The 107,700-nt window shown below is 69.7% G+C and carries 60 protein-coding genes, 4 tRNA genes and 1 rRNA gene (1 of these 65 cut by a window edge); 49 read left to right on the top strand and 16 right to left on the bottom strand.

Annotated elements, in window-relative coordinates:
* Window positions 1-10 precede the first annotated feature (10 nt).
* Window positions 11-127, top strand: a 5S ribosomal RNA gene (gene rrf, locus CFN78_RS23515).
* A gap of 116 nt (window positions 128-243) precedes the next feature.
* Here rrf and CFN78_RS29305 read toward each other — a convergent pair.
* Window positions 244-633, bottom strand: a complete 390-nt coding sequence (locus tag CFN78_RS29305) for a hypothetical protein (protein WP_165777676.1) — start codon at window positions 631-633, stop codon at window positions 244-246.
* Between the two features lie 531 nt (window positions 634-1,164).
* Here CFN78_RS29305 and CFN78_RS23510 point away from each other — a divergent pair.
* The 8 genes from CFN78_RS23510 to CFN78_RS23475 all read left to right on the top strand — a co-directional run bounded on the left by CFN78_RS23510 (window position 1,165) and on the right by CFN78_RS23475 (window position 9,034).
* The gene (locus tag CFN78_RS23510; RefSeq protein ID WP_240519643.1) at window positions 1,165-1,848 is read left to right on the top strand and encodes a tetratricopeptide repeat protein; all 684 of its coding nucleotides are present in this window, start codon (window positions 1,165-1,167) and stop codon (window positions 1,846-1,848) included.
* The gene (locus CFN78_RS23505; RefSeq protein ID WP_094865055.1) at window positions 1,841-2,836 is read left to right on the top strand and encodes an HAD-IIA family hydrolase; all 996 of its coding nucleotides are present in this window, start codon (window positions 1,841-1,843) and stop codon (window positions 2,834-2,836) included. The genes CFN78_RS23510 and CFN78_RS23505 overlap by 8 nt, the downstream gene beginning before the upstream one ends.
* A gap of 80 nt (window positions 2,837-2,916) precedes the next feature.
* Entirely contained in the window at window positions 2,917-3,117 is a 201-nt protein-coding gene (locus CFN78_RS23500) for a hypothetical protein (RefSeq protein ID WP_420807919.1), read from the top strand.
* A 2-nt stretch (window positions 3,118-3,119) separates the two neighbouring features.
* A complete protein-coding gene (locus CFN78_RS23495; protein WP_094865053.1) occupies window positions 3,120-3,941 on the top strand; it encodes a TlyA family RNA methyltransferase in 822 nt (273 codons plus the stop codon).
* The gene (locus tag CFN78_RS23490; RefSeq protein WP_094865052.1) at window positions 3,938-4,861 is read left to right on the top strand and encodes an NAD kinase; all 924 of its coding nucleotides are present in this window, start codon (window positions 3,938-3,940) and stop codon (window positions 4,859-4,861) included. The genes CFN78_RS23495 and CFN78_RS23490 overlap by 4 nt, the downstream gene beginning before the upstream one ends.
* Window positions 4,862-4,964: 103 nt before the next feature.
* Window positions 4,965-6,812, top strand: a complete 1,848-nt coding sequence (gene recN, locus CFN78_RS23485) for a DNA repair protein RecN (protein WP_205660627.1) — start codon at window positions 4,965-4,967, stop codon at window positions 6,810-6,812.
* Between the two features lie 93 nt (window positions 6,813-6,905).
* On the top strand, window positions 6,906-8,090 hold the full coding sequence (steA, locus tag CFN78_RS23480; protein ID WP_094865051.1) for a putative cytokinetic ring protein SteA: 1,185 nt from the start codon (window positions 6,906-6,908) through the stop codon (window positions 8,088-8,090).
* On the top strand, window positions 8,087-9,034 hold the full coding sequence (locus tag CFN78_RS23475; protein WP_094865050.1) for a copper transporter: 948 nt from the start codon (window positions 8,087-8,089) through the stop codon (window positions 9,032-9,034). Before steA ends, CFN78_RS23475 begins: the two co-directional genes overlap by 4 nt.
* A 48-nt stretch (window positions 9,035-9,082) precedes the next feature.
* On the opposite strand, the gene aroA is transcribed toward CFN78_RS23475, so the two are convergent.
* Entirely contained in the window at window positions 9,083-10,378 is a 1,296-nt protein-coding gene (aroA, locus tag CFN78_RS23470; RefSeq protein ID WP_094865049.1) for a 3-phosphoshikimate 1-carboxyvinyltransferase, read from the bottom strand.
* A gap of 102 nt (window positions 10,379-10,480) precedes the next feature.
* Here aroA and CFN78_RS23465 point away from each other — a divergent pair, with 102 nt between their 5' ends.
* Both CFN78_RS23465 and CFN78_RS23460 read left to right on the top strand, forming a co-directional pair.
* The gene (locus CFN78_RS23465) at window positions 10,481-12,181 is read left to right on the top strand and encodes a CTP synthase (RefSeq protein ID WP_094865048.1); all 1,701 of its coding nucleotides are present in this window, start codon (window positions 10,481-10,483) and stop codon (window positions 12,179-12,181) included.
* Entirely contained in the window at window positions 12,178-12,807 is a 630-nt protein-coding gene (locus CFN78_RS23460; RefSeq protein WP_094865047.1) for an NUDIX domain-containing protein, read from the top strand. The genes CFN78_RS23465 and CFN78_RS23460 overlap by 4 nt, the downstream gene beginning before the upstream one ends.
* A 43-nt stretch (window positions 12,808-12,850) precedes the next feature.
* Here CFN78_RS23460 and CFN78_RS23455 read toward each other — a convergent pair whose 3' ends face one another.
* The gene (locus tag CFN78_RS23455) at window positions 12,851-13,378 is read right to left on the bottom strand and encodes a DUF1707 domain-containing protein (RefSeq protein ID WP_094865046.1); all 528 of its coding nucleotides are present in this window, start codon (window positions 13,376-13,378) and stop codon (window positions 12,851-12,853) included.
* Between the two features lie 163 nt (window positions 13,379-13,541).
* Here CFN78_RS23455 and xerD point away from each other — a divergent pair, with 163 nt between their 5' ends.
* From xerD to CFN78_RS23420, 7 genes are all read left to right on the top strand, one after another.
* Window positions 13,542-14,477 carry a site-specific tyrosine recombinase XerD gene (gene xerD, locus CFN78_RS23450; RefSeq protein WP_094865065.1) on the top strand — a complete coding sequence of 312 codons (936 nt, stop codon included), beginning with the start codon at window positions 13,542-13,544 and terminating at the stop codon, window positions 14,475-14,477.
* Window positions 14,478-14,603: 126 nt separating this feature from the next.
* Entirely contained in the window at window positions 14,604-15,644 is a 1,041-nt protein-coding gene (locus CFN78_RS23445; RefSeq protein ID WP_094865045.1) for a ParA family protein, read from the top strand.
* On the top strand, window positions 15,641-16,057 hold the full coding sequence (locus CFN78_RS23440; RefSeq protein ID WP_094865044.1) for a cobyrinic acid a,c-diamide synthase: 417 nt from the start codon (window positions 15,641-15,643) through the stop codon (window positions 16,055-16,057). The genes CFN78_RS23445 and CFN78_RS23440 overlap by 4 nt, the downstream gene beginning before the upstream one ends.
* On the top strand, window positions 16,057-16,980 hold the full coding sequence (locus CFN78_RS23435) for a segregation and condensation protein A (RefSeq protein ID WP_094865043.1): 924 nt from the start codon (window positions 16,057-16,059) through the stop codon (window positions 16,978-16,980). Before CFN78_RS23440 ends, CFN78_RS23435 begins: the two co-directional genes overlap by 1 nt.
* Entirely contained in the window at window positions 16,977-17,807 is an 831-nt protein-coding gene (gene scpB, locus CFN78_RS23430) for an SMC-Scp complex subunit ScpB (RefSeq protein ID WP_240519642.1), read from the top strand. The genes CFN78_RS23435 and scpB overlap by 4 nt, the downstream gene beginning before the upstream one ends.
* Entirely contained in the window at window positions 17,797-18,537 is a 741-nt protein-coding gene (locus tag CFN78_RS23425) for a pseudouridine synthase (RefSeq protein ID WP_094865041.1), read from the top strand. Before scpB ends, CFN78_RS23425 begins: the two co-directional genes overlap by 11 nt.
* A gap of 5 nt (window positions 18,538-18,542) precedes the next feature.
* On the top strand, window positions 18,543-19,727 hold the full coding sequence (locus CFN78_RS23420) for a DUF1015 family protein (protein WP_094865040.1): 1,185 nt from the start codon (window positions 18,543-18,545) through the stop codon (window positions 19,725-19,727).
* A 4-nt stretch (window positions 19,728-19,731) separates the two neighbouring features.
* Here CFN78_RS23420 and CFN78_RS23415 read toward each other — a convergent pair whose 3' ends face one another.
* From CFN78_RS23415 to CFN78_RS23380, 7 genes are all read right to left on the bottom strand, one after another.
* Window positions 19,732-20,712 (bottom strand): hypothetical protein, encoded by a 981-nt coding sequence (locus CFN78_RS23415; RefSeq protein WP_094865039.1) that lies wholly within the window; start codon window positions 20,710-20,712, stop codon window positions 19,732-19,734.
* Window positions 20,709-21,164 carry a hypothetical protein gene (locus CFN78_RS23410; protein WP_133116429.1) on the bottom strand — a complete coding sequence of 152 codons (456 nt, stop codon included), beginning with the start codon at window positions 21,162-21,164 and terminating at the stop codon, window positions 20,709-20,711. The genes CFN78_RS23415 and CFN78_RS23410 overlap by 4 nt, the downstream gene beginning before the upstream one ends.
* The gene (locus CFN78_RS29600; protein WP_205660626.1) at window positions 21,157-24,237 is read right to left on the bottom strand and encodes a hypothetical protein; all 3,081 of its coding nucleotides are present in this window, start codon (window positions 24,235-24,237) and stop codon (window positions 21,157-21,159) included. The genes CFN78_RS23410 and CFN78_RS29600 overlap by 8 nt, the downstream gene beginning before the upstream one ends.
* Window positions 24,237-24,593, bottom strand: coding sequence for a hypothetical protein (locus CFN78_RS23395; RefSeq protein ID WP_094865037.1), 357 nt, complete (start codon window positions 24,591-24,593; stop codon window positions 24,237-24,239). Before CFN78_RS23395 ends, CFN78_RS29600 begins: the two co-directional genes overlap by 1 nt.
* Window positions 24,594-24,718: 125 nt before the next feature.
* Window positions 24,719-25,192, bottom strand: coding sequence for a hypothetical protein (locus CFN78_RS23390; protein ID WP_094865064.1), 474 nt, complete (start codon window positions 25,190-25,192; stop codon window positions 24,719-24,721).
* A 154-nt stretch (window positions 25,193-25,346) separates the two neighbouring features.
* The gene (locus tag CFN78_RS23385; RefSeq protein WP_094865036.1) at window positions 25,347-26,546 is read right to left on the bottom strand and encodes a cation:proton antiporter; all 1,200 of its coding nucleotides are present in this window, start codon (window positions 26,544-26,546) and stop codon (window positions 25,347-25,349) included.
* A gap of 3 nt (window positions 26,547-26,549) precedes the next feature.
* Entirely contained in the window at window positions 26,550-27,032 is a 483-nt protein-coding gene (locus CFN78_RS23380) for a cation:proton antiporter regulatory subunit (protein WP_094865035.1), read from the bottom strand.
* 210 nt (window positions 27,033-27,242) lie between these two features.
* Here CFN78_RS23380 and mbhE point away from each other — a divergent pair, with 210 nt between their 5' ends.
* From mbhE to CFN78_RS23320, 12 genes are all read left to right on the top strand, one after another.
* Window positions 27,243-29,594 (top strand): hydrogen gas-evolving membrane-bound hydrogenase subunit E, encoded by a 2,352-nt coding sequence (gene mbhE / locus CFN78_RS23375; protein WP_094865034.1) that lies wholly within the window; start codon window positions 27,243-27,245, stop codon window positions 29,592-29,594.
* A complete protein-coding gene (locus tag CFN78_RS23370) occupies window positions 29,591-30,313 on the top strand; it encodes an MnhB domain-containing protein (protein WP_420807918.1) in 723 nt (240 codons plus the stop codon). The genes mbhE and CFN78_RS23370 overlap by 4 nt, the downstream gene beginning before the upstream one ends.
* Window positions 30,310-30,825, top strand: a complete 516-nt coding sequence (locus CFN78_RS23365; protein ID WP_094865033.1) for a Na(+)/H(+) antiporter subunit C — start codon at window positions 30,310-30,312, stop codon at window positions 30,823-30,825. Before CFN78_RS23370 ends, CFN78_RS23365 begins: the two co-directional genes overlap by 4 nt.
* Window positions 30,822-32,354, top strand: coding sequence for a Na+/H+ antiporter subunit D (locus tag CFN78_RS23360; protein WP_094865032.1), 1,533 nt, complete (start codon window positions 30,822-30,824; stop codon window positions 32,352-32,354). The genes CFN78_RS23365 and CFN78_RS23360 overlap by 4 nt, the downstream gene beginning before the upstream one ends.
* Window positions 32,355-32,357: 3 nt before the next feature.
* Complete coding sequence (locus CFN78_RS23355) at window positions 32,358-32,939, top strand: Na+/H+ antiporter subunit E (RefSeq protein ID WP_205660625.1); 582 nt, start codon at window positions 32,358-32,360, stop codon at window positions 32,937-32,939.
* Entirely contained in the window at window positions 32,936-33,202 is a 267-nt protein-coding gene (locus tag CFN78_RS23350; RefSeq protein WP_094865030.1) for an MrpF/PhaF family protein, read from the top strand. The genes CFN78_RS23355 and CFN78_RS23350 overlap by 4 nt, the downstream gene beginning before the upstream one ends.
* Window positions 33,202-33,594 (top strand): monovalent cation/H(+) antiporter subunit G, encoded by a 393-nt coding sequence (mnhG, locus tag CFN78_RS23345; RefSeq protein ID WP_094865062.1) that lies wholly within the window; start codon window positions 33,202-33,204, stop codon window positions 33,592-33,594. The genes CFN78_RS23350 and mnhG overlap by 1 nt, the downstream gene beginning before the upstream one ends.
* Window positions 33,595-33,696: 102 nt before the next feature.
* Window positions 33,697-34,410 (top strand): (d)CMP kinase, encoded by a 714-nt coding sequence (cmk, locus tag CFN78_RS23340; protein WP_094865061.1) that lies wholly within the window; start codon window positions 33,697-33,699, stop codon window positions 34,408-34,410.
* The gene (locus CFN78_RS23335; RefSeq protein WP_094865029.1) at window positions 34,407-35,084 is read left to right on the top strand and encodes a lysophospholipid acyltransferase family protein; all 678 of its coding nucleotides are present in this window, start codon (window positions 34,407-34,409) and stop codon (window positions 35,082-35,084) included. The genes cmk and CFN78_RS23335 overlap by 4 nt, the downstream gene beginning before the upstream one ends.
* On the top strand, window positions 35,071-36,486 hold the full coding sequence (gene der, locus CFN78_RS23330) for a ribosome biogenesis GTPase Der (protein WP_094865028.1): 1,416 nt from the start codon (window positions 35,071-35,073) through the stop codon (window positions 36,484-36,486). Before CFN78_RS23335 ends, der begins: the two co-directional genes overlap by 14 nt.
* A 255-nt stretch (window positions 36,487-36,741) precedes the next feature.
* A complete protein-coding gene (locus tag CFN78_RS23325; RefSeq protein WP_094865027.1) occupies window positions 36,742-40,626 on the top strand; it encodes a Pls/PosA family non-ribosomal peptide synthetase in 3,885 nt (1,294 codons plus the stop codon).
* Window positions 40,623-41,948 carry a M1 family metallopeptidase gene (locus CFN78_RS23320; RefSeq protein ID WP_094865060.1) on the top strand — a complete coding sequence of 442 codons (1,326 nt, stop codon included), beginning with the start codon at window positions 40,623-40,625 and terminating at the stop codon, window positions 41,946-41,948. Before CFN78_RS23325 ends, CFN78_RS23320 begins: the two co-directional genes overlap by 4 nt.
* A gap of 37 nt (window positions 41,949-41,985) precedes the next feature.
* On the opposite strand, the gene CFN78_RS23315 is transcribed toward CFN78_RS23320, so the two are convergent.
* Window positions 41,986-42,975, bottom strand: a complete 990-nt coding sequence (locus CFN78_RS23315) for a GlxA family transcriptional regulator (RefSeq protein WP_094865026.1) — start codon at window positions 42,973-42,975, stop codon at window positions 41,986-41,988.
* 86 nt (window positions 42,976-43,061) lie between these two features.
* Here CFN78_RS23315 and CFN78_RS23310 point away from each other — a divergent pair, with 86 nt between their 5' ends.
* A complete protein-coding gene (locus CFN78_RS23310; RefSeq protein ID WP_094865025.1) occupies window positions 43,062-43,292 on the top strand; it encodes a hypothetical protein in 231 nt (76 codons plus the stop codon).
* Between the two features lie 172 nt (window positions 43,293-43,464).
* Here CFN78_RS23310 and CFN78_RS23305 read toward each other — a convergent pair.
* The 4 genes from CFN78_RS23305 to CFN78_RS23290 all read right to left on the bottom strand — a co-directional run bounded on the left by CFN78_RS23305 (window position 43,465) and on the right by CFN78_RS23290 (window position 44,288).
* Window positions 43,465-43,539 (bottom strand) — tRNA-Val (locus CFN78_RS23305).
* Between the two features lies 1 nt (window position 43,540).
* Window positions 43,541-43,612, bottom strand: a tRNA-Cys gene (locus CFN78_RS23300).
* 68 nt (window positions 43,613-43,680) lie between these two features.
* A tRNA-Gly gene (locus CFN78_RS23295) sits at window positions 43,681-43,753 on the bottom strand.
* Window positions 43,754-43,862: 109 nt separating this feature from the next.
* The gene (locus CFN78_RS23290) at window positions 43,863-44,288 is read right to left on the bottom strand and encodes an SsgA family sporulation/cell division regulator (RefSeq protein WP_094865024.1); all 426 of its coding nucleotides are present in this window, start codon (window positions 44,286-44,288) and stop codon (window positions 43,863-43,865) included.
* A gap of 406 nt (window positions 44,289-44,694) precedes the next feature.
* On the opposite strand from CFN78_RS23290, the gene CFN78_RS23285 reads away from it, so the two are divergent.
* A tRNA-Val gene (locus CFN78_RS23285) sits at window positions 44,695-44,766 on the top strand.
* Window positions 44,767-44,923: 157 nt separating this feature from the next.
* Here the strand turns inward: CFN78_RS23285 and CFN78_RS23280 are convergent.
* Window positions 44,924-45,148 carry a hypothetical protein gene (locus CFN78_RS23280; protein WP_094865023.1) on the bottom strand — a complete coding sequence of 75 codons (225 nt, stop codon included), beginning with the start codon at window positions 45,146-45,148 and terminating at the stop codon, window positions 44,924-44,926.
* A gap of 410 nt (window positions 45,149-45,558) precedes the next feature.
* On the opposite strand from CFN78_RS23280, the gene CFN78_RS23275 reads away from it, so the two are divergent.
* The 17 genes from CFN78_RS23275 to CFN78_RS23190 all read left to right on the top strand — a co-directional run.
* The gene (locus tag CFN78_RS23275) at window positions 45,559-47,595 is read left to right on the top strand and encodes a glycoside hydrolase family 97 protein (protein ID WP_165777682.1); all 2,037 of its coding nucleotides are present in this window, start codon (window positions 45,559-45,561) and stop codon (window positions 47,593-47,595) included.
* 490 nt (window positions 47,596-48,085) lie between these two features.
* The gene (locus tag CFN78_RS23270; RefSeq protein WP_094865021.1) at window positions 48,086-48,439 is read left to right on the top strand and encodes a hypothetical protein; all 354 of its coding nucleotides are present in this window, start codon (window positions 48,086-48,088) and stop codon (window positions 48,437-48,439) included.
* A 101-nt stretch (window positions 48,440-48,540) separates the two neighbouring features.
* The gene (locus CFN78_RS23265) at window positions 48,541-49,224 is read left to right on the top strand and encodes a response regulator transcription factor (RefSeq protein WP_094865020.1); all 684 of its coding nucleotides are present in this window, start codon (window positions 48,541-48,543) and stop codon (window positions 49,222-49,224) included.
* 12 nt (window positions 49,225-49,236) lie between these two features.
* Window positions 49,237-49,851: a helix-turn-helix transcriptional regulator gene (locus CFN78_RS23260; protein WP_094865019.1), complete on the top strand. Its 615-nt coding sequence runs from the start codon at window positions 49,237-49,239 to the stop codon at window positions 49,849-49,851.
* Window positions 49,852-51,032: 1,181 nt separating this feature from the next.
* Window positions 51,033-51,350, top strand: a complete 318-nt coding sequence (locus tag CFN78_RS23255; protein WP_165777681.1) for a WXG100 family type VII secretion target — start codon at window positions 51,033-51,035, stop codon at window positions 51,348-51,350.
* Between the two features lie 65 nt (window positions 51,351-51,415).
* A complete protein-coding gene (locus CFN78_RS23250) occupies window positions 51,416-51,691 on the top strand; it encodes a WXG100 family type VII secretion target (RefSeq protein WP_094865017.1) in 276 nt (91 codons plus the stop codon).
* A gap of 74 nt (window positions 51,692-51,765) precedes the next feature.
* Window positions 51,766-52,464 (top strand): hypothetical protein, encoded by a 699-nt coding sequence (locus tag CFN78_RS23245; RefSeq protein WP_094865016.1) that lies wholly within the window; start codon window positions 51,766-51,768, stop codon window positions 52,462-52,464.
* Window positions 52,465-52,493: 29 nt separating this feature from the next.
* Window positions 52,494-53,141, top strand: a complete 648-nt coding sequence (locus CFN78_RS23240) for a hypothetical protein (protein WP_094865015.1) — start codon at window positions 52,494-52,496, stop codon at window positions 53,139-53,141.
* Window positions 53,142-53,221: 80 nt separating this feature from the next.
* Window positions 53,222-56,080, top strand: a complete 2,859-nt coding sequence (locus CFN78_RS28825; RefSeq protein ID WP_133116428.1) for a hypothetical protein — start codon at window positions 53,222-53,224, stop codon at window positions 56,078-56,080.
* Entirely contained in the window at window positions 56,077-60,120 is a 4,044-nt protein-coding gene (gene eccCa, locus CFN78_RS23225) for a type VII secretion protein EccCa (protein ID WP_094865012.1), read from the top strand. Before CFN78_RS28825 ends, eccCa begins: the two co-directional genes overlap by 4 nt.
* Window positions 60,117-61,526 carry a type VII secretion integral membrane protein EccD gene (gene eccD / locus CFN78_RS23220; protein ID WP_094865011.1) on the top strand — a complete coding sequence of 470 codons (1,410 nt, stop codon included), beginning with the start codon at window positions 60,117-60,119 and terminating at the stop codon, window positions 61,524-61,526. Before eccCa ends, eccD begins: the two co-directional genes overlap by 4 nt.
* A 6-nt stretch (window positions 61,527-61,532) precedes the next feature.
* Window positions 61,533-62,909: a type VII secretion protein EccB gene (gene eccB / locus CFN78_RS23215; RefSeq protein ID WP_094865010.1), complete on the top strand. Its 1,377-nt coding sequence runs from the start codon at window positions 61,533-61,535 to the stop codon at window positions 62,907-62,909.
* Between the two features lies 1 nt (window position 62,910).
* Complete coding sequence (locus CFN78_RS23210; protein WP_094865009.1) at window positions 62,911-65,589, top strand: hypothetical protein; 2,679 nt, start codon at window positions 62,911-62,913, stop codon at window positions 65,587-65,589.
* Between the two features lie 7 nt (window positions 65,590-65,596).
* Entirely contained in the window at window positions 65,597-68,941 is a 3,345-nt protein-coding gene (locus tag CFN78_RS23205) for a right-handed parallel beta-helix repeat-containing protein (RefSeq protein WP_094865008.1), read from the top strand.
* Between the two features lie 126 nt (window positions 68,942-69,067).
* The gene (locus CFN78_RS23200; RefSeq protein ID WP_165777680.1) at window positions 69,068-69,481 is read left to right on the top strand and encodes a YbaB/EbfC family nucleoid-associated protein; all 414 of its coding nucleotides are present in this window, start codon (window positions 69,068-69,070) and stop codon (window positions 69,479-69,481) included.
* Complete coding sequence (locus CFN78_RS23195) at window positions 69,478-70,800, top strand: hypothetical protein (RefSeq protein WP_094865006.1); 1,323 nt, start codon at window positions 69,478-69,480, stop codon at window positions 70,798-70,800. The genes CFN78_RS23200 and CFN78_RS23195 overlap by 4 nt, the downstream gene beginning before the upstream one ends.
* A 157-nt stretch (window positions 70,801-70,957) precedes the next feature.
* Window positions 70,958-107,700, top strand: partial view of a hypothetical protein gene (locus CFN78_RS23190; RefSeq protein ID WP_094865005.1) — the 5' portion only. 14,941 nt of this gene lie beyond the right edge of the window; 36,743 of the gene's 51,684 nt are visible here — the first part of the coding sequence; its start codon is at window positions 70,958-70,960; the stop codon falls past the right edge of the window.

Genomic DNA, 107,700 nt, shown 5'->3' with positions numbered 1-107,700 from the left:
TTCACAGAGTTACGGCGGTCATAGCGGCGGGGAAACGCCCGGTCCCATTCCGAACCCGGAAGCTAAGCCTGCCAGCGCCGATGGTACTGCACCCGAAGGGGTGTGGGAGAGTAGGACGCCGCCGAACACCCTTTCCAAAGGGCCCGTTAGGGTTGCCAGTTGGCTCCCCTAGCGGGCCCTTTGTGCGTCTGCATGAAGTTTTCGGTGGTAGGAGGAGACGTGTCCGGGTTCGATCGGCGTAACTCAAGTGATGATCGGGAGTCGGATCGTCCGCGTCGCGACGACTCGCGCGAAGGTGGCTCCCGCCCGCAGGGTGGCCAGGCCGGCAGGCACAACACCGGCGACCGCCGGGATCGCGCGCCTCGGCGGGATGACCGTGGCGGCCAGTCCGGCGGCGGTTCCCGTGGCGGTGGCTGGGACAAGAAGCCCGCCGCCCGCGACGGTGGGTACCGATCCGGCGACCGGGATCGCGGCAAGCCATCGGGTGACCGTTCCCGCTCCGAGGATCGTCGCGGCGGCGGTTTCCGCGGCGACACCGGCGGTGGTGCTCCCCGGACCGGACGGCCCCAGGCTGGACGTCCGCAGGGAGGCCGCCCTCAGGGGGGCAACAGCCGCGACGATCGACCGGGCCACGGCCGGGACGATCGTCGGTCCGGTCCCCGCGACAGTGGCGGCCCGCGACGGGATGGGCGCCCCCCGTTCCGCAAGGACGGCGACGCCCCCCGTGGTCCCCGCCGCGATGACCGTGGCGCGCCTCCGGCACGTGGCGAGCATCGGCCAGACCAGCGCCCTGGACGACCGGACGACCGCCGCGGTGGTTTCCGGGACAACGCGCGGGACAACACGTCGTCAGGTCCGCGCCGCGACGACCGGCCTGCCTTCCGCAAGGACCGGAACACCGACGGCCCTCGCGGCCCGCGCCGCGACGACCGGGACGGAGACCGTCAGCGCGAGGATCGCCGCCCTGCCCGCGCCCAGGGTGACCGGTCCGCACGCGACGATGACCGTGGCCGCTCCGACGATCGCCGGGCAGGCCCCCCTCGCCGGGACTCCGCACCCCGGCGGGACAGTGCCCCCCGCAGGGACAGTGCCCCCCGCAGGGACAGTGCCCCCCGCAGGGACAGTGCGCCCCGCGCCGGCGACCGTCCGATCGACGACGACTCGATGGCACGGGAACTGCTCGAAGCGCCGGAACTGCCCGAGGGCATCGAATTCTCCGAACTCGACGAGGAGGCACGACGCGACCTGCGGACACTGCCGAAAGCGCTCGCGGAGACGGTCGGGAAGCATCTGATCGCGGCCGGTGGCCTGCTCGACTCCGACCCGGACAGGGCGCTGCTGCACGCGCAATACGCCAAGGCCAAGGCGTCCCGGGTACCGGTGGTCCGCGAGGCGCTCGGCCTCGTCGCCTATCACAGCGGACGCTGGCAGGAAGCGCTGTCCGAGCTTCGGGCGGTGCGCAGGATGACCCGCACCGACACTCACCTCGCGGTGATCGCCGACGCCGAGCGCGCCATCGGCAGGCCGGAACGCGCCCTGGACCTCACCAAGGAGGCGAACCTCGAGGCACTGCCGAAGGCGATCCAGATCGAGCTGAAGATCGTGGCGGCAGGTGCGCGGCGGGACATGGGTCAGCTCGACGCCGCCGTGGTGTCCTTGCAGGGCAAGGATCTGGACGACAAGCTCCGCGAACCGTGGAGCGCGCGCCTGTTCTACGCCTACGCCGACAACCTGGCGGCCGTCGGCCGGGCCGAGGAGGCTGTGCAGTGGTTCCTGCACGCCGCCGACGCGGACGTCGAGGACGAGACCGACGCACCCGAACGCGCCGCGGAGATCGCCGATGAGTGATGCCCTGCTGGATCGCTACGGTGCCGTGCTGCTCGACCTCGACGGCACGGTCTACCACGGCAGCAGGCCCATCCCGGGTGCGGTGGAAGCCGTCTCGGCCGCGCGCGAACGTGGTGTGGCCGTCCGGTACGTCACCAACAACGCCTCGAAATCACCGGACGACGTCGCCGGCACGCTGACCGGGATGGGACTGCCCGCCGAGGCGACCGAGGTGCGCACGAGTTCACAGGCGGCCGGACGGCTGCTCGCGCAACGGCTTCCCGCCGGCGCGACGGTGCTCGTCGTCGGCGCGCGGGCGCTGGAGGACGAGGTGCTCGCCGCGGGCCTGCGACCGGTACGCGAGGCGGGCGAGGACGTCACCGCCGTGGTCCAGGGGCATTCGCCGGACACCGGCTGGGTGGACCTGGCCGAGGCGTGCCTCGCCGTCCGGGCCGGGGCTCTGTGGGTCGCCGCGAACGTCGACGCGACCCTGCCCGCCGAGCGTGGCCTGCTGCCGGGCAACGGGTCAATGGTCGCCGCGCTGCGGACTGCCACCGACAGCGAGCCACTGGTCGCGGGCAAGCCCGCGCCACCCCTGTTCCACGCGGCGGCCGCCGACACCGGGGTCCCCCTGGTGGTCGGCGACCGGCTCGACACCGACATCGCCGGAGGCATCGCGGCCGGGTACGACACTCTCGTCGTGCTGACCGGTGTGGCGACTCCCGCGTCCGTGCTGGCCGCGGTCCCCGGCGAACGGGCTCACTACATCGCCGCGGATCTCGGCGCGCTGGGCGCGACCGTCGCGGAGCTGGCGGTCGGGCCCCAGCCGGGCTGGGACGTCGCCGCCTCCGGCGGGACACTGACCGTCAGCGGGGACGGCGGCCCCGATGACGACCCGCTGGCACTGCTGCGGGCGCTATGCTCCGTCGGCTGGCGGGACGGGACGACGACGGTCCGCCCGTCCGGCGACGCGGCCGCCGCGGCACTGGACCGGCTCGGCCTGGGCTGAGCCCGCAGCGCCCAGCACGGGCGATCAGCTAGCGTTGAGGGGTGCAGGAGCAGAACGACGCCGTCCCGGCCCCGCGTCCCGTGCCAGGGCCGCCCCCCGTGCGCCCGGCGGACCCGGAGGAGCAGGCCCGCCCCCAGGACACCGATCCCTGCGCCGGGGTCGACGAGGCGGTCGCCGGTCTCGGTGACCTCGACAACCTCCCGCTCGCCGAGCACGTGGAGCGTTTCGACGCCGTGCACACCGAGCTGACCGTCGCGCTCTCCAGCATCGACAGGGTGTAGCCGTGGCCCGCAGGGCGCGACTGGACGCGGAACTCGTCCGCCGTCGCCTGGCCAGGTCCAGGGAGCACGCCAGCGCTCTCATCGCGGACGGCAAGGTGAGCGTTGGCGGCATGGTCGCCGCGAAGCCCGCCACCGGGGTCACCCCGGACGTGGCGATCGTGGTGCGCGACGAGGACGATCCGGGCTGGGCCTCCCGGGGGGCGCACAAACTGCTCGGCGCGCTGGCCGCCTTCGGCCCGGAGGGCCTGACCGTGGCGGGCAGGCGCTGCCTCGACGCGGGCGCCTCCACCGGCGGGTTCACCGACGTCCTGCTGCGCCACGGCGCGGGCACCGTGATCGCCGCCGACGTCGGCCGTGGCCTGCTGGACTGGCGGTTGCGGACCGACGACCGGGTGGTGGTGCTGGATCGCACCAACGCGCGCGGCCTCACCCCGGAGCAGCTCGGGGGGCCGGTCGAGGTCGTCGTCACCGACCTGTCGTTCATCTCGCTGCGCCTGGTGCTGCCCGCACTGGCAGCCTGCGCGCTGCCGGAGGCCGACCTGGTGCCGATGATCAAGCCGCAGTTCGAGGTCGGCAAGGACCGGCTCGGCAGCGGCGGCGTCGTCCGCGATCCCGTACTGCGGGCCGAGGCGGTGCGATCCGTCCTCGCCGAGGCGGCGAAGTCGGGGCTGCGCACCCGGGGTGTCGCGGCCAGCCCGCTGCCGGGCCCGTCCGGCAACGTGGAGTACTTCGCGTGGCTGCGCAAGGAAGACGCCGATCAGTCCACTATGGACCGGGACGTGGACGAGCTGGTCTCGGACGCAGTCCGGGAGGGACCGCAGTGAGCACGAACGACGGCACACCCGGGCGGCGAGAGGTACTGCTCGTCGTGCATCCCGACCGGGACACCACCAGGGCGGCGGCCAGGGAGGTCGCGTCCCGGTTCGCCGGGGCAGGCATGCGGCTGCGGGTGCTCGACCCGGACGTGCGCGACCTGATCGGGCCGGACGACGCGCCGTGCACCGTCGTCGCGCCCGAGGACAACCCGGCGGCGGGCGTGGAACTCGTGTTCAGCCTCGGCGGCGACGGCACCCTGCTGCGTGCCGCCGAACTGGCCCGCCCGGCCGCGGTCCCGGTGCTGGGCGTCAACCTCGGCCGGGTCGGTTTCCTGACCGAGGCGGACTCCGACGCACTGACCGACACCGCGGAGCGCGTCGTCGACGGCCGCTACCACGTCGAGGAACGAATGACCGTCGACGTGACGGTCACCGTCGACGGCGGGACGGTGCAGCGCACCTGGGCGCTCAACGAGGCGAGCGTGGAGAAGAAGACCCGCGACCGTGTCCTGGACGCGCTGATCGAGGTCGACGGCAGGCCGGTGTCGTCCTTCGGCTGCGACGGCGTGCTCTGCGCGACCCCGACCGGCTCCACCGCCTACGCGTTCTCCGCGGGCGGCCCGGTGATCTGGCCGGACGTCGAGGCGCTGCTGGTGGTGCCGAGCAACGCGCACGCCATGTTCTCCCGGCCACTGGTGGTGTCGCGTACCTCGGTGATCACCGTGCAGATCGACCCGGACGGTTCCGCCGCCGTGCTGACCTGCGACGGTCTCCGGCACATCGAACTGCCGCGTGGTGCACGGGTCGAGGTGGTCTGCGGCACGGTCCCGGTCCGGCTTGTCCGGTTGTGGAACGGGCCGTTCACCGATCGGCTGGTGCACAAGTTCGCGCTTCCGGTGAAGAGCTGGCGAGAGCGTCACGCCAGGTAGAACACGTGTGCGAACGATCATCCGCGGGAAAGAACCGTGCGAACGGTCCGGATACGGAGGGATCGGGCGTGCGGAGTCGGTGCGGGGCACTACGGTTGGACCCGTGCTGGCCGAGATGCGTATTCAGGGCCTCGGAGTGATCGAGGACGCCCTGCTCGAACTTGACCGGGGATTCACGGTGGTCACCGGGGAGACAGGCGCGGGCAAAACAATGGTCGTCACCGGATTGCATTTGCTGTCCGGCGGCAGAGCCGAGGCCTCGCGGGTCCGGGTCGGCGCGGGCAAGGCCCTCGTCGAGGGCCGGTTCGCGGGGCTGGAGGGCGAGCAGGTCGCCGGGATCATCACCGACGCGGGCGCCGAACCGGACGAGGACGGCAGCGTCATCGCGCTGCGGTCCGTCGGCTCCGACGGCCGGTCCCGCGCGCACCTGGGCGGCCGGTCCGTCCCGGTGGGGGTGCTCTCCGAACTGTCCGAGCAGCTGCTGGCCGTGCACGGCCAGAACGATCAGCTCCGCCTGCTCCGGCCCGCCGAGCAGCGGGCCGTCATCGACCGGTTCGCGGGCGAGACGGTCGGCGCGCCGCTGGCCGAGTACCGCCGCGTCCGTACCGAGTGGATCGAGATCGCCACCGAGCTCGCCGAGCGGTCCGGCCGGTCCCGCGAACTCGCCCAGCAGGCCGACATGCTGCGCCACGGGCTCACCGAGATCGACTCGGTGGAGCCGAAGCCGGGGGAGGACGCGGAACTCACCGAGCAGATCAAACGGCTCGCCGCGGTGGACGAGCTGCGGGCGGCGGCGGGGGAGGCCCAGTCGGCCGTCTCCGGTGCCGCCGACGGTGATCCGGACGTGCCGGGCGCGCTCGGCCTCATCGCGGAGGCGCGCAGGCGCCTGTCCTCGGTGGAGGACGCCGCGCTGCGCGATCTGGAGCCACGGCTGGCCGAGGCCGCGGTACTGCTCACCGACGTGGGCAGTGAGCTCGGCGCGTACCTGGACGGACTCGACGCCGATCCGGAGAAGCTGGAGCAGGTGCTCGCCCGGCAGTCCGATCTGAAGAAGCTGACCCGCAAGTACGCGGCCGACGTCGACGGCGTGCTTGCCTGGGCCGAGGACGCCAGGCAGAAACTGTCCACGATGGACACCTCGGACGAGGCGCTGGCCGAGCTGGCCCGCCGCCGCGACGAACTGGGTACCGAACTTGCCAACCACGCGGCCGCGCTCTCGGCGGCCAGGAAGACGGCCGCGGCCGAACTCGCCGAGGAGATCACCGCCGAGATGTCCGGTCTGGCCATGGGACAGGCCGGGATCGACGTGATCGTCAGTACGCGCGCTGCCGAGAAGGACGACCCGCAGACGCTGGAGATCGGCGGCGAGCAGGCACACGCCGGACCGGACGGGGTCGACGAGGTGGAACTCCTCCTGCGTGCGCACTCCGGTGCCCCCGCGCTGCCGGTGCACAAGGCGGCCTCCGGCGGCGAGCTCTCCCGGGTGATGCTCGCCATCGAGGTGGTCCTCGCACACGCCGACACCGTGCAGACCCTCGTCTTCGACGAGGTGGACGCCGGAGTCGGCGGCCGGGCCGCGGTGGAGATCGGCCGCAGGCTCGCCCGGCTCGCCCGCAGCCACCAGGTGCTGGTGGTGACCCATCTCCCGCAGGTGGCCGCGTTCGCCGACCGTCACCTGGTCGTGGACAAGGGGATCGACTCCGACCACATCACCCGCAGCGGGGTACGCGTGCTCGCGCAGTCCGAGCGAGTGCTCGAACTGTCCCGGATGCTGGCCGGGATGGACGACACCGCCACCGGGCGTGCGCACGCCGAGGAACTGCTCTCGGCCGCGGTCGCCGACAAGGAGGCGGCGGAGAACGGGAAACACCACCGGCGCGCGGCACAGCGGAAGAAGAAGGCCGGCGCGCCGAAGAAGGCACCGGAATCGGGCCGCGGAGACGGGAAATGATCGGCCCGGAGTAACCGTCCCGGCCGGATAAACCACTCTCCGCTTCGGCGTGGCGACCGCGCCCGGCCGTGTCCGTTTGTCACCATCGGTGCCATGAAGCTCACCGGGTTGCTCGCACGGAACACCGAAACCCTGCCCGGCGTGAACGGCGTCGCCAGGGTCGATCGGCGGACCAGGGAGCTCCTGCGGCGGATCAGTCCGGGCGACATCGTCGTTCTCGACCAGCTCGACCTGGATCGGGCCACGGCCGATGCGCTGGTGGAGGCCGAGGTCGCCGGGGTGGTCAACGCCTCGCCGTCGATCTCCGGCCGCTTCCCCAATCTCGGCCCGGAGATCCTGGTCGGTGCCGGGATCCCGCTGATCGACGGCGTCGGTGGCGAGGTGCTGCGCGCGGTCAAGGACGGCAGCAGGCTCCGGTTGCTCGACGGCGTCGTCTACTCCGGCGACAAGAAGCTCGCCGAGGGCACCCCGCAGTCACCGGAGAGCATCGCCGACCAGATGATCGAGGCGAAGGCCGGAATGTCGGCCCAGCTCGAGGCGTTCTCGGCCAACACCATCGAGTTCCTGCGCCGGGAGCGCACCCTGATCCTCGACGGTGTGGGCGTGCCGGACGTACGGATCCCGATCCAGGACCGGCACGTGCTCGTCGTCGCGGCGGGCAAGGGGCACATCGAGGACCTGCGGGCCCTGAAGAAGTACATCGCCGAGCACCGTCCCGTCCTGGTGGGTGTGGACGCGGGCGCCGACACGCTGCGCGCGCAGGGGTACGAGCCGGACATCATCGTCGGCGACCCGAACGGCATCCAGGCGGAGACCCTGAAGGGCGGCGGTGAGGTCGTCGTCCCGGCACAGCCGGACGGGCACGCCCCCGGCGTCGAGCGTATCCAGGACCTCGGCATCGGCGCGGTCACCTTCCCGGCGTCCGGCAACGCCGAGGACCTGGCGCTACTGCTGGCAGACACGCATCAGGCGAGCCTGGTCGTCACCGTCGGATTCCAGGCGACGCTGCAGGAATTCCTCGACCACGGTCGTTCCGGATCCAACCCGTCCACCTTCCTCACCCGGCTGAAGCTCGGCACCAAACTGGTCGACGGCAAGGCGGTCGCCACACTGCACCGCAGCCGGGTGTCGGTCGGCGCGATCATCTTCCTGGTCGTCGCCGCCATCGTCGTCGTGATCGCGGCCCTGCTCGTGTCCGACGTCGGCGACGTCTACCTGGACTGGGCCAAGAACACCTGGAACTCGTTCACAAGCTGGGTCAAGGGGCTCTTCACGTGATTTCTCTGCGCTACCACATCGTTTCCATCGCCGCGGCCTTCCTCGCGCTCGCCATCGGCGTCGTCCTCGGATCGACGGCGCTCAACGGATCCCTGCTGTCCGGGCTGTCCGACGAGAAGAGCGACCTCGGCAGGCAGGTCGCCGACCTCGAAGCCGAACGCAACGCGCTCAACGCGCGCCTGTCCGACGCGGACGCCTTCGCGGGCTCGGTCGGTCCCAAGGCCGTGGCCGGTCAGCTCGACCAGCGCACCGTCGTCCTGGTCACCACCGAGGACGCCAAGCCCGCGGACCGCGACGCGGTCAAGGAGCTCATCACGAAATCGGGTGCGACGGTGACCGGCGAGGTCCAGCTCACCGAGGCCTTCGCGGACCCGTCGAAGTCCGACCAGTTGCGCGAGATCGTCACCCGCCTGCAGCCCGCGGGCGCCCAGTTCCCCACCGCCGGCGATCCGGGCACCCTCGCCGGTGCGCTGATGGGCACGACCCTGCTGCTGAACAAGGATTCCGCGCAGCCACAGTCCACTCCGGACGAGCTGGCCGCGGCCCTTGGCGGGCTGACCGACGGCGGTTTCGTCAAGCCCAGCGCCGACGTCAAACCCGCTCAGCTCGCGCTGGTGCTCACCGGCGGCAAGGCGGCGGGTGACGGCGCGGGGGACCGGGCGGCGACCATCGGCCGTTACGCCGCGCAGCTCGACCGTTCCGGCGCGGGAACGGTACTCGCCGGGGGCCCCGGCTCGGCCGACGGCACCGGCTCGATCGGTGTCGTCCGCGCGGACACCTCCGCGACGTCGATCCTGTCCACTGTGGACAACACGGACACCAGTGCCGGCCGGGTGGTCGCCGTGATGGCACTGCGCGAGCAGCTCGAGGGCGGCGCCGGCCGTTACGGAACCGCGGGTAATGCCCAGGGGCCGGCCCCCGGCGTCAACCAGGCCGGAAGCTAGCCACCGCGAGACGTCGAGGTATTGCGGCTCGGGCGGTCTGCGGGCGGGTCAGTCGGACGTCCGGGTGACCAGGGTGTCCCAGGCGGAGACGAAGCCGGGGAAGGTCTTGCCGACGGTCGCCGGGTTCTCGACGAGGACGCCGGGTATCCGCAGCCCCAGCACGGCGCCCGCCATCACCAGGCGGTGGTCGTCGTAGGTGTGGAAGGTGCCGCCGCGCATCGGCGCGGGAATGATCCGCAGGCCGTCGGCGGTATCGGTGACGTTCGCGCCCAGGGCGGACAGTTCCGCGGCGAGCGCCGCGAGCCGGTCGGTCTCGTGGCCACGCAGGTGTGCCACCCCGGAGATCTCGGACGGCCCGTCCGCGAAGCACAGCAGCGCAGCCACGACCGGCGTCAGCTCGCCGACCTCGTGCAGATCGAGGCTGACGCCCGGAATCTCACCCGTACCGGTGACGGTGAGCCCGTCCGGTCCGAGTTCGGCGGAGCCGCCGAGCTCGGTCACCAGACTGCGCAGCCAGTCACCCGGCTGGGTGGTCTCCGCCGGCCAGCCCTCGACGTGGGTACTGCCGCCCGCCGCCAGTGCCGCCACCACGAACGGCGCCGCCGTGGACAGATCCGGCTCGACGACGTACTCGGCCAGCGCCAGATCCGCCGCCGGCACGTGGAACCGGGAGCCGTCCCGCTCCGGCGCCGCACCGAACCGGCGCAGCAGATCCAGCGTCATCGCGATGTGCGGCTCGCTCGGGGGAGCGCCACCGACCAGGCGCACGGTCACGCCCTCGCCGAACCCGGGACCGGCCAGCAGCAGGGCCGACAGGAACTGGCTGGAGGCCGAGGAGTCGAGTTCGACCGCACCCCCGCGCAGGCCGCCACGGCCGCGCACGGTGAACGGGGGCGCACCGCGTCCGCCGTCGTCGATGTCGGCACCCAGCCCGGTCAGCGCGCCCAGCAGCGGGGCCAGCGGTCGCCGCCGGATCGCCTCGTCGCCGTCGAACCGCACCTCCCGGGTGCCCAGCGCCGCCAGTGCGGGCGTGAAGCGGGCGACCGTGCCCGCGTTGCCCAGCGCGATCCCGGCGGTTCCCCGGCCCGCTGAGACGGGCGTGACGCGCACGTCGGCACCGGTCTCGGCGTGCCCGCCGCCCAGCGCGCCGATCGCGGCGAGCATCAGCCGCGTGTCGCGGGAGACCAGGGGATCGCGCACCAGCGTCGGCGAACCGGCGAGCGCGGCCAGGACGTACGCGCGATTGGTGATCGACTTCGAGCCGGGAACCCGGACCCGGCCGTTGACCGGTCCGTCCGCGACCGGCGCCGTCCAGGTGTCCTGCTGTGCGGTTGCCTCGGGCACGAGCCCCTCTTTCGTCTCTTTCGGCGGTCCGATGGTGTCGATCCAACCACGACGGCGAGGTTAGGCGAGCGCGTCCGGGAGCGTGCGATAAGGTGAAAGCCCGTGGGACTTCAGCCGCGGTCAACCAAGTATGTCTTTGTCACTGGAGGCGTCGCCTCCTCTCTGGGTAAGGGGCTCACGGCGTCAAGCCTGGGACAACTCCTCACCGCTCGTGGGCTCCGGGTCACGATGCAGAAGCTCGATCCCTACCTGAACGTGGATCCGGGCACCATGAACCCGTTCCAGCACGGCGAGGTGTTCGTCACCGAGGACGGCGCCGAGACCGATCTGGACATCGGCCACTACGAACGATTCCTCGACCGTGACCTGTCCGGCACGGCGAACGTGACCACCGGACAGGTGTATTCGGAGGTCATCGCCAAGGAGCGCCGGGGCGAGTACCTCGGCGACACCGTGCAGGTCATTCCGCACATCACCGACGAGATCAAGAACCGGATCATGGCGGTCGCCGACTCGGACGGCACCGGTCACCGTCCTGACGTGGTGATCACCGAGGTCGGTGGCACGGTCGGCGACATCGAGTCGCTGCCCTTCCTCGAGGCCTGCCGCCAGGTACGCCACGACGTGGGCCGGGACGCCTGCTTCTTCCTGCACGTCTCGCTGGTGCCGTTCCTGGCTCCCTCGGGCGAGCTCAAGACGAAGCCGACCCAGCACTCGGTCGCGGCGCTGCGCAACATCGGCATCCAGCCGGACGCGCTGGTGTGCCGGGCCGATCGGGACCTGCCGGACGACCTCAAGCGCAAGATCGGCCTGATGTGCGACGTCGACACCGAGGCGGTGATCGCCTGCCCGGACGCCCCGTCGATCTACGACATCCCGAAGGTGCTGCACACCGAGGGTGTCGACGCCTACGTCGTGCGCAGGCTCGGCCTGCCGTTCCGCGACGTCGACTGGACGGTGTGGGGCGACCTGCTCGACCGGGTGCACAACCCCGGCGAGACGGTCAGGGTGGCGCTCGTCGGCAAGTACATCGACCTGCCGGACGCCTACCTGTCGGTGACCGAAGCCCTGCGGGCGGGCGGTTTCGCGCACCGCGCCAAGGTGGAGATCAAGTGGGTCGCCTCCGACGAGGCCACCACCCCGGCCGGTGCCGCCGCAGCACTGTCCGATGTGGACGGTGTGCTCGTTCCCGGCGGCTTCGGCGTCCGCGGTATCGAGGGCAAGATCGGCGCCATCGCCCACGCTCGTACCCGTGGGCTTCCGGTGCTGGGCCTGTGCCTCGGCCTGCAGTGCATGGTGATCGACGCCGCCCGCAACCTGGCCGGTATCGAGGGCGCGGGTTCGTCCGAGTTCGACGAGGCCACCGAGCATCCCGTCATCTCCACGATGGCCGACCAGCGCGACGTCGTGGCGGGGGAGCGGGACATGGGCGGCACCATGCGGCTCGGCGCCTACCCGGCGAAGCTGCGGCCGAACTCGCAGGTGGCCCTCGCCTACGGCACCCGTGAGGTGTCCGAGCGGCACCGGCATCGCTACGAGGTGAACAACGCCTACCGCAAGCGCCTCACCGACGCGGGACTGGTCATCTCCGGCACCTCGCCGGACGACCGGCTGGTGGAGTTCGTCGAGCTGCCGAAGGACACCCACCCGTTCTTCGTGGGCACCCAGGCGCACCCTGAGCTGAAGAGCCGTCCGACGCGGCCGCACCCGCTGTTCGACGCGTTCGTTCGCGCCGTGGTCGCCTACCGCACGGCGGACCGTCTGCCGGTGGAGCTGCCCGAGGTCCAGGCCGCCGCCCGATGAGCGAACCCGGAACGCACGAGTTCACCGTGGTGTCCACACAGGACATCCACATCGGCCGGGTGGTCGGGCTGCGTGTCGACGAGGTGGCGATGCCGGGCGGCACGACGGCTCGGCGCGAGGTGACGGAGCACCTCGGTGCGGTGGGCGTCGCCGCGGTGGACGCCGAGGGCGCCATCACGCTCATCCACCAGTACCGGCACCCGCTCGGCCGGAGGCTGTGGGAGCTGCCGGCCGGGCTGGTGGACCATCCCGGCGAGGACCCGGTGGCGGCCGCGCAGCGTGAGCTCGTGGAGGAGGCCGGCCTGGCCGCCGCTCGCTGGGACACGCTCGTGGACGTCGCCACCTCGCCCGGCTTCACCGATGAGGTCGTGCGCGTCTACCTCGCCCGCGAGGTGTCCGAAGTGGACAGAGAGGTGCTCGGGGAGGAGGAGGCCGATCTGGTGATCCGGCGCTTCCCGCTGGCCGAGGCCGTCGAGATGGCACTGGCGGGGGAACTGGTCAACGGGGCCACCGTCAGCGGGGTGCTCGCCGCGCACGCGGTGCTCTCCGGAGCGGTACAGGCGCGTCCTGCCGACGCGCCGTGGCGGGACCGCCCGTCCGCTTTCGCCGCCCGCATCCGGGACTGACGCCGGCGTCCGCCGGTGCCGGGATGGTGCCGGCGGACGGCCCTCAGTCGCGGAGTTTACGACCCAGCGAGTCGACACCGCCGTTGGCCAGCAGGATGACACCGTCGATCACCGGCCAGATCGCACCGACCCCGAAGGTGAACAGCACGACCAGAAGCTGTGCGATGGCCATCCCGGCGTGCCCGGTGTAGAACCGCCCGGCGCCGAACGGCAGCAGGATCTGCAGGACGCCGGCGGCGACCTTGGACTTGTGCGACTGCGGCAGCGGCGGCATGGCCGCCAGTCCCATCGGCGGTGGGTACATCGGCTGGTTCGGATAGCCGTACGGCGCGGGCGGGAACGGGGGCTGCGCCGAGGGCGGCGGCCGCAGGAACGCGGGCGCCGGGTCGGGCAGGTCGTCGAACAGCGGCCGCATGTCCGCCCGCGTCGCCGCGGCGATGGCGGCGGCCACCCGCAGTTCGTACTCGTCCACGTCCAGCCTGCCCTCGGAGAAGTGCTCACCGAGGGCGCGCGCGGCCTCGTCGCGCTCGTTCGTGCCGATACGCAGGGAGTCGTCGGGATCCGCGGCCATGTACCAACGGTATCCCAGAACGACGACGGGCCGTGGACGTGCGATCGGCTCCCCGCCGCTCATCCGCCCGCGGAACCGAGGGCCGGCGCCCGGGCCCTGCCGGTGGTTCCCGGCGCGAACACCGCGACCATGGAATCGCAGGACAGGGCCTAGGGTGATCCGCGTGGCACAGGCCGGCGGTGCGGACGTGGAGCGGGTCGTCGGCGCGTACCTGGACCATCTCGCCGTCGAACGCGGCACGGCACGCAACACGCTGGACGGGTACGCCCGGGACCTCCGCCGCTACCGCGAGTACCTGGCGCGGCGCGGAATCGCCGCCATCACCGGGATCGCCCCGGCCGACGTCACCGGGTTCGGCGTGGCACTGCGCACCGGGGACGACGGGCACCGCGCCCTCGCCCCCTCGTCGGCCGCCCGCGCGCTGGTGGCGGTGCGCGGCCTGCACCGCTTCGCCCACGCGGACGGGATCACCGAGCACGATCCGGCCCGCGACATCCATCCGCCTTCCCAGGCGAAACGGCTGCCCAAGGCGCTGCCGGTGGACGAGGTGCTGCGGCTGCTGGCCATGCCAGGAACCGAGGGCGAACGGGCGATACGCGACAGCGCGCTGCTGGAGCTGCTGTACTCCACGGGGGCGCGGATCTCCGAGGTGGTCGGCCTGGACGTCGACGACATCGACGAGGAGGAGCGCACCGTCCTGCTGGACGGCAAGGGCGGCAAGCAGCGCATCGTCCCGGTGGGCAGGCCCGCGATCGAGGCCGTGCGCGCCTACACCGTGCGCGCCCGCCCGTCCCTGGCCCGCAACGGCCGGGGCACCCCGGCGCTGTTCCTCAACGCCCGGGGCGGGCGGCTGTCCCGGCAGAGCGCTTGGCAGGTGCTCAAGACCAACGCCGAGCGGGCGGGTCTGTCCGCGGCCGTCTCCCCGCACACCCTGCGGCACTCGTTCGCGACCCATCTCATCGAGGGGGGAGCGGACGTGCGCGTGGTCCAGGAGCTCCTCGGGCACGCCTCGGTGACCACCACGCAGGTGTACACACTGGTCACGGTGAACACGCTGCGCGAGGTCTACGCGACGGCACACCCCCGCGCGCTGGGCTGACCGGACCCCGTCGCAGGGCCCGGACGAGCCGAAACACTCGGGCGGGCCCCGGCGAGCCGCTTTGCCGGGGCCGCCACGGCCCGAATAGGCTGCGCTCGTCAGAGCCGAACAAGGAGCCTTCGCGCCATGTCGACATTCCAGCCGCCGGCGAGCTCGGCCGTGCCCACCGGTTCGGCCCCGGCCACCCCCGGCGACCCCGAGCCCGCAGACCCCGACGCGGCTGCCGGTGGCCGGGCCAGGGAACGCGGCGCACCAGGCAGGTCCGCACGCTCGTCCGCCCCGTCCGGGTCCGCCCGGGCCGAGGACAGGACGGTGCCCGGTAGGCCCATGGACAAGAACGGGCTCGGCCCCACCGGGCGTGAGTACCGCGAGGTGCCCGAACCTCCCGCACTGGACAGGCACGGCCCGGCGAAGATCATGGCGATGTGCAACCAGAAGGGCGGCGTCGGCAAGACGACGTCCACCATCAACCTGGGGGCCGCGCTCGCCGAGTGCGGGCGCAGAGTGCTGCTGGTGGACTTCGACCCGCAGGGCGCGCTGTCGGTCGGCCTCGGCATCCAGCCGCACGAGCTGGAGACCACCGTCTACAACGTGATCATGGAGCGTTCGGTCGAGGTCGCGAGCGCGCTGCGGCAGACCAAACTGGACAACGTCGACCTGCTGCCGAGCAACATCGACCTGTCCGCGGCGGAGGTGCAGCTCGTCGCCGAGGTCGGCCGCGAGCACACTTTGCTCAGGGTGCTTCGACCGGTGATGGATCACTACGACTATGTTCTTGTCGACTGCCAGCCGTCGCTGGGACTTCTCACCGTCAACGCGCTCACCGCCGCTGACGGTGTGATCATCCCCCTGGAGTGCGAGTTCTTCAGTTTGCGTGGTGTGGCGTTGCTGATCGACACCATCGAGAAGGTGCGCGAGCGGCTGAACCCCAAACTGGACATCACCGGGATCCTCGCGACCATGTTCGACCCGAGGACCCTGCACTCGAAGGAGGTCATGGCGCGCGTGGTCGAGGCATTCGGAGACACCGTGTTCGACACGGTGATCAACCGCACCGTGCGGTTCCCGGAGACCACGGTGGCCGGTGAGCCGATCACCAAGTGGGCACCGAAGTCCGCCGGAGCGGCGGCCTACCGTGCGCTCGCCCGTGAGGTGATCGCGCGGTGAGCAGGCGAGCCTCCCTGCCCGGAGCGTCGGAACTCTTCTTCCGCAGGACCAGCGGTTCCACGGATCCGCTGTCCAACCTCGACGAGGCCGCCGGCGCGAACGGCGGGTCCGGCGCCCGTGAGGCCGAGCCCGCACAGCGACGTCTCAGCTCGGGGGCGGCCGCCAGGCCGGGATCCGGCAGGCAGAAGCACGACGCCAAGATCACCGTCTACGTCTCCGGCGACGAACTGCTCGCCATGGAGCAGGCGCGCCTGAACCTGCGGGCCAAGCACGATCTCGTGGTCGACCGGGGGAGGCTGGTCCGGGAGGCCGTGGCCGTGCTGCTGGGCGATTTCGAGGCACACGGCGAGGACTCGGTCCTCGTCCAGCGTCTGCGCGCCGACGCGGCGGACGCCGAGGAAGCCGACGGCTGATGAACGGCGCCGAACCGGTCGAGGAGGCGCCGCCCCCGCCGGACCCGGCAGCCGAGACCGTGAACACCGCGGACACCGCGGAGGGAGCCGGTGCCACCGGTCCCGAGGAGGCGGACCACGCCTCGCCGAGATTCCAGGTCCGGCTGGCCAACTTCGAAGGCCCGTTCGACCTGCTCCTGCAGCTCATCTCCCAGCACCAGCTCGATGTCACCGAGGTGGCGCTGCACCAGGTCACCGACGACTTCATCGCCTACACCCGGACCCTCGGTGCCGAGTGGGACCTCGACGAGACCACCGAGTTCCTGGTCATCGCGGCGACCCTGCTCGACCTGAAGGCGGCCCGGCTGCTGCCCTCGGCGGATGTGGAGGACGAGGACGACCTCGCGCTGCTGGAAGCGCGGGACCTGCTGTTCGCGCGCGTCATGCAGTACCGGGCGTACAAGCAGGTCGCGGCGCTGTTCGCGGAGCTGGAGGCCGGTGCGCTGCGCCGGTACCCGCGTTCGGTCTCGCTCGAGGAGCGCTACACCGGCCTGCTGCCGGAGGTGATGCTGGGCGTGAGCCCGGAGATGTTCGCGGAGGTCGCGGTCTCGGTGTTCCGGCCGAAGCCGCCGCCGATGGTGTCACTGGACCACCTGCACGCGGGCAGGGTGTCGGTGCGCGAGCACGCCGCCGTCCTCCGGCTGAAGCTGGCGGAGAAGGGGAACGCGACCTTCGGTGAGCTGGTCGCCGACTGCGAGCACACCCTCGAGGTCGTCGCCCGCTTCCTCGCGCTGCTGGACCTGTACCGGGAGGCCACGGTGACCTTCGAACAGGCGGACGCGCTGGATGAGCTGCGCGTGCGGTGGACCGGGGGCTCGCACGCGGAGGCCCTCGCCGCCGCCGAGGCCGACCGGGCGAGTATCGACGACGAGGAGTACGGGTGAGCCCAGCAGATTCCGAGCACCCGGGACCGGAGGCGGACGCTCCCGTCTCCGCCCGCTTGCCGCGGGAGCCGGTGGCGGTGGAGCCGGAGGTCACCGAGGACGCCGTGGCCACCATGGACGTCGACGCCGAAGCGGAACCCCCCGCCGGCCCCGGCTTCGAGGACGGCGGCACCGGTGCGCCGGAGCCCGCGCTCCCCGGGCCCCCGCCGCCGGAGGAGGACATCGGTGCCTCGCTGCCGGGCGAGGACCCGGTTGCCATGGAACACAGCGGTACCGCGCCCGACCTGAGCGGGCACGCCGAACTGGAGGCGGCGCTGGAGGCACTGCTGCTGGTGGTGGACTCGCCCGCCAACGAGGAGTCGCTCGCCGGTGCACTGGACCAGCCCGTCGACCGGGTCACCGAGGCGCTGCGCACCATGGCGAGCGACCTGACCGACCGGAACAGCGGCATCGACCTGCGGCGGATCGGCGAGGGCTGGCGGTTCTACACCCGCGACACCTTCGCCCCGTACGTCGAGAAACTCCTGCTGGACGGTCAGCGCGCGAAGCTGACCCGTGCCGCCCTGGAGACGCTCGCGGTGATCGCGTACCGTCAGCCGGTCACCCGTGCGCGGGTAGCCGCGGTGCGTGGCGTGAACGTCGACGGTGTCATCCGGACTCTGCTCGCTCGCGGCCTCATCGAGGAGACCGGCACGGACTCCGAGACGGGTGGCACCCTGTACGTGACGACCGAGCTGTTCCTGGAACGGCTCGGGTTGTCGTCGCTGAGCGATCTGCCCCCGATCGCGCCGTTGCTTCCCGAAGTGGACTCGATTGATGACATCTGACTCGCCCGAAGGTATCCGCCTGCAGAAGGTCCTCGCCCAGGCCGGTGTGGCCTCCCGCCGCGCCTCCGAGGACCTCATCGCCCAGGGCCGGGTGAAGGTCGACGGCAGGACCGTCCGCGAGCAGGGCACCCGGGTGGACCCGGAACTCGCCGTGATCCACGTCGACGGGGGCCGGGTGATCCTTCGCGACGACCAGATCTACCTGGCACTGAACAAGCCCCGGGGCGTGCACAGCACGATGGACGACGACCAGGGCCGTCCCTGCGTCGGCGACTACGTCCGGGACAGGCAGGAGCGGATGTTCCACGTCGGCAGGCTGGACGCCGACACCGAGGGCCTGCTGCTGCTCACCAACGACGGCGATCTCGCCCACCGGTTGATGCACCCCTCGTACAACGTGCTCAAGACCTACCTCGCCGAGGTGGACGGCATCGTCGCGCGCGGTCTCGGCAAGGAGTTGCGCGCCGGGATCACGCTCGAGGACGGGCCGGTCAAGGCGGACGAGTTCCGCGTCAAGGACATGCAGGCCGGTAAGACGCTCGTCGAGATCGTCCTGCACGAGGGCCGCAAGCACATCGTCCGCAGGCTGCTGGCCGAGGTGGGCCACCCGGTGCGCAAGCTGGTCCGTACCGCGATCGGCGACGTGCAGCTCGGCAACGGCAAACCCGGCTCCATCCGGCGGCTGAACCGGCAGGAAGTGGCCTCGCTGTACCGCTGCGTCGGCCTGTAGGCCCGGTGACCGGCTGGGTGCGCCCGATCGAGGACGGCTGGGTGGTCCGCGGGGACGTGCCCGGCCCCGACGTCGACGAGTTCGCCGAGCCGGAACGGGTGACGGCCGCACTGGCCCGGCCCGGTGCCGCCGCACGCACCCTGCTCGCGGTGCAGCATCCGCACCGCACTCCCGCCGCCCGCGCCGCCGGTCTGGACCTGACGGCCGCGCTGCCCGGCGCTCGCGACGTGCTCGCCCTGCTCCGGCGGACCGCCTACCGCCCGGTGTCCCGAGTCCTCGCCCCGTACCAGGTGGACGGGCCGGACGGTGCCGCGATCGGCGTGCTGGCGATGGTGGACCCGGCGGCCGTCGACGCCGAGGGGGTCCGCCACGTACGCCACGGCGAGCAGGTGTATCCCGAGGTGGTGGCCGAGCGTGCTCAGGTCCTCTCCGGCCTTGGTTGCGCGACGAGCGCCGCGATGCTGGTGCCGGTATCGGACGCGGCCGCACTGACCACGAGGCTGCGCCGCGTCATCGCGGACGCGGGCTCAGCGGCTGTGTCCACTGTGGACTCCAGCGGCCGGAGGCATCGGGTCTGGCTGCTCGGCCCCGGACCGGAGCAGGACATCGTGCTCGCGGCGGCCTCGGCACATCCGCTGATGGTCGCCGACGGCAACCACCGGGTGGCCGCCGCGGCCGCCGCCGGACTCGACGGCCTGCTCGCGCTCGTCACCGCCGGGCCGGGCCTGCGGGTCGGGGCATTCCACCGGGAACTCACCGGCACCGGTCTCGGCGCGGACGAACTGCGCTCGGCATGGCGCCGTCTCGGCGTCGACGTGCGCGAGGCCGGGCCCGCCGGGGCGCGACCGCCCGGGGCACCGGGGTCGGTCGTCGTCCGCTGCGGCGACCGCACCCTGCTGCTGCGGCTTCCACCACCGGACGGCGGTGAATCCGTACCGCGTATCGATCACGCCGTCGTGGAAAACCTGTTGCTGGACAAGGCTTTGGGCATCGATCCGGAGGGCCCGCTGGTGCGGCCGCTTCCCGCAGGGCGAGAGCCGGGGGAAGCGGCCGACGCGGTGATCATGATCGCTCCGGTACCTCTCGGCGACGTCCGGGCGGTGCACGCCGCGGGCATGCGGATGCCGCGCAAGAGCACCTACTTCACGCCGAAGCCGCGCAGCGGCCTGGTGCTGGCCGAGCTGGGCTGAGCACTCAGGCCGTGAGCACGCCGCGTCGCACCGGACGCACCTCCGGGCGCACGTCGGTGAGCTCGGAGCGGGGCACGATCGTCCGCCATATCCGGTAGTCCACCTCGGTCAGGCCGAGTTGCTCGGCGACCTCGTAGTTCTGGCCGAGGAAGTGCACGACCGCTTCCTGGGGGCCGAGGTCGACGAGTTCGAAGGCGGCACCGCGCCAGGCGCAGAGCTGCCTGCGATAGGTCAGCTCGTCGGTCTGCGCGTCCAGGACGACCAGACTCCGGGTGCCCTCGCGCTCGGTGAAGTCGGGCGGTGCGGGCGTTCCCGGCATCGGGTGCAGGGTGACCTGGCCGGTGTCCGGGCCGAAGTCGGCGTCGAAGTCGAGACCCCGGTAACGGGCGGTGAGGCCACGGCGCACGGTCGGCCGCAGCGAGATGGGGCCGCGCCACCACGTCGCGGGTCCGAAGGAGGGACTTCCGGTACGTACCCAGCCGAGCTGCCGGTGCACGTACTTGCCGACCCGCAAGGACGTGCCGTCGGCGTCGATGCGCCACATCTCGGTGCCCGCGGCGATCTCGGTCAGTTCCATGAAGTACTCAGGGATCGTGTGCTCGGAACTCGGCGTGTACCCGGTGCCCACGAACGGGGCCGGGTAGATCACCGGACTGTTCATCCGCTGCGCGCCCTCGGCGTTCTGCCCGCCGAACGAGGTGGTGTACAGCATTTCGGTGCCCGCGCGGAAGCGCAGCACGTAGACCGGGCCGCCCACGGGCCAGCCGGGGATCTTGTCCAGCCCGTACGCCTCGGCCAGTTCCCCCGCCGTGCCGCTGGGAAGGTCCTTCATCCGGGAGACGAATCCCGCGACGCGGTGCGCCTCGAAGCGCCCGGGCACGATCACGTTGCCGAGATGCAGCTCCGCGAGCGCGGGGTGCACGAACTTCTGCAGGATCGTCGTCGGGGCGATGCCGGCCGGTCGCCGGTCGTGTGCCTCGGTCATGCGTCACGCCTCTCTGTGCGTCCGGTCAGCAAGTCCTTGCGCTCCACGTAGAACTCCTCGACCTCGTCGACCGGGAAGGTGCCGAAGTGGCCGTCGTACTGGTTGCCCCGCAGTCCGTGTTCCCGGGCCCACGCGATGTCGCCACCCTGCCAGTACCCGCTGACCCGCCCGTCGTCGCCGAAGCCGGTGACCAGGAAGGTCTGGCCCTTCCACACGAAGTACATCCGGTCCGAGTAGAGGGCGTCGAGTTCATCTCGGTGGACGATCCGTTCGTAACGTTCGCCCCCGGGCCGCGGGGTGAAGCCGGTCAGGCCGGAGACGTCCTCGCCCGGCTGGGTCCACAGTTTCCGGCGGTTCGGTTTGCTGCGGTCACTGGTGTCGCGCAGCGCCAGGAAACGGCGTCCCTGGAACACCCCCACTGTTTCGTTGTGCAGGAAGGGAAGCTCAGCCATTGTTCACCGGCCTCCAGCCGTGGTCCCGCGTGTAGACCCCGTGCAGCGATTCGTTGCCGTCCCGGTCCAGTCGCCAGATCTCGGCGCGCTCGCCGAACGAGTTGCCCTGCGACACCCACTCCGGGACGCCACCGCTGGTGGAACCCGTGCCGGTGAACGGGGCGTCGCCACGTCGCGGCTCGTCCATGCCCGCACGATCGGCGATGTGCTGTGCCGCCTGGTCCCTGGCGGCCGCGTCGGCAGGGGAGGCGTCCCCGTTCGATTCGCCACCGTAGGGCACGAACATCCGGTCGCCGTCGTCACCGAGCTGCCAGCGCAACTGGTATGCCTCGTTGGCGTCCGCCGGGATCGGCGACCAGGACCGCTCACCCGCCGCGACGCTCGCCGAGTCGTCCAGGCCGAGGCCGTGCCGGAGGTCGGCCGGGTTGTTGATGTCCACCACATCGGAACCGCGCGCCACCGAACCGCCGAGCGTGCCCGGGTCCACATGGTTCGCCGGGTCCACCCGGTTGTTCATGTAGTTGTCCAGGGCCTGCTCGTTGAGCACCTTGGTCATGATCCGGTCGTCGCCCGGCGTGATCTTCTCCCGGGCGTCCTGGACGAAGTCGGACTCGGCCTGGGTGAGTTCGTGCGTCGGACGGGAGGCGAGGTCGTTGTAGCGATCGACCTCCTCCTGCGAGCCGAGGTTGTCCAGCAGTTCCTGCTGGGCGTTCGGCCCGTCGTTGCGCATGGCCTCCTCGTCGAAGACGGGCTCGCGCTCCTCGTCGGTCAGGCGCTCGCTGTCGCCGTCGTCCGGCGGGCCGCCCGCGTCCTCGTCGGACCGCTCGCCCGTCTCGCCGCCGTCGTCGGACCGCTCGCCGTCGGCTCCGCCATCGGTCCGGTCGTCGGTCTGCTCGTCGGTCTGCTCGCCGCCGTGCTCGCTGGACTCACTGCCGTCCTGTTGGTCGTCGGCTCGCTCGCCGTCGTTCCGGTCGCTCTCGTTCCGGTCGCCCTCGTTCGCACGGTCGTCGTGGCCGTCACCGGTCTGGTCGTTCCGGCCGTCCTCGGTACCGCTGGGCCGTTCGGTGCCCGGTTCCCCCCGGCCGGAATCCTCGCGTGCGGTGTCGCCGCGGCCGGGCCCGTCCTCGCGGGAGGACGCCTCCGTGCCGGAACCGCCAGGGGTCCGTTCGCCGCCGCCGGATTCGCCGTCCGGTACTCCGCCACCGGGCTGGCGTTCCTGCCCGGCTCCGGAACCGTTGTCACCGCCCGATTCCGTGGTGCCGCCACCGCCCTCCGGTGCGGCGTGCCTGCCGGACTCGCCACCACCGGCTGGGGACGAGGACTCCGCGCCACCCGGAGTGGAGCCACCGGACTCTCGGGACGAGGTACCACTCTCGCCCGCGGTGCCGCCGGAGCCACTGTCGCTGACACCGCCGCCCGATGTCGGGCCACTGCCGTGCCCGCCTGCCGTGCCTCCGCCGGAACTGCCGCCACTGCCGGAGCCGCCGGTCTCGCCCGCGGAGGAGGGGCCGCCGGTCGAGCCGGAACCGCCTGCCGGGCCCGCCGAGGAGCCCTCGCCGCCGAAGCCGCCGCTGCCGCTCGTGCCGCTACCGGCCGAGCCGGAGCCGCTGCCACCCGCGGTGCCGCCGCCGTCACCAGGGCCGCCGCGGTCACCGGGGCTGCCGCCGTCACCGGGGCCGCCCGACGGCCCGGAGCCACCGGTCGATCCTGCCGCGGAGCCGCCACCCGAGCCATCGGTGCTGCTGCCGGGACCCGAGCCGCCGCCGGAACCGGAACCGGAGCCGGCATCGGGACCCGAGCCGCTACCGCTTCCCGATCCGTCGCCGGAGCCGCTGCCCGAGCCGTTGCCTGAGGTCGAACCGGCATCGGAACCGGAGCCGCCGCCGCCGGAGCCGGGGGTCGAGCCGGAACCGCTGCCAGTGCCGGAGCCGCTTCCCGAGCCGCTGCCTGAGCCGTCGCCCGAACCCGAGCCGCTGCCGGAGCCCGAGCCGGAACCGCTGCCAGTGCCGCTGCCGCTGCCAGTGCCGCTGCCGCTTCCCGAGCCGCTGCCGGAGCCCGAGCCGGAACCGCTGCCAGTGCCGGAGCCGCTTCCCGAACCACTGCCCGAGCCGCTGCCGGTACCGGAGCCGCTGCCGGTACCGGAGCCGCTGCCAGTGCCGGAGCCGCTGCCGTTACCCGAACCACTGCCCGAGCCGTCGCCCGAACCCGAGCCGCTGCCGGAGCCCGAGCCGGAACCGCCGCCGGAAGTGGCGTTGTGGTGGGCACTCGCCGCGCCGCTGGCCACGCCGGAGGCGCCGCTGCGAACGCCCGCGGCTCCCTCCCCGACGCTGTCGGCGCCGCTCTTGATGTTGGCGACACCCTCACCGGCTTCGTTGCCGACGTTGATGAGGTCGTTGACGCTGTCCACATCGCGCAGCTTCGACAGGGCGGAACCGACCTGCTGGACGCCGGTGATGATCTGCTGGGCACCGTCGATGATCGCCTTGATGCCCTCGATCAGTTCCATGATCGCGTTGTAGATCTGGATGCCGTCGTAGACGAGCTTGACCGCGCGCCCCCAGCCGACGACCGGGATGGGCAGCATCGCCGCCGCCTCGATCAGCTTGTTGACGAGCATCTCGATCAGCTGCAGAGCCTGATCGCAGGCGCGCTTGGAGCCTTCGGCGACCTTGTTCAGCGCCATGCCGATGAGCTTCGCCGCCTGTGCGTCGACCTCGATGGAGATCGTCCACTCGTTGGCGATGAGGTCGCTGAAGGCGTCGGCCCCGGGCCCGGTCCAGTGCGGGGCGAGCTGTTCGAGTCCCGCGTTGAGGTTGTTGCGGACGGCCTGCAGTGCGTCGCAGACGTTCTCCCACTGGGCGCCCTGTTCGGCGATCTTCTCGAAGTCACCGGTGATCGGTTCGATGACGGACTCGACGAGACTTTCGCCCACGACCTGTTGCCACACCCAGTTGACGGCCTGGACCTGGAAACCGGCCTCGCGGATAGCGTCCTCGACGGTCGGGCCACCGGCGGTGTCGGGAGCGGCGTTGAGGATCGCGATGGGGTCCTCGGCGTCGGCGTACGCGGTCATCAGGCCGCACCGCCCAGCGTCGGTGCGTCCTTGGCCGAGTCGACCTTGCCGGCGACGGTGTTCAAAGTGGAGGTGTGCCCGGCTTCGCGCTTCTCGTACGACTCCGCGGCCGAGTCCAGATTGGTCTGGACCTTTGCGAGCTTGTCGCCCGCGGACTGCAGCGCGTCGGTGTACAGGCCGATGATGCCGTCCACAATGGGCACCAGCAAGGACAGCAGGCCGGTGAAACCACTGGTGTCGCCGCCCTTGTCGGAGGCGTGCTGCTTGATGGTCTGGAAGTGCTGGTTACTGCGCTCCAGCAGGCCGCTGTATCCCCGCAGCTCTTCCGGCTCGACCTGAAAACCTCCGCCTGGCACCCCAGCCACCCCTTTGAACCGTCGACGATGTTGCTTGTTGCGCGCTCAGACGGAGACTAGCGCCGGATCGGTTCCCCCGGACCCCAATCGCGTCACCAATGCAAAGTGGACACTCGGCAGGGGGATCACCAGCCGCGACGCATGAACCCGGAGCCACCCTCGCCGTCGCCGTCACCTTCGTAGTGGTCGTCCGGACGGGACGGATCGGTGGTGCCGGACTCGACGATGTCGTCGAGGTGCTCGCCTTCCTGGATGAGGGTGTAGGCGCGCTGCATTCCCGGCGTGCTGGTGGAGAGCGCGGCCCGGACGGCCGGGTCGTCGAGATGCCTGCCGTCGGCGATGTCGGACCAGGAGAGCTCGTCGTTGTCGATCCGCCGCTGCAGTTCCCGCAGTTCCCGGGGCGCGTCCTTGCCGCGGGCGAACTCCTGGATCTGCCGGATCTCGTCGGCCGAGAGCTTCGTCGCGGGCACGCTCTGCCGGACCTGATCCGCCTTCGCGATGCGCCGGTCGAGGTCGGCCATCGCACCGTCGAGCTTCGCCTCCGCCTCGCGGATCTGCGGCGTCTTCCAGGAGTCGGGGCTGTTCCCGGGATTGGTCATCGTGTTCACCTCGGGTGGTCGTGCGGACATGGCTCTCGGCGCGTGCTGGCGCGAGGGTAACGGCAGCACGCCGGGCCGGATGCCGAGCCCGGCGGCCACCGTTGACGCAGACGGGGCGGGGCGGCCGCGCGTTCCCGCCGGAGACGAAACGCGCTCAGCCGCCGGTGGCGGCCGCTTCCGGGGCGGGACGGTCCTTCTTGCGCTGCAGGGACTGCGCGATCGGCTCGACGACGCGGGCGGCCACCGGGCCGAGGATCGCCATCAGCAGGACGTAAGCGGTGGCCAGCGCCGCGAGTTCCCCGGTGACCGCGCCCGCGGCCACCGCGAGCCCGGCGATGACGATGGAGAACTCGCCGCGGGCCACCAGCGCGGCACCCGCGCGTGCCCGGCCCATCCGGCCCACGCCCTGTTTGCGGGCGGCCCACCATCCGGTGCCGATCTTCGTCAGGGTGGTCGACACGGCCAGCACGATCGCCCAGCCGAGCACCGGCGGGATGGAGGCCGGGTTGGTGTTGAGGCCGAACACCACGAAGAACACCGCGGCGAACAGGTCGCGCAGCGGCTCCAGCATGTGCGTGGCGTTCTCCGCCGTGGAACCGGAGATCGCGATACCGAGCAGGAAGGCGCCCACCGCGGCCGACACCTGCATCGCCGAGGCGAGTCCCGCCACCAGCAGCGCGGCGCCGAGCACCTTCAGCAGGAAGACCTCACGGTCGGGACTGTCCACGACGGCGGAGACGTACCGGCCGAACTTCAGCGCGATGACCAGCACCACGGTGATCGCCAGCAGCGAGATGCCGACGGCCTTCATTCCGCCGAGCAGGCTGACGCCACCGAGAACGGCCGTCAGGATCGGCAGATACAGCGCCATCACCAGATCCTCGAACACCAGGATCGACAGGACGACCGGTGTCTCGCGGTTACCCAGCCTGCCCAGGTCGCCGAGCACCTTGGCGATGATCCCGGACGAGGAGATGTAGGTGACCCCGGCCATCACCAGCGCACCCACCGGTCCCCAGCCGAGGATCAGGGCCACGATGGCGCCCGGTGCGGCGTTCAGCACGATGTCGAGCAGGCCCGCCATCCAGGACCGTTTCAGCCCGGTGAACAGCTCGGCCGCGGAGTACTCCAGCCCCAGCAGCAGCAAGAGCAGCACGACACCGATCTCGCTGGCGAGCGCGGTGAACTCGTCGATGTCGCCGAGCGGGATCAGCCCGCCCTGGCCGAAGCAGAGTCCGCCGAGCAGGTACAGCGGGATCGGTGACAGCCCGATACGTCCGGCGAGCCTGCCCAGGACGCCGAGAACGAAGAAGACCCCACCGAGTTCGATGAGTTCGAGTGCGGTGTGATCCACGCGTCAGCCGTGCTTGAGGATCTTGGCCGCCGCTTCCAGGCCTTCCGAGGTGCCCACCGTCACCAGCAGGTCGCCTGCGGTGAAGGTGAAGTCCGGAGTGGGAGACGGGTGTACCTGACCGGCGCGCATCACCGCGACCACCGAGACGCTGGTGCGGGAGCGCAGGGCCGTGTCGCCGAGGGTGCGGCCGTCGAACGGGGAGCCCTGCCGCAGCGGAAGCTGTTTGGTGTTGATGCCCGGCAGTTCGGCGTGCTCCTCGTTGAGCTGGGCGACGAGCTGGGGGGCACCGAGCAGGTTCGCCAGCGCCGCGGCCTCGTCGGTCGTCAGCGGCAGTGAGGCGAGACAGGCGTCCGGGTCGTCCGACTTGGACACGATCAGCTCGATCTGGCCGTCCCGCTGGGTCACCACACCGACCCGCCGGCCACTGCGGATCGCGAAGTCCTTGCGGACGCCGATGCCCGGCAGCGGCGTTACTTCAACGTTCACGCGTACCACGGTAGACGATCGCAGGCTCGTTCGTGTGAAGGTGCCGGAATCGACGGAGAAACGTCCGGATGGCGGTGCGGCATACGGACCTCCGGGGGGTACTCCGTAAGATCGTGGGCGAGGACCGGGCTTCCGCCGATCCGTCGCGTTCACGGGCGTAGTGGCTGGCACGGCCGGTTCCGTGGACGAACGAAACGGTGGTGAGGCTGGGTGCTGATCGCGATCGCGGCGCACTTCGTCGTGGCGATGCTGCTTCCGCTCGCCGCGCGCGCGCTCGGCCGGTGGGTCTTCGCGGCCGGCGCGGTCGTCCCCGCGGTGACCCTCGTCCTCGCGCTGACCCGGCTGGGCGGTGCGCTCGACGGCACTCTCCCCGCGGAGACGCTCGCCTGGGCCCCCGGAGTCGGCCTGGAACTGACCCTGCGCATGGACGCGCTGGCGATGCTGATGATCATCCTGGTGTCCGGGGTCGGCGCGCTCGTGCTGGCCTACTACGCCGCGTACGCGAAACCCGGTGACGTCACCAGTGGCCGCAACGCGGTGCTGCTGGTGGTGTTCGCGGGCTCGATGCTGGGCCTGGTGCTCGCCGACGACATCTTCTCGCTCTACATCTTCTGGGAGCTCACCACCGTCTGCTCGTTCCTGCTCGTCGGTGGTGACGGCGCCTCGAAGAAGGCCCGCCGTTCGGCCCTGCAGGCGCTGCTGGTGACCAGCCTGGGTGGGCTGGCGATGCTGCTGGGCCTGATCCTGCTCGCCACGGCCGCGGGAACCTCGCGCATCTCCGAGATCCTCGCCGCCGCGCCTTCGGGAACGGTGGTGAACGTCGCCGTCGTGCTGGTACTGATCGGCGCGTTCACGAAGTCGGCCCAGGTGCCGTTCCACCCCTGGCTGCCCGCGGCCATGGTCGCCCCCACCCCGGTCAGTGCCTACCTGCACGCGGCCGCGATGGTGAAGGCGGGCGTGTATCTGGTCGCCCGGTTCGCGCCCGGCTTCAGCGAGCTGCCCGCGTGGTGGGTGCCGCTGGTGGTACTGGGGTTGTGGACGATGGTGCTCGGCGGATTCCGTGCCCTGCGCGAGCACGATCTGAAGACACTGCTCGCCTTCGGCACGGTGAGCCAGCTCGGTTTCCTGATGGTGCTGGTCGGGACCGGTGGTTACGTGGCGGCGATCGCGGGCGCGACGATGGTGCTCGCGCACGGGTTGTTCAAGTCCTCGCTCTTCCTCACCGTCGGCCTGATCGACAAGCGCGCGGGAACCCGCGACATCCGCGAGCTCTCCGGCCTCGGCAGGCGATGGCCGTGGCTGACCGCGACGGTGACCCTCGCCGTCGCCTCCATGGCCGGCGTGCCGCCGTTGCTCGGATTCGTCGGCAAGGAGGCCGCGCTGGAGGCGTTCGCCGACGGCAGCGTGCGCGGCGTGCTGGTGCTGGCCGGCATCGTCATCGGCTCGATGCTCACCGTGGCGTACAGCCTGCGTTTCCTGCTCGGGGCCTTCGGCAGCCGTCCCGGCGCGGAGCCCACCCCGCTGACCGCCCCCGGGGCAGGCCTCGTCGCGCCGCTGGCGCTGCCTGCCCTCGCGGGCCTGGTGCTGGCGTTCGCCACCGGCCTGGTCGAGCCGCTGGCCGCCGGATACGCGCGGGCCTACCCGGACACCGGCTACCACCTCGCCCTGTGGCACGGCGTCTCGTTGCCGTTACTGCTGTCCATTGTGGTCTTCGCGGGTGGTTACCTCATCCACCGCGGCGCGGCGTTCGTGCCGAGGATCTCCGGCTGGGTACCGGAACCGATGCACGCCCAGCGCGGGTACCGCGGCGTGGTCGCCACCCTCGACGGCTTCGCGCACGGCGTCACCGCCCGGCTGCAGGCGGGCTCGCTGCCGACCTACATCGGCGTCATCCTGGTGACGATGGTGCTGGTGCCGGGCGCGGGCCTGTTCGCCGGCCTGGCCTGGCCGGGCGAGCTGCGGCTGTGGGACTCCTGGCTGCAGCTTCCGCTGGCGGTGCTGGCACTGGTCGCCGCGGCCACCGTCGTGCTGGCCCGGCGGCGGCTGACGGCGGTGCTGCTGACCGGAGTCGTCGGCTACGGGATCGGCGCCTTGTTCCTCGTCGACGGCGGATCCGACCTCGCACTGGCGCAGTTCCTGGTCGAGTCGCTGACGCTGGTGGTGTTCGTGTTCGTGCTGCGCCGGTTCCCGCCGCACTTCGTGCACGGCAAGCCGCCGGTCGCACGCAGACGGTGGGTGAAGGCCGGGGTCGCCTCGGCGGGCGGGATCTTCGTCGCCGTGATGGCCGTCGTGTTCTCCGGCAGCCGTTCCGGGCTGCCCGAGGCCAGTACCGGCTACATCGCCGGGGCCGAGGAGAACGCCGGTGCCACCAACGTCGTGAACGCGATCATCGTCGACTTCCGCGCGTTCGACACGGTCGGCGAGATCTCCGTGCTGGCCGTCGCCGCGACCGGCGCGGCGAGCCTGATCCTCGCCGCGCACCGGGCCCGCCGCAGGCCCATCCCGGAGGCGAGCGCCGACGAGGCCGAGCATCGCGACGGCGCGACGGAGGTGGACCGATGACCACCACCGGCGATCCCGCGGACGGCACCGAGACGCCCGGCACCGAGGCGCCCTGCACGGGGGAGCCCGGCACCGAGGCGCTCGGCACCGATGCGCCCTGCGTCGAGGAGCCCGCCACCGAGACGCCCTGCACGGGGGAGCCCCTGGACGCGATGCCGCTGGACCCCAAACCCGCCGATCGGGTGCCCGGCGCGCCGTCGCCGTGGACGCGCTGGGACGCGCCCCGGGAACGCTGGCTGATGGCGGAGAACAACTGCAACGGCTGGCCGCGGTCGCTGCTGCTCGAGGTGTGCGCGCGCATCCTGTTCCCGACCGTGCTGGTGGTGTCGGTGTACCTGCTCTTCGCCGGGCACAACGACGCGGGCGGCGGCTTCAGTGGCGGTCTGGTCGCCGGGCTGGCCTTCGTGCTCCGGTACGTCGCGGGCGGCAGCGTGGAACTGGCCGCGGCCGTGCGGATCCGGCCGCCGGTGGTGATCGGCGCCGGGTTGAGCATCGCGGTGATCACGGCGGTGGTACCGGTCGTGTTCGGGCTCCCGGTCCTGTCCACGGACGTCTGGACGCTGCCGCTGCTCGGCGACCTGAAACTGGCCACCAGTGTCTTCCTCGACATCGGGGTGTACCTGCTGATCGTGGGCGTCGTCCTGGATCTGCTGCGCACGCTCGGCGCGGGCATCGAGGCGCGCGAACTCGAACAGGAGGAGGAGGTGGACCTGCCGTGACCATCAACATCACCATGGCCGTGCTGCTCGCCGGCCTCTACACGGTGGGCTTCTACCTGATCATGCAGCGTTCGCTGATGCGGGTGATCATCGGCATCGTCATCCTCGGCCACGGTGCCAACCTCTTCCTCCAGGTGGCCGGTGGCCCACCGGGGGAGGAGCCGTTCGTCGGCCAGGCCGAGCCCGATTCCATGGTGGACCCGTTGCCACAGGCGATGGCACTGACCGCCATCGTCATCACCTTCGCCCTGACGACGTTCCTGCTCGCGCTCGCGTACCGCTCGTGGGTGCTGATCGGGCATGACGAGGTCCAGGACGACCTGGAGGACCGCCGCATCGCCGCCACCGAGGCCGAACCCGCCGACGCCACCGCCGACGACACCTACACCGACACCGACGACCCGGAGGACTTCGCCGACCAGGGCGTCGTGCGGACGGGCAACCCCGAGGACCCGGGGGAGAGCGGCGAACCGGGTGAGCCCGCCTGGCGTGGCAGGGGGGCGGGCCGGTGAACGTGCTCGTCGCGCTTCCCGTGCTGCTGCCGCTGCTGGCCGCGGCGCTGTCGCTGATGACCGGTCGCGCACCCGGTCTGCAACGGGTGATCGGCGTCTTCGTCCTCTCCGCGGTCTCGGTGATCGCCGGCGTGCTGCTCGTGCACGCCGACACCGGAGGACCGGTGGTGCTGCAGCTGGGCGGCTACGCGCCTCCGTTCGGCATCACGCTCATCGCCGACCGGCTCGCCGCGCTGCTGCTGCTCGTCTCGGCGGTGGTGATGCTGGCCGTGCTGGTGTTCTCGATCGGCCAGCGGATCACCGACTACGGTCGCGGAACCGCCTCCACCGCCTTCCACCCGATGTACCTGGTGCTCTGCGCGGGGGTCTCGCTGGCCTACGTCACCGGCGACCTGTTCAACCTGTTCGTCGCGTTCGAGATCATGCTGTCCGCCTCGTACGTGCTGATCACCCGCCGCACCACGGCCCCCCGGGTGCGCAGCGGCATGACCTACGTGATCGTCAGCCTCACGTCCTCGCTGCTGTTCATCACGATGATCGCGCTGGTCTACACGGCCACCGGCACGGTGAACCTGGCGGATCTGTCGCAGAAGGTCGGCCAGCTCTCGCCGGGAGTGCAGACCAGTCTGGGACTGCTGGTGGTCGTGGTGTTCGGGATCAAGGCCGCGCTCGTGCCACTGCACTTCTGGTTGCCCGACAGCTATCCGACCGCCCCGGCACCGATCACCGCCGTGTTCGCGGGGCTGCTGACCAAGGTCGGCGTCTACGCTCTCATCCGCACCCAGACGCTGATCTTCAGCAACGACGTGATCTGGAAGGTACTGCTCGTCGTGGCGGTGCTGACGATGATCATCGGCGCGCTCGGGGCCATCGCCCAGAACGACCTCAACCGGATGTTGTCGTTCCTGCTCGTCAGCCACATCGGCTACATGATCTTCGGCCTCGGGCTGTTCACCGTCATCGGACTGACCGGCGTGATCTTCTACGTGGTCCACCACATCACCGTGCAGGCCGGTCTGTTCCTGGTCAGTGGTCTGGTCACCCGGCACACCGGGACGGTGTCGCTGCGCGCGATGTCGGGGGTGGCGAAGGCCTATCCACTGATCGCCGTGCTGTTCGCGCTCCCCGCACTGAGTTTGGCCGGTATTCCGCCGTTCTCCGGGTTTGTCGCGAAGATCGCCCTGCTGCAGGCCGGGGCCGGGGTGGCGACCCCGCTGGCGTACGTGGTCACGGCGGGTGCCGTGGTGACCAGTCTGCTGACGCTCTACGCCGTCGCCCGGATCTGGGTACAGGCGTTCTGGGGCAAGGAACAGGCGCCGTATCCCGACCCGGACCCGACCGACGAGGTCACCGTCGGCACCGGCTCCACCTCGCGCGGCATGCTGCTCGCCACTGGTGGCCTGGTGGTGGCCGGGGTGGCGATCGCCGTGCTCGCGGGACCACTCTCGGCGATGAGCGAGCGCGCGGCCAACGACCTGATCGACGGCGAGCCGTACCGGGTGGCCGTACTCGGTGTGGGGGGTGAGTGAGAGGTGCGAGTGCTCGCACGGCGCTATCCGCCGTCGCTGTTCGTCTGGCTGGTCGTGGTCTGGTTCCTGTTGTGGGGTTCGGTGGACGTGTCCACGGCGGTGTTCGGCGTGCTGGTGGCCGCCGCCGTACTGGTGCTGTTCCCGTTGCCGCCGATCACTTCCCGCTTCCACGTGCGACCGTTGCGGCTGCTCAGGCTCGCCGCTTTCCTGGTCACCGACATCGTCATGTCGGCCGTACAGGTCGCGTGGCAGGCCATGCGGTACGGCAAGGACACCAGGTCCGGGGTGATCGCCGTGCCCGTGTTGTCCGATGTGGACCACGTGATCGCGCTCGCGGCGAACGTTCTGTCGCTGGGCCCCGGTGCGTCCGTGATCCAGATCGACCGGGAGCACCGGATCTTCTACGTCTACGTGCTGGGTGTGCGCGACGACGAGCAGGTGCGGCGGGTGTACAACGCCGTGCTGGTCATTCAGGTCCTCGTGGTGCGCGCGTTCGGCAGCGCCGAGGAGGCGGCCGCGGTGTCCGGCCTCGCCGATTCCGCGGCCAGGGACGAACCCGCGGAGAAGGGAGTGGACGGACCGTGACGATCGTCTTCGTGATCACGTTCACGCTGCTGGTGCTGGCGGGTCTGCTGACGCTGGTACGCCTCGTTCTCGGCCCGCGCACCCTCGACCGGATCCTCGCGATCGACGTGCTGGTGGTGCTCATCATCGCCGGGACCGCCGTCGGGATGGCGGTGTCGGGCAAGGGGACCAACATCTCCCTGCTCGTGTCGGTGGCCCTGCTGGGCTTCGTCGGCACGATCAGCGCCGTCCGGCTGACCGAGGGCAGGGAGGAGCACCGGTGATCGTCCGCGACATCGTCTGCGCGGTGCTGCTGCTGTCCGGCGCGCTGTGCTGCCTGGTCGGCGCGTTCGGCATGCTGCGCTTCCCCGACGTGCCGAGCAGGCTCCAGGCCGCCACCAAACCGCAGACGCTGGGTCTGCTGCTGGTGCTGGCGGGCTCCGCGGTACGGCTGGAACCCCGATTCGCGGTCGGCCTGGTCCTGGTGGCCCTGTTCCAGGTGATCACCGCTCCGGTGCTGTCCCAGCTCTTCGGCCGGGCCGCCTACCGGACCGGTGCGATGGAGCGTTCCGGCGTGGTCACCGACGACCTGGCGCGCCGCCTGCGGGCGGAGCGGCAGGGACCGGCCGACCGGCGGGAACCGGAGCCCAGGCAGAATGACACGCCGCAGCGGTAGCGGCCGGATGCGGGCACGACCGTGCCCGCCAGTGATCCGCGGGGCAGGCGCGCCCCGCGGCGAGCAGCGAGGAGAAACCCGGTGGCGGGAGCCCTGACCGGCGTGGTCGCACTGGACGGACCGTCCGGAACCGGCAAGACCACGGTCGCCCGCAAGCTGGCCGCCCGGCTCGACGCCGGGTATCTCGACACCGGGGCCATGTACCGCCTCGTCGCGCTCGCCGTGCTCCGTTCGGGAACCGATCCGGCCGACGCGGCCGCGGTGGCCGGGGTCGCCCGTGCCGCCCGGCTGGACGTCGGCACCAGCCCGGGACGTCCGCACGCCCGCCTCGACGGGGAGGACGTGGGCGCCGAGATCCGCGGCGCGGCCGTGACCACCGCCGTGTCACCGGTGTCGGCGGTGCCCGAGGTGCGCGAGCTGCTGGTCGCCGAACAGCGCCGGATCATCGCCGAGGTGCTCGCCGGGACCGCGGGGATCGTGGTGGAGGGCCGCGACATCGGCACCGTCGTCGCCCCGGACGCCGCGCTGAAGGTGTTCCTCACCGCCTCCGCCGAGGTGCGCGCCTCACGCCGTGGCGCGCAGGACACCGCCGCCGGGCGCGGTACGGGCGCCGAGGCAGCGAGGGCCGCGGTGGACCGCCGCGATCACCTGGACTCCACCCGCGCCGCCTCGCCGATGCGCGCCGCCGAGGACGCCGTCGTGGTGGACACTTCGGATCTGTCCATCGACCAGGTGATCGTGGCGCTCGGGGAACTGGCGGGCAGGCGCGGCCTGCTGGCCCCGCCGGACGAACTCGCCGCGGAGCACGGCCGGTGACGACCGCACTGCCCGCGGGCTCCAGCCCGCGACTGCACGACGCGGGCAGGCTCTTCGCGCGGTACTACCTGCGCGGTGGGTTCCGGATCAGCGTCGACGGCGTGAACCGTGTTCCGCGTACCGGTCCGGTCGTGCTGATCGCCAACCACAGCTCACTGGCGGAGCCGCAGCTCATCTTCGGAATGTTGCCGCGCCGGTCGGTGTTCCTGGTCAAGGACGAACTCTTCCGCGGGGCGGCGGGAGGGTTCCTGCGCCGGATCGGCCAGATTCCGGTCCGGCGCGGCGAACCCGACCGGGCGCCGCTGCTGACCGCCGTGCGGGTACTGCGCGACGGTGGACTGGTGGGCGTCTTCCCCGAAGGAACCCGTGGCGCGGGCGACGTGGCGACCGCGGAGCGGGGGGCGGCGTGGCTGGTCCGCGCCTCGGGTGCGACCGTGCTCCCGGTGGCCACCCGTGGCACGCTGCGCCCGCCCGGCGGCTCGCGCCGGTTCCGGCCGGAGGTCGACGTGCTGGTGGGGGAGCCGTTCACGGTCGAGGTCGGCCGCGGCAGGACAGGCCTGGAAGAGGCGACCGAGCGGTTGCGCGGCGAGCTCGCCGCGCTGGTGCGCACGCTGGACAAACGGCGCGAGGAAGCCTTGCGCCGCAAGGGAAAGAGAAGCAATGACCGAGTCTGATGGCACGTGGTCCGACGAGGCCGAGTTCACCATGCTGGACACCCGTGTCGACGACGGTGAGGCCGCAGGTGAGGCGGAGTTGGCGCAGCCGGTGCTCGCCGTCGTCGGCAGGCCGAACGTGGGCAAGTCGACCCTGGTGAACCGCATCCTGGGCCGCCGCGAGGCCGTCGTGCAGGACACGCCGGGCGTGACCCGCGACCGGATCGCCTACGACGCGCTGTGGGCGGGCAGGCGGTTCACCGTCGTCGACACCGGCGGCTGGGAGCCGGACGCGACCGGCCTGCAGGGCTCCGTCGCCGCGCAGGCGGAGATCGCGATGAACACGGCCGACGCGGTACTCGTCGTCGTGGACGCCACGGTCGGCGCCACCACGACCGACGAGGCGGTGGCGCGGGTGCTGCGCCGCTCGAAGCGCCCGGTGCTGCTGGCCGCGAACAAGGTCGACGACGAGCGGCTGATCGCCGACGCGGCTTCCCTGTGGTCGCTGGGGATCGGCGAGCCGTACCCGGTGAGCGCGTTGCACGGGCGCAGCTCCGGCGATCTGCTCGACGTGATCGTGGCCGCCCTGCCCGAGGCGCCGCGTGACGGCGAGCGGGCGGCCGGGCCGCGCCGGGTGGCGCTGGTCGGCAAGCCGAACGTGGGCAAGTCCAGCCTGCTCAACAAGATCTCCGGCGAACAGCGGGCGGTCGTCGACTCCGTCGCGGGCACCACCGTCGACCCGGTCGACTCGCTCGTCGAACTGGACGACCAGACGTGGCGCTTCGTGGACACCGCCGGGCTGCGCAAGCGGGTGCAGACCGCCAGCGGCACCGAGTACTACGCCTCGCTGCGCACCAAGACCGCGATCGACGCCTCGGAGGTCTCCGTCGTCCTGCTGGACGCCAGTGAGCCACTGTCCGAACAGGACCTGCGGGTGCTGACGATGGTCGTCGACGCCGGCCGCGCCTGCGTGCTGGCCTTCAACAAGTGGGACCTCGTCGACGAGGAACGCCGTTACCAGCTCGAGCGGGAGCTGGACCGGGGCCTGGTGCGCGTGCCCTGGGCCGAGCGGGTCAACATCTCGGCGCTCACCGGCCGGTCGGTGCGCAAGCTCGCTCCCGCGCTGCGCACCGCGCTCACCTCCTGGGACCAGCGGGTGCCGACCGGGCAGCTCAACGGCTGGCTCTCCGAGCTGATCGCCGCCACGCCGCCGCCGGTGCGCGGCGGTAAGCAGCCGAAGGTCCTGTTCGCCACGCAGGCGGGCATCCGCCCGCCCACGCTGGTGCTGTTCACCACCGGTTTCCTGGAGGCCGGTTACCGTCGGTTCATCGAGCGCAAGTTCCGCGAGCGCTTCGGTTTCGCGGGCAGCCCGGTGCGGATCAACGTGCGCGTACGGGAGAAGAAACCCAGGAAGTCCAGGTGACGCGGCTCACTCGGGGGTAACGGCGGACCGTCGCCTGCCGACATCCGCCGGTGGGCCCTCGGCGTACCCGGCGATCACGCGGAGTATTCTGACGAGTCCGCGAACGGGCGCCTCATCCGCGAGAGCCGGCCCGACGACTCCTCAGTGAGGGTGAGTGATGGGCCGGATGCGTTCCCGCCGTCCGATGTCATGTGCCGGAACGGCCGTTGCCGCGAAACCCCTTCCGGCGGGCGGGTCCGTGCGGGTGGCGGTTCGATGACGGTCCTGCACGAGCGCCCTGACTTCGCCGCCGCGGACACCGGGCCCGCCGTCTACGGCACCGAGCCGCCCGCGGTGACCCGCACACTGCTGGACATCCTCGCCGACACCGCCGCGCGTCACCCCGGCGCGGCCGCGCTGGACGACGGGCGCACCGTCCTGACCTACCGCGGGCTGGCCGAGGAGATCGACACCGTCCGGCAGCGCCTCGACGCCGCGGGGGTCGGCCTCGGCGACCGGGTGGGCGTGCGCATCTCCTCGGGCACGGCGGAGTTGTACGTCGCGATCCTGTCGGTGCTGGCCGCGGGCGCGGCCTACGTGCCCGTCGACGCCGACGATCCGGAGGAGCGCGCCGAGCTGGTCTTCGGCGAGGCGGGCGTGTGCGCGGTGCTGGGCGACGGGGGAGTGCTGACCCCGCGCGCCGAACCGGGACGGCGCACCGGCCTGCCCGGCCCCGGCGACGACGCCTGGGTCATCTTCACCTCCGGCTCGACGGGCAGGCCGAAGGGCGTGGCCGTCTCGCACGGCTCGGCCGCCGCCTTCGTCGACGCCGAGGCCGCGCTGTTCCTCACCGAGGAGCCGGTCGGGCCTGGCGATCGGGTGCTGGCCGGGCTGTCCGTCGCCTTCGACGCCTCCTGCGAGGAGATGTGGCTGGCCTGGCGGTACGGCGCCTGCCTGGTGCCCGCGCCGCGCTCCCTCGTGCGTACCGGCGTCGACCTGGGGCCGTGGCTGCTCGCGCAGCGCATCACCGTGGTCTCCACGGTGCCGACGCTCGCCGCGCTGTGGCCGGTCGAAGCGCTGGAGGACGTCCGCCTGCTCATCTTCGGCGGTGAGGCCTGCCCCGCAGACCTGGCGGAACGGGTCGCGGTGGAGGGCCGCGAGGTGTGGAACACCTATGGTCCCACCGAGGCGACCGTTGTCGCCTGCGCCGCCCAGCTCACCGGCGAGGGCCCGGTGCGGATCGGGCTGCCGCTCGCCGGCTGGCAGCTCGCCGTCGTCGACGGGCGTGGCGAGCCGGTCGGGATGGGACAGGCGGGGGAACTCGTCATCGGCGGTGCGGGCCTGGCCAGGTACCTGGACGCCGCGAGGGACGCCGAGAAGTTCGCGCCGCTGCCCTCGCTGGGCTGGGAGCGCGCGTACCGCAGTGGTGATGTCGTCCGCGCCGAACCGGAAGGCCTGCTGTTCATGGGCCGCGCCGACGAGCAGGTCAAGCTCGGCGGCAGGCGGATCGAACTCGGCGAGGTGGACGCGGCACTGCAGGCGCTGCCCGGGGTGGCGGCGGGGGCGGCAGCCGTGCGGCGGACGACGGCCGGCAACCAGGTGCTCGTCGGGTACGTGGTGCCGGCGGCCGCCTTCGACCACGAGGGCGCGTCCGCCCGGCTGCGTGAGCACCTCCCCGCCGCGCTGGTGCCCTTGCTGGCCGCCGTCGAGGACCTGCCCACCCGGACCTCCGGCAAGGTCGACCGGGACGCCCTGCCCTGGCCGCTGTCCACAGTGGACGCATCGACGGGCGGTCTGTCGCCGACGGAGGCCTGGCTCGCCGAAGGCTGGGCCGAGATCCTGGGTGTGTCCGTCTCCGGGCCGAAGGCCGACTTCTTCAGCCACGGCGGAGGCAGCCTCACCGCTGCGCAACTCATCGCCCGGATCCGCACCCGGCATCCACGGGTCTCGGTCAGCGACATCTATCAGCACCCCCGGCTCGGCGACCTGGCCGCCGTACTCGACACCCTCGACGGCACCCGGACGGTCCGCGGTGACGTGCTGCCGACCCGCCGCCGCACCGGTACCGCGCAGCTCCTGCTGCTGATCCCCTTGCTCTCGCTGGTCGGACTGCGCTGGACCACGGTGCTCGCCGGTCTGTCCAACCTGCTGGCCCAGCTCGGCGGGCATGCCTGGGCGCCGACCGTGTCCTGGTGGTGGATCGGTGCCGCCTGGCTGCTGCTGTTCAGCCCGGCGGGCCGGATCGCGATCTCGGCGGGCGGTGCCCGGCTGCTGCTGCGGGGCGTTCGTCCCGGCAGCTACCCGCGGGGCGGCCGGGTGCACGTGCGGCTCTGGGCGGCCGAGCAACTCGCGGACGTCAGCGGAGCCAACGGCATCGCCGGTGCCTCCTGGATGACGCACTACGCGAGGGCGCTGGGCGCCAAGGTCGGCAAGGACGTCGACCTGCACTCGCCACCACCGGTGACCGGAATGCTCAAGCTCGGCCGTGGCTGCGCCGTGGAGCCGGAGGCGGATCTCGCCGGAACCTGGGTGGACGGCGACGTCGTGCACATCGGCAAGATCCGTATCGGGGCAGGGGCGCGCGTCGGCTCCCGCAGCACGCTCTTCCCCGGCACCCGGATCGGCAAGGGTGCCGAGATCGCCGCCGGGGCCACGGTCGCCGGTAACGTGCCCGCTGGTGCCCGGTGGGCGGGATCGCCCGCCTCGGCCGCCACCGGCGAGGTGTCGAGCTGGCCGCAGGGCCGCCCGCCCCGCACCCGCCGCTGGGCGTGGACCTACGGCGTCACCTCGGTCCTGCTCGGGTTGCTGCCCGCGATCGCCGCGGTGCCCGGTGTGCTGGTACTCGGCGCCGCCCTCGGTTCCTCGCCCTCCCTGGGCGCCGCGCTCGGGGACGCGCTGCTCGCCGTACCAGTGGCCACCGTCGCCTACCTGCTCGGCTACGCGTTGCTGGTGCTGGCCGGGGTGCGCGCACTGAGCGTCGGCATGCATCAGGGGTACCACCCGGTGCACGGCCGGATCGCCTGGCAGGTGTGGGCCACCGAGCGGCTGATGGGCATGGCCAGGGTGGGACTTTTTCCCTTGTACGCCAGCCTGTTCACCCCGGTGTGGCTGCGGCTGCTGGGAGCGAGGGTGGGCCGTGACGTGGAGGCGTCCACGGTGCTGGCCGTGCCGTGCATGACGAAGGTGGACAACGGCGCCTTCCTCGCCGACGACACCATGGTCGCGACCTACGAGCTGGGCCACGGATGGCTGCACGTCGCCCCGGCCCGGATCGGCAAGCAGGCCTTCCTCGGCAACTCCGGGATGACCGCGCCGGGACGTTCGGTACCGAAGCGAGGCCTGGTCGGCGTGCTCTCGTCCACGCCGAGCAAGGCGAAGAAGGGCTCCTCGTACCTGGGGATGCCGCCGATGCCGCTGCGCCGTGCGATCAGCTCGGCGGACGCGGGCCGGACGTTCGCCCCGCCGACGCGGCTGCGGCTGGCCCGCGCGGCCGTCGAGCTGTGCCGGGTGCTGCCGGTCATGTGCAGCGTCGCGCTGCTGGTCCTGGCGCTGGGCGCCGTGCTGGCCGTGCACGCCGCCCTGGGCGTGGTGGTGGCCGCGCTGCTCGCCGGTTGCGTGCTGCTGCTCGCCGGCATCCTCGCGGCGGCGGCGGCGACGCTGGCGAAATGGCTGCTGGTCGGCAGATTCCGCCGGGTCGACCATCCACTGTGGAGCTCGTTCGTCTGGCGCAACGAACTCGCCGACACCTTCGTCGAGACGCTGGCGGTGCCGTGGCTGATCGGCTCCGTCGCCGGTACCCCGCTGCTGCCGTTGTGGCTGCGGACGATGGGCGCCCGGATCGGGCGTGGTGTGTGGCTGGAGACGTACTGGCTGCCCGAGTCCGATCTGGTCCGGCTCGGCGACGGCGCCACCATCAATCGCGGCTGTGTGGTGCAGACGCACCTGTTCCATGATCGAATCATGACGATGGACACGGTCACCCTGGACGAGGGCGCCACGCTCGGGCCGCACGGCATCGTGCTGCCGGGGGCGAGCATCGGCGCGCGCACCACGGTCGGCCCCGGTTCGCTGGTGACCAGGGGCGACGCCGTGCCTGCCGACTCCCGGTGGCTCGGCAACCCGATCGCGACCTGGCCTGCCACCGGTGGGCGCCGCGGGTGACACCCAAGCCCAGCCCCGCCTCGCCGGGCGCGGACACCTCCGGCGACTCGTACCTGCCCGCGCACGGCAACGGCGGCTACTCGGTCCGGCACTACGATCTGGAACTCGACTACCGGCTGGTGTCGAACCGGCTGTCCGGGCGGGCCCGGATCCACTGCGTCGCCACCCAGCCGCTGTCCGGTCTGACGCTGGATCTCGCCGGGCTCCGCGTCGGCCGGGTGTTCGTCAACGGGGTGCCCGCCCGCTTCTCCCGTGCGCTGCACAAGCTCCGGATCCGCCCCGCGCGCTCGCTGCCGGACGGAGCGGAGTTCCTCGTCGAGGTGCGCTATACCGGCAACCCGGCCCCGCTGGGCGGCGAGTGGGGTGACATCGGCTGGGACGAGCTCACCGACGGTGCTCTGGTCGCCAGTCAGCCGGTGGGCGCGCCGTCCTGGTTCCCGTGCAACGACCACCCCGCGGACAAGGCGACCTACCGGGTCTCCATCACCACGTCCTCGCCCTACACGGTGCTGGTGACCGGCGATCCGGTGTCCCGCAGCCGATCCGCGAGCACCACGACCTGGGTGTACGAACGGCGGGAACCGACTTCCACGTATCTGATGAGTGTCCAGATCGGACGGTACGAGGACCTGGAGCTCGGATCCGGCGGCGTTCCGCAGCGTGCCGCGGTACCGCCGCGGCTGCGCGCTCTCGCGGCCCTGGATCTCGGGCGGCATCCGCAGATCATGGACACCCTCCAGGGTTTCTTCGGTCCGTACCCGTTCGCCGAGTACGTCCTCGTGGTCACCGACGACGAACTCGACGATCCGATCGAGGCGCAGGGCATGTCGATCTTCGGCGCCAACCATCTGGACGGCAGGCGCACCCACGAACGGCTCGTCGTGCACGAGCTCGCCCACCAGTGGTTCGGCAACAGCGTCTCGGTCGCCGACTGGCGGCACATCTGGCTCAACGAGGGGTTCGCCACGTACGCCGAATGGCTGTGGTCGGAAGCGTCCGGCGGGCCGTCGGCGGAGGCTCACGCCGCCCAGTGGCATGCCGTCCTCGCGAGCCGCCCGGCGGACCTGCGGCTCGCGGATCCCGGGATGCCGCGGATGTTCGACGAGCGTGTCTACAAGCGGGGCGGGGTGTTGCTGCACGCGCTTCGCCGCGAGCTCGGTGACTTCACCTTCTTCTCGCTCCTGCAGACCTGGGCGGACCGGTACCGGCACGGCGTCGTCCGCACCGGTGACTTCACCGCACTCGCGTCCGTCCACTCAGGACGGTCGCTGGATACCTTTTTCCATTCCTGGCTGGAAGATTTCGCGTTGCCGTCGTTCTGACCTCTTTCCGCCGGATGCTTCGCCGGCGAGCGACGGTCTACTCCGGGCCGCGGAAAGTGCGTCGATAGGCGGTGGGGGAGACACCGAGCGCGGCGTGGAAGTGCTGGCGCAGCGAGGCCGCGGAGCCGAAGCCCGCATCGGCGGCGACCCGCTCGACCGGCAGGCCGGACTCCTCCAGCAACCGGCGGGCGTGCTCGATGCGCTGCCGTGCCAGCCACTGACCCGGAGAGGTACCCGTCTCCTCGCGGAACCGGCGGGTGAAGGTGCGCCTGCTCATCGACTCCAGCGCGGCCAGTTCGCCGAGGCTGACCGTCCGGTGCAGGTTCGCCAGTGCCCAGGCCCTGGCCGCACCGGTCGAGGAGGTCTGCGGTCGCGGGACCGGCCGGTCGATGAACTGGGCCTGGCCGCCGTCCCGGTGCGGCGGCACGACGGTCCGGCGGGCGACGGCGTTGGCGACGGCGGCGCCGTGGTCGCGGCGGATCAGATGCAGGCACAGGTCGATGCCGGAAGCCTCGCCCGCGGAGGTGAGGATGCGGCCGCCGTCGGTGTAGAGCACGTCCGCGTCCAGTTCGACCCGCGGATAGAGCTCCCGGAAACGCCGCGCCGACTTCCAGTGCGTCGTCGCCCGCGCCCCGGTGAGCAGTCCGGCCGCGGCGAGGACGAAAGCGCCGGTGCAGATCGAGGCGACCCGCGCGGCGGGCGGGATCCGGGCGAAGGCACTCGCCAGCGGTTCCTCCAGCCCGTTGTCCCGGCGGCGCTCATCGTCCTCGTGCGAGGCGGGGACCACCACGGTTCCCGCCCGGTCCAGCGCCTCCGGGCCGTGCTCCACGGTGACGGTGAAGTCGGCGTCGGTCCGTATCGCACCGGCTTCGGGGGCACAGGTCACGACCTCGTACAGGGGCGATCCCCCAGCCGATACGGCGCCCCCGAAGAGCTGGTGGACCAGTCCGAGCTCCATCGGCAGCACGCCGTGGCGGACCAGGACGGCGACCAGGTGCGGGGGACGACCTGGGCCGGACTGTGACATGGCCCGATTCTTACATGTGCCCAGTTCGGGCCGTCACCGGTTGCTCAGGGGTTGCGGTACGGCCGGCGCCAGGTCACGGTGGAGGTATGGGCGACAACGGGGGAGAGCAGGACATGACGTACGACGATCGGGATGTGCGAAGTGCTGACACGGACCCGCGTGCGAAGTGGCGGGAGCTGCCGCCCCGGATCAAGCCGGAATCGTGGACGGCGGAACAGGCCACGGAGCCCGTCCCCGGATCCGTCGAGGCCGCGGAGGGCAACCGGCAGGCGCGGGAGGCGCGGAACGTGATCGAACGTGGCGGTGCCTCGTTCTGAGCGCGGCCGTGATTCGGTGGCCACCGCTGCGGTGAGCGTTCGGGCGAAGCGGCCATGGCGGGTCAGCCCTTTCGTAGCGATCTAGGGCTTGGCGATGCCAGGGCGCAGTCACCGAACTAGTCACCAAGTCCAGCAAAAGGCCCCATCCGGCGGTGCCGGATGGGGCCTGAGCTGGTGCGCGATACTGGGATTGAACCAGTGACCTCTTCCGTGTCAGGGAAGCGCTCTCCCGCTGAGCTAATCGCGCGAGGCGGCGGCGGGAATCGAACCCGCGTACAGGGCTTTGCAGGCCCTTGCCTGAACCACTCGGCCACGCCGCCGCGTACGAAGCCGGTTCGCAAAGATTGAGGAATGAACCTGGCCTCACTGCGAGGTGACTCCGCAGTCGAGCGGACGACGGGATTCGAACCCGCGACCCTCACCTTGGCAAGGTGATGCGCTACCAGCTGCGCTACGTCCGCAATCACGTGGTCCCGGTGCGAACCGCGACCCTGTGGTGTGTCAGAAACACTAGCGGACACCCGGAATCGGTGTCGCACCGGGGGGTGGCCGCGGGTGATCGGCGGGCCGTCAGGCCAGGTCGTTGGGGATCAGGTGGGTCAAGGCGTCGTCCACATTGACCCACAGGTGCTCGTTGCCCGGCAGGACGACGTCGTAGGTGCGGTCCAGGAAGTCGGCCAGCTCCTGCGCCGAGGCCTCGAACACGGCGTGCCCGGATGGCGAGCTCAGCTCGATCAGCACGGACTCGGGATCCTCGACGGACGGGCGGATGCGGACATCGCCGTCGCCGGCGTCGGCGAGCAGGCCGTCGGCGAGCAGGTCGCGTGCGTACACCCACTCGACCCAGCCTGCACGGCCGGTGCGGAAGGCGGCGACGACCGCGTAGGGATCACGGGTGTCGTAGCGCAGTTCCACCTTCACCGGAACCGCGGGCGTCCGCGGCGCCAGCAGATCGAAGACCGCCGTCGAGCGGAGCGTCACGTGGTCGTTTCGCATGGTCTACCCTTCTGCTCCCTTCCCGGCCCCTGTCGGCCGAGTTCCGATGTGAGACGCAGCCGGGCGGTCGTTCGCACGCGGTTTCGTCCGACTTCACTCGTCTGGGGTCATCGGCACCCCACGCCCCATCATCGCTCTCCCGGCCGTTGATCTTCACAGCGGCCCTGTCGCGATCACTGGTTCCATTCTGCTCGTTCGGTGCGCCGGGGAAAAGAACCGTCCCGCGAATGCGCCTGCACTGTGACCCGACACTCGTGCCCGGCCGCCCGGTCGCTGGCCCACGCAGGGCGTGGAGCACCGGGTTGTGCACTGCGTGCCCGGCGGTGCGCGGACAGTGCACGAGGTTCAACCACCCGTTTGCCCGGCGACGAAGGGCGTCCGGTAGTGTTCCTCTCACACCGCGAGCGGGCGATTAGCTCAGCGGGAGAGCGCTTCGTTCACACCGAAGAGGTCACTGGTTCGATCCCAGTATCGCCCACCCAGTATTGCTCCAGGTCAGCGGCCCGTCGACGATCCCTGTCGATGGGCCGTTTGCCGTTGTGCGTCATCCGCCACCCGGCAGTCACGGATGACGGCGACAGCCGAGGTTTCCGAACGTATCGGCGGCCGCCGTCATCGCCTCGCCGGTCGGCGGATCAGCCGACGCGCCACAGTTCGTAGACGCCGACGCCGTTGCGCCTGCACTCGTGCGGCAGGTCCGCGCCACCGGGATTGTCGACGATGTCCTGGTATCCCCGTTCGCACGCGGCCGCGCTGGGATACCAATATCCGGTGTAGTACCAGTCGACGGCCGAGGCGGGCGTCGCGGTGGCCAGCAGGGTGCCGAAACCGAGAACGGCGCCGACTACGAGTTTCTTCATGATGGGCCCTTTCCGATGTTGTCAAGGAATGCGGTAGCTCGGTAACCAGTCGTATCGAATCGCCCGGCATCGCTGTGCGGCGCTGTCACCGGATCGCCACCTCGCGCCATCTTTCCGTGGAACAGAACGAGAACCAGGCGTGCGGTGGCGATTCGGCCCGACGGGCGAAATCGCTTGTTCGTTTGTCCTGGCGGCCCGGAGCAACCACTTTCGCGGTCCGGTCGTGCCGTAGGTTCGGACAGTGATGTGAGTTTCGGCGGCCGCACCCGGCGCGGCCACGTAGTCGTCTGTCGAGTCGAGAATTACTGTTCCGGCAGAACGGGAATGCTACGGGAGCGTTTGCGGGCGGGCCGCGACGACGACAGGATGTGCCCGGTTGCTTCGAGATCCCGCCGCCCATGGAGCGTGAGATGGTCAGTCAGCCCAATCGTCGTATGGTCCTCGGTGGCACCGTGGGCGCCGCGCTCGCCGAGGCGGTTCTCGGCCCCGCCACCGCGTCCGCGGCGACCGAGGATCGTGCCGTGGTGCGTTCGCCGAACGGCCGGCTCCGGGTGACCGTCCGGGTGCTCGACGGTCGTCTCCGGTACGAGGTGCGGCGTCGTGGCCGTGTACTGGTGGATTCCGCCGGGCTCGGACTCGACCTTGCCGATCGCCCTTCGCTCACCGGCGGCCTGGTGCTGGAGGACGTCGAGCACTCCAGGATCGACGAATCCTGGCGCCCGGTATGGGGATCCGACGCCGTCGTCCGCAACCGCGCGAACGAGTGCGTGGTGCGGACCGTGCAGCCGGAGAGCGGGATCCGGCTCGAACTGGTCGTCCGGGTTTTCGACGACGGGCTGGGATTCCGCTACCGGTTGCCCGCACAGGCCGGACTCGGCGACTACACGGTCACCGCCGAGCGCACCGAGTTCGTGCTGCCGCCGACGGCCACCAGTTGGTCCCTGGCGGCGGGTACCGACTGGAACGCGGACGAGCGGCACTATCGCAAGGCCGCGCTGGCCGAGGTGGAGACCGCCCAGACTCCGCTCACCTTCGTCACCCGGGACGGGCAGCATCTCGTGCTGCACGAGGCGGCGCTGATCGACTATCCGAGCATGACCCTGGCCGCCGACAGCGCCCGCCCGGGCACCTTCACCAGCGAGCTGATCAGTCTGCCCGACGGCACGAAAGCCAAGCTGTCCGGTGAGTTCTCCACGCCGTGGCGCACGCTGACCATCGGCGACCGGGCGGGTGATCTCGCCGAATCGCACCTGATCGAGAACCTCAACGAACCCTGCTCGTTCGCGGACACCTCGTGGATCGAACCGGGAACCTACGTCGGCGTGTGGTGGGAACTGCAGCGGCGGCACACCACCTGGACCGAGGGGCCGCGGCACGGGGCGACGACGGATCGGGTCAAGCAGTACATCGACCTCGCCAAGGAGACGGGCGCCCGCAACGTACTCGCCGAGGGGTGGAACACCAATGCCGGTGGCGAGTGGACCGGCCAGGACTTCCTCACCCCGCGGGCGGATTTCGACCTGCCGGAGGTACTGCGGTACGCGCGTGAGAACGGTGTCGGCTTCATCGCGCACAACGAGACCCGCGGCTTCGTCGACTACTACGAGGAGAAGCTGGACACGATCTTCGCGCGCTACGCCGAACTCGGCATCCACGCGATCAAGACCGGCTATGCCACCAAGTTCCAGCTCGGCGGGGTGAACCGCAGCCACTTCGACCAGGAGGCCGTGCGCCACTACCAGCGGGTGATCGATGCCGCCGCCCGGTACCGGATCATGATCAACGCACACGAGGCGATCAAGCCGACTGGTCTCGGGCGCACCTATCCGAACATGATGACCGGCGAGGGCGTCGCCGGGATGGAACAGCACAACTACATGGGGCCGGAGGGCAATCCGCCGGAGCAGGCCACCATCCTGCCGTTCACCAGATTCATCGGCGGGCCGGCCGACTACACGCCGGGCGTCCTCAACGTGACCTGGGATCCGGCGGGGCTCGGTACCCGGGTGCAGACGACCTCGGCCACCCAGCTCGCGTTGTACTCGGTGTTCTTCAGCCCGTTGCAGATGCTGGCCGACACCCCGGAGAACTATCGCGCACATCCGGGTTACGCCTACCTGAAGGACATCCCGGCGAGCTGGGACGAGACGCGGTTCCTGGACTGCGTGATCGGTGACCACACCGTTGTCGCCCGGCGGAAGGGCGATACCTGGTATCTCGGCGCGATCACCGACGAGCGGGACCGGACGCTGCGGGTGCCGCTGCGTTTCCTGCGCCCGGGCCGGTACGAGGCGGAGATCTACCGCGACGCCGCGGACACCGACTGGCACCAGAACCCGCTTCCGATCGAGATCGAGACCAGGACCGTGCGGGCCTCCACCACGCTGACACTTCGGCTGCCCGCCGGCGGTGGTACCGCGATCCGCCTGCGTCCCCGGCACTCCTGACCGCCCACCGGCACCACGCGGACCCACAGAGCGGCAAGGGTCGGAGTGGACGTCGGCGGCCGAGATGTCACATGAGCGCTCGCCGAGGCTGGGAAGCGTTGTCGCGGCAGGGGTCCGAACGACGCGCCACGGGCCGGGAAAATGGTCCTCACGCTGCGGAGAAGCTGACGCGTTCGGCTCCCGCCCCACGCGTTCCCGCTCGGCGTTCCGGGGGGTGCTCCAGTGTGTGTAGGCGTGTGAAGCCAGACATGGAGCGAAGGCTCACAATCGCTCATATGAGCGGTCCTGTCGGTTCGCGGTGGCCGTTCTCGCACGCCGATGCGGCGATGTTCTCCTGATTGAGCGCACGATGTAGTGGACGTTCGTGCAGGTCAGAGGTAGTTCCACGCGAATGTGGCTGATTGCGCCTAGTGCCATGAAGCGAATGTGGAGCGATCGTGGAGAGTGCATCGTCATGCTTGGTCCAGACGTTACGAGGACAGGAGCACAGATGCGCACTCCGGAGCGGGCCGCCACGGACCTGCATGAGATGTTGCTTCGATTTGCCACCTGGTTGCCCGGACACGTGGCTGCCGAGGCCCGTCAGCACCTCGTCGACGGTCAGCTCGGCGATGCCACCCGGACGATCGTCCTGGCCGGCACGTTCGACCCGTTGCCGCTGGCCGGCGACGATCGGGACCTCCTTGCCGAGCTGCTGGCGGCGCACGGTGCCGATCCGCAGGTGCTGGACCTGATCAGGACGGCCGATCCGGTGTCCCCTCCCGGGCGGCTCACGGACGTTCCGCCCGCCCGCGACGGCGCACCGACGCGGAGTGCTCCGCGGCGCACTCCGGTGGCGGCCTGACCGGACGCGCGAACCCGCACATGGCCGTACCGATCGACCTTTGACCCTCGGGCCCGTTTGTGGCCCGCCGCTCGCACAAGACGTGGTGGTGAGAACAGCCGATGGAGACATCGACGGTGAAGCCCGGCCCGTGGCCGACGACCGTGGGCAACGGCGCCGAGGTGGCGGTCGCGGTGCACTCCTCCGACCCGATGACCGGTGTGGGGGCCGCCAGCATCCTGCGCGGCGACGATCGGCTGAAGATCGTGACCGGCGCCGACGTGGCCACGGCGGATGTCGCCGTGGTCGTCGAGGAGTCGATCGGCGAGGGGGCGTTCGCGTTTCTCCGGGAGATCCGGGCGACGGCAGGCGATTCCCCGCCGCGGTGTGTCATCGTCACCGATCATTTCCGGGTCGACGTTCTGATGACGGCCATCGAGTGCGGGATGGCGGCGATGCTGCAGCGCTGCACGACCGGTGGCGACGAACTGGTGCGGACGATTCTGGCGGTGAGCGACGGAGCGGCGTTCCTGCCGCCGCGGCTGCAGGGCAGCCTGCTCACCCAGCTCGACCGGATGCGCCGGGAAGTGCTGGAGCCCAACGGGCTCACCCTGTCCGGCATGTCCGCGCGGGAGCGGGACGTACTCCGGTACCTGGCCGACGGCCACGGCACCGAGGAGATCGCCGGAATGCTTGCGTACTCGGAAAGCACGGTCAAGAACGTCCTCTATGGACTGATGAACCGTTATGGCCTCAACACCCGCGCGCACGCCGTCGCATTCGCGTTGCGTGCCGGGGTCATCTAGACAGGAGATCCAATGGAGCCGGTTGATGTCGCAATCGAAGCGACGGACATGTTCAGCAAGGAGGGGCTCGCGAGCCAGTTGAGCTCTCGCAGTGAGGTACGAGTGGTGGACCGCGCCGAGATGACCGGAAGCGGCGTGATCATCGTCGCGGTCGACCGTCTGTCCGCTCGAGAGGTCGCGTTCATCCGGCAGATCGAGGCGACACCGGCAGTACCCAAGCTGCTGGTGACCGACGCGTCCGCGGAGTCGGCTCCCCGGGCCGTCGCGGACTGCGGCGTCGCCGCACTTCTGGCCCGCGCCGACGCGACCCCGGACCGGCTCGTCGGCTCGATTCTCGCCACGGCAAAGGCGAAAGACACCGATTCGGGATCCGGCTCGACCGGAATCCTGGCCATGGAGACCGTCCGGGTACCGACCCAGCCCGACCGCGGCACCGACGGCCTGAGCTCGCGCGAGGTCGACGTTCTGACGTTGATGGCAGACGGGTTGGACACTCTCGGAATCGCCACTCGGCTCTGTTACTCCGAGCGCACCGTGAAGAACGTCATCTACGAGCTGACCAGTCGGTTCAAGCTGCGTAGCCGCCCGCACGCGGTGGCCTACGCGATGCGGGCGGGTTTGATCTGACCGAGCCGGAGCGCGGTCACCTGCCGGGTGAGCGTCCACGCCGGTACCGGCGGCGTGGCCCGGAGCATCTCCGTGACGGGACGTCCGGTCGTCTTCCCGTGCCGGAGTCGTTCATGTGATGTCGCGTCGTGGCTTCATCGTCAGCCGATGACGACGCGACCCCAATGGTGACCGAGACCAAGGATCGCCGGAGTAGTGCCATGTTCGTCATATCAGCGGTAGGTACCGGGCCACAGGGCTTCGACCGCCGCATGACCGGTGCCGTGCGGTTCACCATCCCGCGCGGCGAGAGGGGCGGGGTCGGTCCCGATGGTCGAGATCGGACTGCCCGCAGTGGCGACACCGGCGGAAGACGGCCGCACGGGGGAGGGCTGCCGCCACTCGCGGGCTTACGAAGCGCGACGGAGGCGGTTGCCGTGCCGGCTGCTCTCGCGCCCGGCCTTTTCCTGCGAACGGAACACGACTCGCCGGGCCGGGCCGACGCCGGATCCGGCCGCCCTGCCTCGGTGGACGGGCTTTCGAAATGGCGACAACCGCGTCCGGTATCAGCACGGTTCTCTCGCGGCCGCCGGTGCACGGCGATCACGGTGACCCAAATTACTGCCCACGGTATGTGGGTACATCCTGTAAACGATGCTCAAATGAGCGACATGTTCCTTGGTGTGCCGAGCAGGCAGAGCTCCCCGCGGCGCGGCCGGTACGGATGGCCGGATGTAGGTGGCACAGACCGGAAACGACGCGTCGCCGGGCCTGTGCACGGCGAAGTGGGGCCGGCGGGAACCGCGCCGCGCGGCACGGACCTCCTGTCTTCCGGTGAGGCTGAACTTCTTGGTATCGACCTTGTCGGTGGTGGCCCGGACGGTCGCCGTCGCCCGCCGTTCCTGGTGCGCGTGCGGGCCACCGCCGAGCCAGCGGCGGGAGACGGACGGGGCCCATGGTGATCGTCCACGAGGCCATTCGGTCACCGGTCACACCGGCTCGTGCCCGTGAAGAACAGGCTTGCTGCCTCGTGGGTGGGTTGCCGCTCTCGCCCCCGGGCCGGGTCCGCCGGACCGGCCTGCCCGGTTGTCCAGACCCTGCTGAACCGATGTACATGCCGGGTACGGGTGCGTTGCGCACTGGCGCGGTTCGGACGTGCACTTGGCACCGGTGTTTTCTCGCTTCAGTTAAAGGAGATCATGATGGCAGGAGTATCAACAACAACCCCGGGGATGCAGCAGGCCGCCGGGCACATGGCGAACACCCAGGCGACCGCCAAGCAGGGCATGTCGTCGGTTGCGGACTCGCTCGCGGCGCTGAAGAGCACCTGGACCGGTGACGCGTCGATCGCGTTCGACAACTCGATGAAGCTGTGGATGGACGACTGCAGCGTCATCGTCCAGAAGCTGGGCGAGATGATCGAGGTCATGCACGGCAACCGGCAGACCATCACCGCCGGTGAGCAGACGAACGCCGAGGCCGCGGGCAACATCCCGGTAGGACCTGGACTCGGGATCTGATCCGCTTTTCCCTCTAGTGAATCGAAAGGACGAAGTCGTTGCCTACTTATACATTTGACCGGGGCATGGCCGACACGGTGCGCGACCAGATGGCCACGATCACCAAGCAGCTCCAGACGGAGTTGCAGTCCATGCACGAGCAGGTCATCAGCAACCTGCAGGAATGGCAGGACGCGGCCAAGGACCAGTACCAGGTGGCCAAGCAGCAGTGGGACGCGGCAGCGGCCCGTATGCCGCACAGCCTGAACTCCGCCGAGATGACCCTGAACAACATCACCGGCGGTTATCTGAAGGTCGAGCACACCGGCCAGAACGCCTGGGGTGGCTACAGCGTCAAGTGAGTCGCGGGGTGTCGCCGAACTTGTTCGGCGACACCCCGGTTCCCGCGTTCCTTCTCAGACATCAAGGATGAAAAGTGGTCGATCAGAACTACGACAACAGTGACTATCAGAGCGATCGAGAAAAGTTGGAGGACGCCGACGAGGCGCAGGAGGACCGAGAGGACGAAGCCGACGTCGAGAATTGGGATCATGACGATAATGTCACGGATTACCAGATTGACGAGAATGGGATTACTGATGAGGTCAATGGGGTTGTTCCGGACACGGTGAATTTCGAGGAGGGTGGGCGCGGGGGTGGTGTGCAGGTTAGCACTGAGGCGCTGAAGTCCTTCGCGAACTATCTTGCTGATGTGAAGACCGAGCTTCAGAACAACGGTCTCAGTAAGATCAGGGAGATCGATATCAAGCCGGGGTCGTTCTTCGATGCGTTCAATCTTCGGACACGTCTGGGTGTCGAGGGTGACTCGGGGGGTGACTCGGGGGGCGGTTCGGGTGGTGTCAAGGTGGCGACGGAGAAGTTCATCGTTGACGCCATCAACGCGCTTGACGCGGTGTCGGACGATTTGCTCAAACTGGCCAGCCAGTACGACACGGCCGAGGAGCTGAACGCGGCGACTGGTAAGGATCTTGGCGAGCACATGAAGGATGCCACCCGTTACATCAATGACGCGACCGGTGGTAGTAGTGCGTCTCCCACTCCTGACGACGATGGTAGTGGCGACGAAGGCGACGAAGGCGACGAAGGCGACGACCAAGACAGTGAAGCAGCCTGATTTCTGCTAGCCGAAAGTGAGTTCCTGTCGTGAGTATCTACACCGAGCTCTCGTATGACCCGCAGGACGACGACTCCCACAACAAAGAAGACCACGACGTCGAGAATTGGGATCATGACGATAATGTCACGGATTACCAGATTGACGAGAATGGGATTACTGATGAGGTCAATGGGGTTGTTCCGGACACGGTGAATTTCGAGGAGGGTGGGCGCGGGGGTGGTGTGCAGGTCAGCACCGAGGCGCTGAAGTCCTTCGCGAACTATCTTGCCGATGTGAAGACGGAGCTTCAGAACAACGGTCTCAGCAAGATCAGGGAGATCGATATCAAGCCCGGGTCGTTCTACGACGCGTTCAATCTTCGGACACGTCTGGGTATCGAGGGTGACTCGGGGGGCGGTTCGGGGGGCGGTTCGGGGGGTGTCAAGGTGGCGACGGAGAAGTTCATCGTTGACGCCATCAACGCGCTTGACGCGGTGTCGGATGATTTGCTCAAGCTGGCCAGCCAGTATGACACGGCCGAGGAGTTGAACGCGGCGACTGGTAAGGATCTTGGCGAGCACATGAAGGATGCCACCCGTTACATCAATGATGCGACCGGTGGTAGTAGTGCGTCTCCCACTCCTGACGACGATGGTGGTGGCGACGAAGGCGACGAAGGCGACGACGCGACCTGAGGTCTGATCGATACCATCTGACCCTGTAGTCGGCAAAGACAACCCGCTGTACGGCTTGCCCTGAATGGAAGTGCTGGAAAATGAGTGGCGAAGACGAAGAGGACCCAGCCTTCACGACGGATGAAGGGCAAGTGATCCCCAAGGACGATGTCCAAGGTGCAAAAAGCGATTACGATACTTGGGGCTGGAAAGAAATAAAGGCGGCGATCTACGGGTATGCCGGTGGACATGGTGAAGGTGGCCCTCCGACGGTGACCTCCTCGGTTCCGTCAAGCTTGTGGGACGCAGGCAACAGCTTCATGTTCCTACAGGCCCTGCTGGACCAGATCGGGAACGACCTTCGCACGTCGGCCAAGTCGCTGGCCGGCGAAGATGGTGTGTGGAAAGGCGGTGCCGCCACCGCGTTCTTGGGAGTGATAGAGCCTTTCGCGCAGAAGTTCAACGACCACGCGACGCAGATCAGCGGCGGAAGGGCCCAGATCGATCCTATCCCGTCGGCCCTCTACAACGCGGGGAATTACCTTTCCTGGGCGCAGACGCAGGTCCACAACATCGATCTACACTACGCGGACCAGGCCAGGCAAAAAGCAAGCGCCGAGGGCAAAGACATCATCATGGACAACGGGAAAACCCACGTTGGTGCCTACGATGACATCGTCAAACTTCTCGACGAAGACATGCGGAAAGTTCTGAAGTCGCTGGCCACGGAATACGAGACCACGAAACTCGACGTTCCGCTGCCCTCTCCGGTCACCCCGGACGGCGGAGGCGGAGGTGGAGGCCCGGAGCCGGAGCCGCAGCCGGAGCCGGAGCCTTACCCGGAGCCGCCGCCCTACCCCGAGCCGCCGCCGATTGAGCCGCCTCCCGAGCCGCCCCCCGTGGAGCCGCCGCCGGAGCCGCCGCCGGTCGAGCCACCCCCGGTGGTGCCGCCGCCTGAGCAGTTCAATCCTGAAGGTGGTCCTGGCGACGGTCCGGGGCAGTTCAATCCTGAGCAGTTCAATCCTGAAGGTGGTCCTGGCGACGGTCCCGGGCAGTTCAATCCTGAGCAGTTCAATCCTGAAGGTGGTCCTGGCAACGGTCCGGGGCAGTTCAATCCTGAGCAGTTCAATCCTGAAGGTGGTCCTGGCAACGGTCCGGGGCAGTTCAATCCTGAGCAGTTCAATCCTGAAGGTGGTCCTGGCAACGGTCCGGGACAGTTCAACCCTGAGCAGTTCAACCCGGGGAACGGCCCGGGACAGTTCAACCCCGAGCAGTTCAATCCCGGAAATGGCCCGGGTGAGTTCAATCCCGAGCAGTTCAATCCCGGGGGCGGCCCTGGAGAGTTCAACCCGGGGCAGAATCAGGGTGGAGCATTCGTGCCGCCCCCGTTCAACCCCAGTGCCTTCGGGGGCGGGAGCCCGCCTCCGGACGGCGCGAACCGTGGTGGCAGCGGCGGCAGCGCCGGGAACGCGCCCAAGCCGTTCGAGGGCGGGAATCCGCTGCCCCCGGGAGTGCAGCCGCCTGACCTGAAGGGTGTCGAGCCACCTCCGGTACCGGACATCGACGAGTGGGCAGCCGGCGACGGCCCGCAGGGCGTCAACGGTCAGCAGGACCAGCGTGGCGCACCGCCCATGATGCCGCCGATGATGCCTCCGGGCGCTGGCGGTGGAGCCGGTAACAGCGCTGGTGGGGAACGATCCGACTCGTCCGGTCTGCTGGGCAACGAGGTTGCGCCGTGGGAAGGCGTGGATCCGCCTGGGATCGGCGATCCGCTGGGCGTCGACACTCCGGCTGCCGAGGGGCAGGAGTGGGGTGCTCCGCTGGGTGGGCAGCAGCAGGCGGGTGGTGCCATGCCGCCGATGATGCCGCCGATGATGCCTCCGGGTGCTGGTGCTGGTGGTGGTGCCGGTAGTAATGCTGGTGGGGATCGGTCGGATTCGTCTGGTTTGCTGGGTAGTGAGGTTGCGCCGTGGGAGGGTGTGGATCCGCCTGGTGTGGGTGATCCGAATGCTGTGGATACTCCGGCTGCGCAGGGGCAGGAGTGGGGTGCTCCGGTGGAGGGGCAGCAGCAGGCGGGTGGTGGTGTTCCGATGATGCCGCCGCCGATGATGCCTCCGATGGTGCTGGGTGCTGGTGGTGGTGCCGGTGGCAATGCTGGTGGGGAGCGCTCGGATTCGTCTGGTTTGCTGGGTAGTGAGGTTGCGCCGTGGGAGGGTGTGGATCCGCCTGGTGTGGGTGATCCGAATGCTGTGGATACTCCGGCTGCGCAGGGGCAGGAGTGGGGTGCTCCGGTCACCGCCGGTACGCCACTCGCGTCGGTCGTTCCCGTTGTCCCTTCCCTGCCGAACAACGGCGACAACGTACGGAAAGAACCACGATCGACGTTCCCCAGCGCAGCCGACCCCGAGGTCTGGGGCGCTTCGTCCGTCGATGATGACGTCCGGTCCGCAGGTGAATCCGGGATGGCAGGGGAAGAGGACGAGGAGTTCGTTCCTGTCGTGGCCCTCACCGACTTCGACGAGGACACCAGTGCATGGGACCTTCCCGCGGCCGGCGGCCTGCTCGCGCTCGGAGCGCTGGCGGGCAGGCGTGGCGAGTCGCGGGAACAGGAGCCCGAGACTCCGGACTACACCCAGCGGGAGATGACGCCCTGGGAATACGGCGGGGTGACGGCCTCGGCGTCGGCACCGTTGGCCGCGCCGGCCGCCCCTCGCAGTCCGGTCGACCTGACCCATCTCCGGCCCCGGCCGTTCCGCGCCGAGGACCGGGACACCTGTGGAAGCTGGGGCAGCGCCGAACAGGAGGAGGAGTTCCTCCGCAACCGCATGGGTGACCCGGAGGCCGAGCAGGATCAGGAAGAGGGCGAGGAAGAAGAGGAACGCACCTCTGCCGATCTGCTCAAGCAGGACGCCGACGTGTGGTCGGTGCGCAAGCCCAACTCACCGGGGGTGCTTGGATGAGTACTGTCACCGTCAAGCGGAATCCCCGCGTCGCCGGGCCCGAGATGCCGAAGGGGCAGGAGGAACTCGAAGAGCCACCGGTGATGCCGGAGCCGGCCACCCGGGACTTCAGTTCCATCCTGATGTTCCTGCCGATGGCGATCGGCCCGCTCGCGATGATCCTGGTCTTCTCCTCGATCAGCAGCGGGACGGGCGGTGCGTCGCCGTTCATGTTCATCATGGCCGGCGCGATGGGCATCGGCATGATCGCGATGGCGATCAACCAGCTCTTCCGTAACGCCGGTGAACGCAAGCGCAAGCTCAACTCCGAGCGCCGCGACTACCTGCGCTACATAGGGCAGTTGCGCCGCAAGGCCAGGGACACCAGCGACGCTCAGCGCAAAGCCGTGGTGTGGAACCATCCTGCGCCCTCGTGGTTGTGGTCGATGGCGAGCGGCCCCCGTCTGTGGGAGCGGCGGGGAAGTCACGACGACTTCGCCCGCGCACGCATCGGGCTGGGCGTCCAGCACGCGACGATGGAGTTCACCCCGCCGTCCACCAAGCCGATCGAGGATCTCGAACCGCTGTCGGCGATTTCCCTGCGCCGGTTCAGCGAGACGTACCGGACGGTGACCGGCATACCGATCTCGGTCGGGTTGCGTAGTTTCACCAGCGTCGAGTTCGAGGGCGACCAAGACGCGGCCGTCGGACTGATCCGGTCGATGATGGGTCAGCTCGTCACCTTCCACGCGCCGGACGAACTGCGGATCGCGGTGCTGACCGCACCACAGCACCAGACCGAGTGGGACTGGGTGAAGTGGTTACCGCACAACGCGCACCCGGTCGCTCGCGACGCGGCCGGGCCGATTCGCCTGCTTGCCTGCGACCACGACGAACTACTCGATCTGCTCGGGCCCGAGGTGACCGATCGCGGCGACCACGACAAGAGCGTGCTGGCCGGTGTGTCCGAGCCGTTCGTCGTGGTCGTGGCGCATCTCGCCGATATTCCCGAGTACTCCCCGTTGTTCGGCCCCGGCCTGCGCAACGTCGTGCTGTTCGACGCGACCGGCGAACTGCCCGGTGGTGCCAAGGTTCTTCGCCTCACCTGCCGCGACGGCCGGGTTTCCTACCCCGCCGACGACGACGTCGGCTCCGCCACCTGTGACGAGATGAGCCAGACCGAGGCGGCCACCCTGGCCAGGCTGCTCGCGCCGAAGCGCACCAGCGGCACGGTGGACGTGGTCGACAAGCCGTTCGAGAACGACTTCGAACTCACCACGCTGCTCGGCATCCGCGATGTGCACTCCTTCGACGTCAACGCGTTCTGGCGGCAGAAGACCCCGCAGCGCGCGCGGCTGCAGGTGCCGATCGGCGTCACCGAGGACGGTGAGGTCGTCGAGATCGACCTGAAGGAGTCCGCACAGGGTGGTACCGGCCCGCACGGCATGCTGATCGGCGCCACCGGGTCCGGCAAGAGCGAACTCCTGCGCACCCTGGTGTGCAGCCTCGCCGCGACCCACTCGTCCGAGATCCTCAACCTGGTCCTGGTCGACTTCAAGGGCGGCGCGACCTTCCTCGGTATGGACAAGTTGCCGCACACCTCCGCGGTGATCACCAACCTGGCCGACGAGCTGCCACTGGTCGACCGGATGCAGGACTCGATCAACGGTGAGATGACCCGGCGGCAGGAGATCCTGCGGGAGAGCGGCTACTCGTCCCTGTTCGAGTACGAGAAGGCGCGCGCCGCCGGTGGGCAGCTCACCCCGTTGCCCACCCTGCTGGTGATCGTCGACGAGTTCAGTGAACTGCTGGGCAGCAAGCCGGAGTTCATGGAACTGTTCGTCTCCATCGGCAGACTCGGCCGTAGCCTGGGCGTGCACCTGCTGCTCGCCTCGCAGCGGCTCGACGAGGGCCGGATCCACCGGGTCGAGGGCCACCTGTCCTACCGCGTGGCGCTGCGCACGTTCTCCTCGATGGAGTCGCGCAGTGTCATCGGTGTCGCCGACGCCTACGAGCTTCCGTCGGGACCGGGCAACGGCTACCTGAAGGTGGACACCTCGACGCTGATCAGGTTCAAGGGTGCCTATGTGTCCGGTCCCTGCCTGACGACGGCGCCCGAGGGAGGGCCGGTCTCCGAGGATGAGGCGGCGATCGCCAGCGATGTCGTCGCCTTCCACACCCAGGCGAGTCCACGACGGCACGAGATCCGGTCCGCCGAGATCACCGAGATCGAGGACCCGGAAGAGGAGAAGAAGCCGTCCGAAGCCGAGAAGACGGACGCGCCGAGCCTGGCGGAGGTCCTCATCAGCAGGCTCGTCGGCGCCGGTCCGGCCGCACGGCAGGTGTGGCTACCGCCGTTGTCCTCTTCGCCGAGCCTGGACGCGATGCTGCCCAGCGTGCTGCCGCACCCGGAACTGGGTATGAGCGTCGACGATCCGGCCGTGCGCGGCAGGTTCCGCGTCCCCGTCGGCCTGGTGGACCTGCCGTACGAGCAGGCGCGAGAGCTGCTGGTCGCGGACCTGTCCGGCGCGGACGGGCATGTAGGCGTCGTCGGTGCCCCGATGACCGGCAAGTCGACACTCGTGCGGACGCTGATCCTCGGCCTCGCACTCACGCACACCCCGGACGAGGTGCAGTTCTACGGTCTCGACTTCGGCGGTGGCGGCATCATGTCGATCAGCGGCCTGCCGCACGTCGGTTCGGTGGCCACCCGCATGGAGCGTGACCGGGTCGTGCGCACCCTGGAAGAAGTCATCCAGGTGATGGAGATGCGGGAGGCCGCGTTCGCCGAACACGGTTTCGAGTCGATGCCCGCGTACCGCGAGGCGCGCAGAACCGGCAAGATCAACGACGCACACGGCGAGGTGTTCCTGGTCATCGACGGCTGGTTCACGCTGCGACAGGACTTCGATCATCTTGAGACGAAGCTGACCGAGATCGCCGCGCGCGGCCTCTCCTTCGGCATCCATCTCGTCGTGTCCTCCACTCGCTGGTCGGAGATCCGGCCGTGGCTGCGGGACGTGCTCGGCACCCGGTTCGAACTGCGGCTCGGTGACTCGATGGAGTCGGAGGTGCAGGGCCGGAAGGCGGCCACCGTGCCGAACCAGCCGGGCCGCGGCCTGACCAGTTCCGGGTTCCATTTCCTGGCCGGCCTGCCCCGGCTGGACGGCAGCTCCGCCACCGAGGACCTCGCCAACGCGACGAAAGCCGTCGTGGAGGAGGCGCGCACGTTCTGGCCGGGACGCAATGCGCCGGGCGTGCGGTTGCTGCCGACGAAGCTGCCGATGGTGGACCTGCCCCGCGCCAAGAGCGGTCTGCGGATCTGCCTGGGCCAGGAGGAACAGCGACTCAACCCGGTGTGGCACGACTTCAACGCCGTACCGCACCTGTTCATGCTCGGTGACGCCGAGACCGGCAAGACGAACGCGCTGCGGCTGGTGATGCGCTCGATCGTCGAGGGGAACACGCCCGCCGAGGCGAAGATCCTGCTCGGCGACTCGCGCCGCGACCTCGACGACGTGGTGCCGGAGGAGTACCGGATCGGCTACGCGGTGAGCACGGACGCCCTGACCGACCTGGGGAACCGGGCGGCGGTGTCGCTGCACAAGCGGGTGCCGGGGGCGGAGATCACCTCGGACCGGCTGCGCAAACGCGACTGGTGGGAAGGCCCGCAGCTCTTCGTCGTCATCGACGATTACGAATTGCTCTCCTCCGGTACGAGCATGGGCTCGCCGCTGGACGCGCTGCTTCCCTTGCTGGCCCAGGGTGTCTACATCGGATTCCACCTGATCGTCGCGCGCAGCAGCGCGAACGCGATGCGCGGAATGATGGATCCGGTGATGCGGCGGCTGTGGGAGCTGGGCAGCCCGGCGATGTTGTTCTCCTATCCGAAGGAAGAGGGCAAGTTCCTCGGTGAGGCCAAGCCGCGGACACTGCCCGTCGGACGCGCCCAGCTCGTCACCCGTCGCGGCGTGACACTCATGCAGACCGGCCTCGTGCCGGCGACGACATCGCGCGACGATCAGGTCGTCGGCGCGCAACCGAGGAGGTCGGGCACGTGACCAGCACGATGAACGCGGAACTCTGCCGGATCACGGTGCACGGCCCCGGTGGGCAGGCCGACCTCGCGGTGCCGATCTCCACCACCGTCTCGGCACTGCTGCCGGTCCTGGTCCGCAACGTGGTGCGGGAGGAGGACGTGGCCGGCGGCAGCGAGGAGTACGGCTCCTGGGTGCTGCAGCGGCTCGGTGAGGCACCGTTCGACCCGGACGGCACGCCGGAGACGCTGGACTGGTTCGAAGGTGAGGAGTTCCACCTGGCACCGGCCGCGGATCCGTTGCCGGAACTGGACTTCGACGACATCGCCGACGGCATGGCGACCGCGGTCAACCGGCACAGCAACCGGTGGAACGAGACGATCAACCGCAGGCTGTTCCTCGGCCTGGCCTCGCTTGCGTTCGGCACGATCGGGCTGACCCTGCTCAGCGGAGTCGCCGACGCGGTCGCCGCGACCACCGCGGGGGTGCTCGCGCTGATCCTCGCGGTGGCGGCGGTACTGGTCGCGCGGACACTGGCCGATCGGGTCCTCGCCGCGGTGATCGGGCTGCCCGGCTGCCTGTTCGCCGCACTGGCCGGAATGGTGGGCACCGAAGGGGTGCAGGGCACGCTCGAACTGCGCCCGGACGGTGTGCTGATCGGCGGTGTCGCCATGACGGTGACCGCCGTGGCACTGCTGATCGTGCAACGCCTGTTCGCGCAGGACCTGCCGATCGTCCCGTTCGGCTGCGCCGCGGTGGCCGGTTTCGGTGCGATCCTGGCGGTGTGGATGCACACCATCTTCGAGTTCAGCCCCCAGCAGAACGCCGGGGTGCTGGTCGCCATGTTCTTCCTGGTGACCCTGTTCGCGCCGAAACTCGCCACCAGGGCCGCCAGGTTGCGCGGTCCGCAGTTGCCGCGCACCGGCGACGAACTGAAGATCGACGTGGAGCCCGCGCCCGCGGAAGAGGTGGTGACGCAGACCGGCCATGCCGACCGCTACCTCAGCGTGCTGGCGATCGGTGCCTCGGCCGTCATCGCGGCCGGACTCTGGTACCTCATCGAGGATCCGACCTGGGTCACCTACACGCTGACCGGACTGTTCACCGTGCTGGTGTTGCTGCGTTCGCGCGAGTTCCTCAACGTCGGCCAGCGACTCGCGTTCGCGGCGGCGGGATCGTGGGGCGTGATGCTGTTCGCCCTGTCGATGCTGTCCAGCTTCGAGGACGTGTGGCGCGTGGTCGGCGTACTGGTGCTGCTGGGCGCCGCGCTGCTGCTCGTACTCGCGGCGCTGCGTGAGCAGTACCGCAGGGTCCTGCCGATCTGGCCGCACCTCGGCAACATCGCGGAGAACCTGTTCGCACTCGCCTCCGTGCCACTGCTGCTGCAGCTCCTCGGCGTCTTCGCCTGGGCGCGCGGACTGGCCGGGTGATCAGCGGTGCAGACGCAGAAGGATCACGTCCACGCCTACCAGACGCTGGTGGGCCGGATGAGCGCGGCGCTGCTGCTCGGTGATCCCAACCAGAGCGAACCGCCCGCGCGACGGGCGTTCATAGGGATCGTGTTCGGAATGGTGCTCGCTCTGCTCATCGGCGTGGCCTTCTGGGTCTACGGGTTGATCAACCCGGGCGGTAACACGGCCTGGAGCAAGCCGAAGGCGATCGTGGTGGAGGAGGAGAGCGGCGCTCGCTACGTGTACCAGAACGGTGCACTGGTGCCGGTGCTCAACCACGCTTCGGCGATGCTGGTACAGGGGGCCGGGGCGAAGGTCGAGAACATCTCCCGTGCCTCGCTCGTCGACGTTCCCCGTGGGCGGCCGATGGGCATCGAGGGTGCCCCCCAGTCCGTCCCTGAACAGGGCTCGCTGGTCAGCGGCGGGTGGCTGCTGTGCCTGGGACAGGGCGACGGTGGCCCGGTTCCCGGCGGCGGTTCGCTGAGCATGAACCTCGACCCCGATGTCGCCTCCACGCCGGTGACCGGCAAGGAGTACCTGTGGGTCACCTCCACGGACGGAACCCAGTACGTGGTGTGGGGCAACCAGAAGATGCGGCTGGCCGAGCCCAGCGTTCCCATCGCGCTCGGACTCGGCGTGGGCGTTCCGCCCACCGCCGCGCCGGAGTGGCTGGGCGCGCTGCCGGACGGCCCGGAGATCGCCGCCGCTTCGCTGCCCGGCGGCGACGAGATCTCCATCGCCGGTGCGGTGCACCAGCCGGGAACGGTGTTCCGGCAGGACATCGGCAACGGTGTCGAGCACTACTTCGTGTTGCGTGAGGACGGGCTCGCCCCGTTGTCGGCCACCGAGGCGGCACTGCTCCAGTCGCGCAGCGGAGCTGCCGCCGTCCCCATCGACGCCGTGTCGATCGCCGGCGCCCCGCGTTCCGCAGACAGCTCGCTGACCACGCGGATCCCGGATCTGCTCACGATGCGGCCGGTGCCCGCGGGCGAGCGTGCCCTCTGCCTGAAGCAGCAGCCCCAGGGGGTGTTCCTGGCCAGTCAGCCGGTCACCGCGGATCCCGGCGTCGCGGGAATCGGCGCGGGCGGGCAGACCGGCCGGATGGGGATGCACCTCAAGCCGGGCACGGCGCTGCTCGCGGCGTCGGTGCCGGCACCGACGGGCAGGGGACAGAAGCCGGACCGCTATCTGATCGACGAGACGGGGATGAAGTACCGGCTCGCCGACGACGAGGCGATCAAGGCGCTCGGATTCGGTGGCGCACAGCCGAATCCGGTGCCCGCCGAGTTGCTCGCGGCGATACCGAGCGGTCCGATGCTCAGCCGCGAGGCCGTGGGCGTGTTCGAGAAGGGACAAGGTTGAGATGAACCTGTTGGCGAAGCGTCGCGGAACGCAGGACGGCGATCGGAACGTGGCCAGCCACACGATCGGCAACGCACTCGTGGTGCACATGCGCGACTCGCTGCGGCAGGAGGTTCGCGACCTGGCGCTGGGGCTCGCGGAGGATCCCGAGCACCAGCTCGTCGTCGTCGACATCCCGGCGGACAGTTCCTTCTCGGTATGGGAGTCGGCGGCGAAACTGTTGCCCCGCAAGCGCAACGGCGTGCGGCTGGTGATCGGAGGCCGGTCCAGGGAGACGACGACCCTGGCCGGGCAGTGGCTGTCCGAACGGCTCGGCCGCACCATCGTCGCTCCCGACGGCAGCGTCATGCCCGGCGTCGACGGCTCACTGTTCGTGGACGCGGGTTGGGGCACCGGCTGGGTGCGCTTCCAACCGGGAAAGCCGCCGCAGCGAGATGGCAAGCGGTTTCCCCGGCCCGTCTGGGAGAACGCCGCCTCGTTCGTCGACACCATGCCGACGAGCGCGGGCAGTGTGGCCGAACCCCTTCCGGGCGGGGTCTGGCTGCGTCCGCGCGGCCCGGAGCGAATCCTCGCCGCGCACCGAGCGCGACTGATCGAGACCCTTCCCGCACAGTCCGAGGTGTGCACCGTGGTGCTGGGCTGCCCGGGCGCGGCGGCCGTCTCGCTGGACGACATCACGAGGTTCTGGGGCTGGGTACCCGCCGAGGTGCGCACCCGCCTGCGCTTGCTGCGGTTCGGCCCGATCGCGGTCTCCGCCGACATGGCCTTCGGTCAGCACGTCGCCAACGCGGTCGGCGAATCGGTCGTCTGCTACGCGGGCATTCCGGTGGGCTCGCGGACTGAACCGGGCATCTACCTGGTGCGCCCGGACGGAAACCTCGGCTGGCGGGCGTTCGCCGAGGAACTCGGCTACTCCCCGCAGGAGTCGGGGCAGCAGGCGGCGCCCGAACTGCTGCGCCATCGCGAACCGGTCTTCGGCGCGGAGGAGATCCGTCCCGGCGCCTATCGCTACGCCCCCGACGCGGTACTGGAGGTCGTGCAGTCCGGACTGTGGCTGCGGCCGCCGCAGGAGACCGCGAACGCCGTGTCGATCCGTACCGCGGAAGCGGATGCCGGACGCCAGCTCGTGCTGTTCGACGAGAGTTCCCCGGAGAGCGCGTCGCGGATGCGCCAGCTCGCCGAGGACGTCTTCGGCCGTCTCGACCCGCACACTCGCAGGCTGAGCTGGGTGGCACCGGCATCTTCGGTGGTGCGCAGGCGGATCGAGGTGGTGGGCAAGGCCGCCGGCTTCATCGAGAGCGCGCGACCGTCCACACCGGAGCCGGTGACCCAGGTACTCCAGATCGCCGGGCCACCGTCCGTCGAGCCGAGTGAGGCTCCGGGCGGCGTGGGCAGTGCGCTGGAGGCGGACACGCCGACCGAGGTCCATCCGTTGCGACTGGAGAGTTCGCCGGTGCGGGGTGACAGCGGCGGCCCCGCCTCGGTCACCGATCCCGGACCGGCGCCGATCCGGGCGACCGGCGTTCCGGAGACCACAGCAGGCATGGGCACCGCAACGGTTCTCGACCCGCCTGCGGCACCGAGCGGGCCGGCAGGCCCGAGGGAGACGGCGACACCGAGGAACGCCACCCCGCCGAAGGGCACCGCGGCACCGAAGGGCACCGCGGCACCGAAGGAAACGTCGGCACCGAAGAGCGGTATTACCGAAGCGCCCGCGGGCCCCGGATCCGGCACGCCGACGGCGCCGGCGCAGCCGGACCGGGCGACGGCGGAAACGCCGCCACGACTGGAGAATTCGGCTACGACACCCCCCGGGTCCCCGACGCGGACGGAACCGGCCGGTGAGCTGATCACGATCACCCAGCCGACGCCCGCGCCGGAGGCAGCAGCGCTGATCCCGAAGCGAGGACTGGACGAGGAGCGCACCTGGCTGCGCCGGGCGCTGTCCCAGGAGTACTCGGCGGTCGCGAACTCGGTCGGCCGGGTGCTGTCCGAGCACCCCGGCTTCCAGGGGGCGTTGGGGCGGTCCTCCGGCAGGCTGCTGGCCGACGCCGTCGCTGTCCGGCTGTACCTGTCCGGCGCCGGTGACCAGGTCGACCCCGCGCTGCGGCTGGGCCAGGTCGGTCCGCACGTGCCGTTCGCGCGGTGCACCGTGTCGGGGTTGAGCAGGTTGCCGTCCCACCGTGGAGCCGCGGTCTTCTCGGTCACCCTCACCGCTCGGGAGTGGGAGCTCTACCGGAGCAGGAAGCTGTTCTCCGAGTGGGGTTTCATCAGCGCGCTGACCGCGCCGTGCGCGAAACAGCAGGCCGAGCACGACGTCGACGTGCTGGTGTGGTCGATGACCTCGCGCCGGACGAAGCTGCTCGAACCCGAGGGCGACGCCACACCGGACCGGGTGCTGTTCGTACCGGGGACGAGTTTCAAGCTGCTCGACCTGGTCGAGCCCGAGGAGGGCAAGCGCGGTCAGATCGTGCTGCGGGAACTGGGCGCGGGCGAGATCGACGCCTCCGGCCGGGTGGACCGCAACCGGGCCTCGCTGGACGACCTCGCGATGAGTTCGATGCGGCGGAAGATGGAAACCTGGGCGGAAAGCAAGGGCACCGCACGGACGGCCGATTCCGCGGCGCCGCGTTTTCAGACGTTGCCGGGCCTGGTCCGGACCGACCGGACTGGGGAGTGAGGCGACGATGAACCGACAGTTGCTTGTGGTGGCCACGGACCGGCCCGGTGCGTACTCGACCATCGGTGCCGCACTGCGGGAGGCCACCGACGGCGCGACCATCAGCGTCCAGGCAGGCCGATACGAGGAGAACCTCGTGCTGAGCCGCATGGTCACCGTCACCGCCGAGGAGGGCCCTGGCACGGTGGAGGTGGCGGCGAAGACCGGGAGCACGGTGATCGTCGACGCGGAAGCCGCTCAGTTCGTCGGCCTGACCTTCGGTGGTGCCGATCCTGGCCACGCGGCGCTGGACATCCGGCGCGGCGAGGTCGCTCTCGACGACTGCCGGGTGGCGGTGTCCGCGTGGGCGGCGCTGCTCGCGCGCGGTCACGGTTGCGTCGTACTGCGCAACTGCGTCGTCACCAGCTCCCAGGGCGCCGGGATCGTGGTCACCTCGCCGCTGCCTAGCGTCGTGGAGGACACCGAGATCACCGATGTCTCTTCCTCTGCCGTGGTGCTCACCGACGAGGGCTCCCTCGCTCTGCGCCGGGTGGTGGTGCGCAGGACAGGTGGTAACGGGATCTGCGTGAACGGGCGAGCATGGGCGGTGGTCGAGGAATGTGAGATCCACGAGGCCGGCAAGCCCGCACTGGTGGTGGAGCAGGACGCGAGCGCGGAGATCCGCGGCGTGACCGTGCGCGACAGTGCCAATGTCGACCTCTATGTGCGCAGCACCGGAGACGTGACCGTCGCGGACTCCGACTTCACCGGTGCGGGCATGCAGGCCGCGCACATCGCCGACGGCGCGTCGCCTCGGCTGACCGGCTGCCGGTTCGCCGAGGTCTCGCGGACCGCCGTCTACGTCACCAACGGCGCCTCCCCGCGGTTCGACGACTGCCAGGTGGCGGACAGTGTGGTCGGCGTCGTCGTCGACGGAACGTCCACCCCGCGGTTCGGAGCCCTGCGCGTCCAGGGCAGCACCCGCGGCGCGCTGATCGTCGACGGCGGTTCGAGGGCCGAGCTGGGCGGGCTGCGGCTGTCCGTCGAATCGGGACAGGCGGTGCTCGTCAAGGCGGGGTCGACGCTGGTGCTCGCGGACGCGGTCGTTGACGCGGGCGACGGCCCCGGACTGTCGGTGTCCGAGGAATCCACCGCCGAGATCACCGATCTGCGGCTGAGCGGCACTGTCGCCCGGCTACTGACGTTGTCCGGCCGGTCCCGCGGGGAGGTCACCTCCGCACTCGTCCAGGGCGGCGGGGTGTACGTCGACGATGCTGACCTGGACCTGCGGGACACCGAGATCGTCGACGCGACGGCCGACGGCGTCGGTGTCGCCGCGGGGGGCACGGCACGGATCGTCCGCTGCCGGGTGCGTTCTGCCCGCAGGCACGGCGTGCACCTGCTCAGTGGCGCACGTGGCGAGATCCGGGGTTGTGAGGTGACCGCGAGCGCGGGGGACGGCGTGCTGCTGGACACCGAGGAAGAGGCGGTGGTCGCGGACTGCGAGATCACCGGCAGCGGCGGCAGTGCCGTACGGCGTGCGGTCGAGCACGAACGGCTCACAGTGACGGGAATCGACACCGGCGGTTCCGCCGCCACGGAGAGACCCGGACCAGCGCCGGTGCCGCAGTCCGGGCCGGCCCCCGAGATCGCCGAGCACGGCGACGACGAGGAGCCCACGATGGGCGGCGCCGCCGGAACGATACTCGAGGGGCCGCTCGCCGACCTGGACACGCTGATCGGCCTGGACGACGTCAAGCGCGAAGTCGTGGGCCTGATCAACCTGATCAAGATGACCCAGCGCCGCCAGGAGATGGGCCTGCCGATGCCGCCGATGAGCAGACACCTGGTGTTCGCGGGCCCTCCGGGTACCGGTAAGACCACGGTCGCCCGGCTCTACGGTGCGGTGCTGGCCGAGCTCGGCATCCTCGAACGCGGCCACATGATCGAGGTCGCGCGGGCGGACCTGGTGGGCCAGTACATCGGTTCGACGGCCATCAAGACCACCGAGGTGATCAACAAGGCGATGGGCGGCGTGCTGTTCATCGACGAGGCGTACACCCTGGCCAGCCAGGCGGGCGGGAGCGGCCCCGACTTCGGTCAGGAGGCCATCGACGCGCTGATGAAGATGATGGAGGACCACCGCGACGAGATCGTCGTGATCGTCGCGGGCTACTCCGATCTGATGGTGAAGTTCCTCAACTCCAACCCCGGTCTGGCGTCGAGGTTCTCCAAGACCGTCGAGTTCCCCAACTACAGCGTGGACGAACTGGTCACCATCACCACCAACCTCTGCCGCAAGCACTACTACGAGCTCACCGACGACGCGGTCGACTCGCTGACCGACTACTTCGAGCGGGTGCCGAAGAACGACACCTTCGGTAACGGACGTGTCGCGCGCAAGCTGTTCGAGGCGATGGTCAGCAAGCAGGCCTCCCGGCTGGCCCAGCACCCGCCGGAGAAGGACACCGAGCTGAGCAGGCTCACCGCCCAGGACCTGGCAGGCGAACTGGTGATGCTGGACGAGGTGGCGCCCCGTTCCGCGCTGCCGGATTCGGACACCGATCCGGTCGCCGCGGTGCAGGCGACGATCGGCTGGCGGCGGGTGTCCCGGCTGCAGGGCCTGGACGGCATGGCGGACTGGGTCGGGCGCAACCTGGTGCGGCAGTGCGGTCAGAAGGCGCGCGGCAAGTCGCCCGGCAAGCTCGCGAACGTCGTGCTTTCCGGTACGTCCGGGGTGGGCAGGAGCGCTGTGGCGGCACTGTACGCGCAGGCGATGAGCGAGCTCAGGATCATCGGCACCGGCCAGGTCCACCGGACGGTGATCGGCACGGATCTCTGCCCGCACTGGCCGGGCCAGGCGGCGAGCCTGGTGGCCAAGGAGTTCGAGGAGGCCATCGGCGGCGTGCTGCTGCTCGACGCCGACGGTGAGTGGAGTACGGACTCCGCGGAACGGCGCGCCGAGGCCGTCGACGCACTGGTGGAGGGCATCAGGCGAAACCCGGCCGGTCCGGTGGTGCTGTTGCTGGGCGAGCCGGACTCGCTGGCCGCCCTGGCCGGGCTGTCCACCGACCTGGCCGACTGTTTCGCCGAGCAGTGGCAGTTCACCGACTACGAGGTGGAGCAGTTGACCGCGCTCGCGGTACGGCACCTTTCCCGTAGCGGCCACGACGTGCCCGAGGACGTGGCGTCGGCCCTGCACGATCTACTGGCCGAGGGGGACGACCGCACCGCACGGGGAGCGCACCGGCTCGCCCGGCGGCTCGCGGCGGCCGCCGCGTCACGCACGCTGGCGGCCGCGGACCTGTACGCCCTCACCGACGCGGGTCTGCGTTCCATCGCCCGTGACGAGGGGCTGGCCTCGGTCGGCTGAGGCACGGGTGTGAACGGAGAGACCGTGTTGACCCGACGGGCAGTCCCGGCGCCTTTTCCTTGAACACCGGCACCGTGGCTTTTGACACTGGAGGGGATCTCAGGCCGATAGCTCAGGAGGCGCATCGTGTCCGCTCCGAACACAGAGGAACTGGAGCAGTTGCTGGCGCAGTACCGTCGGCAGTACGAGGGGATTCAGGAGACCCAGCGCAGCCTCAAGGAGATCTCCTGCACGGTGACCTCGCCGCGGCGCACCGTCTCGGTCACCGCGAAGCACGGTGGGCTGATCAGCGACGTGAGCTTCCCCACCAGTGCCTACAAGCGGATGGCACCCAAGGAACTGGCCGCCGCGATCACGGAGACAATCGAGAAGGCGCAGAGTGAGGCGGCGGGGGAAGCGGCCGACCTGCTCGCACCGTCGATGCCGGAGGGGGTGGACGTGCACAAGTTGTTCCGCGGCGAGGGTGACCTGCAATCGCTGATGCCGCAGAGTCCCCGTGGCTCGTCGACGCTCGATGAACTCCTCAACCGAGGGAAGTGATCGCAGTGGTCAGCAAGACACCAGGGGGTGGAAATCCCGGTGGAGATCCCGGCAGTGACATCCCGGATGTCGACGTCAGCGGCAGTGGTGGCGGTGGCTCCGACTGGGGCGGGGGGGCGAGGCATCTCCGCGGCGACAGCGAGGGCTTGCGGCGCGGCGGCGCGCTGTTCGACGGTGCCGGTGGCAACTTTCACAATTATGCCCAGTACACCGACGAGGTGCGCCGAAACGCCCCGCTGATCAACAACGAGAGGGACGAGAGCTGGGACCAGTTCGAGCCGTCCTACACCGAGGGTGCGAACGCCATCACAGCCGGTCTGTACGCCTTCTCCGGTGCCCTCAGCGGAATCAAGAACAAGCTGGTCCAGCTCGGTCAGGGCGTTGACCTGACCGAGGACAACGCAACGCAGCAGGGACAGAACGCGCTGGTGCAGAAGGGGCCGCCGCCGGAGCCCGGCGACCCGGTCGCTCCTCCCACCGCGCTGTATCTGTCCCGTCCGGAAGATGGTGCCGGAGAGCCAGATCCGGACGAGGACGAGGCGGTTACGCCGGGGCCCGACGGAACGGTTCCGCTGCAGCCGGCCCTGATGATCAAGGCCGAGGCCGGGTTCGCCGTGCGGGACACTCCGGGGGAGCGGATCATTCCGGGCGAGCACGTGGTGAACGAGGATCCGGATGGCGACGGCCCGCTGCAGCCGACCTCGTACTTCACTCACGCGATGCGTGTCCCCGGCGAGCAGGACACTCCGGGGGAGCGGATCATTCCGGGCGAGCACGTGGTGAACGAGGATCCGGATGGCGACGGCCCGCTGCAGCCGACCTCGTACTTCACTCACGCGATGCGTGTCCCCGGCGAGGAACCGTTGCCGGGCAGGGAGTTCGTCAACGCCAACGGTGACTCCACCGAGGGCGAGGTCACGACCCCGACCCGCTTCGTGACCTCGGAACGGCCGGACGCGGTTCTCAGCAACGGCGAGTCCCACGAGGGTGTGGTGACCGAGCCGCAGCAGCCGGGGGAGCCGTTCGTCCCGGCCAACGGCGAGTCCACGGAGGGCGAGATCCTGACGCCGACCCGATCGTCGATACCGCTGGCGGTGAGGGACGAGGCGGATGGCGGCGGTGGCACTCCCGGCTGGAGTGCCTCGAGTTTCGGCACGCCGGTCGGTGGCAGGGACATGATTCCAATGGAACCGCTGATAGAGCCGGTGGAAGGCGTTGAACCGACCCCATCGCAGTTCACCCCGGCCCAGGAGCCGATTCCGGCTGTGCCCGTGGTGCCCAGGTCTGAGTTCGACGACTCGTCGCGGCCGGAGGCCTGATGCGATGACCGCCCACGTCCACGTCGTTCAACACACCGGCCAGATCGGTGCCGTCGCGTCCTCCGACGTGAGTGGGTGGCAGGTAGCCGCTGTCGAGCGCGCAGCGCGGGGGCCGCTTCCGGCCCTGCCGCGCTGATCCGGGGACCGGAGCGCGGTCGTGGACATCGAGTTCGATCCCTCGTTCGACTGGTTGTGGATTCTCGCCGCCGGTTCGAAGGCGCCGAGGGTCTCGGTCAAGGGCGCGCGCGCCGGCACCGAGACCTGGAACGAGATCAGTTCCACGCTGGACCAGATGTCCGCGGACATCATTCAGTTGATCCCGTCCGTCGAAAAGGCAATGGGTAGTTCGGGCGCCGACTTCCGCGCGTTCGTCACCGACCTGACCACGAAGGTGGCGCCGCTCTCCGGTCTTGCCCGGCAACTGGGCAAGGGCATGTGGGATCTCGCCCTCCAGGTCGAACAGTCCGTCTACTCGATGATGATCGAGATCGCGTTCTTCCTCTCCTCGATTCTCTGGGCGCTGTCGAATCCCTTCACCGCACCCCTGGTTCCGGGGTTCATCACCGCGGCGCGCTTCGCGATCCAGAAAATCGTCAATCGTCTGCACTGGGTCGCTCGAATCCTCGCGGAGGGACTCCAGGAGGGCATCCAGGAAGTTGCCCAGGGAGCGCTTGCCCAGCTATGGCAGATCGCTGAGGGCAATCGCGACGAATGGGACGGGATGAGCTCGCTCATCGAGTTCGTCGCGGGTATGGCGGCTGGGCAGATCATCGGCGGGATGCACGAATGGGCGAGAAAGTACGCCCCCAATTTCGGCGACACGATCGCTTTCCACGGGATCAGCGAGGCCACCGCCGAGGGAATCGTCGGAGTGGGCGCGGCCGGCATCCTGGGCGGCAGCATGGACGACGTATGGACGGGTGTCGCCGGCGGGGCATTCCAGGGCGGCGCGGAGAAGGGGGCCGACGACGCCGGCGAAGCGATGAACGAGGCGATCAACGGCGCCGAGGACATCGACATCCCGGAGATCGACGCCGGTGGCGAAGACGTCGGCGAACAGTCCGGCGGCGGCAAGGGTGATGCCTTCGGTGACGCTGATTCGGGTTACGGCAGCGATGACGGCAATTCATTGCTCGGTGACGGCGAATCGCTTCATGGAGACAACGAATCGCTCGCCGGCGAGGAGGAAGGCGGCGACGCCGGGTCCGGCGGTGGTGTACTCGGCGGGCCGTCCGGAGGTGGCGCGGGCGGTGGCCACGGTCTGGGGGGCGGCGTCGGCCTGGTGGGGGGCGGCGGTCATGCCGGAGCCGGTGGCCAGCGGTCTCCCGGAGGTTCAGGGGGCACCGGTGGGCAGTCGGGTTCTGGTGGGAGCCCGAATGGTGTTGGTGGGCAGTCGGGTTCTGGTGGGAGCCCGAATGGTGTTGGTGGGCAGTCGGGTTCTGGTGGGAGCCCGAATGGTGTTGGTGGGCAGTCGGGTTCTGGTGGGAATCCGAATGGTGTTGGTGGGCAGTCGGGTTCTGGTGGGAATCCGAATGGTGTTGGTGGGCAGTCGGGTTCTGGTGGGAATCCGAACGGTGTTGGTGGCCCGCAATGGCAGGGCGGCAACCCGGACAGCATCGGCGGCCAGCAGCCACCCCCGGTCAATCTCGGTGGCTCGCAGGGTTTCGCCGGTCAGCAGCCGCCGGGGGACATGCCCGGCCACGGCAACGGAGCGGTTGCTCCCGGTTCTCCGGGCAACGTTCCCGGGCAGAATCAGGCACCGGACGCCCAAGCCCAGCTCCCGGACGGAACCAGGACGGAAGTCCCGGCTCCCGCCGCTCCACCGCAGGCACCGGACGTCGCGGGCCGCCCGGAAGGCGTGCCCCCAGTTTCATCTCCTGGCGGGAATCAGGGCGGCGACCCGCTCGCGTCCCCGCCCCTGTCGCCCGGACAGCCCGAGCAGGGTTTCGCCGAACTGGACGGCCCCGTGGCGCCTCCGTCATCGTCGCCGAGCCCCGATTTCCTCGCCGACCCGCCGGCAACACAGCCCGTGGCGGGTGGGCCGGACCTCGGCGGCGAGCCGGGTACACAGAGCCCGCAACCACAGAGCCCGCAACCGCAGAGCCCGCAACCGCAGACCCCGCAACCGCAGGCCTTCCTGCCCGAGTCCGGTAGGCCCACCCCGCAGCCTGGCGACCAGACCCAAGAGCAGAACTTGGGGCAGCCGGAGGGCCAGCAGCGACCGCCCACCACGCCCGAACCCGGCTTCGCACAGACCACCGGCTCGCGCCCCAGCACAGAGGTCGAGGCGCCGCCGGGCGACGTTCTGCCCGCGACCACGTCCGAGCAGCAGATGGATCTGCAGACAGACCCGGCAACATCTGTTCCCGGCGGATCGATCGCGGACCGCGACTTCGACGACGACAGCGATCCTGGGTACGTCACCGACGAGGAACGGAACCAGGTCGGCGAGAACGCCGCACCCGGCGTCCACAGTGGACCAAGTGACCTCGGCGGTTCTCCCGCACCCGCTGTCGGCGGAGGTATCGCTGCCTCGCCAGGACAGGCGGGCAGCCCACGCGCGGACCAGGCCGGACAGACGGCTCCGCAGTCCTCGGGCGAGAGTGCACGCTCCACCGGTACGCAGGGCACTGGTCCCACCCCGATCTCCTCCGGCGGCTCGAACACCGACCTCTCCGTGACCCCGGATCTGGCCACCTCCGTGGACGGGCCGCCTGCCGGGGACCGCCCTGGTTCGGACACTCAATCGCAGGAGTTCTCGCTCGATTCGGACTCGCCGGTGTCCTCCGAACCTGCCGGCACGGTGCCCGGGGACGTGCGCCCGACCGCGGATCGCGACTCCGAGGAGACCGATTCCACGTACGGCACTGACGACGATTCCGACGTACCAGCGACGACGCGCCCGGCGATCGCGGACCCGTCCCAGGAGTGGACCGCCGCCGCTCCGCAGGCCGCTCCTGCGTTCGCATCACCACCAGCGAGCGGCAATCGGACGAATACCGAGCCGTCGGATACGACCGGCCCCGTTGACAGGAGAGACGTCGCCGCCGCTCTGGGACTGCCTTCCGTGGACTGGACGGCCTTCCGGCAGCAGGAGCAGGTGTCCGTCACGCGAGTGAACCGTCTGCTGCGGCGTGCCACGAGGCTGGTGAACCCCGTCCTGCACCAACCGCTGTTCATCGAGGTGAAGGCGCCGGACAACCACGCTTTCGAATTGGTGGTGGATCAGGTTGCTCTGTCGCTGCTTGAGTCCTCGCGAGCGGGCATGTCGGCCCGCGAGGCGGAGGGGCCTGCGGCGGAGTTGGCGCGGATACTGGCGGAGGACGTGCGAAACGCGGGCCTCGGCAAGCGACCCGAAGGTTTGCGGGGAGGCGCCCGCCCGTCGGACGGTTCACCGGAGACCGACCCGAACGCCTCCGCCGCCGGTCCCTCGACTGCTCCGTCTGCCGACGTCCGACTGGAGACCTCGTTCGGCCCCGCTGACGACGAGGTCGATACCGAACCTGACGAAGCCGAAGCCGAGTCCGATGCCGAAGTGCCGGCGACGGCTCAGGAATCGGCCGCGGAAACATACTCGGGCAAGGGCAAGCAACGGATGGGCGAGCCGTCGGCCGAGGACGGGGACCAGGATGACGGCGGCCGTTCTCAGTCCGACCAGAACGCATCGGTCGCAGGTGGCGGATCTCGGAGGGACGGGGAACCGCGAGCAGAGGGGTCCCGTTCACCGGCACCGCTCGTCGAGGGGCTGTCCGGCGACAGGCTCGCGGCCCGGGCCGCGTATGCGCGTGCGGCACGGGAGTTCGAGATTCGGTTGGCGCGTTTCGCGGTCCGGCATCCTGGGGCACAGTCTCAGCTCGCTGCACTGGCGCGGGTGGTGGGAATTGAGCTGGGGCCCGATGTCCTTGCCCGGGCGGGAATCATCCGACCACCCAATGGCCCACTGCAGAACGTGACGTTCTTGAGCAGCCTCGTTTTGCGTAGGTTCTTGGACGACTCCTTTCCTGGGCTGTCGTTGCTTCCTATGCAAATAACGGCTGAGATGGGTCAGAGAGGGCCGGCTGACCCGGCGATGGCGCGGGGTGGTTTCGAGGCTGTTCTGGAGGATCTGGGCTGGCGGGCGTTGTCCAGCGATCTTCGGATTGACAGTCCGGCGCGTCAGGATGCCGAGCGTTCCGGCGCGTTGGTAGGTGCGGGTACGTCGGTGCAGACCTACATGGTGTTGCGTTTGGCGCAGGCGGTCAACGAGAACTGGGGTGCGGGGCTGGACCTGCCGCTGTTGCGTCTGGGGTTGCTGGGCGCCCTGGTCAGTTCTGGCGGTAATACCTTCGACGAGGTGATGCGGGCAGCGGAGCTGGTCGATCCGAACTTGGAGTACGTCAACAACCCGGGGCGCTATCGTCGTATCGATCCGCTGACCGAGGACGAGTTGCGCTCGAATGTTGCGGTGTTCGCGCAGTTCCCGGACGAGTTCGCGGACAACGAGGTTCATTGGGATGACGCTCAGCGTGCTTTGCCGGACGAGCTGACGTTCGACCGGCTGGTGGCGCGGTTCGACGGAGCCGAGGATGTGCTGAAGCGGCACTTGGAGCACCACAGCCGTACGGGAATGCCTGCCTTGTCCGGGCGACCGGACCTGTTGTCCCGTGGCGAAACCGGCCTGGCGTCCGTGATCGAGCAGGTTCGCCAGTCGCCAGGTTCCGATGCCGTGGTGTTCCCACTCACCGGCGACGGGCAGCGCACTCCCGCGTTGCACGTGGTCAACGACGACGGTGTGGTCCTGCTCAGCGAAGGCGCGAATCCGGCGGGCGAGACGGTGTTCGTTGAGGACGGACATGTGCTGGTAGTGCGAGATGGCGACCTGGTACCCGGGTATTCCAGCTTCGAGCAGCCGAACAGCACGTTCTTCGGACTGGTAACGGGAGACCCGGCCTCCTCGGACGACACCGATGCCGCCGCTGACGCACAGCACGGCAACAGTGCCACAGGCCCGGTGAATGGCCTTGGCAACGGGACGAATTTCCTCGGCAATCTCCAGGGCCCGGTGGACGGACTCGGCAACGCGACGAGATTCTTCGCTTTGGACCGACACATGGCCGAACCCGTACCGGAGAACTATTCGATGGAGCAGGTCGGTTCCGGTGAGGCGGCGCTCGGAACTGTGATCGACCGGGTGGATGACGCCGGCCACGGCGCGCATGCGGTGCTGATCGGCTACACCGACGGTGTGCCGACCGCGTACAACGTGGTGAACCACCGCGGGGTGCGGACACTTGTGCAGGCCGAGATCGACGAGATCACACCGGAGACCCAGGCCGTGTACCGCGATATGGACGCGGACATTCTCGGCTTCGTCGTCACCTCCGACGGTGACGGTTTCGTCGAGTCCAACGGCGACGTGCAGGCGAGAACCGCGGACCTGAGAAACCGGAACGACGGCGTTGCCGACGCGCTCCGTTTCCACGAGACCTTCCACGATCGGCACGGAAACTACGACGAGGATCTGATCGGCGAGGTGGACCCCGACCTGATCGGTCGTGGCGCAGAAGGCTGGGATGAGGTGATAGACCAGGTTGCCGCTGCTGGGCACAACGCGAGCGCCGTGATGGTCATCCAGCCCCGCGACGGCACGCGCGGATTCGCTTTGAACGTGATCAACCGCGATGCCGACGTGCTGGTCTTGGCGACGACGGTGATCCTGACCAGGCCGCTGGCGGCAGATGCGTTGCCGGACCTCGACACGGTGCTCGCCGTCACCTTCGACGCAAACGGCAACCTGCTTGGGGGAGAGAGGCAGCCGGCCGCGACGCCGGACCAGACGAACAACCGTGCTCCCGGATCGGTAGATGACGGTTCACCGTCGCGGCTTCCCGGCGTCATTTCGGGGACTGGGACGCAGCCTGGCGATAGCGGGTTGCCGGACTCGGACGATGCCGATCGCGTTGCCTCGGATGATGGTGGGGAGTTGTTGCAGCCGTCGGTGTTCGATCCGAATGCTGGTGTGCGGTCGCCGTCGGTGGATGTGCCGATTGTGTTCAGTCCGGAGGGTGTGCGGCATCCGGGTGTGGGTTCGGATTCCGGGGACGGGTCCGACGGTGATGTGTCGTTGGGTTCGGATAGTGGTTCTGCGTTTGATGATCGGCCGTTGTTGGATCCGTCGAGGTGGTCGTCGAGTTCGGTTGGTGGGCGGGTTGTCGGTCCGGATTCTGGGGATGAGTCCGACGAGGATGCGGGTGTCGATTCTGTGTCCGGGGACAGGTCTGGCGGCGATGAGTCGTTGAGCCCGGATGCTGGTGTGCGGTCGCCGTCGGTGGATGTGCCGATTGTGTTTAGTCCGCAGGATGAGCGGCATGTGGGTGTGGGTTCGGTTTCTGGGGGTTCGGACTCGGATGTGGGTTCGGATGATGGTGATGGGTTGTTGTTGCAGCCGTCGGTGTTTGATCCGGATGCTGGTGTGCGGTCGCCGTCGGTGGATGTGCCGATTGTGTTCAGTCCGCAGGAAGCGCGGCATCCAGGTATGTCTGATGACGGCCATGTGTCGGCTGAGGGAACTATGGCTGCGGATCAGTCGTCGAGCGGGCCACCTGGCGATGATTCCGGACGACTTGCTCCCGAGACCGAGGATGGAGGTCTGGCGGACGATCGGGTGAGGGCGCGGGTCGCGTACGCGCGTGCGGCAGGCGAATTCGAGATTCGATTGGCGCGATACGCCATCGGGCGTCCCGGTGTCTCGACGCAGGTCCAGTCGTTGACTGATCACGTGAGGGGCATGCTGACGCACGAGGAACAGCTCAGGGCAGGCTTTTCTGGTGACGTCAGCAGCCCCGCGGACGTAGTCGCGATACTTGACAGCGTCGTCGAACAGGGCTTTCTGGATGAACGTTTCCCGCAACTCTCGGTGATTCCTCCGCAGATCGCGGCTGAGTTGGATCAACAGGGGCCGGCGGATCTGACTGCGGTGGAGGACGCGGACGGAGTTGGTCTGCTGGATCTGGGGTGGCGGCATCTGGAGCAGGAGTTGCGGTCGGGCAGCGCGGCGCGCGAGGACGCCGAGCGTTCAGGGGCGTTGGTGGGGTCCGGTATGTCGAGGCGAGCCTATCGGGTGCTGCGTTTGGCGCAGTTGATCAATGAGGAATCGAGTGCGGGACTGGATCTGCCCGTGATGAGGCTGGGTTTGGTCGGCGCGCTGGTCGGTTCTGGTGAGAACACTTTCGACGAGGTGATGCGGGCCGCGGAGCTGGTCGATCCGAACTTGGAGTACGTCAATAATCCAGGGCGTTATCGTCGGATCGATCCGCTGACCGAGGAGGAGCTGCGCTCGAATGTAGCCGTGTTCGAGCAGTTCCCGGACGAGTTCGCGGACAACGAGATTCGCTGGGACAAGGCTCAGAAAGATCGCCCGGACGAGTCGGCTCCCGATTCTCCTGGTGACCTCGCCGGAGCGACGCAACGGACCGCGGATTCGGACTCGGATGTGGGTTCGGATGATGGTGATGGGTTGTTGTTGCAGCCGTCGGTGTTTGATCCGGATGCTGGTGTGCGGTCGCCGTCGGTGGATGTGCCGATTGTGTTCAGTCCGCAGGATGAGCGGTATCCGGGTGCTGATCGGGAATCTGGTGATGTGTCGGATGACGGTGTGTCGCCGGTGTCGGACAGTGGTTCTGGGTTTGATGATCGGCCGTTGTTGGATCGTTCGAGTTGGTCGTTGAGCGATGTGGGTGGTCGGGAGGTCGATTCGGAGTCTGAGGACGGGGCGTCATCGGATGCTGGTGTGCGGTCGCCGTCGGTGGATGTGCCGATTGTGTTCAGTCCGCAGGATGAGCGGCGTCCGGGTGCTGATCCGGAGCCTGGTGATGTGTCGGATGACGATGTGTCGTTGGTGTCGGATCAGTTCGATCTGGAGTTGAGTCCGCAGGATGAGCGGCGTCCGGGTGCTGATCCGGAGCCTGGTGATGTGTCGGATGACGATGTGTCGTTGGTGTCGGATCAGTTCGATCTGGAGTTGAGTCCGCAGGATGAGCGGCATCCGGGCGCTGTCGGAGTGGCGATGACATCCGAATCAGCCGGGGTGCTCTTCCACAAGAACACCGTGTCGCTGACGGACGAGGGGGCCGAGCAGGTCAGGGCCTTGGGACTGCGATTGTTCGACGACATGATCGCGAACGGTTCGGTGCAGCCCGAGGTGAGGGTCACGGGCCACGGCAACTCTCTGACGCATGGCCACCGGACGGGGACGGCCCGAGGTGTCGTAGTGGCCAACATGCTTCTTTCCACCGTGGCGGGCGAGTACGGTCGGCGCCTGCGCTCCGGGGCTCCGCCGCGGGACCTGTCGGCGGTGTTGTCGTTCCAGCCGCAGGTGATGCCAGGGGAACGCAGCCTGGAACGGTGGAACCCGTTCGCCGGGTCGGACGCATCGAACCGGGGCCGGACGGTGACAATCGACGTGACCTCCGGTGCGGACGTGCGCCGCGGCCGGGGGGAGCCGGTTCTGGACGAACCGATTGTGCCGGTTCCTCCGACGGTGCCGGGGCCGCCCATGGTGCGGCCGGTGCCCGACGCGGTGTCGCCTCCGCCGGAGCGAGCGCTGACGGAGTTGATTCAGGCTGTTCCGCGTGGAGTTTCGTTCGCGGACCCGAGCGATTTCGCCGGACTGATCAATGGCTGGCGCGGCGGTGCGAAACCGTTCGATCGCGGGGGCGTCGACGCGGCCCTGGCGTTCCTGTCGACCTTCCACGGTGAGCCCAGGGTCGCCGGCGGGCCGGTGGGTATCGCGCCGGCACCGGTGGTCGCGGTGCAGTCGGCCGAGCCCGAGTTCATGGGTGTCGGGGATGCGGCTGTCGAGCGTGTGGTTCGCCGGGCGGACCAGCACGGTTCGTCCGGGTTGGTGTTCGGCTACACCTCGGACAGGCGTGGTCAGGCGTGGGCAGTGGTCCGGCATGGCGGCGAGGTGTCGCTTGTGGACGTCGTGACGGGCGCCGTGACGCCGGCCGTGGGCGGAGCGCTGCCTGCCATGGAACAGGTGTACGCGACCGTCGTCGACCGCGAAGGCAATGTCCTGATCGACGAGCCCGGCTCGGCGTACGAATTCCGGCCGGAATACGGAGAGTCGATGTCTCCGGTGACAGCACTGGACGAACTGGCGGCTGATTTCGACGGCCTGACCGAGTCGATCGGACGCCGGGTGCTGCATCACGTTCCCGGGCAGGCCTCCGACCAGTCGCCACAACCGGAACTGCTGGGACTCGGTGCTGCCGGCCTCGCGGAAGCGGTCAGCAGGGTTGGTGAGAACCCCGACTCGGAAGCCGTGGTGTTCGCCTACCCGGCGGACGGCGAGCGTGGCCGCGCGCTGCACCTGGTCAATGATCAGGGTGGCGTCTTCGTCCTGCACGACGGCGACCTGGTCGGGCGGGTGTTTCTTCAGGACGGCATCGTGTTCACGGACTACGGCGATCCGGCCGCGACGGCGGTCCCTGCCCAGGCGTACGAACTCGCCGAAGTCCACGGTGTGGTGATCGATGCCGACGGAAGCCGGGTCGCGCACGCGGAACTCCAACCGAGCACGCCGACTCGACGGACCACACCTCGTTACCGATGGAACTCGGCCGACCTGCCCATCGTGTACAGCCCGGACATGCCCGTGTCGCCGACCGAGGTGTCCGACCCGCCTGCCACGGTCACCTTCGGCCAGTTGAGCGACCAGGTGGACGGCCTCGCCGAGGCCGTCGACCTGATCGCTCGACACGACACCCGGCAGGACGCGCGGGAACTGCTCCTGTCCAGCCCGGTGGAGAACGTCGGCACCGGAGACGCGGCGCTCGACGATGTGCGCGAGCGCGTCAGCAGAGGTGGCCCCGGCTCGCGCGCGTTGTTCGTCGGCGACCTGTACGGCCGGCTCGTCGCCTACAACATGATCAACAACGATGGCGCCGTCTCGATCGTGCGTGCCGGCGTCGACGTCGCTCCGCTGACGCCGGCCGCTCTGACTCCGCTCGGCACGGTCGGTTCGGTGGTGCTCGACCCGGCCGGGGAACGTATCGACCGTCCGGCCACAGCCGAAACCCGCGACGACCTCGACCGGTCCCAGGACGACGAATCGTCCTTGTGGACCGATGAGTCCGTCCCATCCAGCCCCGCAGTATCCGGGCCACTCGGATACGAGCCATTCGCACAACCGCTACCGGCCGCCAGGCCGGGAACACCGATGTTGCGGCCGATCCCGCAGGAACCGCCTGCCGCCCTGCCCATGGTGCGGCTGAACGAGGCGGTTCCGCCAGGTACCCGGTTCGCCGACCCGGCAACGTTTGGCGGCCTGGTCAACGACGATCGGTCGGGGGACAGTGCCGACATCAACGGGGTCAACCCGGCACTTGCCTTCCACAGCACTTGGCATGGTGAGCCGCGAGTTGCCGGAGCCGTGTTCGGCGCCCCGACCGACGCCATAACCCGGGCCATCTCGTACTCGCCGGAGCTGGCCGGCACCGGGGCGCAGGGCCTCGGCGACATCGCGGGGTCGCTGTCCGAAGATGGGGCCAGTGCGGTGCTGTACGTCTACCCGGCGGACGCGCAGTCGCGTGGCCAGGCGCTCAACATGGTCCGGTACGAGGGGCAGGTATTCCTCGTCGATGCCCGAGCCGGTACCTCGATGCCGCTGACCACGGAGCGACTGCACGCCATCGGACCTGACACTGGCCAGGTCTACGCGATCGCATTCGACGCCGGAGCCCGCCACATGCCCGTCAACGGGGACTCGCGTCAGGTCGAGCCTGGAGAGACAGTGCCCGACCAGGCTGTGCGTAACGAGGAGAGCCCACCCGCACCGCGACGTCGTGAGCGTGGGCGTGGTCTGGATGAAGTGGGTATTGCGGACAGGTTGGGGTTGCCGCTGGTTGATCGGAGGGTTTTCGAGCAGCGGGAGGGGGTGTCGACCGAGCAGGCGGATCAGTTGTGGCGGCAAGCGAGCGAGGTGGTCGCCGCTACCCTGTTCAATCCGCTCTTCATCGAGGTCAAGCCGCCGGAGAAGGTCGCGTTCGATCTGGTCGTGGACCAGGTTGCGGTGGGACTGCACAACTCCTTGCAGTTGGGTGTGTCCGACACGGACGCGGTGGCCGAGGCGCGGGTACTGGCGGAAGAGTTGGCCGGGCGGGTGCGTGAGGCCGGTCTAGAGGGTGAGCGCGATCTGTCCCGAACCGCGGGGGCGAGCAGGGGTTCCACCGGGGTCGACGACGCTTCGGAGCACGGTGCCCTGGGCGGTTCGACCCCGCACGGTACCGGCGAAGTGTTTCCGGGCGAGTCGCCGGCGGGTCCGTCGCGGGAGGCAGGCTCCGACCCGGCGCCGGAAGACAGTCGCGACCGGTCCGGAACCGATGGCCCACCCGCACGGCGAGAGTCTGCTCCGGCCCTTTCCTCTGTCGAGCAGTCGACTTCGGTTCAGCCGTCCACCGAGCCGGCCCCCGAGGTGCTTTCCGAACCAGAGCGGGAACCGGAGGAGACGTCCGACGGGCAGACCCCGCCCGAGGACGGGAACCCGCCCGCCGAGGACATTGTGGACGGTCTGCCCGCCTACCTGCGCGACAACCGCAACCTCGGTGAATCGGAGCAGATCAGCGAAACCAGCGGGCCGGGCAGTGACGTCGAGGCACACCTGCGCCACATCGCCCCGGACGTGCGGCATTGGGAGGACCTCGACGGGGCACAGAACGTGGTGCGCTCGAACTTCCGCGAACTCGGCGCCGACGGCGGTCGCCGGTTCAGGTTCAAGGGCGACGGCAAGCTCTACGAGCTGATCGTCTCGGATCCGCACCTGAACTGGAACGACATGGAGATCCATGGCGACAGCAAGGATCCGCTGTCCAAGGCGTCCAAGACCAAGGTCGCCACCGCCGATACCAACAGCGGCAAGCGGTCGAACGGTGCGTTCACCACCCTTCAGTACACCGGGCCCCCGGGCATCGTCGTGTCCTTCACCCCTTCGTTCCCGCTCAACCCGTCCGAGGAGACCGCTTCCGGTCTGAAGAAGGAACTCGCGAGCTCGGTCGAGGTCGAGGTCGGCAAGGCCGTCAACACAACGGTGCCGGGCCGGTTGACGTATGCGCTGCTGGATCGGAAGGGTGCCAGGGTTCTCCCGCCGGGCGCCCGGTCGTCGGAAGTCACCAGCGACGTCACCGCCGGGTTCAAGGTGCCGACGGGGCTGACCGGACGCGGCGACGCCGGGCAGCGGGTCTTCGACACCGACGCGGTGCGCCCGGACGGAACGATGCGCGAGGCCCGGGCCAGGAAGCTGACCAGGCAAGGCATCCGGCCGGTCGAGGCCCGCACCCGCGCGCTGCGCGGAAAGGCCGCGGTCGGCGCGACGACGGTCAACCGTGGCCGGCAGCCAGGGGCGGTGCCGAGCTTCGCCGACCAGGTCATCGACATGATGGGCGATCGCTGGAAGAAGGGGACCGCGGTCGGCGCCGACGGGCGTCGCGAGATCCAGCGGTTGTTCAGTGAGGAGAACCTCGAACTGCTCGCCCGTAACGCCGCGTACAACGAGAAGAGTCCGGTGGCGGGCTGGATGCGGTCGGCACCGATCCTCGCGGGCTGGAAGAGCACGCAGATCGCGGTGCGCGCGGTTCCGCGATGGGTCAGGGTGGAAACGCCGCAGAACGGCGTGCCGATCACCAGCCGCGCGCACGAGCACCACGAACGATCCGAGGGAACCGGGGCCAGGAGACGCTACGGGCTCTCCGGCTTCGTCGGGGGCGGGCCCGCTGCCGGACCGTTCACGCTCGCCGGTGGTGGCCTCTCCTACAACACGAGTACCGAGGCCAACGCCAGCGGCACCGTGTCCAACTCGGTCGCCACCAAGGACGGGCTGGAAGTCACCGGCGATGTCGTCCCCTACGAGATGGTCTACGACATCCAGTTCCGCCAGGTCGGTCCCGGCCCGATTCGGACGCTGAAGGGCAACCTCGGCACACACGAGTGGACGACGAGCAGGACCGCGGCCGAGGCCGGCCTGATCGAGGAGACCGAGCAGAACACCGTCCGGTACCGCTCCGGAGACGACCGGGTGAACTTCGGCCCGCGCGAATTCGAGAACGGCACCGGGATACCTGGTGGCAGGATCGACATGTTCGATCCCGCCGAGGTGCTCTACCAGGCGATCCTCCCGCACATGGACGGGCTCACCGCGGTGTTCACCGACCCGAAGGTCAAGAAGAACAAACTGACCGACAGGGTCAACGCGAAACTGCAGCAGGGCACCAGCCTGCGCAACGTGCTCTCCGGGGACAAGGAGGGTGCGAAGCACCTCGTCGAACAGATGATGGGCCCGCACGGGCTGCAGTTGACGGTCAAGCCCAGCGGCCGGAACGCCGCCTGGCTGCACGACGAGACCAAGACGATCCTGCTCACCGGTCGCATGCACGACATCGAGGACGGCGATCGACTCAGCGCGGACTCGATCAGGGACATCGATCACGTCAAGAACCGGACGAAGATCGAAGGCAGTCGCGGCAACAACTCCACGCTCGCGGGCGGCCCGCAGGGACGACTGCTCGGCCTGCTCGGCTCGTCGAACCTCTCGGGCCTGGTGATGGTCGGCTGGCGTGCCTCACGCACCTGGTTGAGCGACAGTCTGCAGGAGACCAGCGGGCGAAGCTCCGTCGAACGGCGGGGTGCGCAGTCGCTGACCGAGGACGGCGATCTCGGCAGCACCAGCGTCTACCCGTTCCGCGGCCGGCTGCGGGTGGAATCGCAGGTCGTTTCCCAGCGGCGGCCCAACGCGGCGCTGCGCAAGATCACGCCGGGCACCTGGGGCCGGCACATGCCGGAGCAGAAGACGGCCACTTCCGAGCCGGTCGAGCTCGACGTGCGGATGTTGCTTCCCGGCGCTCTCGTCAAGCAGACCCCGCCGCGGGACGACGTACGCGCTTCGCGGCCGGACGAGCCACTGACGGACGCGCCGCCGCCGTGGACCTTGACCGCCCCGGCCCCGGGGCAGTTCAAGAACCTCGCGGTCGTCTCCCTCGACGACGGTGGCCGGCTGCAGGACGTGGCCGAGGAGATGTTCGATCAGGCGTCGGGGCGTGACCCCGTAGCGCATTCACCGACCGACATCAGACCGCTGCTGAACAAGCGGTTGTCCCCGGCGGCGTTGAAGAAGGACCCGAACCTCTTCGACAAACCGACGGTGATCAACCGGGTCCGCTTCGGCCGGCGCCGGAAGGACCTCATGGGCGCAGTCGGCGTTTCCTTCCGGCCGACCTTGTCGGAGAACCCGGTGACCGCCGAGGAGTTCAAGGAGGCCGTCCGCGGGATCAAGGGCAGCAGCAAGACGACCGGAACGGGCGGAACCACCACCCAGCACGGACCGTACGTCTACCTGGCCGGCGTGGCGAACGTCTACGGCCCGGGAGCGGGCAGCAGCGAGGCAGGCGTGATCGGCACCGCCTCCGCGGTGCTGTCGCCCTTCCTGGTCAGTTCGGGCGATTCCGCGGCGACGTCGCTGCGATCCAGCGAGAGCCTGCGCGCCGAGGGACAGCCGGAACCGATGGTGCTGGCGCGCGTCGACATCTCGGCGACCGTGGTCGCCGAGGCGTCCCACCAGAGCAACCTCGACTGGGGCTTCGGCAAGAAGAAGAGCAGCACCGCGGGAACGACGATCGACCTGCCCGAGTCCGCGCTGGTGTGGCTGACCCCGAGCCAGCTCGCCGAGATGCGCGGGGACGATCCCGCGCAGGAACAGGCCGAGGATGCCGAGGAGCCGGCCCGGCAGCCGGTGCAGGCTCCGGCGTCGCTGCGACCGGATCAGGTCGTGAAGCCGTCGCTGGGCCTGGGCGGAACCTTCTCCGACATCGACCTCAGGGACAGCATCGCCGACCTTCGCGAGCAGCTCCGTACCGCGATGCCCGACGACCCCGGCCTCGCGGACCGGTTGCTGCCGACCAGCGGACTGGACCCCACCAAGGGCAGCCCCGCGGCGGCCACCGAGTTCGTCTACGAGGCGAACCGCATGCTCGGCAATCTGCTCAACGGCGGGCAGAGCACCCCGTTGCGCGTCGAGCGGACGATCAACGGCCAGACCTACCAGCTCGCGCTGGAGGGGGAGGTCGCCGGCACCCCCGGGCCGGGCAACCTCAGCACGTTGCAGTCGCTGCGAGCCAAGGTGGCCGCGACGTACGAGCAGACGCTGGTAGGAACCAAGAGCAGGACACTGCTCAACTTCCTCGCCTCCCTGCGCGCGACGGTCGGCATCCGGGACGGTTCGGCCCCGGCTGGTACCCAGCCCGCTCGCGGGGAGCCCGCCGCGACCGGCAACGGCCTGGACGTGAACTACGGCATTCGCGACCGGGAGCGGACCGTCCGGAAGACGACGAAACACAACCAGGTCGCGAAGCTGAACGGCCCGGTGGCCGAGCACCCGGCCAACGTCACGATGACGTTGAAGGTGCGCAGGCACGGCCGGACCCTCGCGTCGGTGCAGACGGACACACCGGTCGACCTGTTGCAGGACCCGACCGCGTCACTGCCCGCACCGAGCCACGGCCGGTACGGGGCCGCCGGAGGGGAAACCCGGCTGGAAGGCGAGGAACTCGACGGACAGCGTCAGGCAACCTGGCTCACCGAAGCCGAGCCCGACACGGCGGGGCGGCGGATGCCCGCTTCCGACGACTACTGGGCGGAGCACTTCTTCGGCGACGTCGAGTACCACCGCTCGGTGGCGAAGCAGCGGCTCGCGGACTCCGGGATGACCGTGACCTCGAAGGTCGCCGCCGCCGTCGACGCCGCCATCACACCGAATCTCCTCCGCGGCGCGCATCACCGCGGCGGCGCCACCGGAATCCCGATTCCGCTGCCCGGCAACCCGAGCAGCGACCTGATGCTCTACATCAAACCTCGCGAGATCCGGTTCGCCGGTGCGAGCGCGAACATCGACATCGAGTCCTCGACCCAGTTCCTGGAGAACGGCGAGGAAAAGATCGCGATGGGCATCGGGGCCACGGCGACCGGGACAGGCCCCTACGGTTTCGGTGGTCCGCAAACCAGCCCACAGCCACACAGAGCTCCCGGCCAGGACACCCGGGTGGCCGAGCCGATGAGCTCCGAGCCGGCCGCCGCCGAGGACACACTGACCCGCTCGGTGCTGGCGTCCGCCGACTTCCGTATCGTCGCCACACCGAAGGACACGTGGAAGAACAAGCTCCGGCAGAACAAGCCCGCCGGGACCGAGTTCCGCATGCACGACGTCTACGGTCTCCGCCTGCGTGAGCACGCGGCAGCCGGCATGACCGGGACGACGCTGCCGGAGAACCTGATCACCGAGACCAGGGCCGTGGCCGACAGGGGCACGGAACTGCAACAGACCCAGCGCAGGCACCAGGCGGCGCGGGCCGCCTTCAGGGCCGTCGTCCGTGACACCGAGGATGTTCAGCGCGGGCGGCAGGCCCGGGTGGCCGAACTGGATCAACTCATCGACCAGCACCGGCGCAGGTTGGCGGAACTCGACAACCAGGACGCGGTGGCCGCCGAAGCAGCCGCCGACACCGCCGACGGCGAGACGGAGCTGTCCGATCCCACGAGCGAGGACACGCGGGCCGCGCGCAGAGAGCTGTACGAGACCGTCGCCGCCGAGCGGAAGGCCGCACAGGACGAAAGGAAGAGGATCGATCCGCGGCCGGAGGCCGCCGACCTGGTCGCCCGCCGCGAGGCCGCCGCGACCCTGGTGACGGAGGCCGCCCGCCAGGAGCAGCGCGCGTACGAGGAGTGGTCGCGGGCCCGGGAGCGCTACCTGGACCAGGTCAACGCGATCTATGCCGAGGAGACTCCGCGGACCGAGCCGCGGGACGAGCTGCCCGAGGACGAGCACGACCCGGACGTCTCCGAGGACGAGGATCCGCAGGGACTGCCCCCCGACCAGGGCCAGACCGAGACGCACGAGCTGCGGCCATTGCCGCCGACGCGGCCCGCGCCCCCGCCGCCCGCGGAATCGAACGAGTCGCCGCCGCCACCCTCGCCGCCGACGCGGCCCGCACCCGCCCCGCCCGTCGAAACCGTGCCGACCGGCGAAGAGATCACGACGAGGCCGTTGGTGGACGCGGCGACCGGGGACCCGATCGGTGCGAGCTTCACGCCCGCAGGCGAACCTGCGGACCCTGCCGTACCCATCCTGCTCGTCTCGCCGGCCCCCACGGAGCCGTGGACCGAGCCGGGTACGGAGCCCAAGACCCGCACCGAGGGACAACCGGTTCCGGACATGCGCCTGAGCCTGCCGGAAATCGAACGCCAGTCCGACCGGTTCGTGGCCGAGCTCTTCGACGAACTCGACGAACGCGTCGCCACTGTCCCCCTTTCGCCGATGCGACGGCAGGACAGTTGGGCTTCGATCGAGTCAGCGCGGTCGGACACCGTCGACAGCGCCACGCTGGAGACCCAGCACGGAATCTCGTCGCAGGACCAGCGGCGGTTCCAGAAAATGGTCGACCGGTTCGGGGTGGTGGTGGATGTTCGGCCCACCAACCCGGCCTCGATGGCCTGGCGGGCGAAGGGCGCATTGCCCAAGCCGGTGGAGATCAAGGCGAAGACGCTCGACGAACTCGACGTGTATCTGGGTATGCCCGCGGAAAAGATCGGACTGGTCGGCTACTTCCAGCCGGAACCTCCGGCGTTGGAGAATGTGCCGGAGGCGCTGCGGGACGGGGTGTTGAAGCGGTTCCGGAATCGGTCGATGGAGTACACCGAGCTCGCCGAGACCATGCGCGCTCTCGAACAGAGCGGCCGATACCGGATCGTCGACGGTCTGGTCCAGGGGCGCAAGGACGGTGAGTATCGCAATCTCACCGGCGACAACGACATGTACGACATCCGGCTGCCCGACGACGGAGCCAGCCTGGAGCAGGCCGACTACGAACGAATGGTGTACCTGCTGGTCGGCCGTGAGGTCGGCGTCGAGCACGGCGCGATGAACTACTGGGAGCCCGCCACCGAGTTCGAGCGCAAGATCCGGAACGACATCGATGAGCTACATCGCACCGTCCCGCTCGTCCGCTTCGTGCCCGGGGAGCAGCACGCGTCCCTGGTTTACCTCGGCGACGACCTGGGCGAGCGGCGCCGGTCCGAGGTGCCGCCCGCGGAACCGGTGTCCGGTGACGTGGAGACCGTGACCGAGGTACCCATTTCCATCAACCGGGCCGTGGACCCGGCTCCGCCGGGGCCGCCCGCAGAGGTGACGATGGAGCGTCCGGCGGGCACGGTGGACAACCCGATGCCGCTGGCGGATCTGGTCGATCCGGAGCATCTGGATCTGTCGGAGCTGAAGTTCGTGCCTTTGAAGGATCGCTCGGGGACGGTTCGTGGTGTGTATTTCCCGAAGCCGGGCGAGGACGCGGCGATCGTGGAGTCGGCGTTCGAGCGTGGTGCGGTCGATTCGGATTCGTTCGCTCCGGTGATTCACCATGGCGAGGGTGGGTTCTCGGTGTGGCGGAAGTCGGATGGCAAGGAGATCCGGCTGGACGAGTCTGGCATGTTGCGGTTGCTGAACAGTGCCGCGATGCCGGGTGGCCAGGGGTGGCGGCAGCAGGCGAACCTGGTGTTCCTGAGTTGCCGGTTGACCGACCCGGCGATGGGAGGCCGGTTCGAGCGGTTGCGGGATCTGTTGTCGGATGACGGTTATCACGGCGACGTGCACGGTTTCGATTCCGCGGTGGATGTCGTGGAAGATGGGACGATTCGGCCGCATGGTGAGGGGGATGTGGGTGGTCCTCGTTTCACCACCATGAGCCCCGACTCCCCGCCCGTGGTGCCGATTCCGCTGGGCAGCGGGCCGCGGCCGCGGGTACCCGGACTGGGTGAGCCGATGATCGATTCCTGGTCCAGCAATTTGACCGGCTTGTACGAGGACGGGCAGCGGCGATCGCCGGAGGAGCGGTTGGCCGGTGGTGTACCGGCGTTGCGCGCGTTCGCCCAACAGATCGCGAGTCATACTTCCGTGCTCGCCGCGCAGGGGCGTGAACCACTGGACATCAGGCTGGAGATCATCGACCGGCCCAGCCGTTCGGGCTTGGACGTGGACGCGATGTTCGCCCTCTTGGAGGGAGAGGTTCGTGCCGCTGTCCTGGCCGCCGGGATCGATCCGGATTCCGATGCCACACAGCTTCGTTTCGAGCGGATCCGACGTACTCCCAAGGGGCAAACGTCACCGTCGATCGGCATTTCGGTGCACGAGTCCGCGCACCTGTCCCAGCAGGGTTACACGGCCGCACGGAATCTGGACGTGTTCTTTCTGCCGCACAAGACCGAGTTCTCCATCGCCGGGCGTCGCCGGTTCGGCTGGCTGCTCGATGGTCTCGCGCAGCGCGTGCGCGACGCTTCGGGCGACGCTGAACGGCCACACCTGCTGCTGAACCTGCAGATGAGGAATGCCGAGGACGAGACGCGGACGAATGCCGTGGCGGCATTGGTGAACGATTTCGCCGCGACGCCGGGAAATCTGCCGTCGGGAATGACGGCCGAGCAGTTCATCGAGAACCACGTCGAACTCCGGACAATCCAGAGCAGGAAGGGCCTTCACGTCCTGTCCGCCGACATCACGGGCCCCGAACACGAACTGGATCACCGCCCGCCGGAGGAGAAGCTGAACCCGACCCGGACCGACGTTCCTTCGACCCCGCAAAGCCAGGTCACGGCCCCGATGGTGCCGTTGCCGGCGCCCGAGGGACCGGTATCCCGCATGCCGCAGGTCGCCGAAGGCGTGTTGGACTCGTGGTCCGGGGGAATGTCCAGCGCGTTCGAGGGCAGGGAACGCCGGTCGGCGCGGGAACGGTTCCACGATGGGATGGGGCCGCTACGGGCCTTCGCCGGACAGATCGCCGACTACACGGCAGAACTGGCCGCCGAGAACCGGGAGCCGCTGGACGTCCGGCTGGAGGTCGCGGACCGCGCCGGGCAGCAAGACGCTGTCATGGACGAGGCGTTCGACCTGATGAAGAATGAGGTCCGAGCGGCGATCGTGGCCGCCGGGGTCGATCCGGATTCGGATGCCGCGCAGGTGCGGTTCGAACGCATCCGGCGTACCGCCAAGAGCGCGTCGACCGCGTCGGCCACCGTGTCGGTGTTCGAGTCCCCGCACTTCTCCCGGCAGAGTTACGCCGCGTCACGGGAGCTGAACCTGTACTTCGCGCCGAAAAGGGCCGAGTTCACGATCGCCGGGCGGCGCCGGTTCGACTGGCTACTCGAAGGTTTCGTACAGCGGGTACGAGATGCCAGTGGCGACGGGCAGCGTCCCCGCCTGCTGTTGAACCTCCGCACGAGCAGCCCCGACGATGTCGTGCGGAAGAACGCGGTGACGGCCGTGGTGAACGATTTCGCCGCGGTGCCGGGAAATCTGCCGCCGGGGATGACGGCCGAGCAGTTCATCCAGAACCATGTCGAGTTGCGTGTCATCGAGAGCAAGTACGGCTCGCAGGGAGTGGCCGTCGATGTGCTTGGCCCCGAACACGAGCTGGATCAGCGTTTGGCGGAAGAAGAAGTGGACCCCACGTCCTCCGAGATCCCGGAGGTGCCGTTGCCGGTGGGCGAGGACCCGGCGCGGCGGCTCCCGGCGATGAGCGAGACGATGCTGGAGGCGTGGTCGCACGGCTTGGCCAGCGCCTTCGAGAACCGGGAACGACGAGCGCCGGAGCAGCGGTTGCCGGACGGCCGGGAACCGCTACGGGACTTCGCCAGGAAGATCTCTGACTACACCGCGGAACTGGCCGCCGGGGACCGGGAACCACTGGACATCCGGCTGGAGGTCCGGGACAAGCCAGGTCAGCGCCCGGAAACCATCGACGCGATGTTCGACCTGCTGGAGAGCGAGGTGCGCACGGCGATCCAGGACGCGGGGATCGATCCGGACTCCGACGCCGCGCAGGTGCTCTTCCAGCGGATGCGCCGCCAGTCGAGTGCCAAACTTCCAGCCTCTGTAGGAATCTCACTCTACCGGTCCCCGTACCTGCCCAGGCGGGCGTATGCGGCGACACGCGGCCTGGACGTCTTCTTCATTCCGACGAAGACCGAGCTCTCCGATGCGGGACGCCGCCGGTTCGGCTGGCTGTTCGAAGGCTTCGTGCAACGGGTCCGGGACGCCGGACCCGAGGCGGAACCGCCGCGGCTGGTGCTGAACCTGCGCACGAACAAGCCGGACGACCTACGGACGAACGCGGTGACCGTCATGGTCAACGAACTGCTCGCCAAGCCCAGGCAACGGCCACCGGGGATGACGGCCGAGCAGTTCATCGACAACCACGTCGAACTGCGTCCCGCGACGAAGCACCACGGCCAGCCGGCACTGGCCGTCGACGTGCTGGGACCCGACCACGAACTGGACCGGCGTCCGGACGAGCCACCACTGGACCTGGTGCGGCAGGAGGAAACTCCCGAGTCGGCACGCCTGGTACCGCTGCCGGTCGGTACGGCTCCGCTGGCCCGGCGCCCCGCGCGCCGGGAACCGCACGACGACGTGTGGGCCGGACTGCTCGACCGGGACCGGACGTTGCCGCCGGAGCAGCGCCTGCCGGACTCGTTCCGGGAGTTCACCCGGCAGGTCGGCGAACGTACGGCTCAGCTTGTCGCGCAGCAGGGCGAGTCCCCGGACATCAGACTGGAGATCCAGGAATGGCTTGATCGTTCGCAGGCGTCCATCGACGCGATGTTCGACTACCTGGAGCGCGAGCTGAACGCGGCCGTGCTGGCAGCGGGCGCCGACCCGGACTCGGGCCCCGCTCGGTTGCGGTTCCAGCAGGTGCGCCGTCGCGCGTACCCCGGGTCCGACCTGTCGGTGAACATCTCGGTGCACGAGCCCGCGTATCTGTCCGGGCGGGACTACGAGGCTCTGCGGAACCTGGATGTGTTCTTCCTGCCGACGAAGGCGGAGTTGTCCGCTGCGGGGCGCCGTCGGTTCGGTTCGTTGTTCTCGGGTTTCGCGCAGCGGGTACGGGACGCGGCCGAAGGGGAGCCGCGGCCCCGGCTGGTGCTGAATCTCCGGCTGGTCAAGGTGACGGACGGGCCGAGGCGTACCGCGGTGACCTCGCTGGTGAACGAGCTGGCGGCGGAACCGGGGAATCTGCCGCCGAGGATGACGGTCCAGCAGTTCATCAACGACCACGTCGAACTGCGGATCGAGCAGACCAGCAGCTATCAGGCGGCGTTCGCCGTGGAGATCCAGGGTCCCCCGCACGAACTGGACCGGCACGTTCCGCACGCACCGGCTCCCGCCCACACGGACCTGCCGCTCCCCGTGGTGACGGCGCCGTTCTCACGGCTGGTCTCCGGGCACGACACGGTGTCGGATTCGTGGTCCGGATCGCTGGCCCAGCATCGCTGGCGGACCCCGGAGGAGGGGCTGAGCGGTGGACTGGACTCGCTCCGGGTGTTCACCGAGCGGGCGGCCGCCTACACCCGTCAGCTCGCCGAAGCCGGCCGGGAACCGCTGGACATCCGGCTGGAGATGACGCCGTGGGCCAATCGTTCCGACGATGCGGTCAACGCGATGTTCGACTTCCTGGAGCAGGAGCTGAACACGGCGGTGCTGGCCGCGGGAGTCGACCCGGACTCCGATGCGGCGCAGCCGCGGGTCCACCGAGTCCGGCGCAAGCTGGATCCCGGCCGGGGACCCGCTGTGAGCGCAGTGGTGCACGACTCGCCGCATCTGCCCAAGCGGGACTACGAGGCCTCGCGCAGCCTGGATGTGTTCTTCCTGCCGTTGAAGGCGGAGTTGTCCGCTGCGGGGCGTCGTCGGTTCGGCTGGTTGTTCTCGGGTTTCGCGCAGCGGGTGCGGGACGCGGCCGAGGACACGCCCCGCCTGGTGCTGAATCTGCGACTGAACAGTGCGGACGACGGGCCGAGGCGTACCGCGGTGACCTCGCTGGTGAACGAGCTGGCGGCGGAACCGGGGAATCTGCCGCCGGGGATGACGGTCGAGCAGTTCATCAACGACCACGTCGAACTGCGGATCGGATCGACCGGCAACCAGCAGACGGCGTTCGCCGCGGAAATCCAGGGACCTCCGCACGAACTGGACCAGCACACCTCGGCCCAGCCGCTGGCCCTCGACTGGCCTCGCCATTCCGGACCCGAGGCGGGAGCGGCCAGGGGCGGGCACGTGTCCAGGCTGCACCAGGAGGAGGTGGAGTTCCAGACGCTGAATCGCGTCGCCGCGCGGATGATCGACGAGGACGCCGCGATCATCCGGGAGTTCGGTCACGGGCTGGGTGAGCGCATCACGGAACTCGCCCCGGACGTGGAACTGCCGGACGTGTGGGTGGTGCTCAGCACGCGGTACGAGCCGGGGCATCCGGAGCGGCGTCCGGTCGAGCGCAGCGCTCGTCCCTACGCGCTTGGCCTGCTCTACGAGGGAATGCGGGACGCCGGTCTGGATCAGCGGACGCTGGATCGGGTGCCTGTCACCTGGCGTACCGCGCGGCGGCGACTGCCCGTCGATGGTGCCGACGGGACGCTCTCGCTTCGTGAGTACCCCACTCCGGGCTGGACGGCGGAACAGTACCGAGGCACCCGGGAACTCAACGCACCGTTCCCGGGTCCGCGTGGTTCGGACCTGACGGCAGCCGTGCAGAATCGGATCACTCTGTTCGTGGAGGGTTTCTACACCCGCCTGCTGGATGCCGACCCCGACGCCAGGCCTCTGCTGGAGATCCGGTACGCCGCCGCGGACGAGGATCGGGACAGCCGGGAACGAGCTGTGCTCGACGTCGTCGAGCGCGCGCTGAACGGGGCATGGGCGGACCGGAGACCGCCGTACGGTCTGCCGACGGTCGCGGACATCATCCGGGACAACGTGCGGACGGGAGTGAACCCGAAACAGGGGACCGGGCTGCGGTTCACCGAACGTCTGCCGGTCGAGCAGGACCCCGGTTCCACTCCTGGCGACGATGAGCGGATCGCCGGTGGCATGCCCGAACCAGCGGATGCCGACGCCCGATCAGAGGCGGGCGAGTCGGATGACAGCCAGCTACCGGACATTCCGGAGCTGACCTCCTCCGGTATGCCACCCCCGGTCCAGCAGGACGAGGACGGCGACGCAGTGATGACCGAGCCGGAGATGGCGAGCCCGGAGCACGACGGGATCATCGACGACTCCGGACAGGCTGACGCGGATACCGATCCGTGGCTGACGGAGGAGCCGCAGTTCGATCCGTTCTTCGATCCGTATCTCGACGTGGATCTGTTCGACATGATCGACTTCGACGCGACACCGGTGACCCCCACCGCGTTGCGGGGGCTGTCGCCTGCCACCGGGATGGACATTCATCAGCCACCGGCGGCCGAGGACCCGACCTCGGGCGATCAACAGCCGCCGGGTGACTCGGGCGATACCGATCGGCCGATGGCCGACATCTCGTTCCTGGACTCGATCGAGTTCAATCGGCTTCTCGAGGACGGCAGCTTCGTCGATTTCCTGGCCGCCGACGCCCTGGACGAGGACGCCGGCGGCGCAGGCGTGGGCACCGACGTGCCGATCGCGGGCAACGGCTCGGGGCCGGGGACGCCACGGCCACGGCAGCCCGGAGGGCCTGACCCGCTCACTGTGGACGACGACCTGTACGACGCCACCCCGCGGACGACACCGGGGGCTGCTCCCGGACCGGAGGCAGCTGGGCCGGGTGAGCGGTCCGTACCGGACTCCGCCTCGGACGCCGCGCCATCGCTCGCCGCGCCATCCACCCCGGTTGCCGACGACATGGACGTGGACGGCCCTGATCCTGCTCCGCTGATGGCTCCCCCGATCCCCGGATCATCCGATCGCGGGCTCCGGCAGGACGACTCGCCGGTGGATCCGGGGCCTGACTCCGCTACGGAGAGTTCCGGTCCTCGCGTGCGCGGCCGGTTCCCGGTCGTACGGGAACCACGACTTTCCGTTGCCGACCGCGCCGCGCTGGACAGGGCGGCGGACGACATGGTTCGAGAAGCGCTGGAGAACTCGTCCGATGGGCTGCCACATCTGCCCATCGAAGTGAATGTGTATCTGCGGCCGATGCAGCTCGCACAGAAGTGGTTCAACCGGATTAGTTCGGTTCTGACAACACAGATCCACCAGAGTGTGGAGAACGTTCAAGCGGCGAATCGACCCAGGCGACGGCCGGAGGACAGCGGTACCGGGGTCGTTCCACGAATCACCTTTGTCCCCCGCATCGAGGAATCCAGCGATCACGGTAGCTGGGACCTTGCCGTCGGGGACGAGCCGAAGCCGGACCTCGCTTCGAGTGTCATCGAGATGCTGGGCTCCGGGCCGATTGACGGTGTTCGGCTCGCGAAGTCACTGGAACAGCTGAAACGGGAGCACAGCGAGACTGATTGGAACGCGATCGCCGAGGCGCTGGCGGAGGTCGATACGGATCGGCTGAGTCTCTGGCACGCTGCAAGAGCCTGGGACATCGTCGAGGATGCTCTGTCCCGGACCGGTCGGACCGTCGCGCGGACGCCGGCTCCGGACACAGATCCCGATGGTGGTCCGGGACGTTCGGTGACGCTGGGGCAGGACGAGGGCACGGCGGAGAATCCGGTGCCCCTGACGGACCTGGTCGACGACCTGGACTCCGCCGATGTGGCGTTCGTGCCCTTGCTGGACGGGAACAACGTGGTACGCGGCGCGTTCTTCGGTCGCGGTTCGGAAGCCGATGTTCTGCGAGAGGCGTTCGCGGCCGGGGCGGGACCCGCGGACACGTTCACCATCGCGGTCCACCACAACGACAAGGGTTTCGCGATTCCGCGGAAGTCCGGCGGCGTGGTGCGGGTCGACGAGGCCGGATTGGCACGGGTGCTGGCATCGGTCGGTCTGCCCGCCGGGGCTGATGGCCGCGACTGGCGGCAGGCGCGGAATCTGCTGCTGCTGAGCTGCCGGGTGTCGGCCGCCGGCCGGGTGGGCCTGGGACCGGAAAGCAGCCTGGCGAAGCTGGAACCCTTGCTGCGCGACGAGGGTTTCGCCGGCGAGCTGATGGGTCCGGACTCGCCGGCGAAGGTGCACGAGTCGGGGGCGATCGAGCTCCCGGATGGCGGGCTGTTGCGTCGGCCGGACGGCACCGAGGTGCCCGCTCAGGGTGAGTGGCCCGCTCCGACGTCCGGTGACCGCAGTGTCGAACTGCAGCCGGATGCGCCCCAACCGTCTTTCGTGGTGTCGCCGTCCACGCCGGAGCCGCACACAGCACCGGCGGAGCCGGCCCCGTCGGTCCCGGGCGTTGTGCAGGACTGGCACGCCGACCCGGCCGCGGTGGCGGATGTGCGTGGGCGCCTCGAACGCTTGGCGGAGAAGGCGTTCGCCGGTGGGCAGCGGGCTTACCACAAGTTGCTCGGCCCGGACCTGTTCGGTCTCGGCAGGACTCCCGAAGCGCCGGACAACCTGCGTGGGGTGAACTACGACCGGCTGGCCGCCGCCCAGGGGATGAACCTGTTGCGGCGTATGGATCTCACCCGTTCGATGCCCGACGCGGAGGCGTTGACCCCGGAGGCGCTCGCCGAGGGCGAGCAGGAAGTGTTCGTCTCCGACTGGACCGAGGACCAGCTGCGGTACTGGGACGCGGTGGGTGTCGATCGCGCCGCCATTCCCGCCACGCGGGAGACGCCGAAGCTGCTGCACGGGATCTGGCTGGGCGGTCCCTTGGCTGACGGTGGGACGACGGGAACGTTCCAGCAGCGCTTCGCGGAGTCGGCGCGGACAACGGGTGGTCAGGCGGTGCTGTGGACGGACGTGCCGCGCGACCGGATAGCGGCCGTACTGGCCGGGGACTCCGATGACTCGCTCGCCGGTGTGCGGCAGATGGTGGACTGGGCACAGGGCAACGACATCCGCTTGGTCAACGTGGACGAAGTGTTCAACGCCGATGCGCCGATGCGGCTGGATCCCTTCTACCGTGCGGAGTTGACGAAGGGGAGCGGACGCGGTTTCGCGGCGGCCTCGGACATCCTGCGGCTGGCGTTGATCCAGCGGTTCGGTGGCGTGTACGTGGACGGCGACGATCGGCTGACCGATCCGGACGGGCTGCGCACGGTGCACGACTCGCCGCAAGGCCATGCCTTCGGCGGCCAGAGTGCCGAAACCTCCGCCGGTGGCGACCGGATCACCAACAACGACGTCATCGCCGGGGTGAAGGGCGACCCACTGACACAGGTCGACCTCGACGTGATCGAGGCGAACTACCAGCTCGGCCAGCTCGACCTGTTCCCGCCGAACCAGCTCGGGATGCAGGCGGGCCTGCTGAACACCAACCAGGGCCGGATCCGGCGCAACTCGGTCGTGTGGCGGACCGGGCCGTACAGGTTCCGCAAGCTCGTGAAGCGCCTTGGTGTCAAGCAACTGCCGTTGTTCCCCGGGCTCGAAATGGGCTCGAGTCTGAGCTGGGTCCCGGGCTCGGCTTCGGCCTCCTCGGTGTCGCGGCCCAAGGTCGCCGTCGAGGACGGCGCGGGTACGGCAATGCTGACCGCGAAGGTGGTGCAGACCCTCGTCCGCCAGTTGCGTAACCGGAACGGAAACCTGCACCTGAACGAGGTGGCCGATCTGGTGTCGCAGCACGCGGCACCCGAGGTCGTATGGACGGCTGCCGTCGAGTTCCTCGCCAGTGTGCCTGCCCTGCGCGACGAGGTGCGCAGCGTCACCAGCAACCGCTTCACCGGCCGTGGGTTCGACGCGGTCACCGCCCACGGGTTCGACGCGCTACCGCTTCCGGCGAGGTTGGCCGAGCTCGTGGACGCCCGAGCGAACGGGATGCTGACACTCCTCGGTGAACAGATCATCCCGGCTACCCTGCGCGACCCGTCGACCGACACCGACACCGCCGGAGACTGGCGCGAGGTGGTCTCCCGCGAGTACATGCCGGAGCTCGCAGGCGAGATCCGCCGTCGGAGGCGAATCCCCATCCGCGTCGGCCGCTCGGTCGAGCTGAGCTCCCCGGATGAGGAAACGCAGGATGAGACGCACCAGCGCGAGGGACTGCGCAACCTGCTCGCCCTGCTCCCGCCCGGACGCGACATGCCTGTCGACGCGGAGATCAGGCGGGAAGTGGACGCGGCGATCAGCCAGGGCCCCCGGGACCGGCACGCTCCGCTGCTCGATGCCGCCAACCTGCTCCGGCGGATCAACCCGAGCGGCACCCTGGTGAGTGCGGCGCTCCAGCAGTACCCCGCAGCTGACACCGAGCGAGCACGGGCCTGGGCCTCGGCCATGCTCGGCCGCAATTTCGAGCAGGAGGGTCTTCCCAGCCGGCTGTCGAGCCTGCTCTACGAACAGGTGCGGGACAGTGTCGCGTTGGCCAGGCTCACCAGTGGCACCGCCGACCCGATCGTGGTCTTCACCGGCACGGCACCCCTGCGCGCGCAACTGTCCGCTTTCGTCGAGCAACACGTGGATCTGGACGCACGGCAGGACGTGGCGGCCGACGACCAGCGCTGGCGTGTCCTTCGCGCGCGCACGACCCACCCTGGGCACTGGCTCGGTGAGGCCGGGGCGCTGCTGAACCGTGATGGCGACGGACTGGACGAGCGGACCCACCAGTCCCTCACCGACATCGCGCACCTCGTGGCGCTGCGAGCGGCCGACGAGTCGCTGGGACTGGTCAGTCAGGACTCCGTCGACACACTCGCCCGCACTTTGGGCACGGAGTTCGACCGGCTCAGGCAACGGAGCACGGCGGAAGAGGACATTCTCGGCTTCGAGTCGCGCAGGCCGGAAGCCGAGCAGGCATGGCGGGAACTCAACGCCAGGCACCAGCGGGCACTCGACCGGCGCGAGGATGCCGAGCGTTTGCTCCGCATTCCCGGCGAGGGGCTCGCCGACGGCGATGCCGAGCTGCGCGAGCAGATGGTGGACGTCCTCGCCGCGCACCTGCACCGCGAGGACGAGGTCTCGATGCTCGCCACGCACTTCGCCGGCGCCCTGACCGCGATCCGGGCGGCCGCCGACGTGACGAAGCAGCAGTGGCAGCGGGTCGGCCTCGAGAACCTGTATGCGGGTACGTGGCCGCAGGACGCGGCCCTCCAGCGCTCGGACGACCAGGCGGAGCCGAGCCCTCTGACCCAGGTATGGGACGTCCCACCCGAGGCGACCACCTCGGCGGGGGAGACCGCCCCGGTCGAGGACCTCGTCCAGCCCGATCAGGAGGGCCCGCTCACCGCACTCGACGATGCGGCCCCACCGGAGGACCAGAACTCGGTGCCGGTGATCCGGCGTGCGAACAAGATCGTGCGCGCGACAGGGCAGGATCTGGCGACAGCGGCCACCATGCTGGGTTACCTGCTCGATCACAGCGGTATGACGGAAGCCGAGTCTGCGGCGATCACGCGGGCGGTGTTGGTTCTGTCCAGGGCCAAGGCCGTTTCACCGGAGACACAGGACCAGGCCGGAACGCTGCTCGACCGGGCGCTGGAAAACCACGACCACGGTGCGCCGCCGGCGCGCGACGACGAGGCTGTCGCCGTGCTGAAGCGGATGCTGGGGGCACAGATAAACACCGACCCGGAGACCGGGCGGCCGAGCGATGTGGGTGAACTCGCCCATCGCCTCCGCGCCGGTTTCCGTGAGACCTTGCCACGGATCTTCAATCCCGGGAGGGAGGAAGCAGAGCAACGGCACACCGAGTTCGAACAGGAGTACCTGCCGGCCTCGGTGTTCTTCGAGTTCGATTCGGTCGTCGGCATGTCCGTCCAGGACCCGGCCGCGGACCCCGAGCAGGAAGCACCACTGGCAGTCTTCCGTGCCCGCACCGACGCCCGCGCCGAAGCCGCACGTGATGACGCGGTCCGGCTTCTGGGGGCCAGGCCCGCGCCGTTGCCGGAGCCCGGAAGCATCCCGCCCGCGGAACAGCGTCGCCGGTGGAAGTCGATGATCGAGACCGTGGCGCAGCGCATTGACGCCGGAGGACGGACCCGGGAGGTGGAACAGGAAGCGCGCGACCTGCGAGCCGAGTTCGATCGGCTGCGGCAGGCGGTTCCTCCGCGGGAGCGGACGTGGCAGGACGCCTGGGCGAAGGTCGAGCCGGCCGCCGAGTACAGCGCGATCGTGTTCGGGGGTGTCACGCCCGAGCAGCGGGAACAGGCACGACTCGTCGCCAGGGCGATGCTCGGACCGGAGCCCGTCGCGGCGCGGCATGTCGGCCCTGCACGGGCCCGTCAGCGGGACCTCTATTCGGGCCTGGTCGACATCCTGGCGAGCCGGCTACTCCGACGCGACAACGATCTTTCCGTGCTCACGGACCCGACGGACCCGGCCGTCGCGGAGCATGCCTGGAACGGCACCCGGGAGCTGCGCGAGGCCGCGGACGAAGCACTGAACCAGACCGAGTTCGGCGCCCTGCCCACCGCGCCGGACAGCGGGTTCGCGATGTCCGAGCACGTCGCGATGTCGCGGCACGCGGCCGCCACCGACCCGGACAAGCAGCAGGCCGCGGTCCGTGGGTACCAGCGGGCGTGGGGTGACCGGCTCGAACACTCCAGCGCGGTGAAGGCCCGCAGGTATCTCGACGATGCGAGGCGGAAGACCGCCGAGCGCCGAGAGTCGGCGATACAGGCGATCGGCACCCTGTCCTGGGGAGACCGCGACCGGGACCAACTCGCCGAGCGGATCGCCACCACATGGAACGTGCTCGCCGACGATGTAGAGGACGAGGGGCGCGAGGCCCCCTTCTTCGAGGCGGCGGCGCACCAGTGGCGCTCGCTGCGGATCGCCGAGCTGTCCGGGACTGCACTGAAGGCCGCGGTGGAGGCCGCGGACGCGGCACTGCGGGCGGATTGGGGCGAGGTGTTCGGCCCCGGTCGTCGGGACACATCGCCGGCGCCGGCGGAGCGGGTGCTGGGCACGCTTCCCGAACCGGGGCATCCCGGCCGGGACGCGCTTGTCGAGTGGATCGCTTCGGTTCAGGACCTGCACGAGAGACGACGGAGGCTGGGGTCGAACAAGCGCACCGTCGCGTACCGGGCATTCGTCAACGCCGCGGCGGACCAGTGGCGCTCGTTGCGCATCGCCGAGCTGTCCGGGGGTGAGCTGGACAGGGCGGTGGCGATCGCCGACGCGGAGTTGCGGGCCGACTGGAGTCGTCGCTTCGGCGCGGACGTGCGGACGACGGCGGAGCGGCTCCTCGGGGAACTCCCGGCACCGCATCACCCCGCCCGGGACGGCCTGATCGAGGTCATCGGCGCGATCCGGGTACAGGTTCGGCAGGACATCGAGGACTTCGATCTGGAGGTTCGACGCTTGTGGGCCGGGCACCGGCTCGCGACCCTGCCCGACGACCAAGTGGACGCCGCGGTCGAGCACGTGGTCGACGCGCTCTCGAACGGCCCCTGGCACACCGAGACGGGCAAGGGCTTGCGCGCCGTCGAGCATGTCCTCACCCACCGCAGGCACGCTCGGCAGGTGCTCGAGCAGCCCCCGAGCGACGAACTACCGGAGGGGAGCAAGCTTCCTCCCCCCGGGAACCTGGAGCTGGACGAGCTGGTCGCCGTCATCGGCGCGCTTCGCCAGACCATGCCGTTCGACCCGGACATCTTCAGCCGGGACGACTACGACAGCGCGATGTACGGGCTGTGGAACCAGCTCGAACTCTCGACGAGCGAGGACCCCGCTTGGCCCGCCGCCGAGATGCTCCGGTCCTTGCGCGACGCGGATCTGGTCTGGGGAGAGGAATTCGAGAGCAAGGAAACGACCGCCGAGGACAACGAGGCCAACCGGCAGAGCGCCGAGGAGGCAGTGGGAGTGCTGCCGGAATCGGCCGGGCCGATACTGACCGCGGTGTATCTGGCGATTGGTGCCACCCGTCTCGCGCAGCCGCCGGAGACGAGACCGACTTTCAATCTGGTGGCCAGGATGGCCTGGTTCAACTCCGGCGCGGCCACGACTCCGACCGAGGAGGCTGTCGCACGGCTCAGGCAGGGGCTGCTGACCAACGAGATCCTGTTCGACGAGGCCCAGCGGGACGTTCGCATCGCCGGCTTCGTGGGCGCCACCGAGCAGTTGCTCGCCCTTCCGCGCCCGTCGGGTATCTCGCCGCGCTGGGAGGACACCGATGCCGCCCGCCGCCTCTACGACCAGACCGAAGCCGTGGTCGCCGCCGAGTATCTGGGAAGACAGGACGCACGCGGGTTCGCCGATTCGGCGCGCGAGGGAGCGGTCTGGCGCGACGGTTCGGTGCTGGTCGGCCTGAACGAACTCCTGCACTGGCACCAGCCGAATCCGAACCTTGTCGGCGACCGGCGGCACGGACAAGACGTCATGATCCTGGCCGACCGGGGAGAGCGCGCCCCGGCGGCGGACACCGACGTGCCGCCACCGTCCTACGCCGAACCGGCGGACGGAACCATGGACCTCACGCACATCGCGCACGACCTGTTCGCGCACTTCCCGGCGAGGCGCGGCCCGGCGTCCGGCAATGCCAAGAAGCTGGCGGGCGAGCTGCTGGGGCCGCGTCCCGGCGATGAGCAACCCGTGTGGCAGGCCGTGTACGACCGACTGTCGTGGGCGCTGAACAGCGTGCCCGGAAAGGCGGGGTCGCGGGACCTGGCAATGGAACTGTGGACGAGTCTCGGGCCGTACACGCCGGTGGAATCCGAGGAAGTGATCGCCCGTCGACCGTGGGCGGACGTGCTGAGCTGGCAGGCCGAGCAGAGTCGCGATATGCGGACCGAAGTTCGCGAATACCACGCCACGGTCGAGAGCTGGATCACGGCACACACCGGGATCGCCTCAGCGGATTTGCGGCAGGCGCCGTTGTCCACCCTGGTGGACGCTTTCGCCTACCAGGCGTACATGGCGCAGGAGCTGGCCGATCCATACCAGGAGATGCGCCGGTTCGCCTCGACCGCGCTCGCCCACGGCGTCGTCGACAACGTGCACGACACCTTCTCGCCTTCGGAGAACGTGCACACGCGCATGCGGTCCCTATTCGCCGCGATGTCTCGCATCGAGGGTTCTTTGCCTACCCGGGCACGGCAGCGCACGCCGCTGGGCCGTGCCGCGGCGACATGGCTCACGCCACTGGACACCGTTCGCCCGGCACCCCCGGAGGAACACCGCGGACGGGCCGCGCGGTTGCTCGGGCAGCGCCCGGCAGGCGGCGAGGCCGGACTGGACTCGATGTACGACCGGATGGTCGACGCCGTCGCGCACGCGAGCCACACCGCCGCACACGAGGCGGAGCGCCCGGTGCGGGAGCGGTTCGGGCGGGACGCGGCGCGCGTCAGGCGGGGAGCGCCGCAGAACGACTACCTGCACAGGGCTGAGCGGCTGCTGGAGCAGCGTCCCGCCGGCGCCGACACGGCGCTCTACGCCCGGCTCGCCAGGGCCGTCGAGCACGCCGACGACAACCTCGCCCGTAACGCCGTCCGTGAGGCGGAGGATCGCGTCGCGGTGGACTCGGTGGTCAGCACGCTGTGGTGGCACGCCACGAAGGCAGGTGAGGCCGCGCCGGGTGAACTCGACCGTTGGCGGAATTCGGTTCGCAAGCGGGTTCCCCGGCCGGAGGCGTTGTCCTCGCCCGCGATGCGCAGGGTCGTGGACGGGATCGCGCACCTGGCCTCCCAGGACCCGAAAGCCGTCCGTCGACTCGCCCTGTCCGCGGGCCACGGCGGTCTGGCCGACGCGTGGATGGAGGCAATGCGCTGGCACGGGGAGCCGAACGCCGAAGGGCGCGATGACATCAGCGACCTGTTCGCGGCGATCACCGCACCGACCCCGCAGGCCGGTGAGACGGCCGCCCGTGAACGCGCCACTGAGACCGCGGCCGAGCAGGCGGCCGCGGACCTCGCCGCAGACATGTGGACGACGATCGGCCCGGCCTGGCCAGCCGAGCCCGCGGAACTGATCGCCGACCGGCCCTGGGCGCTCGCCGTGACCCGGCACTCCGGGCAGCTTGCCCAGCAACTGTCCACTCAGCAACAGGAAGTCTGGCGGATGCGGGCGCTGCGCTGGGTGGTGCCGGATCCGGCGATGACCGAGGCCGAACTGGTGCGCGCGCGGAGCAGGAACCACGCCATGTTGGACGCCCTGGCGTTCCTGGCTTACCGCGACCGCAAGGATGCCGATCCGACGGCGAACGTCCGCGCGTTCGCGGAGGGCGCGGCACGGGCGGGCCTGATCTGGTCGCTGACCGGGCTGGAGTCCGCCCAGGCGCCGGATTCGAGTGCGGCGCACGCGGAACTGGACCGGTTGTTCGATGCGGCGCTGGCACCGGCGTGGTTCGAACCCGAGTACGACCTGTCCACTCAGGAGGGCGTTGCCGACCGACTGCGGGAGGCGGAGCGTGAATTCGGCACGCTGACAGAACGTGAGCGCGACAAGGGGACCGCACGCGCGGTTCGGGAGCTGGAGCGCTCCGACTGGTACCGGAGACTCGGCCAGGCGCCCGACAGCGGACCGGACGGCCAGCGGACTGCCCAGCGGATCGTCGCGCACGAGATACTGCGATCCGCACGCCGGGCGGGCCTGCCACCGGGCTCACCGACGCTCGACCTCGGCTCCGCACGCGCCGTCGTGGCTCAGCTCTCCTGGCTGGGCGGCGACCGGGCCGCGGGCCCGGCGTCCGTCACGCCTCCTGCTGATGCACGGACCGGGGAGGCCCCCGTCGAGGCCGGGCAGACGCGGCCGCGGGTGCCGAGCAGGTTCCCGTTCATGGGGCGTATCAACGCCGGGAACTACCGGCGGGCGCGCTCTGGTGAGAGCGGATACGAGGGGTACCAGACCAACTGCCTGGCTGCTGTCGTGCAGTTCTACAACATGATCGCGGCCGGGCAGGCTTCCGCCGCAAAGGACACGGTTCCCGAGCCCTCCCGGTTCGCGGCTCCGCCGACACCGCCACAGGATCCGTATCAGGTCTTCGACCTCGCTCGGGAGGACTACCGGCCGTTCGGTTCCCTTGCTGGGATCCGTGAACACATGCGTACCCGGCCGCCGGGCAGTTTCGGTGTCATCCACGCGATGGTCGCCGACAGTGCCGGGCGGCCGGAGATGCACTCGTTCGCGGTATACCGCCACCCGGAGGACGGCGCGGTCGAGTTCTACGACCCGCAGACCGGCAGCACTCTCGACCCACGCACCGACGGTTCGGAGTTCACCGAACTCTTCTTCGCCGAGACATCGGTACCACCGGGCGCGGCCACCGGACCGCAGTCACTGCCGGACCGGTCACCTGTGGCGGTGGCCACCGGGATGCCCGCCGATTCCGGCACGGATGCCGAGTCCGATTCCTCCGACGCCGATATGGCCGAGGCCCCTGTCGAGCAGCCGTCCGGGGCATCGTCGATCACCGAGTGGGCCGCCTCGTTCAGACCGCTCATGGCCGCGCTCGACGCGGCGATCGGCACCCCGCCCCACGGAGTCGAAGTGGGCGACATCAGGCAGCTCAGGCACCACGTCCGGGCCGCCGTCCGCAGCGGGCCGCGGCCCGGCCAGGAGGACCTGATCGCCGCGGCGAAACTGGTCACCGACTGGGGGCCCGCGCTGGAGGATGCGCTCTACGAAATCGCCGACACCGATCTGGACGACGTCGAAGCGTCAATGCTCGAGGCGGATGCACTGCTCGGCGCAGTCGACGAGGGAGCCAACCCGAACCGGGCCACCGTTCTGGCCGCGGTGCTGCAGGGGCAGCTCAGGGACCTCATGGCGAGTGAACTCACCTATGTCGACCGTGCCGTCGCCGACAACGCCCTCGATTTCGAGTTCCCCACGCAAACTCAGGCCAAGCGACAGGCGCTGACGGACTTTTACACGCGCTTCGTCACTGACGAGGTGTCCGACGAGACGCTCGGCATCTTCCTCGACCACCACCCGCAGTGGGGTGCGTTGTCCGAGACCGCGGACGTGGACGCGGGGCAGTTCGATCCGGACGCCAGACTGGACCGGGCGCGGGAGATGCTGGGCATGCCCGCGACCGCGGTGGAGCCCGACCAGGTCGATGTCGCGAATCTCGTCGCCGTCCAGATCGTGCTGGCCGAGCAGGGGCTCGCGGGTCCGGATTCCGCGGCGGAGCTGACGCGGTGGTTGAGGACCGAGGCCGCCCGGCTCGGTTCGGCGACCGACGTGGTGCGGGTGCACGCGGGCAGGGTCGTCGAGGCACGTCAGCGCGCGAGCATCCTGCGCGCCATGGTCGGCGCCGTCAGGACGATCACGGCGCGGGAACACGGACGGCAGCTTCCCGTGGGTACCGCCCAGGGGCTGGTACCCGGCCTCGACCTGGCCCTGTATTCCCCACCGGTGAACCCGGCCGCCGCACCGGTCGTCGTGGAAACCGACTTCGACGAGCAGGAACCCGATCCGCACGCACCCGGGGAGTCGAGGAACAAGCACACCTACCCGGCCGATCCGAGGTTCGTCGGCAGGCTGGACCTCGACGACTCGCTCAACCGGGCCGAGGCGCTGCTGGACCTTCCGCCGAACGTGCCCGCACAGGTACGCCAGGGCATCAGGAACATGGTCGCTGTCCAGGCCGTTGCGGAAGGCTGGGGCCTGGACAACGTGCCGCGCCAGGCGCTCGGGATGGCCACGTTCTTCAGCGGCGAGGCGGCGCTGCCCGGCTTCGCCCAGGGGCGCGTGGGCGATTTCGCCAGGGCAGGTGAACAACTGACGGTTCTGCGTGGCATGACCGAGCAGGTCGCGACACGAGAGGTGGACGAGCAGGAAGGCAGGAGCCCGGCGGGCTCGGCGCGGCAACTCGACTACGAGCTGCGCGAGCTGTTCCGGCGTCTCTACTTCGAGCCCGGGCCGAGTGGGTTCGAGAAGCGGCTGACCGAGCACACCCCGGACCCGGACGCCGCGCTCGACCGGGCCAGGACGTTGCTCGGGCTGCCGGACGAGGACGCTTTCCCGGCATTGACCGCGAGTAGCCCGGCCCCTGACTGGTCGAATCTGACCGACAACTCGGGCCTGAAGTCGGTCACCGAGGACGTGTCCAT

It is taken from the genome of Amycolatopsis antarctica, assembly GCF_002262875.1.
Taxonomy (GTDB): Bacteria; Actinomycetota; Actinomycetes; order Mycobacteriales; family Pseudonocardiaceae; genus Amycolatopsis; species Amycolatopsis antarctica.
Note: the sequence above shows the minus strand (reverse complement) of the source record. Positions and strands in the feature narration are given on the sequence as shown.

Excerpts from the sequence above, each read along its gene's own strand:
- CFN78_RS23510 (WP_240519643.1), top strand. The coding sequence starts at position 1,165 with ATGGCACGGGAACTGCTCGAAGCGCCGGAACTGCCCGAGGGCATCGAA.
- CFN78_RS23505 (WP_094865055.1), top strand. The coding sequence starts at position 1,841 with ATGAGTGATGCCCTGCTGGATCGCTACGGTGCCGTGCTGCTCGACCTC.
- steA (WP_094865051.1), top strand. The coding sequence starts at position 6,906 with ATGAAGCTCACCGGGTTGCTCGCACGGAACACCGAAACCCTGCCCGGC.
- CFN78_RS23460 (WP_094865047.1), top strand. The coding sequence starts at position 12,178 with ATGAGCGAACCCGGAACGCACGAGTTCACCGTGGTGTCCACACAGGAC.
- CFN78_RS23455 (WP_094865046.1), bottom strand. The coding sequence starts at position 13,378 with ATGGCCGCGGATCCCGACGACTCCCTGCGTATCGGCACGAACGAGCGC.
- CFN78_RS23445 (WP_094865045.1), top strand. The coding sequence starts at position 14,604 with ATGTCGACATTCCAGCCGCCGGCGAGCTCGGCCGTGCCCACCGGTTCG.
- CFN78_RS23435 (WP_094865043.1), top strand. The coding sequence starts at position 16,057 with ATGAACGGCGCCGAACCGGTCGAGGAGGCGCCGCCCCCGCCGGACCCG.
- CFN78_RS23425 (WP_094865041.1), top strand. The coding sequence starts at position 17,797 with ATGACATCTGACTCGCCCGAAGGTATCCGCCTGCAGAAGGTCCTCGCC.
- CFN78_RS23415 (WP_094865039.1), bottom strand. The coding sequence starts at position 20,712 with ATGACCGAGGCACACGACCGGCGACCGGCCGGCATCGCCCCGACGACG.
- CFN78_RS23410 (WP_133116429.1), bottom strand. The coding sequence starts at position 21,164 with ATGGCTGAGCTTCCCTTCCTGCACAACGAAACAGTGGGGGTGTTCCAG.
- CFN78_RS29600 (WP_205660626.1), bottom strand. The coding sequence starts at position 24,237 with ATGACCGCGTACGCCGACGCCGAGGACCCCATCGCGATCCTCAACGCC.
- CFN78_RS23390 (WP_094865064.1), bottom strand. The coding sequence starts at position 25,192 with ATGACCAATCCCGGGAACAGCCCCGACTCCTGGAAGACGCCGCAGATC.
- CFN78_RS23370 (WP_420807918.1), top strand. The coding sequence starts at position 29,591 with ATGACCACCACCGGCGATCCCGCGGACGGCACCGAGACGCCCGGCACC.
- der (WP_094865028.1), top strand. The coding sequence starts at position 35,071 with ATGACCGAGTCTGATGGCACGTGGTCCGACGAGGCCGAGTTCACCATG.
- CFN78_RS23325 (WP_094865027.1), top strand. The coding sequence starts at position 36,742 with ATGACGGTCCTGCACGAGCGCCCTGACTTCGCCGCCGCGGACACCGGG.
- CFN78_RS23315 (WP_094865026.1), bottom strand. The coding sequence starts at position 42,975 with ATGTCACAGTCCGGCCCAGGTCGTCCCCCGCACCTGGTCGCCGTCCTG.
- CFN78_RS23310 (WP_094865025.1), top strand. The coding sequence starts at position 43,062 with ATGGGCGACAACGGGGGAGAGCAGGACATGACGTACGACGATCGGGAT.
- CFN78_RS23290 (WP_094865024.1), bottom strand. The coding sequence starts at position 44,288 with ATGCGAAACGACCACGTGACGCTCCGCTCGACGGCGGTCTTCGATCTG.
- CFN78_RS23280 (WP_094865023.1), bottom strand. The coding sequence starts at position 45,148 with ATGAAGAAACTCGTAGTCGGCGCCGTTCTCGGTTTCGGCACCCTGCTG.
- CFN78_RS23275 (WP_165777682.1), top strand. The coding sequence starts at position 45,559 with ATGGTCAGTCAGCCCAATCGTCGTATGGTCCTCGGTGGCACCGTGGGC.
- CFN78_RS23270 (WP_094865021.1), top strand. The coding sequence starts at position 48,086 with ATGCGCACTCCGGAGCGGGCCGCCACGGACCTGCATGAGATGTTGCTT.
- CFN78_RS23265 (WP_094865020.1), top strand. The coding sequence starts at position 48,541 with ATGGAGACATCGACGGTGAAGCCCGGCCCGTGGCCGACGACCGTGGGC.
- CFN78_RS23260 (WP_094865019.1), top strand. The coding sequence starts at position 49,237 with ATGGAGCCGGTTGATGTCGCAATCGAAGCGACGGACATGTTCAGCAAG.
- CFN78_RS23255 (WP_165777681.1), top strand. The coding sequence starts at position 51,033 with ATGGCAGGAGTATCAACAACAACCCCGGGGATGCAGCAGGCCGCCGGG.
- CFN78_RS23250 (WP_094865017.1), top strand. The coding sequence starts at position 51,416 with ATGGCCGACACGGTGCGCGACCAGATGGCCACGATCACCAAGCAGCTC.
- CFN78_RS28825 (WP_133116428.1), top strand. The coding sequence starts at position 53,222 with ATGAGTGGCGAAGACGAAGAGGACCCAGCCTTCACGACGGATGAAGGG.
- eccCa (WP_094865012.1), top strand. The coding sequence starts at position 56,077 with ATGAGTACTGTCACCGTCAAGCGGAATCCCCGCGTCGCCGGGCCCGAG.
- CFN78_RS23210 (WP_094865009.1), top strand. The coding sequence starts at position 62,911 with ATGAACCTGTTGGCGAAGCGTCGCGGAACGCAGGACGGCGATCGGAAC.
- CFN78_RS23205 (WP_094865008.1), top strand. The coding sequence starts at position 65,597 with ATGAACCGACAGTTGCTTGTGGTGGCCACGGACCGGCCCGGTGCGTAC.